Annotated in this window: 115 protein-coding genes and 1 tRNA gene (1 of these 116 running past the window's edge); 45 read left to right on the top strand and 71 right to left on the bottom strand. The window is 65.6% G+C overall.

All coding sequences use genetic code 11. The features are described from left to right. Positions 1–126: 126 nt before the first annotated feature. Positions 127–1,122, bottom strand: coding sequence for a Tim44 domain-containing protein (locus tag BSY19_RS09640; protein ID WP_069053982.1), 996 nt, complete (start codon positions 1,120–1,122; stop codon positions 127–129). Positions 1,123–1,321: 199 nt separating this feature from the next. Between BSY19_RS09640 and BSY19_RS09635 the strand changes: the two genes are divergently transcribed. Then, positions 1,322–1,648 (top strand): hypothetical protein, encoded by a 327-nt coding sequence (locus tag BSY19_RS09635; RefSeq protein WP_069053981.1) that lies wholly within the window; start codon positions 1,322–1,324, stop codon positions 1,646–1,648. A 366-nt stretch (positions 1,649–2,014) separates the two neighbouring features. On the opposite strand, the gene BSY19_RS09630 is transcribed toward BSY19_RS09635, so the two are convergent. Then, entirely contained in the window at positions 2,015–3,256 is a 1,242-nt protein-coding gene (locus BSY19_RS09630; RefSeq protein WP_069053980.1) for an amidase family protein, read from the bottom strand. A 1-nt stretch (position 3,257) separates the two neighbouring features. Further along, entirely contained in the window at positions 3,258–3,485 is a 228-nt protein-coding gene (locus BSY19_RS09625) for a DUF2798 domain-containing protein (protein ID WP_069053979.1), read from the bottom strand. Positions 3,486–3,660: 175 nt separating this feature from the next. Between BSY19_RS09625 and BSY19_RS09620 the strand changes: the two genes are divergently transcribed. After that, on the top strand, positions 3,661–4,065 hold the full coding sequence (locus BSY19_RS09620; protein ID WP_069053978.1) for a DUF2306 domain-containing protein: 405 nt from the start codon (positions 3,661–3,663) through the stop codon (positions 4,063–4,065). Between the two features lie 98 nt (positions 4,066–4,163). After that, entirely contained in the window at positions 4,164–5,297 is a 1,134-nt protein-coding gene (locus tag BSY19_RS09615) for an extensin-like domain-containing protein (protein WP_069053977.1), read from the top strand. Positions 5,298–5,306: 9 nt separating this feature from the next. On the opposite strand, the gene mepA is transcribed toward BSY19_RS09615, so the two are convergent. Then, entirely contained in the window at positions 5,307–6,257 is a 951-nt protein-coding gene (mepA, locus tag BSY19_RS09610) for a penicillin-insensitive murein endopeptidase (RefSeq protein WP_069056969.1), read from the bottom strand. Positions 6,258–6,397: 140 nt separating this feature from the next. Here mepA and BSY19_RS09605 point away from each other — a divergent pair, with 140 nt between their 5' ends. Then, positions 6,398–7,384, top strand: a complete 987-nt coding sequence (locus BSY19_RS09605; RefSeq protein ID WP_069053976.1) for a tripartite tricarboxylate transporter substrate binding protein — start codon at positions 6,398–6,400, stop codon at positions 7,382–7,384. 103 nt (positions 7,385–7,487) lie between these two features. Then, positions 7,488–7,661: a DUF3309 family protein gene (locus tag BSY19_RS09600; RefSeq protein WP_069053975.1), complete on the top strand. Its 174-nt coding sequence runs from the start codon at positions 7,488–7,490 to the stop codon at positions 7,659–7,661. A 21-nt stretch (positions 7,662–7,682) separates the two neighbouring features. On the opposite strand, the gene lhpI is transcribed toward BSY19_RS09600, so the two are convergent. The 6 genes from lhpI to rpsA all read right to left on the bottom strand — a co-directional run bounded on the left by lhpI (position 7,683) and on the right by rpsA (position 13,753). After that, complete coding sequence (gene lhpI / locus BSY19_RS09595) at positions 7,683–8,633, bottom strand: bifunctional Delta(1)-pyrroline-2-carboxylate/Delta(1)-piperideine-2-carboxylate reductase (protein WP_069053974.1); 951 nt, start codon at positions 8,631–8,633, stop codon at positions 7,683–7,685. Beyond that, positions 8,633–8,971 carry a LapA family protein gene (locus tag BSY19_RS09590; protein ID WP_069053973.1) on the bottom strand — a complete coding sequence of 113 codons (339 nt, stop codon included), beginning with the start codon at positions 8,969–8,971 and terminating at the stop codon, positions 8,633–8,635. The genes lhpI and BSY19_RS09590 overlap by 1 nt, the downstream gene beginning before the upstream one ends. Positions 8,972–9,137: 166 nt before the next feature. Then, positions 9,138–9,422 (bottom strand): integration host factor subunit beta, encoded by a 285-nt coding sequence (gene ihfB, locus BSY19_RS09585; RefSeq protein WP_066721705.1) that lies wholly within the window; start codon positions 9,420–9,422, stop codon positions 9,138–9,140. Between the two features lie 28 nt (positions 9,423–9,450). Beyond that, entirely contained in the window at positions 9,451–10,419 is a 969-nt protein-coding gene (gene sppA / locus BSY19_RS09580; RefSeq protein ID WP_069053972.1) for a signal peptide peptidase SppA, read from the bottom strand. A gap of 119 nt (positions 10,420–10,538) precedes the next feature. After that, the gene (locus BSY19_RS09575) at positions 10,539–11,828 is read right to left on the bottom strand and encodes an Hsp70 family protein (RefSeq protein WP_069053971.1); all 1,290 of its coding nucleotides are present in this window, start codon (positions 11,826–11,828) and stop codon (positions 10,539–10,541) included. Between the two features lie 221 nt (positions 11,829–12,049). Continuing rightward, complete coding sequence (gene rpsA / locus BSY19_RS09570; RefSeq protein ID WP_069053970.1) at positions 12,050–13,753, bottom strand: 30S ribosomal protein S1; 1,704 nt, start codon at positions 13,751–13,753, stop codon at positions 12,050–12,052. Positions 13,754–14,176: 423 nt separating this feature from the next. Here rpsA and BSY19_RS09565 point away from each other — a divergent pair, with 423 nt between their 5' ends. The 3 genes from BSY19_RS09565 to BSY19_RS09555 all read left to right on the top strand — a co-directional run bounded on the left by BSY19_RS09565 (position 14,177) and on the right by BSY19_RS09555 (position 16,625). Beyond that, positions 14,177–14,842 (top strand): sulfite oxidase-like oxidoreductase, encoded by a 666-nt coding sequence (locus BSY19_RS09565; protein WP_069053969.1) that lies wholly within the window; start codon positions 14,177–14,179, stop codon positions 14,840–14,842. Positions 14,843–14,935: 93 nt separating this feature from the next. Beyond that, positions 14,936–15,493, top strand: coding sequence for a LemA family protein (locus tag BSY19_RS09560; RefSeq protein ID WP_069053968.1), 558 nt, complete (start codon positions 14,936–14,938; stop codon positions 15,491–15,493). Positions 15,494–15,527: 34 nt separating this feature from the next. Continuing rightward, positions 15,528–16,625, top strand: coding sequence for a M48 family metallopeptidase (locus tag BSY19_RS09555; protein ID WP_069053967.1), 1,098 nt, complete (start codon positions 15,528–15,530; stop codon positions 16,623–16,625). 6 nt (positions 16,626–16,631) lie between these two features. Here the strand turns inward: BSY19_RS09555 and BSY19_RS09550 are convergent, their stop codons facing one another. Next, positions 16,632–17,240, bottom strand: a complete 609-nt coding sequence (locus BSY19_RS09550; RefSeq protein WP_069053966.1) for a 2-hydroxychromene-2-carboxylate isomerase — start codon at positions 17,238–17,240, stop codon at positions 16,632–16,634. Positions 17,241–17,493: 253 nt separating this feature from the next. Here BSY19_RS09550 and BSY19_RS09545 point away from each other — a divergent pair, with 253 nt between their 5' ends. Beyond that, positions 17,494–18,726, top strand: a complete 1,233-nt coding sequence (locus BSY19_RS09545; protein WP_069056968.1) for an argininosuccinate synthase — start codon at positions 17,494–17,496, stop codon at positions 18,724–18,726. Between the two features lie 42 nt (positions 18,727–18,768). Here BSY19_RS09545 and BSY19_RS09540 read toward each other — a convergent pair whose 3' ends face one another. Continuing rightward, positions 18,769–19,167 (bottom strand): winged helix-turn-helix transcriptional regulator, encoded by a 399-nt coding sequence (locus tag BSY19_RS09540; protein WP_069053965.1) that lies wholly within the window; start codon positions 19,165–19,167, stop codon positions 18,769–18,771. Positions 19,168–19,270: 103 nt separating this feature from the next. Here BSY19_RS09540 and BSY19_RS09535 point away from each other — a divergent pair, with 103 nt between their 5' ends. Then, on the top strand, positions 19,271–20,137 hold the full coding sequence (locus BSY19_RS09535) for an NAD(P)H-binding protein (protein ID WP_069053964.1): 867 nt from the start codon (positions 19,271–19,273) through the stop codon (positions 20,135–20,137). 57 nt (positions 20,138–20,194) lie between these two features. After that, a complete protein-coding gene (locus BSY19_RS09530) occupies positions 20,195–20,560 on the top strand; it encodes a hypothetical protein (protein WP_069053963.1) in 366 nt (121 codons plus the stop codon). Positions 20,561–20,575: 15 nt separating this feature from the next. Here the strand turns inward: BSY19_RS09530 and BSY19_RS09525 are convergent, their stop codons facing one another. From BSY19_RS09525 to fabA, 5 genes are all read right to left on the bottom strand, one after another. Further along, complete coding sequence (locus BSY19_RS09525) at positions 20,576–20,827, bottom strand: DUF2188 domain-containing protein (protein ID WP_069053962.1); 252 nt, start codon at positions 20,825–20,827, stop codon at positions 20,576–20,578. A gap of 55 nt (positions 20,828–20,882) precedes the next feature. After that, the gene (gene fabI, locus BSY19_RS09520; RefSeq protein ID WP_069053961.1) at positions 20,883–21,710 is read right to left on the bottom strand and encodes an enoyl-ACP reductase FabI; all 828 of its coding nucleotides are present in this window, start codon (positions 21,708–21,710) and stop codon (positions 20,883–20,885) included. Positions 21,711–21,806: 96 nt separating this feature from the next. Beyond that, a complete protein-coding gene (locus BSY19_RS09515) occupies positions 21,807–22,079 on the bottom strand; it encodes a DUF3303 domain-containing protein (RefSeq protein ID WP_067992283.1) in 273 nt (90 codons plus the stop codon). An 11-nt stretch (positions 22,080–22,090) separates the two neighbouring features. Continuing rightward, the gene (fabB, locus tag BSY19_RS09510) at positions 22,091–23,317 is read right to left on the bottom strand and encodes a beta-ketoacyl-ACP synthase I (protein ID WP_069053960.1); all 1,227 of its coding nucleotides are present in this window, start codon (positions 23,315–23,317) and stop codon (positions 22,091–22,093) included. Between the two features lie 165 nt (positions 23,318–23,482). After that, positions 23,483–23,995, bottom strand: coding sequence for a 3-hydroxyacyl-[acyl-carrier-protein] dehydratase FabA (gene fabA / locus BSY19_RS09505; protein WP_069053959.1), 513 nt, complete (start codon positions 23,993–23,995; stop codon positions 23,483–23,485). A 231-nt stretch (positions 23,996–24,226) separates the two neighbouring features. On the opposite strand from fabA, the gene irr reads away from it, so the two are divergent. Next, positions 24,227–24,700, top strand: coding sequence for a Fur family transcriptional regulator Irr (gene irr / locus BSY19_RS09500; RefSeq protein WP_069053958.1), 474 nt, complete (start codon positions 24,227–24,229; stop codon positions 24,698–24,700). 17 nt (positions 24,701–24,717) lie between these two features. Here irr and BSY19_RS09495 read toward each other — a convergent pair whose 3' ends face one another. Further along, the gene (locus BSY19_RS09495; RefSeq protein ID WP_416379052.1) at positions 24,718–25,266 is read right to left on the bottom strand and encodes an SH3 domain-containing protein; all 549 of its coding nucleotides are present in this window, start codon (positions 25,264–25,266) and stop codon (positions 24,718–24,720) included. A gap of 183 nt (positions 25,267–25,449) precedes the next feature. Here BSY19_RS09495 and BSY19_RS09490 point away from each other — a divergent pair, with 183 nt between their 5' ends. Next, the gene (locus BSY19_RS09490) at positions 25,450–26,445 is read left to right on the top strand and encodes a 2-hydroxyacid dehydrogenase (protein WP_069053956.1); all 996 of its coding nucleotides are present in this window, start codon (positions 25,450–25,452) and stop codon (positions 26,443–26,445) included. A gap of 28 nt (positions 26,446–26,473) precedes the next feature. On the opposite strand, the gene BSY19_RS09485 is transcribed toward BSY19_RS09490, so the two are convergent. Together BSY19_RS09485 and BSY19_RS09480 are read right to left on the bottom strand one after the other, a co-directional pair. Then, on the bottom strand, positions 26,474–27,139 hold the full coding sequence (locus tag BSY19_RS09485) for an HAD family hydrolase (protein ID WP_069053955.1): 666 nt from the start codon (positions 27,137–27,139) through the stop codon (positions 26,474–26,476). Positions 27,140–27,165: 26 nt separating this feature from the next. Further along, complete coding sequence (locus tag BSY19_RS09480; RefSeq protein ID WP_069053954.1) at positions 27,166–28,176, bottom strand: complex I NDUFA9 subunit family protein; 1,011 nt, start codon at positions 28,174–28,176, stop codon at positions 27,166–27,168. A gap of 277 nt (positions 28,177–28,453) precedes the next feature. Here BSY19_RS09480 and BSY19_RS09475 point away from each other — a divergent pair, with 277 nt between their 5' ends. The 6 genes from BSY19_RS09475 (at position 28,454) to BSY19_RS09440 (ending at position 35,518) form a co-directional block, all read left to right on the top strand. Further along, positions 28,454–30,400, top strand: a complete 1,947-nt coding sequence (locus BSY19_RS09475) for a methyl-accepting chemotaxis protein (RefSeq protein ID WP_069053953.1) — start codon at positions 28,454–28,456, stop codon at positions 30,398–30,400. 137 nt (positions 30,401–30,537) lie between these two features. Next, positions 30,538–30,624, top strand: a tRNA-Leu gene (locus tag BSY19_RS09470). A gap of 94 nt (positions 30,625–30,718) precedes the next feature. Beyond that, complete coding sequence (locus BSY19_RS26980; RefSeq protein ID WP_171905117.1) at positions 30,719–32,446, top strand: tyrosine-type recombinase/integrase; 1,728 nt, start codon at positions 30,719–30,721, stop codon at positions 32,444–32,446. Positions 32,447–32,580: 134 nt separating this feature from the next. After that, positions 32,581–33,513: an ABC-three component system protein gene (locus tag BSY19_RS09450; RefSeq protein WP_236840501.1), complete on the top strand. Its 933-nt coding sequence runs from the start codon at positions 32,581–32,583 to the stop codon at positions 33,511–33,513. Then, entirely contained in the window at positions 33,510–33,755 is a 246-nt protein-coding gene (locus BSY19_RS09445; protein WP_069053949.1) for an ABC-three component system middle component 6, read from the top strand. Before BSY19_RS09450 ends, BSY19_RS09445 begins: the two co-directional genes overlap by 4 nt. Then, positions 33,752–35,518, top strand: a complete 1,767-nt coding sequence (locus tag BSY19_RS09440; RefSeq protein WP_069053948.1) for an ABC-three component system protein — start codon at positions 33,752–33,754, stop codon at positions 35,516–35,518. Before BSY19_RS09445 ends, BSY19_RS09440 begins: the two co-directional genes overlap by 4 nt. A gap of 207 nt (positions 35,519–35,725) precedes the next feature. Here the strand turns inward: BSY19_RS09440 and BSY19_RS09435 are convergent, their stop codons facing one another. From BSY19_RS09435 to BSY19_RS26975, 8 genes are all read right to left on the bottom strand, one after another. After that, complete coding sequence (locus BSY19_RS09435; RefSeq protein WP_069053947.1) at positions 35,726–36,667, bottom strand: hypothetical protein; 942 nt, start codon at positions 36,665–36,667, stop codon at positions 35,726–35,728. A 114-nt stretch (positions 36,668–36,781) separates the two neighbouring features. Beyond that, entirely contained in the window at positions 36,782–37,690 is a 909-nt protein-coding gene (locus tag BSY19_RS09430) for a hypothetical protein (RefSeq protein ID WP_069053946.1), read from the bottom strand. 94 nt (positions 37,691–37,784) lie between these two features. Continuing rightward, the gene (locus BSY19_RS09425) at positions 37,785–38,642 is read right to left on the bottom strand and encodes a hypothetical protein (RefSeq protein WP_150129560.1); all 858 of its coding nucleotides are present in this window, start codon (positions 38,640–38,642) and stop codon (positions 37,785–37,787) included. Between the two features lie 125 nt (positions 38,643–38,767). Then, entirely contained in the window at positions 38,768–39,970 is a 1,203-nt protein-coding gene (locus BSY19_RS09420) for an AAA family ATPase (RefSeq protein ID WP_069053944.1), read from the bottom strand. 151 nt (positions 39,971–40,121) lie between these two features. Then, complete coding sequence (locus BSY19_RS09415) at positions 40,122–41,018, bottom strand: hypothetical protein (protein ID WP_069053943.1); 897 nt, start codon at positions 41,016–41,018, stop codon at positions 40,122–40,124. A 163-nt stretch (positions 41,019–41,181) separates the two neighbouring features. Then, positions 41,182–42,621, bottom strand: a complete 1,440-nt coding sequence (locus BSY19_RS09410) for a hypothetical protein (protein WP_069053942.1) — start codon at positions 42,619–42,621, stop codon at positions 41,182–41,184. After that, complete coding sequence (locus BSY19_RS09405; protein WP_069053941.1) at positions 42,621–43,067, bottom strand: hypothetical protein; 447 nt, start codon at positions 43,065–43,067, stop codon at positions 42,621–42,623. Before BSY19_RS09405 ends, BSY19_RS09410 begins: the two co-directional genes overlap by 1 nt. A 180-nt stretch (positions 43,068–43,247) precedes the next feature. Then, the gene (locus BSY19_RS26975) at positions 43,248–45,788 is read right to left on the bottom strand and encodes a MobA/MobL family protein (protein ID WP_150129559.1); all 2,541 of its coding nucleotides are present in this window, start codon (positions 45,786–45,788) and stop codon (positions 43,248–43,250) included. Between the two features lie 175 nt (positions 45,789–45,963). On the opposite strand from BSY19_RS26975, the gene BSY19_RS09395 reads away from it, so the two are divergent. Together BSY19_RS09395 and BSY19_RS09390 are read left to right on the top strand one after the other, a co-directional pair. Then, positions 45,964–46,320: a hypothetical protein gene (locus BSY19_RS09395; protein ID WP_069053939.1), complete on the top strand. Its 357-nt coding sequence runs from the start codon at positions 45,964–45,966 to the stop codon at positions 46,318–46,320. Next, on the top strand, positions 46,320–46,640 hold the full coding sequence (locus BSY19_RS09390; RefSeq protein ID WP_069053938.1) for a hypothetical protein: 321 nt from the start codon (positions 46,320–46,322) through the stop codon (positions 46,638–46,640). The genes BSY19_RS09395 and BSY19_RS09390 overlap by 1 nt, the downstream gene beginning before the upstream one ends. A gap of 48 nt (positions 46,641–46,688) precedes the next feature. On the opposite strand, the gene BSY19_RS09385 is transcribed toward BSY19_RS09390, so the two are convergent. The 6 genes from BSY19_RS09385 to BSY19_RS09360 all read right to left on the bottom strand — a co-directional run bounded on the left by BSY19_RS09385 (position 46,689) and on the right by BSY19_RS09360 (position 54,768). Beyond that, a complete protein-coding gene (locus tag BSY19_RS09385) occupies positions 46,689–47,453 on the bottom strand; it encodes a hypothetical protein (protein ID WP_069053937.1) in 765 nt (254 codons plus the stop codon). A gap of 292 nt (positions 47,454–47,745) precedes the next feature. Further along, positions 47,746–50,289 (bottom strand): S8 family peptidase, encoded by a 2,544-nt coding sequence (locus BSY19_RS09380; protein WP_069053936.1) that lies wholly within the window; start codon positions 50,287–50,289, stop codon positions 47,746–47,748. A 20-nt stretch (positions 50,290–50,309) separates the two neighbouring features. Beyond that, positions 50,310–51,353 (bottom strand): AAA family ATPase, encoded by a 1,044-nt coding sequence (locus BSY19_RS09375; protein ID WP_069053935.1) that lies wholly within the window; start codon positions 51,351–51,353, stop codon positions 50,310–50,312. 755 nt (positions 51,354–52,108) lie between these two features. After that, positions 52,109–52,552 (bottom strand): DUF411 domain-containing protein, encoded by a 444-nt coding sequence (locus BSY19_RS09370; protein WP_150129558.1) that lies wholly within the window; start codon positions 52,550–52,552, stop codon positions 52,109–52,111. Positions 52,553–52,561: 9 nt separating this feature from the next. Continuing rightward, positions 52,562–54,007, bottom strand: coding sequence for an ATP-binding protein (locus BSY19_RS09365; RefSeq protein ID WP_069053934.1), 1,446 nt, complete (start codon positions 54,005–54,007; stop codon positions 52,562–52,564). Then, positions 54,004–54,768, bottom strand: a complete 765-nt coding sequence (locus tag BSY19_RS09360) for a response regulator (RefSeq protein WP_069053933.1) — start codon at positions 54,766–54,768, stop codon at positions 54,004–54,006. Before BSY19_RS09360 ends, BSY19_RS09365 begins: the two co-directional genes overlap by 4 nt. Before the next feature lie 173 nt (positions 54,769–54,941). Here BSY19_RS09360 and BSY19_RS27510 point away from each other — a divergent pair, with 173 nt between their 5' ends. From BSY19_RS27510 to BSY19_RS09310, 10 genes are all read left to right on the top strand, one after another. After that, the gene (locus BSY19_RS27510; protein ID WP_150129557.1) at positions 54,942–55,157 is read left to right on the top strand and encodes a hypothetical protein; all 216 of its coding nucleotides are present in this window, start codon (positions 54,942–54,944) and stop codon (positions 55,155–55,157) included. Positions 55,158–55,162: 5 nt separating this feature from the next. Beyond that, positions 55,163–56,641 carry a TolC family protein gene (locus tag BSY19_RS09355; RefSeq protein ID WP_069056965.1) on the top strand — a complete coding sequence of 493 codons (1,479 nt, stop codon included), beginning with the start codon at positions 55,163–55,165 and terminating at the stop codon, positions 56,639–56,641. Between the two features lie 21 nt (positions 56,642–56,662). Continuing rightward, entirely contained in the window at positions 56,663–58,105 is a 1,443-nt protein-coding gene (locus BSY19_RS09350; RefSeq protein ID WP_069053932.1) for a multicopper oxidase family protein, read from the top strand. Between the two features lie 27 nt (positions 58,106–58,132). Beyond that, positions 58,133–58,615, top strand: coding sequence for a cupredoxin domain-containing protein (locus BSY19_RS09345; protein ID WP_069053931.1), 483 nt, complete (start codon positions 58,133–58,135; stop codon positions 58,613–58,615). A gap of 26 nt (positions 58,616–58,641) precedes the next feature. Next, positions 58,642–58,920 (top strand): copper-binding protein, encoded by a 279-nt coding sequence (locus tag BSY19_RS09340; RefSeq protein WP_069053930.1) that lies wholly within the window; start codon positions 58,642–58,644, stop codon positions 58,918–58,920. Positions 58,921–59,283: 363 nt separating this feature from the next. Continuing rightward, positions 59,284–59,634 carry a hypothetical protein gene (locus tag BSY19_RS09330; RefSeq protein WP_069053928.1) on the top strand — a complete coding sequence of 117 codons (351 nt, stop codon included), beginning with the start codon at positions 59,284–59,286 and terminating at the stop codon, positions 59,632–59,634. A gap of 129 nt (positions 59,635–59,763) precedes the next feature. Next, positions 59,764–60,159 carry a FixH family protein gene (locus BSY19_RS09325; protein ID WP_069053927.1) on the top strand — a complete coding sequence of 132 codons (396 nt, stop codon included), beginning with the start codon at positions 59,764–59,766 and terminating at the stop codon, positions 60,157–60,159. Next, positions 60,156–61,637, top strand: coding sequence for an efflux RND transporter periplasmic adaptor subunit (locus BSY19_RS09320; RefSeq protein ID WP_069053926.1), 1,482 nt, complete (start codon positions 60,156–60,158; stop codon positions 61,635–61,637). Before BSY19_RS09325 ends, BSY19_RS09320 begins: the two co-directional genes overlap by 4 nt. Beyond that, entirely contained in the window at positions 61,634–64,756 is a 3,123-nt protein-coding gene (locus BSY19_RS09315; RefSeq protein ID WP_069053925.1) for an efflux RND transporter permease subunit, read from the top strand. The genes BSY19_RS09320 and BSY19_RS09315 overlap by 4 nt, the downstream gene beginning before the upstream one ends. 44 nt (positions 64,757–64,800) lie before the next feature. Next, entirely contained in the window at positions 64,801–65,178 is a 378-nt protein-coding gene (locus BSY19_RS09310; protein ID WP_069053924.1) for a YkvA family protein, read from the top strand. A 103-nt stretch (positions 65,179–65,281) separates the two neighbouring features. Here the strand turns inward: BSY19_RS09310 and cueR are convergent, their stop codons facing one another. Continuing rightward, complete coding sequence (gene cueR, locus BSY19_RS09305) at positions 65,282–65,698, bottom strand: Cu(I)-responsive transcriptional regulator (protein ID WP_069053923.1); 417 nt, start codon at positions 65,696–65,698, stop codon at positions 65,282–65,284. A gap of 28 nt (positions 65,699–65,726) precedes the next feature. Then, positions 65,727–68,267: a heavy metal translocating P-type ATPase gene (locus BSY19_RS09300; RefSeq protein WP_069053922.1), complete on the bottom strand. Its 2,541-nt coding sequence runs from the start codon at positions 68,265–68,267 to the stop codon at positions 65,727–65,729. A gap of 185 nt (positions 68,268–68,452) precedes the next feature. Here BSY19_RS09300 and BSY19_RS09295 point away from each other — a divergent pair, with 185 nt between their 5' ends. Further along, positions 68,453–68,725, top strand: a complete 273-nt coding sequence (locus BSY19_RS09295; RefSeq protein WP_069053921.1) for a heavy-metal-associated domain-containing protein — start codon at positions 68,453–68,455, stop codon at positions 68,723–68,725. A gap of 121 nt (positions 68,726–68,846) precedes the next feature. On the opposite strand, the gene BSY19_RS09290 is transcribed toward BSY19_RS09295, so the two are convergent. From BSY19_RS09290 to BSY19_RS27505, 11 genes are all read right to left on the bottom strand, one after another. Beyond that, a complete protein-coding gene (locus tag BSY19_RS09290; protein WP_236840499.1) occupies positions 68,847–71,108 on the bottom strand; it encodes a heavy metal translocating P-type ATPase in 2,262 nt (753 codons plus the stop codon). A 222-nt stretch (positions 71,109–71,330) separates the two neighbouring features. Next, positions 71,331–71,813, bottom strand: coding sequence for a hypothetical protein (locus BSY19_RS09285; RefSeq protein WP_069056964.1), 483 nt, complete (start codon positions 71,811–71,813; stop codon positions 71,331–71,333). Positions 71,814–71,957: 144 nt separating this feature from the next. Further along, positions 71,958–72,344 carry a CopM family metallochaperone gene (gene copM, locus BSY19_RS09280; RefSeq protein WP_083247506.1) on the bottom strand — a complete coding sequence of 129 codons (387 nt, stop codon included), beginning with the start codon at positions 72,342–72,344 and terminating at the stop codon, positions 71,958–71,960. A 358-nt stretch (positions 72,345–72,702) separates the two neighbouring features. Further along, entirely contained in the window at positions 72,703–74,283 is a 1,581-nt protein-coding gene (locus BSY19_RS09275) for a S10 family peptidase (protein ID WP_069053919.1), read from the bottom strand. 266 nt (positions 74,284–74,549) lie between these two features. Beyond that, positions 74,550–75,764: a GNAT family N-acetyltransferase gene (locus BSY19_RS09270; RefSeq protein WP_210184419.1), complete on the bottom strand. Its 1,215-nt coding sequence runs from the start codon at positions 75,762–75,764 to the stop codon at positions 74,550–74,552. A gap of 9 nt (positions 75,765–75,773) precedes the next feature. Then, complete coding sequence (locus BSY19_RS09265; RefSeq protein WP_150129556.1) at positions 75,774–76,379, bottom strand: DUF6875 domain-containing protein; 606 nt, start codon at positions 76,377–76,379, stop codon at positions 75,774–75,776. 574 nt (positions 76,380–76,953) lie between these two features. Continuing rightward, positions 76,954–77,607 (bottom strand): DsbA family protein, encoded by a 654-nt coding sequence (locus tag BSY19_RS09260; RefSeq protein ID WP_069053916.1) that lies wholly within the window; start codon positions 77,605–77,607, stop codon positions 76,954–76,956. Next, positions 77,604–78,047: a disulfide bond formation protein B gene (locus tag BSY19_RS09255; protein WP_069053915.1), complete on the bottom strand. Its 444-nt coding sequence runs from the start codon at positions 78,045–78,047 to the stop codon at positions 77,604–77,606. Before BSY19_RS09255 ends, BSY19_RS09260 begins: the two co-directional genes overlap by 4 nt. 17 nt (positions 78,048–78,064) lie before the next feature. Next, positions 78,065–78,802 (bottom strand): cytochrome c biogenesis CcdA family protein, encoded by a 738-nt coding sequence (locus tag BSY19_RS09250; RefSeq protein WP_069053914.1) that lies wholly within the window; start codon positions 78,800–78,802, stop codon positions 78,065–78,067. Beyond that, positions 78,802–79,356 (bottom strand): TlpA family protein disulfide reductase, encoded by a 555-nt coding sequence (locus tag BSY19_RS09245; RefSeq protein WP_069053913.1) that lies wholly within the window; start codon positions 79,354–79,356, stop codon positions 78,802–78,804. The genes BSY19_RS09250 and BSY19_RS09245 overlap by 1 nt, the downstream gene beginning before the upstream one ends. A 137-nt stretch (positions 79,357–79,493) precedes the next feature. Continuing rightward, positions 79,494–79,886: a hypothetical protein gene (locus BSY19_RS27505; protein ID WP_210184418.1), complete on the bottom strand. Its 393-nt coding sequence runs from the start codon at positions 79,884–79,886 to the stop codon at positions 79,494–79,496. Positions 79,887–80,123: 237 nt separating this feature from the next. Here BSY19_RS27505 and BSY19_RS09240 point away from each other — a divergent pair, with 237 nt between their 5' ends. Continuing rightward, on the top strand, positions 80,124–80,522 hold the full coding sequence (locus tag BSY19_RS09240; protein WP_150129554.1) for a hypothetical protein: 399 nt from the start codon (positions 80,124–80,126) through the stop codon (positions 80,520–80,522). A gap of 218 nt (positions 80,523–80,740) precedes the next feature. Beyond that, positions 80,741–81,340: an SCO family protein gene (locus BSY19_RS09235; RefSeq protein WP_171905116.1), complete on the top strand. Its 600-nt coding sequence runs from the start codon at positions 80,741–80,743 to the stop codon at positions 81,338–81,340. 3 nt (positions 81,341–81,343) lie between these two features. Here the strand turns inward: BSY19_RS09235 and BSY19_RS09230 are convergent, their stop codons facing one another. The 4 genes from BSY19_RS09230 to BSY19_RS09210 form a co-directional block, all read right to left on the bottom strand. Then, positions 81,344–81,793, bottom strand: a complete 450-nt coding sequence (locus BSY19_RS09230) for a TlpA family protein disulfide reductase (protein ID WP_236840498.1) — start codon at positions 81,791–81,793, stop codon at positions 81,344–81,346. 137 nt (positions 81,794–81,930) lie between these two features. Next, a complete protein-coding gene (locus BSY19_RS09225) occupies positions 81,931–82,551 on the bottom strand; it encodes an SCO family protein (RefSeq protein WP_069053910.1) in 621 nt (206 codons plus the stop codon). A gap of 8 nt (positions 82,552–82,559) precedes the next feature. After that, positions 82,560–83,054, bottom strand: coding sequence for a copper chaperone PCu(A)C (locus tag BSY19_RS09220; RefSeq protein WP_069053909.1), 495 nt, complete (start codon positions 83,052–83,054; stop codon positions 82,560–82,562). A 504-nt stretch (positions 83,055–83,558) separates the two neighbouring features. Then, on the bottom strand, positions 83,559–84,899 hold the full coding sequence (locus BSY19_RS09210; protein WP_069053907.1) for an Nramp family divalent metal transporter: 1,341 nt from the start codon (positions 84,897–84,899) through the stop codon (positions 83,559–83,561). 109 nt (positions 84,900–85,008) lie between these two features. Here BSY19_RS09210 and BSY19_RS09205 point away from each other — a divergent pair, with 109 nt between their 5' ends. Further along, the gene (locus BSY19_RS09205; protein ID WP_069053906.1) at positions 85,009–85,452 is read left to right on the top strand and encodes a Fur family transcriptional regulator; all 444 of its coding nucleotides are present in this window, start codon (positions 85,009–85,011) and stop codon (positions 85,450–85,452) included. A gap of 29 nt (positions 85,453–85,481) precedes the next feature. Here the strand turns inward: BSY19_RS09205 and BSY19_RS27500 are convergent, their stop codons facing one another. The 3 genes from BSY19_RS27500 to BSY19_RS09195 all read right to left on the bottom strand — a co-directional run bounded on the left by BSY19_RS27500 (position 85,482) and on the right by BSY19_RS09195 (position 87,128). Then, the gene (locus BSY19_RS27500) at positions 85,482–85,676 is read right to left on the bottom strand and encodes a hypothetical protein (protein ID WP_210184417.1); all 195 of its coding nucleotides are present in this window, start codon (positions 85,674–85,676) and stop codon (positions 85,482–85,484) included. A gap of 64 nt (positions 85,677–85,740) precedes the next feature. After that, positions 85,741–86,799: a L,D-transpeptidase family protein gene (locus BSY19_RS09200; RefSeq protein WP_069053905.1), complete on the bottom strand. Its 1,059-nt coding sequence runs from the start codon at positions 86,797–86,799 to the stop codon at positions 85,741–85,743. Positions 86,800–86,882: 83 nt separating this feature from the next. Beyond that, the gene (locus BSY19_RS09195; protein WP_069053904.1) at positions 86,883–87,128 is read right to left on the bottom strand and encodes a hypothetical protein; all 246 of its coding nucleotides are present in this window, start codon (positions 87,126–87,128) and stop codon (positions 86,883–86,885) included. 182 nt (positions 87,129–87,310) lie between these two features. Between BSY19_RS09195 and BSY19_RS09190 the strand changes: the two genes are divergently transcribed. After that, positions 87,311–87,946, top strand: a complete 636-nt coding sequence (locus tag BSY19_RS09190) for a DsbA family protein (RefSeq protein WP_069053903.1) — start codon at positions 87,311–87,313, stop codon at positions 87,944–87,946. A 17-nt stretch (positions 87,947–87,963) separates the two neighbouring features. Here the strand turns inward: BSY19_RS09190 and BSY19_RS09185 are convergent, their stop codons facing one another. Beyond that, positions 87,964–88,572, bottom strand: a complete 609-nt coding sequence (locus BSY19_RS09185; RefSeq protein ID WP_069056961.1) for a transglutaminase-like cysteine peptidase — start codon at positions 88,570–88,572, stop codon at positions 87,964–87,966. 246 nt (positions 88,573–88,818) lie between these two features. Here BSY19_RS09185 and BSY19_RS27920 point away from each other — a divergent pair, with 246 nt between their 5' ends. Then, positions 88,819–88,980, top strand: coding sequence for a hypothetical protein (locus BSY19_RS27920; RefSeq protein ID WP_171905115.1), 162 nt, complete (start codon positions 88,819–88,821; stop codon positions 88,978–88,980). Positions 88,981–88,990: 10 nt separating this feature from the next. On the opposite strand, the gene BSY19_RS09180 is transcribed toward BSY19_RS27920, so the two are convergent. Genes BSY19_RS09180 through BSY19_RS09160 form a run of 5 tightly spaced genes read right to left on the bottom strand, consistent with a single transcriptional unit; the run spans position 88,991 to position 94,356 of the window. Next, positions 88,991–89,956, bottom strand: coding sequence for an arsenic resistance protein (locus tag BSY19_RS09180; protein ID WP_069053902.1), 966 nt, complete (start codon positions 89,954–89,956; stop codon positions 88,991–88,993). 45 nt (positions 89,957–90,001) lie between these two features. Next, the gene (locus BSY19_RS09175; protein ID WP_069053901.1) at positions 90,002–90,556 is read right to left on the bottom strand and encodes a copper chaperone PCu(A)C; all 555 of its coding nucleotides are present in this window, start codon (positions 90,554–90,556) and stop codon (positions 90,002–90,004) included. Continuing rightward, positions 90,553–91,092 carry a signal peptidase II gene (gene lspA / locus BSY19_RS09170; RefSeq protein WP_069053900.1) on the bottom strand — a complete coding sequence of 180 codons (540 nt, stop codon included), beginning with the start codon at positions 91,090–91,092 and terminating at the stop codon, positions 90,553–90,555. Before lspA ends, BSY19_RS09175 begins: the two co-directional genes overlap by 4 nt. Further along, complete coding sequence (locus tag BSY19_RS09165; RefSeq protein ID WP_069053899.1) at positions 91,089–91,718, bottom strand: methyltransferase family protein; 630 nt, start codon at positions 91,716–91,718, stop codon at positions 91,089–91,091. The genes lspA and BSY19_RS09165 overlap by 4 nt, the downstream gene beginning before the upstream one ends. Positions 91,719–91,734: 16 nt before the next feature. Further along, positions 91,735–94,356 (bottom strand): heavy metal translocating P-type ATPase, encoded by a 2,622-nt coding sequence (locus BSY19_RS09160; RefSeq protein WP_083247503.1) that lies wholly within the window; start codon positions 94,354–94,356, stop codon positions 91,735–91,737. A 78-nt stretch (positions 94,357–94,434) separates the two neighbouring features. Between BSY19_RS09160 and BSY19_RS09155 the strand changes: the two genes are divergently transcribed. Then, the gene (locus tag BSY19_RS09155; RefSeq protein WP_069053898.1) at positions 94,435–94,878 is read left to right on the top strand and encodes a MerR family transcriptional regulator; all 444 of its coding nucleotides are present in this window, start codon (positions 94,435–94,437) and stop codon (positions 94,876–94,878) included. Positions 94,879–94,926: 48 nt separating this feature from the next. On the opposite strand, the gene BSY19_RS09150 is transcribed toward BSY19_RS09155, so the two are convergent. Further along, positions 94,927–95,511, bottom strand: coding sequence for a DedA family protein (locus tag BSY19_RS09150; RefSeq protein ID WP_069053897.1), 585 nt, complete (start codon positions 95,509–95,511; stop codon positions 94,927–94,929). A gap of 691 nt (positions 95,512–96,202) precedes the next feature. Here BSY19_RS09150 and BSY19_RS09145 point away from each other — a divergent pair. Further along, complete coding sequence (locus BSY19_RS09145) at positions 96,203–96,718, top strand: hypothetical protein (protein WP_069053896.1); 516 nt, start codon at positions 96,203–96,205, stop codon at positions 96,716–96,718. Positions 96,719–96,744: 26 nt separating this feature from the next. On the opposite strand, the gene BSY19_RS09140 is transcribed toward BSY19_RS09145, so the two are convergent. The 4 genes from BSY19_RS09140 to BSY19_RS09125 are packed head-to-tail and all read right to left on the bottom strand — an operon-like array spanning position 96,745 to position 99,061. Further along, positions 96,745–97,326 (bottom strand): TlpA disulfide reductase family protein, encoded by a 582-nt coding sequence (locus BSY19_RS09140; RefSeq protein ID WP_069053895.1) that lies wholly within the window; start codon positions 97,324–97,326, stop codon positions 96,745–96,747. After that, on the bottom strand, positions 97,326–97,898 hold the full coding sequence (locus BSY19_RS09135) for a peroxiredoxin-like family protein (protein ID WP_069053894.1): 573 nt from the start codon (positions 97,896–97,898) through the stop codon (positions 97,326–97,328). Before BSY19_RS09135 ends, BSY19_RS09140 begins: the two co-directional genes overlap by 1 nt. A gap of 38 nt (positions 97,899–97,936) precedes the next feature. After that, positions 97,937–98,653 (bottom strand): cytochrome c biogenesis CcdA family protein, encoded by a 717-nt coding sequence (locus BSY19_RS09130; protein ID WP_069053893.1) that lies wholly within the window; start codon positions 98,651–98,653, stop codon positions 97,937–97,939. A gap of 12 nt (positions 98,654–98,665) precedes the next feature. Then, positions 98,666–99,061, bottom strand: a complete 396-nt coding sequence (locus tag BSY19_RS09125) for a thioredoxin family protein (RefSeq protein ID WP_069056959.1) — start codon at positions 99,059–99,061, stop codon at positions 98,666–98,668. 436 nt (positions 99,062–99,497) lie between these two features. On the opposite strand from BSY19_RS09125, the gene BSY19_RS09120 reads away from it, so the two are divergent. Together BSY19_RS09120 and BSY19_RS27495 are read left to right on the top strand one after the other, a co-directional pair. After that, complete coding sequence (locus BSY19_RS09120) at positions 99,498–101,201, top strand: tyrosine-type recombinase/integrase (protein WP_083247502.1); 1,704 nt, start codon at positions 99,498–99,500, stop codon at positions 101,199–101,201. 111 nt (positions 101,202–101,312) lie between these two features. After that, positions 101,313–101,525: a hypothetical protein gene (locus BSY19_RS27495; RefSeq protein WP_150129552.1), complete on the top strand. Its 213-nt coding sequence runs from the start codon at positions 101,313–101,315 to the stop codon at positions 101,523–101,525. A gap of 18 nt (positions 101,526–101,543) precedes the next feature. Here the strand turns inward: BSY19_RS27495 and BSY19_RS09115 are convergent, their stop codons facing one another. After that, on the bottom strand, positions 101,544–102,425 hold the full coding sequence (locus BSY19_RS09115; RefSeq protein ID WP_150129551.1) for an ImmA/IrrE family metallo-endopeptidase: 882 nt from the start codon (positions 102,423–102,425) through the stop codon (positions 101,544–101,546). Positions 102,426–102,432: 7 nt separating this feature from the next. After that, the gene (locus BSY19_RS09110; protein WP_069053891.1) at positions 102,433–102,780 is read right to left on the bottom strand and encodes a helix-turn-helix domain-containing protein; all 348 of its coding nucleotides are present in this window, start codon (positions 102,778–102,780) and stop codon (positions 102,433–102,435) included. Positions 102,781–102,886: 106 nt separating this feature from the next. On the opposite strand from BSY19_RS09110, the gene BSY19_RS09105 reads away from it, so the two are divergent. From BSY19_RS09105 to BSY19_RS09090, 4 genes are read left to right on the top strand one after another with little or no spacing between them, the layout of a single operon-like run. Next, on the top strand, positions 102,887–103,849 hold the full coding sequence (locus BSY19_RS09105; RefSeq protein WP_069053890.1) for a CBASS oligonucleotide cyclase: 963 nt from the start codon (positions 102,887–102,889) through the stop codon (positions 103,847–103,849). Between the two features lie 7 nt (positions 103,850–103,856). Next, on the top strand, positions 103,857–104,372 hold the full coding sequence (locus BSY19_RS09100; protein WP_069053889.1) for an HORMA-1 domain-containing protein: 516 nt from the start codon (positions 103,857–103,859) through the stop codon (positions 104,370–104,372). Continuing rightward, a complete protein-coding gene (locus BSY19_RS09095) occupies positions 104,372–105,310 on the top strand; it encodes an AAA family ATPase (RefSeq protein WP_069053888.1) in 939 nt (312 codons plus the stop codon). The genes BSY19_RS09100 and BSY19_RS09095 overlap by 1 nt, the downstream gene beginning before the upstream one ends. Next, positions 105,307–106,029, top strand: coding sequence for a DUF6602 domain-containing protein (locus BSY19_RS09090; protein WP_069053887.1), 723 nt, complete (start codon positions 105,307–105,309; stop codon positions 106,027–106,029). Before BSY19_RS09095 ends, BSY19_RS09090 begins: the two co-directional genes overlap by 4 nt. Positions 106,030–106,120: 91 nt before the next feature. Here the strand turns inward: BSY19_RS09090 and BSY19_RS09085 are convergent, their stop codons facing one another. From BSY19_RS09085 to BSY19_RS09070, 4 genes are all read right to left on the bottom strand, one after another. Next, a complete protein-coding gene (locus BSY19_RS09085; RefSeq protein ID WP_069053886.1) occupies positions 106,121–107,056 on the bottom strand; it encodes a hypothetical protein in 936 nt (311 codons plus the stop codon). Positions 107,057–107,170: 114 nt separating this feature from the next. Continuing rightward, positions 107,171–108,076, bottom strand: coding sequence for a hypothetical protein (locus BSY19_RS09080; RefSeq protein WP_069053885.1), 906 nt, complete (start codon positions 108,074–108,076; stop codon positions 107,171–107,173). 97 nt (positions 108,077–108,173) lie between these two features. Next, positions 108,174–109,031 carry a hypothetical protein gene (locus BSY19_RS09075; protein WP_150129550.1) on the bottom strand — a complete coding sequence of 286 codons (858 nt, stop codon included), beginning with the start codon at positions 109,029–109,031 and terminating at the stop codon, positions 108,174–108,176. Between the two features lie 160 nt (positions 109,032–109,191). Beyond that, on the bottom strand, positions 109,192–109,715 hold the final stretch of the coding sequence (locus tag BSY19_RS09070) for an AAA family ATPase (RefSeq protein WP_069053883.1). Its footprint extends 568 nt past the window's final position; only the last 524 of its 1,092 coding nucleotides appear in the window; the start codon falls outside the window, past its right edge — the gene reads right to left on this strand; it ends in the stop codon at positions 109,192–109,194.

The raw sequence follows: 109,715 nt of genomic DNA, 5'->3' as shown, positions 1-109,715 counted from the left end.
GGCGCCCTCCCCGGCGGCGCCGCGGGCCCGGCTATAGGACGGATCGGCCCGGCGCGACACCCGAAACCGCGCAACGAAAAACGGCCGGGTTGCCCCGGCCGTTCCGAAGGATCGACGCAGCGCGCCTCAGGCGGCCGGCTGGATCGCCGAGAGCTTCCAGGCGCCACCGCGGGAGCGCACGAAGGTCCAGTACTCAGCGACCTCCTGCGGCACGGTGGCGTTGCCCTCGACCACCTTGCCGGTGGCGCGCTCGTAGAGCGCGTTGATCAGGCTGAAGCGCATCGCGACCGTAGCGAACTCGAAGCCGTCCTCGCCCCAGGCCTCCGACAGGTCACCCTGCAGGAGCTTCACGTCCGAGACGCGATCGACCAGACCCTTGCGGGCATTGGCGGTCAGGTCGTCGTCGAAGTAGCCGAACATTTCCGGCGTCACGCGATCGCGCAGGCCCTTCTCGTCCTCGTTCGAGTAGGCCTCGTTGATCTCGGTGAGCAGGCGCTCGAAGGCGTTGAAGTCATCGCCCGACAGCTCGACCGGCGTGGCGTGCGAGGTATCCACGGCGGCGGCCGTCGCGGCACCCGCGCCACCAGCCATCGCGCCCATCCGCGCGCCCGGCTGCGGCTGCATCGTGTCACGCGCCAGCGGGGCGCCGGCGGTCGCGAGCTGCGGCTCGGAGCGGCGGCGGAAGAAGCGCAGTGCCAGCCAGATCGCGCCGCCGATCAGGGCGATCTGCAGCAGGAAGCCGAAGATGCCCGCCATCGAGGCGAGACCGCTGAAGAAGCCCGAGCCCGAGAGCAGGCCGAACAGGCCCGCGCCGAGCAGGCCGGCGCCGACGCCCATCATGAGGCTGCGAGCCATCGAGGGACGGGCGGCCTGCGCCGCGGCGGCTGCACCGGCGGCGGCCGGAGCGGCCTGGGCCGGCGACGGCGACGCGCTGCGCTGGAAAGGCTGAGCGCCATTGGGCGTGGTGTCGGTGCGCATGGGCGCCGCTTCGGTCCGGGAGCCGCGGCTCCCGGCTCCACCCTTGCCACCCGGCCGGGCTTCGGCCAGCACGGGCACGAGGAGCAGAGCACCAGCGAGTACGGCGACGACACGACCACGACGGGCGAGCGAAATCAGAGACATGGTTCCTCCCGGAGCCCCCCTTGGGCTCTCTTCGTGGGAATATGGGGCATGCGTTCCATTTCTGCAAGACGGGCGCCATCGGGCCCGCCGCGACTTCATAATAATATGGAACTATAACGCCGCTGGGCTGCGCAGCACGCTCATGATAGACTGCAGCTAGTGCCGCTGCAGACGACCTTTCGGTTCGCAGGAGCGAGACATGACTGCACTCGTCATCGACCCGCGCGCAACAACACATAAATTCCGTGTGATTTCCGTAACGTTGAAAGTCGTTCTGGCTGTAGCGTGGCTGGGCTTGCTTGGGCTGGCCGGCGCGCGGGCCGCGGAGCCCGCCCTCCCGCTCGACCCGCCGAGGCAAGCCCAGGCCCCCGAGCCGCTGTGCTTCTGCTGGAACGAGGGTCGCAAGGTCGCGGAGGGGAGTTCGTCCTGCATCCGGACCACCCAGGGACGGCGGATCGCGCAGTGCGGCCGGGTGACGAACGTCATGTCCTGGCAGATCACCGGGGCGCCGTGCCCGGAGAGTTGACCCACGCCGCCGATGCCGGCTCCCGGGAGCACCGACCGACGAGACAACGCCCGATCAACGAAAACACCGCCGGGAGATCCTCCCGGCGGTGCTTCAGAAACACATGGTCGTAGCGACTCGAGACGGACGTCGTCAGAACGCTCCCAACACGATCAACATCATGAAAACGAATGCCGCACCCATGACCAACCGGTCGAGACGAAGCGTGAGGCTCATCACACCCTCCTGTGTCATTGACCTGACACAACGCTAGCAGAACTGGCGGCGGCTGCAAGGGGGCGAAACCGTGGCACGACCGCGGCGCAGCCAAGAGTAGCGTTAAGCGAGTCTTAAATCATTGATTAGTCTTGGGGATGAAGGCCGCGATCAGTCTCGCTCAACCAGTTTTTCAATGCCCTTCGCTGCAGCGATGACCTGAGCATCACGACCAAATCCAGCAATGATCTGGATCCCGGCGGGCAGACCCCGCCCGCCACGGCCGAACGGAACGGTCGCGCAGGGGACACCGAGCAGCGTCCAGAGGCGGTTGAAGCGGGAATCGCCGGTCGAATCGCGGGTGGCGGGCGCTTCGCCCGGGGCCGAGAAGGTCACCACGACATCGACCTCGGCGAAGAAGCCACGGGCCGCATCGCGGCCGCGCCGGGAGCGCCGGCGCGCCTCGTCATACTGCGCAGGCGTCGTCGCGCGGGCCGCATCGAGATAGCTGCGCAGCTTCGGCGGAAGATCGTCGCGGTGACGGGCATATTCCCAGGCGAGGGCCTGGGTCGCCTCGTAATCCTGGAGGGGGCCGTGAGCGTCGAAGGCCTCGGCGAGGGCCGAGGGACCGTCATGCGCAACGAGCACCGCGCCCGCCGCGGCCACCGTCTCCTCGAAGCGCTGCAGCGCCTCCGCGGCGGCCGGCTCCGGCGCGCCGGCATAGGCCTGGCGGTGGATGCCGATCCGCAGACCACGGAGGGTGGCGGCCGGTGCATCGAGATCCCGCCGCCCCGTGATCGCCGCCAGGGCGAGGCCCGCATCGTCGGCGCTCGCGGCCATCAGGCCGAGCGTGTCGAGCGACCAGGAGAAGGGCTTGACGCCGACGGTCGGCAACAAGGCGTAGGACGGCTTGATCGCAGCGATGCCGCAATAGGCCGCCGGGCGGATGACCGACCCGCCGGTCTGCGTCCCGATGGCCAGCGGAATCATGCCCGCGGCGACGGCCGCCGCCGAACCAGCCGAGGATCCGCCGGGGCTCGCCGCGCCGTCATGGGGGTTGAAGGTCGGGGCCGGGTCGAGAAAGGCGAAGGCGGTGGTGTGGGTCTTGCCGGCGACCGTCGCGCCCGCAGCCCTGAGCGCCATCACGATCGGCGCGTCCGCCCGCGGACGCCAGTCGCCATAAATCGGCGAGCCCATCTGCGTCGGCAGATCGGCGGTGTCGATGATGTCCTTCACGCCGCAGGCGATGCCCGCGAGAGGGCCGGTGCCGGGCTGGAGCGCCTCGGGCCGGCTGGCGAAGGCCTGGATCTGCGGCTCGCGCTCAGCGATCCGCGCGGCGCTTTCGGCCAGTGTCTCGGCGGGGCCGGCGTCGCCGCGGGCGATGCGGCCGAGGATCTCGCGAAGGCTCAGCATGTCACTCTCCGATGACGCGGATGACGAGGCCGGTCGCGCGGCGCGCGACCGGAATGGCGATGAAGGCGGCCGCCGCCGCGCAGGGCCAGGCGACGGCGAAGGCCGGCAGCCAGTGGCGGACGAAATCGGCGGGCAGGCCGAGATTGAGCCAGGTCACGAGGGCGGTCATCAGGAAAGCCATGATGCCGGCCATCAGAACCGGAAAGATGAAGCGCGCCTTGCCCGTCATCGGCCGATCTCCCTGGACGCTGAGGATCGGGCTGTGTCGCATGCGGGAGCAGGACAGGCCAGTGGCGTCCGCAGCATGCGGCCGCGCCTTTGCCGCATCGGTGCGCGGCCGCATCGACCCTTGACGCAAGGTTCCCTGCAGCTAATGTTAATCAGATTAACATTGAGACCTGCCGATGCCGACCCTTGCCCCTCTCGCCGCCGCCTCGCCGGTCATCCAGATCCATGTCGCCGGAGCGATCGTGGCGCTCGCCGCGGGCACCGCCGTCGCGCTGCTTCCGAAGGGCACGCCACTACACCGGCGTATCGGCTGGGTCTTCGTCCCGGCGATGGCCGTCGTCGCCCTCAGTTCGCTGCTGATCGCGCGCAGCGGCCATTTCAGCGCGATCCATCTGCTGACGCTGCTTACGCTGGTCAGCCTGCCCTATGCGGTCCTGTCCCGCCGCCGCGGCAACATCGCGGCGCACCGGTCGGCGATGATCGGTCTTCTCCTGGGGCTCGTCGTCGCCGGGGGCTTTACGATGGTGCCGGGCCGGCTGATGCATGCGGTGACCTTCGGACAGGCCCAGGCCGCCCGTTAAGACCGCGTTAACCGCCGCGCCAAAGTTAATCCGGCTGTGTCGCCGCGGGCTCACCCGGTTGAGAAACCGTTCACGAAGCGGGTCGCATTTGAACGGTCATGCGACGCGTTCACCTCGCCCTCATCGCGCTTGGCCTGCTCGGAACCGGGCTCGCCGGCTGCGGCCAGTTCCAGAAGCCGCAGCGCGCCGCCTGGCGCGACCAGGCCGAAGCCGCCTGCCTGTCCTCGCGCCAGGTGCAGCTCTCCTCCTATGTCAGCCTGCGCGAGAAGCCGATCGACGGCCCGGGCACCTGCGGCATGGAGAGGCCGCTCAGGGTCTCGGCTTTCGCCAATGGTGGCATCGGGCTGACCAGCAAGGCGACGCTGGCCTGCCCCGTGGTTGCGACCACCGACAAATGGCTCGCCGAAGTGGTGCAGCCGGCAGCGCAGAACGTGCTCGGCGCGCAGGTGATCGAGATGCGGGCGGGCTCCTATTCCTGCCGGGCGATGAACAACGGCACCGGCACCAGCCGGACGTCCGAGCATGCCTATGGCAACGCCGTCGACGTGTTCTCCTTCCGCCTGAACGATGGCCGCACCGTCACGGTCAAGGATGGCTGGCGCGGCTCGCCGGAGGAGCAGAATTTCCTGCGCGAGATCTTCGTCGGCGCCTGCGAGCATTTCTCGACCGTGCTCGGCCCGGGCGCGGACATGTTCCACTACGATCATTTCCACATCGACCTGGCGCGGCATTCGAAGGGGCGCCACATCTGCAAGCCGGTGATCAAGTACACGCCGAACTACAACCTGCCGCCGCCGGACCCGGCCCGGCCCTATTCCTCGGCCCAGCCCAGCCTGCGCGACACCGCACCGGCCATGGTCGCGGGCGGCGCCCTGCTGCGCCAGCCGCAGGGCAGCATGCGCCCGCCGGGCGCGGTGTCGACGGGCAGCTATCCCGTCGCCAGCCATCAGGGACAGGGGCTGGAGGCCCAGCGGCGTTTCCTCGAGGAATACGACAACAAGCCGCTCAATCCGCCGCGCTCCAGCCGCCCCGGCGCCCAGTCCCTGCCGAGCGAGCAGCGCGGCCCGCTGATGCTGCCGGGCTCGGTGCCGCCGACCGAGGAGGTGATCCTGGGTGACGACGAGGGCACAGGCGTCGTCGACCAGGAGGGCTACGACCAGGCCCAGCCGCTGATCACGCCGCAGCGCGACCCCTTCGCCTACAGCTCCGGGCGGACGCCGGGCCGGCGCTGACGCGCGGGCTCAGCGGGAGACCAGGACCTGCCGGCACTCGGCTGGCAGGTCGTCGAGCGACATCGGCGGCTTGGGCTTGGGCGCAGGCCCGGTGCGTGGCGGCTTCGGCGGGGCGAAGATCGCGGCACGTTGCCGCTCGATCCAGTCCGTGAGCTCCTGCCCGCAACCATCGCCGAAATTCGGCGGCTCCTGACCGCTGCAACTCGCCATGCCCGCCGGACAGCTCATGCGGATGTGGAAATGGTAGTTGTGGCCCCAGATCGGCCTGACCTTGTTGAGCCATGAGCGATCGGCCCCGGCCTCACGGCAGAGCGCGACCTTCAGGGCGGGATTGACGAAGATGCGCTCGACGCGCGGCTCGCTGGCGGCAGCCTTGATCAGCCGGGTATGGGCCGGCGTCCAGTGCCTGGGATCGACATCGCGCCAGTCCGCCCGGGCCATGTTGACGGCGGGCATGTTCTCGCGCGCTTCGCGGTCGAGCCGGGCGCGGGGCATCGGTGTCAGCCAGAGATCGGCGTCGAGGCCGATCTGGTGGGAGGCATGGCCGGTCAGCATCGGCCCGCCGCGGGGCTGCGAGATGTCGCCGACCAGAAGCCCCGGCCAGCCGGTGATCCTGGGGACCTCCCGGGCGAGGTCCTCGAGATACTCGATCAGGACGGGGTGGCCCCAGTTGCGGTTGCGGTTCAGCCGCATGACCTGCCAGCTCGGCCCGTCGACCGGAAGCGCGGTCGCGCCCGCGAGGCAGCCGCGGGCATAGGACCCGATGGCACGGGCCTGCAGGCTGGCGGGCGCCGCCTTCTGGCCGAAGAGGGCGCGGGCCGCATCGGGAAAGGCGGCGATGTTGGCGGCACGCCGCTTGGCTTCTTCCTCGGCGGTGGATTGCGCGCGCACCACTGCCGGCAGGAGGGCCGCCACCAGGACGAGACAGACGGCGGCGATTCGGCGATTCAACTGCGGCATGCCGGCAGAATCGCCCCGATCGGCGAGCGGGGTCAAGCGACCGACAATTTGCGCATGGACAAGCTGCAGCCGAGACGGCAGCTTTCCGTCAACGAGACGCGGCCGAAACGGTTCGCAAGGCTTCGGGGAAGGACCACGCCATGACCACATTCACGATCGACCGCCGCGCCCTGCTGGGTGCGCTGGGCGCGAGCGCCCTGGCCGCCCCGGGCGCGGGCTTCGCGCAGGCGCCCTGGCCGCAGGGCCGCACCATCAAGCTCGTTGTGCCGTTCCCGCCGGCCGGCGCCACCGACGTGCTCGGCCGGCTCGTCGCCGACAAGCTCGGCCAGACCTGGGGCATCAACTTCGTCGTCGAGAACCGGGCGGGCGCCGGCAGCAACATCGGCACCGACGCCGTCGCCAAGGCGGAGCCCAATGGCGACACGCTGCTGATCGTCTCCGTCGGACTGGCGACCAACCAGTTTCTCTACCCCAAGCTCAATTATGACCCGGTGAAGGACCTCGCCCCGATCACGATGGTGGCGATGGTGCCGAACCTGCTGGTCGTCAACAAGGAGCTGCCGGTCAATTCGGTGGCGGAGCTGATCGCCTATGCCAAGGCCAATCCGGGCAAGCTGACCTATGGATCCTCGGGCATCGGCACCTCGGTGCATCTGTCGGGCGAGTATTTCCAGAAGCTGACGGGCACCAAGATGGTCCATGTGCCTTATCGCGGCACGGCGCAGGCGACGCAGGACCTGATCGGCGGCCGCATCGACCTGATCTTCGACAACATCACCCAGGCGCTGCCGCATGTCCGCGCCGGCTCGATCAAGGGGCTCGCCATCACCACCGCGGCGCGCTCGGCGGCCGCGCCGGAGTTCGCGCCGATCGCCGAGACCGTGCCCGGATTCGACGTCTCGTCGTGGTTTGCGCTGTTCGCGCCCGCCAAGACGCCGCAGGCGATCATCGACAAGATCCAGGTCGACACCAAGGCGGGGCTGGCCGACCCCGCGCTGCGCGCCAAGATGGCCCAGCTCGCCGCCGACCCCGTCGGCGGCACGCCGGCCGAACTGGCGGCGTTCCTGCAGGCCGAAATGAAGAAATGGGGCGACCTGATCAAGGAGATCGGCGCCAAGGCGGAGTAGCGGCGAGGCTCGCCCCTGCGCCAAGGAACCCGCCGTGGCTCAGGGGCGTTTCTCCGGGATCGCGTCGCGCCCCCCGCGACGACGCCTCCGGAGAGTTCAGCCCATGTCCACGCTCGTCATCCTTGTTCTGATCATCCTGCTCGTCGGCGGTGGCGGCTATTATGGCCATCGCTCCTATGGAGCGACCGGGCTCGGCGGCGTGCTGGGGCTCGCGCTCGTCGTCGTGCTGGTGCTGTGGCTGCTGGGCGCGCTCGGCGGCTCACCGATCCGCGTCTGACCACGAAGGACGCCCGCGCGCTCAGAGGGGCGCGCGGTTTTCCCAGACCGCGACGGCGGCCGCGAGATCCTCGAGCGACATGCCGACCGACTTGAAGACCGTGATCTCCCCGCCCTCCGCATGGCCAGGAAGGCGGCCATGGCACAAATCGGTCAGGGTGCCGGCGACGCGATCGGCGGCATAGCTGCCCTCGTCGATCCCGATCGCGACATCGCCGCCCTCGTCGATCGCCTTTTCGGAATCGACCACGACGCGTGCCCGCTCCAGCGCCTCGGCATCCGCCTCGCGCATCTGCATGGTGAAAGCGCCGACCAGATCGAGATGGGCGTCGCGCTTGAGCCAGCGGCCATGGATCAGCGGCTGCGTCGCGTTGGTGGCGCAGGAAATGATGTCGGCGGTCCGGGCCTCGCCTTCGAGATCGGTGACGGCGCGGGCCTCGATGCCCTCGGCGACGAGCTGGGCCGCGACGGCTTCGGCAGCCTCGGGCCGGCGGGCCCAGATCGCGATGTCCGTCAGCGGGCGGACGGAGCGGTGGGCCTTGACCAGGAACGGCGCGAGGCCGCCTGCGCCCACCATCAGCATCTTGCTCGCCGTCGGGTTGGCGAGGGAGCGGGAGGCCAGGGCCGAGGCCGCGGCGGTGCGCCACAAGGTGAGCCGATTGCCGTCCATGACCGCGAGCGGCGCCCCGGTCCGACCGTCCATCAGCAGATAGGCGCCCATGACGCCCGGCAGGTCGCGCGCGCCGTTCCCGAAGAAGACCGACACGATCTTCGTGCCGATATAGGGGTGCGGCGCGTCCGACGCGCTCCAGGCCGGCATGATCAGCAGCACCGCCTGCTCGCCCGGACGCTCGATGTGGTGATGCGCCCGCGGCGGGACGACGGCATTGCCGCGGAATGCGTCCGCCAGCGTGTCGATCAGCCCGGGGAAGCTCAGTGCGGCATCGATCTCGGCATTTCCGAACAGCCGCATCAGCCGCGCCCGTTGGTCAGCGCCGGCAGCGCGGAATCGGGGACCGCGGCGCGGAGCATCTGCGTCTCCGAGCGCAGGGCCTCGGCCTCGCGACGGTTGCGCCGCGCGGCCTTGCGGTGCTTGCCCTGGGTCAGCCAGGAGGCGAAGCCCCCGATCAGCACGCCGACGGCGAGCGCCGCCAGAACGACGGCGAAGAGCGGCACGTCGAAGGCGAGGACCGGCACATCGCGGCTGATCGGATCGAACGACACGCGCACCGGCGCGCGGTTGGCCACGGCGAACAGCACGACCACCAGCGCGATCGGCACGAGCACGAGGGCCTTGAAGAAGGTTTTCATCGCTGTTCCTCCGCGAGATCGCTGGTTTTGGGGCCTCGGCAGGGGCCCGCGGACGCGAGATCCTGCGCAACGCCTCCGTCGGCCTGCGCCCTGCCCGTGATGACCGTCGGCCTCGCCGGCCTCAATATCGCGACGCCTGAGGCGTCCAGGGGGACACGCCCGCCGATCACGCCTTGCCGTTCAACCGCAGCCGCAATTCCTTGCCGGTCTTGAAGACGGGAACGAACTTCTCTTCGACCTCGACCGCGTCACCCGTGCGCGGGTTGCGTCCGACGCGCGCCGAGCGGGCCTTGCGGGAAAAAGCGCCGAAGCCGCGAAGCTCCACCCGGTCCCCCCGCGACAGCGCCTTGACGATCTCGTCGAGGATTGCGGTGACGATGTTCTCGATGTCGCGCTGATACAGATGACCATTGCGCTCGGCGATGCGTTGGACGAGTTCTGATTTGATCATCGCTGCAATCTAACCGCTTGTATCAACGTCACTTTTCGACTGCAGGCTGCCAGAGCGCCAAAGGCGCGTCAAGCCGCAAACCGAGCGGCTGGTCCGCAGCCCGTGCGAGAACCGCGGCAAGCGTGTCCAGCCCGGCGGCGCGAGCCATCGCTTCGCTCACGCTCCAGAGCCCGAGGGAGGAGGATTCGCTGGCGCGGCGCCAGTCGCGCACGCGCAGTCCCTTCGCGACACCCTTGTCGCGCTCGAGCCAGGCGATCGCCTCTGGCTCGCCGCCGATCTCGTCGACGAGCTTGAGCGCGGCGGCCTGGCGGCCGGTATGGACGCGCCCGTCGGAGACGAGGGCGACCTCGGGCTCGGCCAGCTTGCGGCGCTCGCGCACGGTGCGCTTGAACCAGTCGTAATTGTCGTCGACCACGCGCTGCAGAGCGGCGCGCGCCTCGGGCGAGGTCGGCTCATAGCCGCTCGGTGCGGCCTTCAGGGGGCTCGACTTGATCGACTCGACCTTGACGCCGACGGTCTCGAGCAGTTGCGACACGTTCGGCAGCTGGAACAGCACGCCGATGGAGCCGACGAGGGAGGTCTGGCGCGCGACGATCCGATCCGAGCCGATGGCGGCGATGTAGCCGCCCGACGCGGCCAGTCCGTCGACCACGGCGACCATCGGCTTCTTGGCGGCGAGACGGCGCAACGCATCATAGAGCGCCTCCGAGCCGCTGACGGTGCCACCGGGGCTGTCGATCCGGATGATGACGGCCGCAGCCTTGCTGTCCTCGAGCGACTTGACGAGGTCGAGCGTGCGGCGGTCGCCCGAGATGAAGCCGGAGATCGTGACCCGCGCGATATGCGCCTGCGAGAGCGTGCCCGGGGTGCGTCCGGTCCAGGCGAGGCCGGCGATCACCGCCGCGCCGATGACCCCGACGACGGCCAGAAGGCGCCACAGCGTCACCTTGCGGCGCAGATTGCGACGGTCGGCGAGCAGGTCGGCATCGGACGACATCAAGGCGCTCCTGTCGGTTGGCGCGGTCTGGCAGCCGCATGGCGAGGAAGGCGAGGCGCCGTGCTCCGCGCCCGTGATGTAGCCCCGCACCGGCAGCGGGGCAAGGTGACGTGCACCGGTCAGGCCGCGACAGGGTCGCGCGCCCGATCGAGCGCGAGCAGCGCGAGGCCGCTGGCGACCGAGCGAAAGGCATCACCGACATGGATGCGCTCGGCACCGAAACGCCGGTCGAAGAGCGCCCGCACGGCCGGGACATGCGAGGTCCCGCCGGTCATGAAAACGGCCTCGATCGATCCGGCTGCGACATGGGCCTCCGTCAGGGCCCGGTCGAGCGCGGCCTCGATGGCGGCGACATCCTGCGCGATCCAGGCCTCGAACTCGGAGCGTGCGATCCGTTTCTCGATGGCGATGCCGGTCTGCTCGAAGCGCAGCACGGTTTCGTCCGCGCCGGACAGGGCGATCTTGGCCGCCGAGACGGCCCGATAAAGCTCGTAGCCGAGGTCGTATTCGATCACGGTGAGCAGATCCTCGAGCTTGTCCGGCTCGACGGCCTCGCGGATCAGGGCCTTGAGTTCGGCCATGGTCTCGCGGCTCTTCATCAGGGAGAGACGGTGCCATTGCGCGAAGGCGGCATGGTAATGGGCCGGGATCGGCAGCAGCTTGCCGAAGGAGCGATACTGCGTGCCCTTGCCGAGGCGGGGCGAGATCGCGTGCTCGATGATGCGGTAGTCGAAGGTGTCGCCCGCGACGCCGACGCCGGCATGGGAGAGCGGCGTCGCCTCCAGCCGCCCGGCCGCGCCGGGCTCGAAGCGCATCACCGAGAAGTCGCTGGTGCCTCCGCCGAAATCGGCGACGAGCATGGTCTGCGGCTGCTTCAGCTCGCGGGCGTACCAGTAGGCGGCGCCGAGCGGCTCATAGGCGAAATCGACCTGTGGCATGCCGGCCCCGGCATAGGAGGCCTTCAGCCGGCCGAGTGCCAGCTCCTCGTCGGGGCGCTCGCCGGCGAAGACAACCGGCCGGCCGGAGACCAGCGGCCGGGAGGCCAGACCGTCGAGACCGGCCACGAGGTCGGCGAGGAAGACGCCGATCAGATCCTCGAGCTGGAACAGCTTGCCGAAGAGCCGGGTCTCCTGGAAGGCGCGGCTGGAGAGATGCGTCTTGAGCGACTGCAGGAAGCGGTGCTCAGTGGTCATGCCCAGCGCCATGTCGAGCGCGTCGGGCCCGCTGACATGAGCGATACGCGTCGCGGGCGGGCGCCCCTCGCGCCAGAACATCAGCGCCGAGCGATAGGCGTCGACGGCGCCCTGCTTCGTCGAAAACGAGCGCGTCGTGACCGAGCCGTCAGCGCCGGCGAGCGCGACAACGCTGTTGGTGGTGCCGAAGTCGATGCCGATGGCGGCGGGGGACATGGGGGCTTCCGTCTTCTCAGGGGCCACCCCTCAGTCCTCATCCTGAGGAGAAGCCGAAGGCTTCGTCGCGATGGAGGTTCCAGAGCGCTCTGGAGCATCCTTCGAGACGCCGCTTCGCGGCTCCTCAGGATGAGGGCTGAGGGAAACAGCCGAAACAAAAGCCCGCGCGGATCGCTCCGCGCGGGCTGCTGGAATATCCGGCCGCAGACGCGGCCGAACGATCACTTCTTCTCGGTCGTCGCCTTCTTGAGGGCGGCGCCCAGGATGTCGCCGAGCGAGGCGCCGGAGTCGGCGGAGCCGTACTGCGCCATCGCCTCCTTCTCCTCGGCCATTTCCAGGGCCTTGATCGAGACCTGGATCTTGCGGGCCTTCTTGTCGAAGAGGACGACGCGGGCGTCGACCTTCTCGCCGGCGGCGAAGCGCTCGGGGCGCTGCTCCTGGCGATCGCGAGCGATCTCGGCGCGCTTGATGAAGGTGGTCATGTCGGTGCCGGCGATCTTGACGTCCAGACCGCCTTCCTTGACCTCCATCACCTCACAGGTGACGACCTGGCCCTTCTTGAACTCGCCGGCATCCACGAAGGGATCGCCGCCGAGCTGCTTCAGGCCGAGCGAGATGCGCTCCTTCTCGACGTCCACATCGAGAACGACAGCCTGCAGCATGTCGCCCTTCTTGTATTCCTCGATGACCTGCTCGCCCGGACGGTTCCAGTCGAGATCCGAGAGATGGATCATGCCGTCGATGTCGCCTTCGAGACCCAGGAACAGGCCGAACTCGGTCTTGTTCTTGACCTCGCCCTCGACCGTCGAACCGCTCGGATGGGTCTCCGCGAAGACCTCCCAGGGGTTGCGCAGGGTCTGCTTGAGGCCAAGCGAGATGCGGCGCTTGACCTGATCGACCTCGAGGATCGCGACGTCGACTTCCTGAGAGGTCGAGACGATCTTGCCGGGGTGGACGTTCTTCTTGGTCCAGGACATCTCGGAGACGTGGATGAGGCCCTCGATGCCCGGCTCCACTTCGACGAAGGCGCCGTAGTCCGTGATGTTGGTGACGCGGCCCTTGAGGCGCGCACCGACCGGGTAACGCGCCGCGATGCCATCCCACGGATCGGCCAGCAGCTGCTTGATGCCGAGCGAGATGCGGTGCGTGTCCTGGTTGATCTTGATGATCTTGACCTTGACCGTCTGGCCGATGGTCACGACCTCGGACGGGTGGTTGACGCGACGCCAGGCCATGTCGGTGACATGGAGCAGGCCGTCGATGCCGCCCAGATCCACGAAGGCACCGTATTCGGTGATGTTCTTGACGACGCCGTCGATGACCTGGCCCTCTTCGAGCGAGGCGACCAGCTCGGAACGAGCCTCGGCGCGGGTCTCTTCGAGGACGGTACGGCGCGACACGACGATGTTGCCGCGGCGGCGATCCATCTTGAGGATCTCGAAGGGCTGCGGCTGGCCCATCAGCGGGCCGACGTCGCGGATCGGACGGATGTCGACCTGCGAACGCGGCAGGAAGGCCACGGCGCCGTCGAGATCGACGGTGTAGCCGCCCTTGACGGTGTTGAAGATGACGCCCGAGACCTTCTCGCGGGCCTCGAAGGCCTTCTCGAGCTTGACCCAGCTCTCTTCACGACGGGCCTTGTCGCGCGAGATGACGGCTTCGCCGAGCGCGTTCTCGATCCGGTCCAGATAGACCTCGACCTCGTCGCCGACCTTGATGTCCTGGTCACGGCCGGGGCCGTTGAATTCCTTGAGCGCAACGCGCCCTTCCGTCTTCAGGCCGACGTCGATGATCGCCATATCCTTCTCGATAGCGACGACCTTGCCCTTGATGACGGAACCTTCGAGGGCTTCGTTACGACCGAAGGATTCCTCGAGAAGGGCGGCGAAATCCTCGCGGCCCGAAAAGCTTTCTACGGCTGACATGCATTCTCCTGACGCCGGCCGCGTCTCCCGCGGATGTCCGGCAAGCGCCCGTTTGGGTTGGTGTTGCAGGCCGGATGCTCCCGTCGGCGCCTCGTCAGAGGCTGGCCGCCATGCCCGCGCTCGAAGCGCCGGACAGGGCGAACGGCGCAAGGCCGCCGGTTCTGCATCCGCATCCGAACGATCCGCCCCAAACACGAAACGGGAGCCGGCCGAAAAGGCCGCCCCCGGCTGTGATCGATCACGGCCCTTCGGACAGGCGCGATGTAGTGGAAATCCACCGACGGGGCAAGGGCGATGGCCACCCCCTCCGGCGCAGCCCGCCGCGACATGGGACAGCGCGAACCGTCCCGATGCGCTCGCCGCCGCAGACGGACCGTGCCAGAATTGGCGGCGATCCATCGCACTGCCCGCGGAGAGACGTCCGTGACCGACGATCCCGATACCCCCGCCGAGACCAAGCTGACCCGGACCAAGCAGGCCTGGGCGCGGGATGGCAAGTTCCTGACCGGGCGCGTCGCCCGTCCCGAGAGCGAGCGGCTGCCGCCCGGCCAGCATCGGGTGAAGGACTGGCCGGTGCTCGATCTCGGCCTGCAGCCCGAGATCGCCCTGTCGAACTGGACGCTCGACATCGACGGGCTGGTGGATCGCCCCCTGCACTGGCGCTGGGACGATCTGATGGCCCAGGAGCCTGCGACCGAGGTGTCCGACATTCACTGCGTGACCACATGGTCACGCTATGACAACCGCTGGGACGGCGTCGCCACCCGCACGATCCTCGATCTCGCTCGCTCCAAGCCCGAGGCCGGCTTCGTCGTGCTGCACAGCTACGACGGCTACACGACCAATCTGACGCTGGCGGATTTCGCCAGCGAGGACGCAATCCTCGCCCATTCCTGGGAGGGCCAGCCGATCACCGGGGAGCATGGCGGGCCGCTGCGGCTCGTCCTGCCGAAGCTCTACTTCTGGAAGAGCGCGAAATGGCTGAAGCGCATCGAGTTCACGCCAGAGAACCGGCCCGGCTTCTGGGAGGTCCGCGGCTACCACGACCGCGGCGATCCGTGGCGGGAGGAGCGCTACAGCGACGACTGAGCCGTCGCTGGGGCAGGCGGCTCCCGGCCGCTTCCCCACCGCCCGCCTTCGTGCCACGGTGTGGCCGTCTCGTCTGCGCTTGAGGAGCATGCCATGGGCTGGGTTGTCTTGGGGCTGATCGCCGCGATCGCCGTCTATCTGATCATGACCTATAACGGCCTCGTGGCGATGCGACAGCGCGTCAACCAGGCCTTCGCCGACATCGACGTGCAGCTGAAGCAGCGCCACGACCTGATCCCCAATCTCGTCGAGACGGTGAAGGGCTACGCGACGCATGAGAAGACGACGCTGGATGCGGTGATCGCGGCGCGCAACGCCGCCCAGGGTGCAGGCAGCATCCATGACAAGGCGGCGGCCGAGCAGCAATTGTCGGGTGCGGTCGGGCGGCTGCTGGCACTGGGCGAGGCCTATCCCGACCTCAAGGCGAGCGCCAATTTCCAGCAGCTCCAGGTCGATCTCGGCAATGTCGAGGACAAGCTCGCCGCGGCGCGGCGCTTCTTCAACAACGCCGTCAGCGAGTTCAACGCCGCGATCCAGGCCTTCCCGGCCGTGCTCTTCGCGCCGCAGATGGGCTTCAGCCAGCGCGAATTCTTCGATGTCGGCGAAACCACGCGCGCCCAGATCGAGGTCGCGCCGAGCGTGAAGTTCTGAGGCGACGCCGCAGGCGGCGAACGGGGCGGCTGCGATGCTGGGCCAGGCCTTCGGGCTCTACAGCCACATGCGCAACAACCGGATCAGGTCGGGCTTCCTGATCGCCGGCCTGTTCCTGCTCGTCTATGTCACGGTCTGGGGCCTGCTGCTGGTGGGCTACGGCTATGGCGGCGTCCCGCGCGGGACGACCGCCTATGCGCAGGCCGGGCGGACCTTCTGGAACTGGCTGCCCTTCACGACGCTCGCCGCAGGCGCCTGGGTGTTCATCGGCTTTCGCATCAATGTCGGGCTGATCGGCGCCATCTCGGGCGCGAAAGGACTGTCGCGCGAGGACAACCCCAAGCTCTACCGGATGCTGGAGAACCTCTGCATCTCGCGCGGCCTGACCGTCCCCAAGCTCGCCATCGTCGAGAGCGAGGCGCTGAACGCCTTCGCCAGCGGCGTCAACGACAAGCAGTTCACGGTCACGGTGACGAGCGGCCTGCTGGCGCAGCTCAACGATGCCGAGGTCGAGGCCGTGCTGGCGCATGAGCTGACCCATATCCGCAATGGCGACGTCCGGCTGATGATCATCGCCGTCGTCATCGCCGGCGTCATCTCGCTCATCGGCGAGATCGTCTTCCGCGGGCTGTCGCGCAGCCGCATGCGGATATCCTCCGACGATACCAAGAAGGGCAGCGGCGTCGCCATCCTGATCGGCTTCGCGGTGATCGCGCTAGCCTGGTTCCTGGCGGTGGTGATCCGGCTCTCGCTGTCGCGCTCGCGGGAGTATCTCGCCGATGCAGGGGCGGTCGAGCTCACGAAGAACCCCGATGCGATGATCTCGGCCCTGCTCAAGATCGCCGGGCGCGCCGACATCGAGGGCGTGCCGTCGGGCGTGATGGATATGTGCTTCGAGAATGACCCCGACGATTTCGCCGACCTGTTCTCGACCCACCCTTCGGTGACCAAGCGCGTGCAGGCGCTGGTCCAGACCGCCGGTGGCCGGATGCCGGCGATGCCGCCGCATCCCCCGCGCGTCGCCGAGCGGCAGGACCTGCAGACGATGGTGGCGGAGTCTGCGGCAGGGATCGAGCCCAGCGCGCGCGGCCCCTGGGCGCGGCCGACGGGTGGCGGCAGCGCCAGCCCCTGACCTAACTCAGCGGCCGTGCCTGGCCCAGTCCAGCGCTTCTTCCAGCCGGTCGTCGCCCCAGAACAGTTCGCCGTCCTCGGTGACGAAGGTCGGCGCGCCGAAGATGCCGATCGACTTGGCGTATTCGATCTCCGCGCGCAGGCGGCCCTTCACGTCCTCGCCGCGCGAGGCGGGAAAGGCGACGCCCGGATCGGCCCCGGCCTCCTTGAGGGCGGCGTTCAGAACCGCCTCCTCCGCGATGTTGCGGCCTTCGCCGAAGCCGGCGCGGAACAGCGCCTTCGAGAAGGCCGGCAGCCAGCCGGCCTCGCGACCCGCCAGCGCCAGCCTTGCGGCGATCAGGGAGTTCTGCGGAAAGGTCTCGGGCCGGACCAGCGCAAGGCCCTCGCGCCCGGCGCGGCGCTCGACGTCACGCCACATGTAGCGCCCCTTGCTGGGAAAGAGCGTGAAGGGCGAGGTCGACCAGCCCTGGGCGGCGAAGATCGGGCCGAGCAGAAAGGGCCGCCAGCGGATGCTGACGCCCGCGGCCTCCGCCAGAGGCTCGATCCTCAGCGCGGTCAGAAAGGAATAGGGGGATGCGAACTCATACCAGAAGTCCAGAACAGGACGGTTCGGCATTCGGCCTCCGGGGCAGGCGGGTCGGTGTGGCGTCGCGCATCAGGAACGTGAGCCTCCCGCCGCGCGACTGCAAGACGCGGTGCGATGTCCAAGCGTCATCTGCCGGGGTCATCAACACCCATCCATCAGGCGGGGACGCGCGATCGATCAAAAGGTTCCGATTGCGTCGCCCCCGGTGCTGGGATAGTGCGCCATTGCGTTCGAAAAGCGGCCTTTCGCGACCGCCATGCCGCAACAGCAGGATGATGCCCAGATGATCGAGAAAAGTGTGAAGAAGGTCGTGCTCGCCTATTCCGGGGGCTTGGACACCTCGATCATCCTGAAGTGGCTGCAGACCACCTATGGCTGCGAGGTCATCACCTTCACCGCCGACCTCGGCCAGGGCGAGGAACTCGGGCCGGCGCGCGACAAGGCGCTGCTGCTCGGCATCAAGCCGGAAAACATCTTCATCGAGGATCTCCGCGAGGAGTTCGTCCGCGACTACGTCTTCCCGATGTTCCGCGCCAACGCGGCCTATGAGGGCGTCTACCTGCTCGGCACCTCGATCGCGCGGCCGCTGATCGCCAAGAAGCTGATCGAGATCGCCGAGAGGCTCGGCGCCGACGCCGTCTCGCATGGCGCAACCGGCAAGGGCAACGACCAGGTCCGCTTCGAGCTGACCGCCTACGCCCTGAAGCCCGACGTCATGGTGATCGCACCCTGGCGCGAATGGGATCTGCGTTCGCGCGAGCAGCTCATCGCCTTCGCCGAGCAGCACCAGATCCCGATCGCCAAGGACAAGCGCGGCGAGGCGCCCTTCTCCGTCGACGCCAACCTGCTGCACGCCTCCTCCGAGGGCAAGGTGCTCGAGGACCCGGCGCAGGAGGTTCCCGACTACGTCTATTCGCGCACGATCTCGCCCGAGGACGCGCCCGACAAGCCGACCGTGATCAGCATCGACTTCGAAACCGGCGACGCCTGCGCGATCGACGGCGTGAAGATGTCGCCGGCGACGCTGCTGGCGAAGCTCAACGAGTTCGGCCGCGACAACGGCATCGGCCGGCTCGATCTCGTCGAGAACCGCTTCGTCGGCATGAAGTCGCGCGGCATGTACGAGACGCCCGGCGGCACGATCCTGGCCGTCGCGCACCGCGCGATCGAGTCGATCACGCTCGACCGCGGCGCCGCCCATCTCAAGGACCAGATCATGCCGCAATATGCGGAGCTGATCTATAACGGCTTCTGGTTCTCGCCGGAGCGCGAGATGCTGCAGGCGCTGATCGACAAGAGCCAGGAGTTCGTCACCGGCCAGGTCCGCCTCAAGCTCTACAAGGGCGGCGTGCATGTCATCGGCCGCTCCAGCCCCTACTCGCTCTACGACCAGGACCTCGTGACCTTCGAGGAAGGCGCCGTCGCCTATGACCACCGCGACGCGGCCGGCTTCATCAAGCTGAACGCGCTGCGCCTGCGCACGCTCGGCCAGCGCAAGAAGAAGCTCGGCCTCTGAGCGCGCCTTCCTGACGTCGACGACGCGATCACGGGCCGCCCCTCAGGCGGCCCTTTTCGTTTCCGCCCGCGTCTGCAACACCGCCGGGAAATGCGTCTCCGCCCATTCGACCAGGCCGAGCAGCGGGCCGGCGAAGCTGCGCCCGAGCGGCGTCAGCGAATAGGTGACGCTGGGCGGGACGGTCGGCTGGACGTCGCGATGGACGAGGCCATCGGCCTCCAGGGTCCGCAGGGTCTGCGTCAGCATCCGCTTAGAGATGTCGGGGATCAGCCGGTGCAGCGCGCTGAACCGCCGGGGGCCGACGGCGAGCGCGCAGATCAGCAGGGTCGACCAGCGGTCGCCGATCTGGTCCAGCAGCCCGCGGACCGGGCAACCGTCCGGATCGAGCCGGAGCGTCTGCCAGCGTTCGAACTTGGCGCCCAGCGCCACACAAGCGTCCATAGGGTTCCTCCATAGTAACCTGGTGACGCAAAAGTGCCGTCTTCCGGCGTCGCCATTCAGTCTCTATCTGAGACTGAGTTACCACAAGAGACCGGAGAGTTCCATGTCCCATCCTCTGTATGCCGTGACCGGCGCCAGCGGCCAGCTCGGCCGCCTCGCGGTCGCCGCCCTCGCGGCGCGCGTCGGCGCCGCCGCCGTCGTGGCCATCGTCCGCGACCCCGCCCGGGCCGCCGGGCTGTTTCCCGCGGGCGTCGTCATCCGCGCGGGCGACTATGACCAGCCGGCTTCGCTCGAAGCGGCGTTCGCCGGCGTCGAGCGGCTGCTGCTGATCTCGTCCAACGCGATCGGCCAGCGCCTGGCCCAGCACCGCAATGCGATTGCGGCCGCCAGGCAGGCCGGTGTCGCGCGCATCGCCTATACGAGCGTGCTGCGCGCCGACATCTCGCCGCTCGGCCTCGCCGAAGAGCACCGCCAGACCGAGAGCGCGCTGGCCGAGAGCGGCCTGCCCCACAGCCTGCTGCGCAATGGCTGGTACACGGAGAACTATGCCGCCTCGATCCCGCCCGCGCTTGCCCACGGCGCCCTGATCGGCAGCGCCGGTGACGGCCGCATCGCGAGCGCAGCGCGGGCCGACTATGCCGAGGCCGCTGCGGTTGCGCTGATCGGCGATCAGGCGCCGCGCGTCGTGCATGAGCTGGCCGGCGACGCGTCCTATTCCCTGGCCGAGTTCGCCGCCGAGCTGTCGCGCCAGGCCGGGAAGACGGTCCCGTATGTGGACATGCCCGAGGCCGATTATCGCGGGGCGCTCCTCGGCGCGGGCCTGCCCGAGGGGCTCGCCTCCCTGCTCGCGGATTCCGACGCGGCTGCCGCCAAGGGTGCGCTGAACGACGAGAGCCGGGTGCTCTCGCGTCTGATCGGCCGCCCGACGACACCCTTCGCGACGACGATCGCCGAGGCGCTGCGCGGCTGAGCGCGAACCAATCGACCTCTCGGGCGTTGGACAGCATCCATTCCCGAGAGGTTCGACATGATCCGCTTCGTCCCGACCGCCCTGCTCGCCTTTGCCCTGATCGCCTCTGGCGCCTTGGCCCAGACCGCGGGACCGACTTCGGGCGCTCAGGCCGAAAAGCCGGCCTCGCCGTCGGTCGCGCTGTGCAAGAACGCCGCGCTGAGCACGCTCTCGGCCCGCGAGCCCGAGATCAAGGACATCTATGTCGACGAGGACGGCGCGACGATCGCCGTCTCGGAGACGAAGGTGGAAGATACGCCCGTGACGCGGATCATCATCGCGGAGGCCTATCTGCGGACCGACCGCTCGGACAAGCCGCGGCGCTTCCTCTGCCTGCTCGGCGAGAACGACAAGGTCCTGCTGACCTTCTTCACCGCCCGCTGAGGCGCCGCAGCGGCGTCAAGCCGAGGACTCGTCCACGACGCGCGTCGCCGGGCGGTCGCGCCCGTCGGCCAGTTCCTCGTGCCAGCGGCCCTGCTCGTCCTGGTAGACGATGCCGTCGGTCGTTCCCGCGAGGGTCTGGCGCGCGGCCGCATCGCTGGCCGCCTTCAGGGCCGCCTCGTGCGACGGATAGGTCTCCGAGAGCGCGTCCTGGACCTTGTAGGCCCAGCCGCCGTCATGCTCGACGATGTCATACCTGACCGTCACCATTGGATGTCCTCCTGCTGCCGTGGAGGACAAACCCGGAGGGGCGGCGCAGGGTTCCCTATTCGCCCTGATCGGCCGCGCGCAGGCCGTCCAGCACCGGCATCGAGGTGATGTGGTAGCCGGCATCGACATGGTGGATGTCGCCGGTCACACCGCCTGACAGGTCGGAGAGATAGTAGAGGGCCGAGCCGCCGATCTCCTCGAGCGAGACGGACTTGCGCAGCGGCGAGTTCGCCCGCTGCCAGGAATACATCGCGCGCGCATCGGAGATACCGGCACCGGCGAGCGTCCGCACCGGCCCGGGCGAGAGCGCGTTGACGCGGATGCCGCGCGGGCCGTAGTCGCCGGCGAGATAGCGCACGCTGGCTTCCAGAGCCGCCTTGGCCACGCCCATCACGTTGTAGTTCGGCATGATGCGGGTGGAGCCGCCATAGGTCAGCGTGATCATGCTGCCGCCCTTCGGCATACGCTCGGCGGCGCGCTTGGCGACCTCCGTGAAGGAGAAGCACGAGATCACCATGGTGCGCGAGAAGTTCTCGCGGCTGGTGTCGGCATAGAGCCCCTTGAGCTCGTTCTTGTCGGAGAAGCCGATGGCATGGACGATAAAGTCGAGCGTGTTGCGCTCGGGGTCGCCGCCCCAGGCCTCGTCCAGCGCGGCGAAGGTCGCGTCCACCGTGGCGATGTCCTCGACGTCGCAGGGCAGGACGAGCGTCGAGCCGACGCTCTCGGCCAGCGGCTTCACCCGCTTGCCGAGCGCCTCGCCCTGATAGGTGAACGCCATCTGCGCGCCATGGGCGTGCAGGGTGCGCGCGATGCCCCAGGCGATCGAGTTCTGGTTGGCGACGCCCATGACGAGGCCGCGCTTGTTGTGCATCAGGGGGAGCATGAGGAAATCCCGGAGGTCAGCGTGGAGAACGTGAAGGCGGCCTGTGGAGACCACAGATCCCGAACAGCGACGTTCCCTGTCGCGTCGGCAACGACATCATAAATGCTTCTTCACCGCGGCCGCCGTGTCTTTCGACGAGGCCAGCGGCACGATCTCGAAGCGCGCGAGATCACCCCAGGCCAGCACCCATTCCTGCAGCTTGGTGACGTCGTCGCACTGCATCACCTGGAAACAGCGCGCGAAGTCGGCGGAGATCCAGCTGTCGACATAGGTCAGGCCGTCCGGGATCATCCGGCCCTTCTCATGGAAGCGGGCGTAGATCTCCTTCACCCGCGCCTGGTCGAAATGCTCGATCACCATGAAGAGCATGGTCGGTTCCCTCAGGCTTCGAGCTTCTTCATCACGATGGTGGCGTTGGTGCCGCCGAAGCCGAAGGAATTCGAGAGCACGCAGCCGAGGCCCGCATTGTCGATGCGCTTGCGCACGATCGGCATGTCGGCGAAGGCTGGATCGAGCTCGTCGATATGGGCGCTCTCGCAGATGAAGTCGTTGTTGAGCATCAGCAGCGAATAGATCGCCTCCTGCACGCCGGTGGCGCCGAGCGAGTGGCCGGTGAGCGACTTGGTCGCGGAGATCGGCGGGCTCTTCTCGCCGGCACCGAAGACCTCGCGGATCGCCTCGATCTCCTTGGCGTCGCCGACAGGCGTCGAGGTGCCATGAGGGTTGATGTAGTCGACCTTGGCGTTGACGCCCTGCAGCGCCATCCGCATGCAGCGCACGGCGCCCTCGCCCGACGGCGCGACCATGTCGTAGCCGTCCGAGGTCGCGCCATAGCCGACGATCTCGCCATAGATCTTCGCGCCGCGCGCCTTGGCGTGCTCGAGCTCTTCCAGCACGACGACGCCGGCACCGCCCGCGATGACGAAGCCGTCGCGGTTGACGTCATAGGCGCGCGAGGCGCGCGCCGCCGTCTCGTTGTAGTCGGTCGACATCGCACCCATGGCGTCGAACAGGACGGACAGGGTCCAGTCCAGTTCCTCGCAGCCGCCGGCGAAGATGACGTCCTGCTTGCCCCACTGAATCAGCTCGTAGGCGTTGCCGATGCAGTGGTTGGAGGTCGCGCAGGCCGAGGAGATCGAATAATTGACGCCCTTGATCTTGAACCAGGTCGCCAGCGTGGCGGACGCGGTCGAGGACATGCCCTTGGGCACGGCGAAGGGGCCGACCTTCTTGGAGGAGCCGCTCTCGCGCGCCTTGTCGTAGGCGTCGATCAGGGCGCGGGTCGAGGGTCCACCCGAGCCCATGACGATGCCCGTGCGCTCGTGGCTGATCTCTTTCTCCTCGAGACCGGCATCGGCGATGGCCTGCTCCATCGCAACCTGGTTCCAGGCCGAGCCACCGCCATGGAAGCGCATGGCACGGCGGTCGAGCACGGTCGAGGGGTCGAGTGTCGGCACGCCGGCGACGCGGCTGCGGAACCCATGCTCGGCAAAAACCGGCATGAAGGAGATGCCGGATTTCGCTTCATGGAGCGAGGACAGCACTTCCTGCGTATTGTTGCCGATGGACGAGACGATGCCCATCCCGGTGACCACCACGCGTCTCATGCTCTCTTCTCCGGCTTCATGGCGCCTGAGCCGGACGGAACAGGGTCCGGCGCGCTCGTCGATCCCGCGCAAATGGACCGCGCGGCCGGCGCGCGCAAGGCCGCACCGCGGTTTTCCCCCAACGGCATCGCCCCGGAGCGTCTCTCCGAAGCGATCCCGGACGCCTTACGCCGCCTCGGGCTTGAACAGGCCGACGCGCATGTCGCTGACCGTGTAGATGCGCTTGCCGTCGGCCTCCAGCCAGCCATCGGCGATGCCGAGCACGAGCTTGGATTTGAAGACGCGCTTGAACTCGACGCCGTAGACGACCTGCTTGACCGAGGGCAGCACCTGGTCGGCGAACTTGACCTCGCCGACGCCGAGCGCCCGCCCGCGGCCGGGAAGACCGAGCCAGCCGAGGAAGAAACCGGTCAACTGCCAGAGGGCATCGAGGCCCAGGCAGCCCGGCATCACCGGATCGCCCTTGAAGTGGCAGTCGAAGAACCAGAGATCCGGCTTGATGTCGAATTCGGCGCGCACGAAGCCCTTGCCGTTGGGGCCGCCATCTTCGGCGATCTCGGTGATGCGGTCGAACATCAGCATCGGCGGCAGCGGCAGCTGCGCGTTGCCCGGCCCGAACAGCTCCCCGCGACCACAGGCGAGGATCTCCTCGTAGCTGAAAGACGATTGCCGCTGCATATCCCGTGTCGCTCCATCCAGGCCGTCGGATGCGGCCGTCTCCAAGCGTGCCTAACACGCCGCCCTGCCCGAACGAAAGGGCGCATGCGCCCTCCCGGGGTGGCCGACAGCGCCCCCCGCGCTCAAGCGCTCCGGAGCCGGCTTGCGAGGCGTGGCGCGAAGCCTTACATCCATTCTCAACTGGAGCGGACGCCTGTGTCCGCGACCCTGGAGGAGGCTCGGCCAGCAGCGATGAGCGATCTCACTTCCCATGACGAGGGCTATGGATCGACCGCACGCCGGGGCTGCCCGTTCCATGACATTCGCCAGAGGCTGCGGCGCGTGGGTCTGCGTCCGACGCGCCAGCGCGTCTCTCTCGGCTGGGTCCTGTTCGCCCGCGGCGACCGGCACATCAGCGCCGAGATGCTCTACGAAGAGGCGATGAAGGAGAAGATCCCGGTCTCGCTGGCGACGATCTACAACACGCTGCACCAGTTCACCCAGGCCGGACTGCTGCGGGAGCTGGCGATCGACGGCGCCAAGACGTTCTTCGACACCGACAGCAGCGAACACCATCACTTCGTCGTCGATGGCGAGAACACGGTGATCGACATTCCCGCCGAGGCGGTCGATGTCGCGGCCCTTCCCGAGCCGCCCGCGGGCTATGAGATCGCCCGCGTCGACGTCGTAGTGCGGCTGCGCAAGATCGACAGCGCGACGCAGTAAGGGCGCCGCTCGGGGCCTCAGTCCACCTTTTCGTTGGGATACACGCCCCAGAGCCGGTCCTGGCGCAGATAGCCTTCGGTGCCGCCGATGCTCACCCGGCACCAGTTGCCGGCGCAGGACGCGACATTCGCGATGACGCCGGATTCGAGCCGCGCGACAACCGCCGACCCCTCACCCGCTTCGCGAAACAGCGGAAAGGTTTCGCCCTTGGCCTTCGACCAGGGCGCGACGAGGGCGGTCCGCCGGCCCGAGAGCAGGCTGTGAAGCACCCAGCCTTCCGCGCCGTCGGCGTCGCGTACGCGCCGCCAGGTCTCGAACTCGGCGACGATCTCGACGGGCAGGCCGGCGCGCTGGTAGACCCAGCGGGTGCGGTGTTCCTTCGAGGGACCTTCGCGCAGATTGACGCGGTCCGTCTTCAGGCTGACATAGCGCGGCACCGGCAGGCCGGTGACCGGACCCGCCTGCATGTCCTGAGCCCGAGCGAGCGGTGCCGCCATCATAGCCGCCAGCAGGGCCAGCCCCGCCAGAACGCTCCGTCTCGCAGCCACCATCCGTCCGATCTCCATCCAGCAACCGCCCGTCGGCCAGGGTACCCCCCGGCGAAGGGTCATGTTGTCATCCGTCGTCACGCCACTTAGAGAACGGGCGAAGCCGAGCGATCCTGCCGTCCCATTCCTGAAGCCCTGCGGTTAATGAGGGGTTGAGGCCAAAAGGCGGCGGGCGCCAGGGCAGCGGAGGAGGAGGCGTCCATGTCGAAGAAGAAGCCGCTCGTCGTCGTCACCCGCAAACTGCCCGCCGTGGTAGAAACGCGGATGCGCGAACTGTTCGATGCGCGTCTCAACATCGACGATACGCCGATGAGCCAGGCCGCCCTGGTCGAGGCCGTCAAGACGGCCGACGTCCTCGTGCCGACTGTCACCGACCGGATCGACGCCAAGATCATCGCGCAGGCCGGCGACCAGTTGCGGCTGATCGCCAATTTCGGCAACGGCGTCGATAATATCGACGTCGCCAGCGCCGTGCAGCGCGGCATCACCGTGACCAACACGCCCGGCGTACTGACCGACGACACCGCCGACATGACGATCGCCCTGATCCTCGCCGTCGCCCGGCGCATCGCCGAGGGCGCACGCGTCATCCCCGACGACGAGTGGGCCGGCTGGTCGCCGACCTGGATGCTGGGGCGGCGCATCACCGGCAAGCGGCTCGGCATCGTCGGCATGGGCCGGATCGGCCAGGCCGTGGCGCGACGCGCGGCCGCCTTCGGGCTGTCGATCCACTATCACAACCGCCGCCGGCTCGATGCCCGCATCGAGGAGAAGCTCGACGCGACCTACTGGGATTCGCTCGACCAGATGCTGGCGCGCATGGACATCGTCTCGGTGAACTGCCCGCACACGCCGGCGACCTATCACCTGCTCTCGGCGCGCCGGCTCAAGCTGCTGAAGCCCGACGCCATCCTGGTCAACACCGCACGCGGCGAGGTCGTCGACGAGACGGCCCTGTCGCGGATGCTGGAGGCGGGCGAACTGGCCGGAGCGGGCCTCGACGTCTACGAGAGCGAGCCTGCGGTCAATCCGCGCCTGCTGAAGCTCGCGCGCCAGCATCGCGTCGTGGTGCTGCCGCATATGGGCTCGGCCACGCATGAGGGCCGGGCCGAGATGGGTGAGAAGGTCATCGTCAACATCAAGACCTTCATGGACGGGCACAAGCCGCCGGACCGCGTGCTGCCGAGCATGCTCTGAAGCAGGCCCGCCGGCCCCGGGTCTGATCTCAGGCGCGCAGACCGGTCACGAGCTCCGGCCAGTGGCGGAAATCGTCGATCACCGCAAGCGCGCCGGCCTCGGCCAGGCGCCGGGCGGTGCGATCCTTGTCATGGGCCACACCGGTGAAGCCGACGACGCGCATGCCCGCCGCCAGCGCCGCCCTGACGCCGGGCACGGAATCCTCGATCACGAGGCAGGATCGCGGCTCAGTCTCCATCGTGGCGGCAGCGTGCAGGAACACGTCCGGATGCGGCTTGCCGCGCGCGACCTGCGAGGCTGAGAAGATATGCGGGTCGAACAGCTCGATCAGGCCGGTGATGGCGAGATTGCGCCGCAGCGGCGCCAGGCTGGTCGAGGAGGCGACGCAGCGGCGGCCGCCGATCGCATCGAGCGCCTCGCGCACGCCCGGCAGGGCCCGCAGCTCGGTCTCGAGCCGCGATGCCACGGCATCCTCGATCCGCTGCTCGAAATCGGCCGGCAGGGGGCGCCCATGCGCCGCCTCGATGATCTTGATGCCCTCCGACCAGGGGATCCCGACGATGCTGTCGACATAGTGGTCGAGGGTCCAACTGGTCAGCCCGAGCGCATGGCAGGCTTCGAGGCTAACCTCGCCATAGAGCGTCTCGGTGTCGATCAGCGTGCCGTCGCAGTCGTAGATGATCAGGTCGGGCATCGCGGCGGCGTTCGTCTGCTACCGGATCAATCGGCGCGGGCCGTGTCGAACTGCCCGGCCTTGCGGAAGCGCCAGAGATAGGAGGGCACGATCGCCTCGACGGAGACCGGGGCGATGCACAGCCCCTCGAAGCTGCGCCCCTCCGCCAGAGCGGCCGCCGAGACGACATTGTCGCTCTCGAGGAGCGTCACCTGGTCGCGTGTCAGCTTGATCGCATCCGGCAGCAGGCCCAGCGTCAGCGTATCGACCAGTTCGAGGATCCGCGCCTGGATCCGTGCCACCGGGAACGGCAGCGGCACCAGCAGGCGCTTACGGTCCGTGACCTCGCAGATATAGGCGAGCAGCTCGCGGAAGCTCTTCACCTCCGGGCCGCCGAGTTCGTAGACGCGGCCGCCGGCGACGACCCCGTCGACCCCGCGTGCCACCGCCTCCGCGACGTCGCCGACGAAGACGGGCTGGAACCTGGTTTCGCCTCCGCCGACCAGCGGCAATGCCGGCAGCACCCGGGCCAGCGCGGCGAATCGGTTGAAGAAACCGTCCTCCGGCCCGAACACGATGGAGGGCCGCAGGATCACCGCGCCGGGCACCGCGGCCAGCACGGCGGCCTCGCCCTCGGCCTTGCTGCGGGCATAGAGGGACTTCGAATCGCGATCGGCGCCGATCGCGGAGACCTGAACGAGGCGGGCGATGCCGGCGGCCGCACAGGCCTGCGCGATCGCCCGGGCTCCGTTGGCCTGCACGCCGGCAAAGCTCTGCCGTCCGCCCTCCTGCAGGATGCCGACGAGATTGACGACGGCGGCGGCGCCCTTCACCGCAGCGGCGACCGAGTCCGGGTAACGCAGATTGGCCTGAACCGCATGAATCTGCCCGACCATGCCGAGCGGCTGCAGGAAGCCGGCGAGATCGGGCCGGCGAACGGCGACGCGGACGCGATAGCCGCGCTTGACCAGCGCGCGCACCACATGGCGGCCGACGAAGCCGGAGCCACCGAAAACCGTGACGAGTTGCTGGCTCGGAAGGGGCAGGTCGTTCGCCATCGTCGGCAGGCCTCATGCGCGCGGGTTCGGATGGCTCCTAAAGCATTTCACCCCCGTCTGGAAAGGTGCTTGCATGGCTCGCGCCGCCGCCGCCGCGCAAGACGCCAGGCTGCCCCCGGATCGGGCAGCGACGCCCGCAATTGAGGCAACCCGAAAGGGCAAAGCCGATCTTTTGAGCCGATGTTCTTGCGAAATCTCCCCACTACTTAACTCGTCCTTCAGCTCCCCGCCCTTAAACTGCATGACATCTTCCCAAACGTCAGGCTGAGGGTTCGTCGTGAGATCCATTCGCAACAAGATTCTGGGCCTGATCGGCATCGTCGCCGCCGGGGCCGCGATCGCCCTCGCCTTCGCACTCGTCGCCCTCTCGGGCATCGAGGGCATGGGCCACCGGGTCTCGCGGCAAAACGACATCGCGCTCGCCACCGAGCGCCTCAACGTCGCGGTCAACCAGCTCAGCGAGGATTCGCGGCTGGCCTATATGGCGCGCAACCCCAACGAGGCGAAGAACGCCGCGGCGGCGATCGAGAAGGGGCTCAATCAGCTCAACGACCGGCTGAAGATCTTCACGGCGATCGTCCCGGCCAACGAAAGGGAGCGTGCCACCAAGATCGGCCAACTGGTCGCCGAATTCGCCGGCATCCGCGCCGAGACGGCCAAGCTCGCCCAGGAGGTCTCCGGCCGCGCCGCCGACGCCTGGGGCAACAGCGAGGCCAGCCGCCGCAACCGCGCCGCCCTGATCGAGGAACTCGGCGGCTTCAGCCAGCTCAACGAGCAGGCCGGCAATGTCGTCGAAGCCGAATCGTCCGACTATGTCGCTCGGATGCGGATGTTGATTCCGCTGACGCTGCTGGTGCTGCTGGGCATCTCCGTTGCGACGGCGATCGCCTTCTCGCGACGCGCCATCGTCAAGCCGCTCCTCGACCTCGGAGCGGTCATGGACCGGCTGATCGCCGGCGACACGGCGATCGAAGTGCCCCATACGCAGCGTCGCGACGAGATCGGCGCCATGGCGCGCTCCGTCTCGGTGCTGCGTGAAACCAGCGAACAGGTCGCGCAGCTGCAGCAGCAGGAGCAGGCGGCGGCGGCGGCGCGCCTCGCCCGGGCCCAGTCGATGGAAGCGGTCGTCAGCGATGTCGGCGAGGTCGTGGCGGCAGCGGCGGCGGGCGATTTCTCGGCGCGGCTGCAGATCGACCAGGCCGACGAGCAGATGCAGAAGCTCGTCGCCGGCATCAACGAGATCAATGCGGTCGTCGATTCCGCCACCAGCGAGTTCGCCCGCACGCTCTCGGCGGTCGCCGCGGGCGATCTGACGGTGCGCGTCGACGCCGCCTATCGCGGCAAGTTCGCCGAGCTCAAGGGCGCGATCAACGAGACGGTCGAGCGGCTCTCCTCGACCGTGAAGACGATCCAGGTCACCTCGGCCGATGTCGGTCTGGCCGCCCGCGAGATCAACATGGGTGCCGACGATCTGTCGAAGCGGACCGAGGAGCAGGCCTCCTCGCTGGAGGAGACGGCCGCGACGACCGAGCAGCTCGCAGCCTCGGTGAAGGCCTCGGCCCAGGCGTCGCGCCAGGCCGCCGCGATCGCGACCGAAGCGATGGAAGCCGCCCAGAACGGTGGCGCCATCGCCGGACAAGCCGTCGACGCCATGGCCCGCATCGAGACCGCCTCGCAGAAGATCTCGGACATCATCCGGGTCATCGACGACATCGCCTTCCAGACCAACCTTCTGGCGCTCAACGCCGCCGTGGAAGCGGCCCGCGCCGGTGACGCCGGCAAGGGCTTTGCGGTCGTCGCCTCCGAAGTCCGCACGCTCGCCCAGCGCTCCGGCTCCGCCGCCAAGGACATCTCGGCCCTGATCTCGTCCTCCAACACCGAGGTCGGCGAGGGCGTGAAGCTCGTTCGCCAGGCCGGCGAGGCGCTGGAACAGATCCTCACGGCCTCGAAGAAGGTGGCCTCGACGATCGCCGAGATCTCGGCTGCCTCGAGCGAACAGGCCTCGGGCATCGACGAGATGAGCCAGGCGGTGGCCCATCTCGACGAGATGACCCAGCAGAACGCGGCGCTTTCCGAGCAGAGCGCCGCCTCCGCCGGTTCGCTCTCGGGCCGCATCGGACAGCTCAACGACCTCGTCGCCGCGTTCAAAACCGGGCCGGAGTCCGCTGGGCTGAGCTCTGAGATCGCTCGCGGTGCTCACGCACCCACACGACGCGCCGCCTGAGGGAGCGCCCTCGCCTCCCGCAGAGCGGACGAAGCCGATCGAGGCAGAAGACCGTCACAGGAATTTTGCACGATCGCCAACTAATCGCTGCGGGACCGTTGACAGTCCCGCAGCGCCTCCGTAAACGAACCGCCGTTGCCCAGGTGGCGGAATTGGTAGACGCACCAGCTTCAGGTGCTGGCGCTCGCAAGGGCGTGGAGGTTCGAGTCCTCTCCTGGGCACCACTTTTCTTCCTGTTTGATCGCAGGGGGTTAAGTGAAAACGAGGGTTTCCGTGAGATTCACTCTCACTCAGGAAGCTCACTCAATGGCTCTACGTATGGCCAGACCGATCAAGCGGGGATCCAGCGCCAACTGGCTCCTCAAAGTCCGTGTTCCCTCCGAGATCGCCGATAGGGCACGCGGACACGTCGTGTTGCCCATCGCGGGAAGGCGCACGCCGGTCGCCATCAGCGCCGGCTACGTCGAAGTCAGTCTCCGCACATCCGATCCCGATGAGGCGGCCCTGCGCTTCGCGGAAGCTCATGAGGCCCTGCTCCAGCATTGGAAGGCGCTCAAAGCGGGTCCGACGCCACTGTCGAAACGCCAGGTGGTCGCTTTGTCGGCTGACGCCTACCGTGCGCGAATCAGTGAGATCGACGACTCTTCAGCGGTGACCCGTCGCGAGCTGATGAACTCCCAGCTCGACCAGTTTCTTGCCGCGTACCCTCATCTTAGCGCCGAAGAGCAACAGGCAGCCCTCGAAGGGTGGCTGGAAGGCCTTCTCGATGAACAGGGAGCCGATTTCATCGCCATTTTGGCAGCGGTGATTCCGGGCGTCTTCTCGGCTGAGAAGGAAGCGATGGCTCTCGAGAGCCGATACGGCGCCCGTGTCGATGCTGCGATCGCACTGAAGGGTGTTCAGCCGGAGGACGCCAGCCGTCCGCACCTCATATGGGAGTTTCGGCGAGCGGAGCTGGCCGGCAGCAAAGCGCTTGGTCGTATGCTTGAGGGCGATTTCAGCGACGAAGAAAAGCCGGCCTACTTTCCACCATTCGAGCCCCCTCATCCTCCGATGGCGGCGTCATGTGCCACGAAGCCCCTAGCCTCCCATGATGATGGAGCCATGAGCCTCGCGCAGCTTTTCGAGGCGATGCGCGAAGCGATGCTGGAGTTCGTCAAGCCGTCCACGCTGCGTCGCTACCAGTCGACCATCGAGAAGCTGTCTGCCTTCAACGACCATGCCGACTTCCGCTCGCTGACCAAAGACCGTGTCAACGCGTGGATCAAGCACCGCACGACCCAGGAGGGCATCAGCAAGAAGACGGTCAGGAACAACGACCTCGTCGCCGTCCAGTCGTTGTTGAACTTCGCGATGACGGATGAGGGCGGCGCGCGGATCAAGGAAAATCCGATCCACGGCCTCAAGATCAAACTGCCCAGGGCCGCGAAGACGAAGCACGAGAGGCGCTTCCATCACGCGGAAATCGTTTCGATCCTGAAGGCCGCTGACGCGGTCGAGATGGGGGGTCGATATCCGAAGTCCGCCGCCGGCAACCGCTGGACGCCCTGGCTCGCGGCATACTCGGGCGCACGCATCCAAGAGCTTGTCAGCCTCGAGGCCGACCATATTCGCAAGGAGGGCACCGTGTGGGTCATGGACCTCTTCAAGACGAAGATGGATGAGGACCGAACGGTTCCCCTGCACGAGCACGTCATCGAAATCGGCTTCCTCGACTACGTCCGCAGCATCGGCAAGGGCCCTCTCTTCATCGATCCGCCCGAGGTGTCTGGTCGCACCGAGACCGCATCGCGAGATGCCTCCGAGGTCCGGGCATCAGGTGTCGCCACCTTCATTCGCGGCAAGGCCGATCTCCGGGAAAACGTCGATCCGAACCACGGCTGGCGCGGCACCTGGAAATCGATCGCCGCGAGTTTCGGCATCGAGGAGAGATATCGTGACGCGATTACCGGGCATACGCCGGGATCGGTCGGACGCAAGTACGAAAGACCGACCACTGCTGAGTTGGCCAAGGCGATGAAGAGGTTCCGCCGCTATGCCGTTTAGGAACGGTTTGATGGGGATATCGGCCTGCTACTGCCTCATGGTGTCGAGCTGTCGGTGTAGCGTGCAGGTTGCGTCGGGATCGTGCGTGCGCTTTGGGAAGCTGTCGCGCTTGAGGCGAGGCAGTGCTACTTCAGATGCCGTTTCTGGGCGGGCTTGATTTGGACGACACGCAGATCAGTTTCTATGGTTTGAAGTTCGAGAACGCGTTCCTGCGTGAGAAAGGGAAGGCTTTCGAGACTTTTTTTGCGCGTGTGATGGGCCACGGGTTTCCAGCGGACTTCGAGCCCGTGCGGCCTTACGGCCCTAAAGGCGACCTGAAGTGCGATGGCTACCGCGGAAGCGATGGGACGGTCTTTCAGTGCTACGCGCCTGACGCCATGAACCTGGCCCAGCTTCTCGCGAAGATCGATGAGGACTTTCACGGTGCTCTCGCGCACTGGGGTTCCCGCATGCATCGCTGGTGCTTCGTGCACAACGACGGGCGGGGGCTGCCGGCACAGGCCACCCAGAAGCTGGTGGACCTTCGCGCAGCGAACCCCAGCCTTGCCATCGACGTGATGGGCGATCCGGAGTTGCGCCAGATTGCCATGGGACTGGCGCTGCACCAGCTTCAGGACCTGTTCGGCGATGTTCCCTCTCAGCGCACGATGGAAAAGCTCGACTTCGCGGCGCTAAGCCCCGTCCTGGCTGCCATCCAGCGGCGCGAACCCGAAGCTGAACCACCCCTGACGGCGCCGTCGCCGGAGAAGCTCGAAGCCAACGCCTTGTCGACCGACGCCGCTGGCCTCCTGCGTCAAGGTCGACGGCGCGAGAAGCTGGTAGAGGAATTTTTCGCAGCATGGCCTGATCCGGGCTTCGGCGAGGAGATCGCAGAGGCTTTCAGGCAGCACTATGCCAAGCTCAAGGCGGTTGCACTTGGCCCAGACGAGATCTTCGGCGAGCTCCAGTCTTTCGCCGGCGGCATGAGCGGCCCCCCATCACGTCAGGCCGCAGTTCTGGCTGTGATGTCCTATTTCTTCGAGCGGTGCGACATCTTCGAGGACGCCATTTCAGGCACGCCGGCATGATCCTGCCCACCAAGCATCTCCGGCCCGAGAGAGCCCTCCTGACCGTTGGCGGCGAGCTCCTGGGCTGCCTGCGGGAGCCGATGACGGTGTCACGACTCTGGGACGAGCTGCGCCGTCGTCGCGGCGACGCCGGCGAGCCGGCGTCGATCAACTACGACTGGTTCATCCTGGCTCTGGATCTGCTATTCCTCGTCGGCGCCATCGATCTGGAGCGTGGATTGATACGGAAGGCCGCGACATGATTCACGGCGTCAGCAGCGACCTCCCCAGCTTCAAGTCCCTCACCTTCGGCCCGGGCCTCAACATCGTCTTGGCGGACAAGAGCGCAGGCGCGTCGGATCGACAGTCCCGCAATGGTGCCGGCAAGACGAGCCTGCTCGAGCTGATCCATTTCGTGTTCGGCGCCAACGCCGATGCCGATAGCATCTTCCGGTCGCCGGAGCTGGCACCTTGGACATTCGAAACTCGTGTCGACATCGGTGGCAATGCGGTGGACGTCGGACGATCCGGCAAGAAGCCCTCGCGCATCATGCTCCAGGGAGACACCACGCCTTGGCCCATTCAGCCGTCGCTGGATGCGAAGTCCGGCGACCTCGTATTCTCCAATGAGAAGTGGCGCGCGCTTCTCGGCGCGGTCTTTTTCGGGCTGCCCGTCGATGCCGATGAACAAGATCGCCATCGCTTTGCTCCGTCATTCCGGTCGCTGTTTTCCTATTTCGCCCGGCGGCAGAACAGCGGAGGTCTGCTGGCGCCGACCCAGCAGTCGAGCAAGCAGCAGCCCTGGGACCAACAGGTCGCCGTCTCATACCTACTAGGCCTTGATTCCCGGATCCCCTCGGAGCTCCAAGAGGTGCGGACGCAGGAAAAGGCAATGACGGAACTCCGCAAGGCCGCCAAGGAAGGCGGCCTGGGGCGCTACTTCGGAACGGCAGCCGATATCCGCACACGCCTGACGATCGCCGAGGCAAGGGCGAAGCGTCTGCGAGAGCAGGTCGCGATCTTCAACGTCGTTCCAGAATATGAAGAAATGGAACGCGAGGCGTCCATCATCACGCGGCAGATATCCGGCCTGAATGATGAGAACACGATCGATCGAGAGCTCATCCTCCAGCTCCAGAACGCGTTGGCCAGCGAGCAGGCCCCGGCGATCGCGAACCTGGATCGCCTCTACAAGGAGGCCGGGGTGGTGCTGCCTGGCTCAGTGGGGCGCCGGTTCGAAGAAGTGGCCGTGTTCCACGAGGCCGTGGTCCAGAACCGCCGGTCCCATCTTTCTTCCGAGCTTCAGTCGGCTGAGGATCGCATTGCCCGACGCGGGCTCGAACGGGCCCGGCTCGATGAACGTCGCCGCCAGCTCATGGGCATACTGCAGTCCGGTGGCGCGCTTGACCACTATGCCAAGTTGCAGGAAGAGACAGGGCGGGCCGAAGCCGATGCTGAAGGCCTGCGACAGCGGCTCGTCACGGCAGAACGGATCGAGAGCACCAAGGCCGAGCTCGATATCGATCGGGCGCGCCTGTTGAAGGCTCTGCAGACCGACCTTCATGAACGCGAGGGTGTCGTCACCGAAGCGATTCTCGTTTTCGAAGAGCTTTCGAACGCGCTGTATGAGAAGGCTGGGAGCCTGACGATCAGCGCGACGTCGAATGGGCCGACCGTTGACGTCCGCATCGATGCCCAGCGCAGCAAGGGCATCACGAACATGCAGATCTTCTGCTTCGATCTGATGCTCGCCGATCTGGCTACGCGCCGTGGCCTTGGCCCAGGGTTCCTGATCCACGACAGCCACCTCTTTGATGGCGTAGACGAGCGGCAGGTTGCCAAGGCTCTCCAGCTAGGAGCAGATCATGCTGCGGCGGTCGGGTTCCAGTACATCGTGACCATGAATTCCGACGCCCTTCCACGCGACGGCTTCCGCCCAGGCTTCGATATCAACGCCTTCGTATGTCCTACGAAGTTGACCGATGCCACCGAGACGGGCGGGCTGTTCGGTTTACGTTTTAACTAGGCCTACGCGGCGCTCTCTATGCGACTAGGGGCGGAGCACAAGAGCGCCGCCCCCTTGACCGGCCTTACACGCAGTCTCCTGCCGCCAAAGGCCTGCCAAACGCCGGCATGGTGGGCAGCCGGCATCGATCGTCGCAGCCATCCACGGCCCTGATGCGCACGTCCGCCGGCAGAGACGCCGACGCGCGATACGAGATGCCCGAGCGTGCTAAACGTTCCCTGCCCACTCACCCAACTGCGCCTCGACGAACAGATGCGATGCGCCCCGGGAGACGGTTCCGGTGAAGGTGAATCCGTGCCGGATCGCCGCTTGCATATGCAGGGGATCGGCCGTCCTGGCGCGCCCATTGATGAGTTCCTGCACCGCGAGCTTGGCGTCTCGATCCCCGGTGCCGCGCCGCGCGGGCCAGACTGCGATCTGCCCGCAGGAGAGATAGGCAGCGATGAGCGCGCCCTCGGCCGCGAGCCGCGTCCGATGCATCGCCGGGCTCGGACGGAGTGCTTCCACGAACAGGCGATCCGCCGCGGCGAAATAGTCCCGCGCCTTTGCGAGCACTGCCTTCATGTCGATCCCCTCAGCCGCGAATGCAGCCAACACCGGAAGCTGCTCCGGCGTGTAGATCTGCCGGTTGGGAAGGCTCGCGACTTCGGCCTCCAGGTCGAACCCACTAACCGGCCAGGGATAAAGGGCACTCTCCCGTTCCGAGACGTCGGGCTGCGGCGGCACGGCAAGCTGCCCCGGATGGAAGGCGGCCTGTGCGATGCGCCCGCGGACGTAGTCGCCGCTGCCCTGCCAGCTCTGAAGCCACTCGCGGTTGGGCTGCATGGCGACCTTGGCGTCCACGTCGTCTAGGTTTCCGACAGGGAAGATCGCGACGATCATCGCATGTGCCCCGGCGATGGTAAGAAGGGCGATGCATTCGAGTGCACCGACGCTATCTTGGCTGATGCTCCAGCCGTAAGCGTTGCGATGGGCCTCGGCCTTGACTGCGGCATCGCGCAGATCCGGCCTCGACTGACGCAGCGCTACCATGTCGGCGATCGCGGGGTCGTCATGAAGCCGGGCGAGGATCGCCGTGATGGGATCGGCGTGCTCGCGGATCTCGCGATCATCATGCGGTCCGGTCTGGAACTCGAGTTTGTTGTTCATGTGGAAAAGTCCTGTTCGTGAGGGTGACAACCAGTCGGCTGCATCTCCTCCCTCTCAAGCCAAAAGGGCGCCCCGCAGCGGGACGCCCCTTCCTGTCGTGGCTCTTGCTGGTGCTCAGGCGAGCGGGTGCGCCGCGAGCATGTCGCGCAGGGATTCGCCCATTTTCCGGGCCAGCGTCAGCGTTGCCGCAAGACGCGGCGTCGGGTGCGGGATGACGTCGCCGGCAAGCCTGGACCAGCGCTCGATTTCGGCGTGAGCCGGAGCGACCGCGATGCGAAGGAGCGCGATCCGGGCCTGGAGCTGCGCGCTCTCGAGCGCCATGGCGATGTCGTCATGCTGCTGGCGCGCGAGGTCGCCGTCCACGAGCATCGCCGCCAGCCGCGTGGCGGCCCGGGCGTGAAGCTCGACGTCGCGGTAAAGGGCCTCGAAGTCCGAATCCTCGACGACGAAGGCGCGCAGCGATGCGGCGTCCTCGACGCGATGCACGGTCGCCGCGCTTTGGGCCGAGGCCAACTCGCGATACCGCGACACGGCATGGGCGAGAGCGTTCGTGGCAACCGCCCCGGCGGTGGTAGCAGAGAGGGTCTCGATGCCGAACGCGGCGCGGGCGAGCGGTTCGAGCGTCGGGTCATCGAGTTCTTGGACCGCCCGGAGGAGGGCAAAGCCATGCTCGCGCTGCGCGTGCCGATCAGCAGCCGTACGGGCCGGCAGCAGCGCGAGCGCGAGCGTCGCCTCCTCGTTCAGGATGGCCAGGGCATGCGGCGTCGCGACGTGATCGCGGACGAGGTAAGGGGCGGACACCTGCGCCAGTTCGATGAAGTGCTCGAGCTCGGCGGTGCGCTGGGTGCAGCGCGCCGCGATGGCGACGAGCGAGGGGCTGTTGCGGATGAACCCGGCATAGTCGCTGTCGCTCGGGTTCGTGAGGCTCAACGCGGCCAGTTCGCCGATGACGGGGCGGATCGTGGCGTCGAAGGCGATGTGGTGCAGGGAGATCGGGCTGGAATGGCTGCTGGCGGTGGTCATGTCTGTCTCTGGATCGAAGGGATGATGGCCGCCGAGGGGCGACGGGATGGGGATGGAGCAAGCGCCGGGCGCGGCGAGCGCCCGGCGCGGGCGATCAGGCCACGGCCGGCTGCGGGCCTGTGGACGTGTGATGCCTCAGCGCATGCTGGCTCGGGCTCGCCCAGCTCTGGCAGGCGGCAGGCGCGATGCCGGTGACGTGCTCGAAGAGGATCTGCTCGATGATGGCGAGCAGCCGGTCGGCGTCTTCGCCGCGAGGGCGGAAGAGGTAGAGCTCGTCGGCGGGCGAGATCCGCGTCGCGCGCCCGAAGCGATATACCGTGGCGCGCTGCAGATCCTTCGGCGCAAGGCCGAGCAGCGCGCAGTGCGCCGTTCCCGCCGGCGAGACCAGCCACCCGTTGAGGGAGGCGTTCTCCATCGCGGCGTGGAGCCGCTTGTCGAACTCGCGGGCCGAGAGGTCGTCCGGGAGAACGACAGAGATCGCGCGCGGCTGCAGCTCGATCGGCGCACCAGCCTTGGGTGCTCGGGTTGGAAGGATCTGCTGCAGCATCCACGCGTTGAAGCCCAGGTCGTTGACCGGCCCTGAGGCCGTCACGCGATACGACCCGTAGCGGTCCGCGTTCATCGCCCTGAGACGATCACGGGGATCGGCGCACTGGGTTGAGGACACTTTGTAGATTGGCAGCTGCAGATCCCGGGCGACGCCGAGGAGACCGGTGCGGGCGCCAGGGTTCGCGTAGCTCTGGCCGCAGGCGCCAACGTAGACGTTGACGCGGTACCCCGCCTGATAGGCTTCGGCGAAGCGCGACTGGCTGAACGCATCGGCCGGGAGGGCGGCGATGTCGTCGCCGCCGATGTGCTCCCAGTCGGTCGGGTACCACTTCGTGACGGCGGCGGCGGAATGGGTGGGCTGGATCGGGCGGCCGATCCGGGCCGAGGTCTTCTTGGTCGACATGGTCTTGAGCTTTCTTTGCTTCTGGTCGTGCACAGGTCCCCGGGGGTTCTTTTCCCAGAGCTTGCGTCCTTCGATTTCCCCTGGTTCGTCGGTCTTGGGTCTCTTCACCGGGCCGGTGCAGCTGGCTACTGACCGGCCCGGTCCCGTTCGCCCCTCGCGGCGAGGAAGCCGATCGGCCGCGCCTGCACCGCGCCGGCGACAAGCGTCTCGGCCGCGACGATGTCGGCGATCGTCAGCGCATCGCGCGCTTCAGTGGCGGCGAAGCCGAAGGCCAGCCGCAACAGCTTGCCGAGGCGGCGCGGATTGTGCCTTGCGGCCCGACGCAGCACGTCCTGCGTGGGCATGGCGACGCAGCCGCGCAGCTCGGCGACGATGTTGGCGGCGATCAGCCCGGCGACGGCAAGAAGCGCCTCATCACGCGGTGGGGCGATGGTGAACACCGTCAGCCGGTCGATGATGAAGTCAGGCAGCGCATCGACATCATTGGCCGTGGCGACGAAGACCACGCCTGACAGATCGAACGGCACGCGGACAAATTCGTCCATCAGCGCGCGGCTGGTCTCGCCTTCGAGGACGGTCAGGAGGGTATGGTAGGGCTTCTCCGAGAAGTGGGTAGAGAGCTTGTCGACCTCGTCGAGCAGGACGACCGGCTGGGCCGTCGATCCCATCGCCATGGCCTCGGTCAGTTGCCCCATGCGCGCTGACTTCCACGACGTCGGGTGACCGACGACCAACGCCTGTGCGTCGCTGTTCGTGGCGCAGCTGATCGCGTGAATCTCGGTCCCGAGCGCGCGGGCGATCAGCTGGCTTGCATGCGTCTTGCCCGTGCCGGGCGGGCCCAACAGCAGGATCGGCGGGACGAAGAGCGGCGTGCCCGTGCGCAGGGACAGGATCGTGGCGCGGATGACGAGGTCGATCACCGCCTCGAAGCCCGGGCAAAGCCGGCGCGTCTGCGTCAGGGCGGCAACCATCCCGTCGGTGCCGAGCAGTTGGGGTCGGCGACCCTCCTGAGGGTCATGGTAGAGCGCGACCAAGCGGTCGAAGCGGAGCTGGTCGGACTCCGAGAAGCTCGGCAGGGGTGAGCCGAGATACTCTTCTCGGTCACCATGCCATTGGCGACCGATCAGTAGCTCGATCTGCCGCAGGGCTACACCGTGGTCGTAGACGCGGACCGAGTGGGGCGCGTTGACAACCGCCTCGGGGATCAGTGACTCGGCCGGCAGCACCGGCGCCGAGGGCGGATCCTGCGCCGCGACTGCGAGGACCTTATCGTCGGCCATCTCGGTGATGTTGCACTCAGGCGAGCCCCTGCGGCGGCGAATGGTCATGTCTCATCACGTCCCAAGTCCGCGGCGGGAACATCCTGTCGCGGGGTGGCCTGTCCGGCCCTCAACGCGCGCGGCTCGAACGGAAACAGGCGGCGCCTTCCGGGCGCCGCCTGTCAGGTCTCAACGTTAGTGGAAGCCGTCAGGCTGCCGGCTAGCCGCTAGCCGGATGGGCCGCCGCCATGTCGCGGAGCCGGTCGCCAACGGAGATTGCCAGGATGAGGGTTGCCGCGACCTGCGGCGGCGACTCGTTGATCGCCGCGTAGACGTGATCGAGGGCGGCATCGCGATCAGGCAGGTGCGTGGCGAGGGCTAGCCTCGCAAGTGCGATGCGCTGCTGCAGGGTTGCACCATCCGCCGCCGCACCTGTCAGCCTCCTGTCTTCCGGCGACAGGTCACGACGACGCAGGCTCTTTCTGAAGCAGTCGGCCATCTCACCATGATGCAGCGCGTCCTGCACCAGCGCGCCGATATCTGGCTGGGTCTCCAGATAGTGCAGCAGCGTGTCGCGCTCTTCCAGCCGGTGGACGGTGGCCCGGCTCTCTGTGGACGTCCCCAGCAGACGGGTGATGTAGGAGAGAATGTCCGAAGTGACTTCGTCGGCATCGATATCGCCGAGCTCGAAAGTGATCTCGATCACTTCACGAAGCTCGTTGGTTTCCGGCTTCTCGAGCCTGCGAAGCATGGCGTGGCCCTGCTCGCGCCGGGCATGGCGGTCTGCGCCGCTCCGAGCAGGGATCAGAGCCACAGCAATGCTTGCGACGGACTTGAGCCGGACGACAGCGTGGAGCTGGCCGACATGCCGGAAGAAGATGTCGGGGTCGCTGCCGTCGGTCAGCGCGATGAAGCGCTCGTGCTCCTGGGCGTGCTGGAATGCGCGCGTGGTCATCGCGACGATGGCCGGCAGATGGGAGAAGAATCCGGCATAGTCGCGCAGAGTCGGCGCGTTCAGCGTCACTGCGGCGAGTTCGTCGATGACGGGACGCAGGGTCCTGTCGATCCTGAGGTCGCGCAGGGTCGCTGGCGCCCGCTCGCGATGGGATTTGGTCATGATGTGATCGTCCTGGAATGTGCCCTGAGATCCCGGGGGTGTTTTCCCGTTCGCCTCACCGCTCTTGGCTTTGGCCTCCTCGTCAGGTCGTCGTAAAAAAAGGCGCGGGCCATAAGGCCAGCGCCCCTCCTGTCATCGTGTCTGGCTGACTGATCTCAAGCCGCTAAAGACCGCTGTCCGTGCTACCGCCCCACCGAGAGGGCAGCGATGCCATTCGCGTCACCTCTGCTAGGCGGCCCTCAAGCCAACGACAGATGTCGTCGATGCGGGCGAGGCGCTCCGGGTCAGCCGTTTCACGCAGTTCTGCGCAGCGGCTGATCGCCGCCGGGAGGGTCAGCCAAGGCACGGGATCGGTCGTCGTCAGGCGGTGCTGCAGCCAGTCGCGCCCTTCCTGCCACTGCTCCGGCGTTAAGGACTCCGGCGCGTGCTCGAAGACAAGCGCGCGCGAAAAAGCCTTCAGGCGATCATCCTCGATGTGCCGTTCGCCGAACGCGTAGCGCTTAGACCAGTCCAGTTCGTGCCAGTGCGCGGCGCGGCCAACGTCCTCTTTGGAAGGGAAGCCGTCATACAGCCGCTCTTCCGGCCATGGGCTGGGCTGGCGATCGGCAAAGCGGTTGGCCAAGGCAACCGTCAGGTTTCGCCAGAAGCCATCATCGGCATGGATGAGCCGGAGCCGGTCGTTGTAGACCGCGTCGCTATCCCGCCGGCAGGTGGCCGCCATGGTGACCTCGGGCGACCACGGCAGAAGCATGGGCTGGGCGTTTGCCTTCACCGTTTTGATCGGCCGCTCGCCCTTGGCGACCATCAGCGAGATGAGGTCGGCTGCCGAGAGGCCGAGATACGAGTAAGGATCGATTGACAGGTCCGCCACCGCCCAGCTCGCCCCGTTGTTAGGGGCTGGCATGAGGGCGGTAATCGGTACGATCCGGCCAAAGTCGGCGAGCCCGACAATGCCGCCCGCCGAAAGGCGCCGGATGGCTCCGGATTTGTGGGCATTCTCCATCATGTCCGCGACGAGGTCGGGTGCGCGCTGTCGCATCAGCCTGAACAAGGCGATGGTGGCGCGGACGTCATTGCTTGCGTCATGTGCTTCGTCCTCGCCAAGAGCGATGCCATTTGCCCGACAAACCTCGCCCAGCCGGTAGACCGGCTTGCCGCCCAGCTTGGGGATCGAGATCGCCGACGGCCGGATTTGAGCCAGCGTGCGGACCATCGGCAGGACGTCAGCGCGGCGGAAGCCGGTGCCTGAGGTCAGGTACGGCGGAAGCAGCGCCTGATGAAAGGTGGTTCGGAGGACTTCCTCGTCAAATTTGAGGGAATTGAATCCTATCATCGTCGCTGGCGTCCATGACGCCAGGAGGCGCGCGATCGCAGTCGCCATGTCGAGATGACTGAAGCGGGCGGCTTCCAGCTGGTCGGGAGTGAATGAGGTGACCAGCATCGCATCGGGCGCAGGCACGACGTGCTGAGGCACCCTGCCATGCAGGACGACCTCGTCCTGGATGACGAGATCGTCGTCGACCCAGGTGAAAGCGGCCTGCACCGGTACGGCGAAGGCCGTGAGTCCGGTCGTCTCGAGATCCCAGAAGATGTAGCCGGGCATCAGTGCGTCCCCGCTTCAGACTTGACGCCGAGGGGCAGCTTGGTCAGCACGATGCCGAGATCACGGGCGTCCTGGTGCATCGCCATCTCGATCATGGCGGCGGCACGCGATCGCCGCATCTCGTCATCGTCGCGGGCCATTGCCTCGTAGATCGTGATCTTGAGCTCGAGGATCGCCGCCACCATGGCGGGCGGCTCGGCCAGGAGAACCGCGAAGCGTCGCGCGGCGCAGCGGGCCCCTTCGCCGAGCTGGCGACCGTTGAGGTCGCCGTAGTCGCCGTAGATCCGGCCGGGATCCTGCTCCAGCAGGAGTGCATGCGCCATGCATGCCTCCCAGCGGAGATACAGGCTGTCAGCCTGCTGGTGGCTCGTATAGGCGCGCTGGTACAGGCGCATCTCGTCGTCATCCGGGCGGGCGTTGTCGACGCCGGTCGTCTTGGTCGTCATGGGAAGAAGAATCCGTCTCGAAGATCAGGCCCACGGCCGCCCTCGTCGGGTCATGCTCCTGGGGGTCCTCGTCATCGAGTTCCGTATTGCTCTTCTCTCCAGAATCTTCGTTTCCAGCTCCCGCGTCACTAGAGATAACCGGGATATGTCGCGCGGTGCGCGCGCGACCGGACCACGGCGTCAGTCCCGATCCGGCAAGAAGAGGTCACGGACAATTCGGCGGCTCCTGCGTGATCGCATAGCTACCGAAAATGGGCCGTCTATCGCTGCCGGGATCCCTACTCCATCGCGTTGTTGGAGCATGTGCCGTAGCTCGGGAAATTTACTGCGGGCGATATCAGCATTCAAATCCGGCCAACCGCGCGGAGAGGCCGGCTCGTCTACCGAGGCAAGCCGCTCCTTTGAGCGATGGGAGAAGCTTTCAACCGTCTCGTTCGACAGCCTGGCCAAGACCGACATGGCGTGGGATGTTGGTTTGTGATCGACCATCAATCTGTCAGCGACCTCGTCGAGCAGCAGCTTATCGTCAGTGCCGATGAAGGCGACGGTCTGAGCTGTATCCGATGTCGTCGGTGACCGCGTTTTCTCCGAGGTTTTTACCTCTGACCGAGCGCCGTGAACCGCCTCCAGTCCCGGGTAGATCCCTATGCCAAGTTCGCCCGACGTTACCATCTGCGGCGCGAGAGGTCGCGGGAGCGACACTGGTTTGGCGCTCGGCCCAGCCTTAAGCCATTTCTCGTTTGCATCGAGCGACCCGCGCTCATGCCGATCTCTCATTTCCACCGCTTCGTCATCGAATGACCGCGCGAGTTGTGTAATCACCGCAAGGCGGACGAGAGGTTCGATGCCGGAGACCTTGTCCAGGGCATTTAACTTCAGGCGCGCGCCATCTGCCCATCCGCGAAATTCCTCATCCTGCTTTTCGGCCAGCTGGCGAGCGCGCGTTTCGATCACCTCGGCGAATCTCGTGAGACTTTTTGTGAAGGTGTATCGGAATGTGGCGGCCTCCGCCGCTGCCGCCTTCTTGTCGCGGGCGCGCGAGACTCCGAGCTCAGTGACTTCGCGTGCTACGTCCTGGCGACGCGCGATCTCTTTTTGCAGCGCCAGATTCGTTCTCTCAATGGATTGTGCGGTATGTGGCTCCAGACATGCAGCCATCAGGTCGGACTTGATGGACTGATTGACCTGTCCAAGTATTGCTTCGACGACAGCGACTCTCTTGTCCAGTTGCGGCTGCGGCTGCCTTCTGTGCCGGCCAACTCCCGGTTTATCCTGCTTCACAGCGGGGCTGAGATGGATGATGGGTTTGGTCGAATTGTGGGCTTTTGCCGGTTCATCCACAACGCGTTCGCGTGCAACCTGTCTCCGCAGCAGCCCCGCTGCGTAAAGTTCCAAGATGGGCATGTCTCCATGGAGCGGCTCTACCAAACGTGTCAGCGCGAGGTCCGACATTGGAGTTTTGCTGATGCTCGCCGTGATAGCTTTGAGGTGCTGAATGCATGCTTGGAGGAACACCATAGACGTTCCCGCTGCCAGAACGTCGCGGGGAGCTTTTGGCTTCGCCTTTTTGACGGCGGTGATCGGCTGAACAAATGAAGTTGATGGAGCTGCGCCTTGCTCGGGCGGCCAGCCAAGACGATGTCCGCCGTCAATCTGTCTCGCAAGTTTTTCGCTGGCGTAAAATTCGAGGACCGGCACGGTCCCGCCTAGCGTCTCAACAAACTGCTTAAGCATTAGCGCTGTCGAGGAACTCCGGCCGACGCTGTTGGAGATGCCCTGCAGGCGCTTGCGGGTACAGGCGCGAAGCAGCGCGGTGTCAGGTCCGACGGCAGGAGCAGTTTGGCGCATCTTCGTCGTGCTGAGCATTTCGAATGGTGCGACCGGCGACGGTGTAAATGTCGGTACCACTTGCGGGTCTTTTCGCGCGGAAAGATGAACTGCCCGCTCTGCGCGCCAGTCCCCATGGTGCAGTCCCTTACGGGCCTGCCGCTTTTCAAACTCTATCTGACCGCGTGATACGTAGGGAACCGGCTGGAAGTCGAGACCGCGCCGCTCGAAAGAGCGGTGATCGACAGGGTGGCCCAACTCGGCCGACAACAACCCCGCCCATTTTTCGCGAATGTGTTCGATCGTGGAAGAGATGGTTTTCTGGCTGCCGTCTCGCTTCGTGTAGCGGATCTCTTCGGAGGTGCCCGCCTCACGTTTGCGCGTTGCCACGCCGTCGAGGGCACGCACCTTCTTTCCGAAATTCGTTGCTGCAAACGACCGCGTCGTCATCAGGAAATGGGCGTGGTCCCATGGATGGTCACGTTTGTGGTGAGCGGCGTACTGAACGCCGAGACCGAACTCCGATGTAAGATATGTGGCGAACGCCACCGTGACGCGCTCGGCGGCTTCCGGCGAGAGCGCGTGAGGCAACGAGCATCTCATATGGCTTGCGATCCGGGGCAGACTACGCGACCGCATCTGATAGTCGCCATCCTTGCGCCGTTCGAAACGGTCTGCTCGCAGCCAGACTTCTTTGGGCGACATTGATAGGCCGTCCGGGAGGCTCAGGCCTGACAAGGCGATGTCGGTCTTGGCGTGCGGATTGTTGACGCGATGACCTTCGAAGCTCCGCAGGCCCGCGATATAGGCCGCGACCAAACCCGCACTGGCCGCGCCGAGATGCCGCTTGGCACGGACCCAGCTTGTCGCCAAATGCATGGTTCTGTCGAACACGGTAGACCTCGTTTTGCCTTCCTAAACCCCGCAGGGACCGCGCAGTCTGCGTCGCTTTGCGGCTCAGACTGCTATAGCGGGCCCAAGGGGCTTCGCCCCCTGGGGACCCCCTTTTAATATGCTCGTTAATTATATTCAACCCATTATATTGAGCTGGCTTTCGTGATGTGCATATATGGTCATTGTGTTCGACTCCGAGCACGACATGAAAGGGTTTGAGATGAGCGAAGCGATCGAGAAGGCGTTGAAGGGTTACGTCAAAGCGAACGCGCGTGAGCACAGGCTCCGCGCCAAGGTCTTCGACGGAGTGCGGGAGATCTTCGAAACGACGCGCACCCACCACGTGCTGCAGGCGGCTTATAACGCGGCCAAGAACTCGTCGCCGAAGGGGAAGCGCGATCTCGCCGAAGCGCTCGTCGATGCGGCGGCCCGCAGCGACTATGTGATGCCGAAGGAAGGTGACTTCACGCCTGCTGTTGAAAAGAGGCGGCGGGAGATCGCCGCTGCGAAGGTCAAGGCGGTGACGGCGTGATGACCAACGACGAGCGCAAGGCGCGCGACGACGAAATCGCGCGGCGCGCATGCGACCTGCTGCAGGCGTCGATCCATCTTGGGTCGCCGCGATTAAGGCCCGAAACGTGCGTAAAACTCATCAGCACGATCTGGGGGGTCGCATCTTCCCCTTTTATCCAGCAGGTCGCGACAGAAGCGCACGACAACCCCGTCAAGTCGATGGCATCAGTGACCGACGATCTTGATGCCGACGAGACCAAGCGACGCGACGCTGAGGCGAAAGTAGCGCGTGAGCAGGCCGAGCTAGTGAAGGATGCCCTGGCCAGTCCGCAACGCTGAGTCACAGTTTGACGTTAAGAATGGCTCGGTCGTTTGACCGAGCCATTCTCATGTCCAGTCCTCCTGGATAATGCGTGTCATCTCCACCACCGAGCACGTGTCGATTTTCAGATCGTTGATCCAGCGGCCATATCGCCTCGGATCCCTGTCGCTCTGGATCGCTACAATCGTCGTGATGCCGACCTGCGATGCGGCCAGGATGAGCGCTGCATCATGGACGAAGCGCGAAGCCCTTTCTTTTTCACTCTCGTTTGGGCGAGGCGCCAGGACACCGAGCTCTTGATTCTTGTCCTGCCGAAACGAGAGATCGAACGAGCCAAAAGGTTCGATCCGGCGTGGCGCGGTCTCGGTGGATCCGGTCCATCGATCAAGGCGCGCAATCTTGCGGCGGACTGCATTGAGATAAACGTCCACACTGTCGCTGGTCTTTGCAGGGACTGGTTGAAGGCGCGAGCCTTCATAGCCGCGCTTGACGTCCGCAAGGCTGATTTCGGCCCGGTGATATCGGATCGCCGCGCAAGACGCTTCGACCGCATCATGTGTGTGCCAACGCGCGATGATCTCGGTCAAATTGTAGGAGCTTCGCTCAAGCGCGTGGGCAAGCTCTCGGTCCGTCGCGAACACGTCGCGGATGAAGCGCACTCCAGCGATCAGGCGCCGGACGTGCTGTTCCGTGATCCCGTTCTCAGCCGCTATCTCCGCCATGGTGGCTGCCTTTGTCGCGTTGTGCGACTCCGCCATCAAGCGCTCGGCGTGGGACCCCAGCGCGACCCACTCAGCGATCTCGTTTGGATTTAGTCGCTTGCGTGACATGATAAGCGATCTTCGAACTTCGGTACCTCAGGGCATGCGGCGACCGCATGTTCACGCAGACATATATGTGTTCGTGTCTCACGCTGCAATTCATACGCCCCGCCGGTGACACATGAACAAGAACACTTGCAGACGCCCGGGTCACCGGAAGAGCAGCTTGGGGTCTATAGCTCAAGGCGCGCATATATCCCATTCCGATACGCCGCACCCGCGTGCGGCGGACGAGTATGGCGCGTAGCTGTCGCTGGCAACGTCCGCTTGCGGGCCAGAGCTTGGGCAAATCGGCTTCCCGTCAGTGCTCAACCACAACAGCTTCACGAACTGCTACCTGCGCGACAATCTCACTATGGAGGTCAACCGCTTGACCTGCTGCGCAGATGGAGATGACGAGCGCATACCGTCCTCGGTCAGTGACCCGCCGTTGCCCTGCGTGAGACTTCCACCAACCGCCCACAGGATAAACAGCGATCGCGTCGTGGCCTGCGAGATCGACGGCGTAGCCCCTCCATAGGTCACAGTGCAGGGATCCTGCCTGAACAGCTTTGGGCCCGAGGAGCCAGCAATCAGTCTCCTTTTCGGAGGCCGAGCCGTCCCGTTCCTGAGCGGCGTTGATACGCGCGCGGAAAGTCGCCTCGGTCTCGGTGCGCTTCTTCATCGCGAACCGCAGGCCGAAGGAGCGGTATGTGTCAGGCCGGGTCGCTGCCTTTCCTGTCAGGTTCGGTTCGATAAAGTAGGACAGCGTCACCTTCATTGTGACAATCTCGTTCTCGATCTGCTCCAGCGCCGCTCGCGGCCAAGGCAGATCGTAAAAGTGCATCTCGTTGAAAACTGCGGACCGGCCATCGGCGCCGAACGCAAACGGCTGGATCTCGGCCTCCGCGACCATCGTCAGGTCGTTGCGGGCGGACAGGACAGCGCGATCAATGTCCGGTACGCCGTAGCCGACCTCGCGCAGCACCTTCTGCTTGTCAGCTTTGGAGCCGGTTTTCCAATGAGCGCCTCGGCCGATCAGCGTTTTGCGGATGGGCTGAGGCCAAGCCGCCGAATCCACGGTCAGCGCCCGGTACGTCTCGGGCCAGAGTTCCGGCAGGGCGGCCTGGAGTCGGCCGATGAAGTTTCCCGCCATGCCGGCGGCTGCGCTCGTCGCCCAAAACGGCACCAACGGCTCGGCCGCCACGTTCGAGCCGGGGGCCAGCAAGGAGACGGCCTCATGCCACGCGCAGAACCCCGCGTCGTCGGTAAGCATGTTGCCCGCCTCGAACAGCACCTCGGGCTTGATCGGCGTCAGATCATCAGGCAGCGACTGCGACCCTCTGCTGAACGGACTGCGGTGGTTCGCGGGCACCGAGGGCTCGAGCGCAGGCGGCGGAGCTGGCAGTTGCTCCTTCCGCGTGAAGCCGCCAATCGTCAGCGCATTCCAGCTTTGTGCTGGGTCCTCGATTGGTTGCGAGGGCATGACGTGCGCCATCAGGCCGCCGGAGACGTTGCCTGTCGCGACCAATACGAGCCGCTTTGTTGCTTCGGATGCGGGCACGCCGTCGGCAGCGTCGCCCAGCATCGCACCTGACGCCACCTGATCTAGCGCTCCGCTCCAGGTCGATGGGCGGTTCGGCGGAAAGTCGACGGCCGAGGTGGCGAGGCAAAAGGCCCGCGTCTCGCCCGGCCGCTCGATCTCGACCTGCGCGATGGCGCCCTGTGTTACAACCCCGTAGCTTGGCGGCGTGGTCGCCGGAAACCCGTTGGGCGGCAAAAGCTTCATCGACTCGACATTGTGGGTGAGCGCAATGGGCTGAGCACCGTTCATGTGCGGCTCGAGGTCGCCATAGAGTATCAGGCCGGCAATAGCCGTTCCATGGCCGCCGTGCGGGGCATGATCGTCAGCGCCCCAAGCGGCATCATAGGCCCAGGCGCCCCTAAGGCCGGGTGCGATGAGGGGGTGCTCGGCCGCCACCCCAGTGTCAAGCGCACATACGACCGGCGCTCCGTCCGACGGCAGCAGAACTCGTCCAGCGAGCTCTGCCACCCAGTCATGGTGGGCGATGCCGCCAGCGCCGCGATCAAGGAATGGTTCGATGGTGCCCGTGGCGCGGCGGATCTCGGCTACCGCGCCAGGGATATGTCCGGCAAAGGTGGTGAGTCGCCCGACCGCGGCATGGACGAAAATGACCGTCGTGTCTGGAAAGAGCAGGCGGTCGGCGTGGACGTCTAGGTTGGCTGCGCGCGCGAGCACGGCTACGCGCTCGGCTCTACCCGACCAACCTTGAATCCATAGCTCCCACCAGAGGATATCCGGGGCGTCGAAGTCTACATCGCCGACAAACAGAGAGCGGACTGGGGCGGCGACGAACGTCTCAAGCACCTCGAAACGATCGATGTCCGTTCGGCGCGCGTTTCCCGGGTCGCGACCATAAGCGGCGATGCGGCCTTGTAGGAACGCGCGCGCGTCGTCGGGAACGAACAGGAGCGCGCTTTCGCTTCGGTCGTCACGGCGCTCGGTTCTAAGAACGACAATGTCCTGTGTGGTAAAGTCTAGGCCAGCGGGTACCTTCGTCGCCTTGGCTCGCGACGCCTCATCCGGCGGCCGTGTCACCACCTCGACAACCGTCCCTGCCTTCAAGCCTTGGATCACCAAGCGCAGATCTGCGCCGGGCGCGGGCATCGCGCCCAGGGCCTGGCTCAGTTGGTCTAGGAGGGCGTCGGCGTGTGCGGCATAGTCGTCCCGCAGCGGCTTTCGCTGTTGCGCGCGCGTAGGGTACTCGTATTGCGTCGCCTCTCGGAACGCGTTGATCGAGATATGCGGATGTTCCCGCCTCCCAAATTCATCAGGCTCCGCCATTCTCAGACAACCTCGAGCAATTATCCGTCATCTATCCGGCGGGCGTCGCCGCTCTGCCGGCCGTTTGGACGGCGGAATTTGCCCTTGAGGGTCTGGCGGTTCTGGAGCGCCCGGGCAAGTGCCTCGGCCAACACCTTGGGCGTGCCTTCGAGGATCGCATCCTTCACCACAGCGTCGGCAGCGCGGACGAGTTCACCCTGGCTCAGGCCGTTGGGCGCTAGCTCGATCGCGGACCAGGAGCTCGGGCTGAGCTTGAACTTCCCAAGCCGCCTCTCGAGGACTGCGCGTGCGGCCGCTGGATCCGGGAGGTCATATTCGATCACTTCGTCGAACCGTCGCGCCAGCGCTTCGTCAAGGATCTCGACGTGATTGGTCGCCGCCAGCACGAGGCTGTCGGTCGAGTTGCGCTCTTCCATGAAGGCCAGCACGGAGTTGAGCACGCGCCGTATCTCGCCCACATCGTTTGGGTCGCCCCGACGAGCGCCGATCGCATCGAACTCGTCGAGAAGATAGACGCCCCGCTGCTGCGCGATCTGGTCGAACAGGAGGCGGAGCTTTCCAGCTGTTTCGCCGAAGAAGCGGCTGAACAGCGCCTCAAGACGAACAGTGAACAGCGGCAAGTGGAGCTCGCCCGCAAGCGCGGACGCCGTCATGGTCTTGCCTGTGCCCGGCGGGCCCACCAGAAGCATATGTGTGGTCGGGGCCTGACCGTGATCGCGAAGCGTCGATCGCTCCTGCTGCTGTCGGACGACGCGGGTCAAACGGGCGTGCACATCATCCGATAGGACCATGCTGTCGAGCGTCACTTTGGGATAGGCACTCTCGACGAGGCCTTGCAGTTCCCCCCGCGGCCGAGCCAACGGGATAGGCGTCTGCCCGCCGGCCGGCCGGCCACTTCGGTGCTGATCGCGGGCCTTCTGGACGAGACGCTTCAGCTTGTCGGCATCATCTGTACGGCCCTGGCGGGCTTCCTGCGCGGCCACTTGCAGCGCGATGGAAAGGAACTGCTCCTCGTTACCCTCAATATGAGAGTTCAGGAGCGCGACGAGATGCTTTGTCGACATGGCACGCCCCCCTCCAGGCTATGACCCATCCGTGCCTGGATCGTATGCAGTAAACGACGCTACTGGCAAAACGTGGCCGGAGTCCTAAGGTTCGCAGAACCTCCACAGGAGACTTCGAGCGCTTCAGCGCAGCCTATCGCGGCCATACAGCTCACCCTGTCAAATCACAATTATTTCCACCAACGGTTTCGGCCGCTTTCCTGCCGTGAGCGCGGTGCCGGTGACTATCGAAACGGTTCGGCGGCTGGCTCGACGGAACACGAGCGGATCGAACTTGAGAACTCGATGGAACGCAAACTTCGATCGCCGTGAGTAGGTGTACCTCACCACCTTAGGGACGGATTCTTCGACCCGTTAAAAGTGCGTCGAGCTGATCGGCGTCAATTACAACCGTCCGGCTTGCGGTCGGCTGGGCCTGACGTCCGACCGGTTATCTTCATTGGAAGCGGGGTCGTGATCGGCGCCGATCATGACCCCGCTCTGACAGGCAATATGCCGTTCAAGTCAGCGGGTTGAAGGCAGAATTCGAGGGGGCAATCTTTGGCGCTGATTCACAGGCCCAGACCTCGGAGGAGGTGTTCTGCGTCGCAACCAGGCGCGGCGACATCCCCCAGCGGCCTGCGCCGACTAGCTCACCGCGCTCTCCCGGATGAAGCCAAAACGTCGGCCGCGATATGGGTCTTATAGCCGAAGATCGGCCCCAAAACACGTTAGCAGACCATCTAAGCGGCTAGGGGCGACCCGTTGATGACACCTTAATGCTTGCCGTAAATGCTCGTCTCGCCGTCAACCCCGACAAGCAGTGTCTCGAATTTCTCCGGCGCGACGCCTGGAACCTCCATTCCTGGCGATCCGACTGGCATGTCCGGGACAGCGAGGCCAAGCGCCGCCGGCCTCTCCTTCAAAAGTCTGCGGATATCGGAGGCTGGCACATGGCCCTCGACGATGTAGCCCTCAACGACTGCTGTATGGCAGGATTCTACCTTGTCCGGCACGCGCAAGGCGCGCTTGCTCGCAGCCATGTCGCGGCTTTCGACGATGCGGGGCGTGAAGCCGGCCTGTTCGAGATGCTTGACCCAAGCCTTGCAGCAGCCGCAAGTCGGGCTGAGATGGACATGAATATCCTGGGCTGCCGCTGGGAGGGCCGTGAGCGCCAGCGCCAGAGCCAGCACATGCGATGTCGTCATATTGTTCTCCATTGAGGACGATCAGATTTGTGCTGAGGCAGACGTTGACGGCGTCCTATCCGAAGAAGCGCCTCCGACGATGGCTTGCGGCAATCGCTGATCGCCCTGATCGAGCCGCGGCAGGGAGATCGTCACGCGCAAGCCCCCTTCCTGACGGTTCGCCAGCGAGATGTCGCCGCCATGTGCCGAGATGACAGCGCGTGCGATGGTGAGGCCGAGGCCGGAGCCGCCGGTTTCCCGCCCGCGCGATTCCTCAAGACGGATGAAGGGTTGGAAGACACGCTCCATATCGCCGTCTGGGATGCCCGGGCCGTCGTCCTCGACCGTGATCACCAAGTCAGCCGGCGTCTCGGCGATCGCGACGGTAACGTGTCCGCCATACTTCAACGCGTTTCCGATGATGTTCCAGAAGACGCGCTTCAGCGATAGCAGGCGTCCCAGCACCCGCCCATGGCCAACCCCGCTCAAGCTTACGGCCTGGCCCAGATCTGCATGGTCATCGACGATGGTCTCGATCACCGAGACGATGTCGATTGGCCTGATAACCTCGCTCGAAAGGCCGCCACGCAGAAACTCCAGCGTCGAGTTGATCATGCTTTCCATCTCGGCGAGGTCCGCGTCGACCAGGTCGCGCGTTGCCGCGTCCTCCATCAGCTCAGACCGCAGGCGCAGCCGCGTGATTGGCGTCCGAAGGTCGTGGGACACCGCCGCAAGCGCCTGCGTGCGCTCGGAGACAAGGTGCTGGATGCGCTCGCGCATGGTGTTGAAGGCGCGCGCCGCGCGGCGCACTTCGGCGGGGCCCGTCTCACTGAGCGGTTGAGGCGTCTGGTCAAGGCTGAAGCGCTCGGCTGCGAGCGCAAGGTCGCGCAGCGGCCGCGTCGCCCAGCGCAGCAGCAGGACGGCGACGACGACGATGGCGACGCCGAAACAGATCGTAACAGCCATCACGCTCCAGTCCGCATGCTGGGCGGCGCGCACTGTCGTCGAGGAAAAGTTGATCCAGGAGCCGTCGTCGAGCCTAACCGAGACCAGCATCATGTGGCGGTAGGCGTCGGCTTCTCCGGAGCCCAGCGCGCCGTCATCGGCGAAGCCGAGGCGGAAGGATTCAGAGGCCAAGTCTGGGACGAGCTCCTTGAGCCTGGCCGCCATCGCCGCTGTGCGCTCCGTCACGGGCGCTGTACCGAGAACCAAGCTGACTTTGCTCCAGTGAACCTCCAAGCTGGCGCTTGACAGATCATGGGCTGCACGGTCGCGCTCCGGCTCGTGCGGGATGCCGGCGATAGCGCGCTTGATCGAGACGATCCGCTCGGCCAGCCCCCGATCGCGCTGCGCCGTCGCCAGACTGTCGACGCCGACGCGGTAGGCCCAGTATCCAACAAGGTGTAGCGCGACCAGCGCTGCGACCAGGATGAGAATGGCCCTACTCGCCACTGTGTCGGGGAAGCCGCGCTTCAGAATGCGGGTCATGCCGATAGGCTTTCCTGCATTTGGATCGACGGCGTGAACATGTACCCGGCTCCGCGAATCGTCTTGATCAACTGTCCGCCCAGGGCGTCAGCGTCGAGCTTGCGGCGCAGGCGGCTGATCTGGACATCGATCGTCCGGTCGAAGGGGTCGTCGCTGCTCCTGGTCTTGGCAAACTGCATCAAGGCCTCACGCGAAAGGACGCGATTGGCGTGCTCGACGAAGGCGACCAGCAGGTCGAACTCGCCGGTGGAAAGATCGACCAGCGTGCCCGAGGGGGAGGTTAGCTCGCGCCGACGGAGATCCAATCTCCAGCCGTCGAATGCGACGGCCTCGCTGGCTCGGCCAGCGCTGCCGCCACGCGTGACGCGAGATCTGCGCAGGACCGCCCGAACGCGGGCGAGCAATTCGCGGGGACTGAAAGGCTTCGTCACATAGTCGTCAGCCCCCGCCTCCAGCCCGATGACGCGGTCGCCCTCGTCGGTGCGCGCCGTCAGCATCATGATCGGCACCTGCGACATCGCGCGAACATCGCCGCAGAGGTCGAAGCCAGATCGGCCCGGCAGCATCACGTCGAGAATGACGAGGTCGATCTCGGCATGCTGAAGGACGTCCAGCATGACGCGCCCGTCGGGAGCGCCTGTCACCTTGTAGCCCTGGCGCTGCAAGAAGCGGGCAACCAGGAGGCGGATCTGCGGGTCATCGTCCACCACGAGCACATGGCCGTGGTCGTCAGCTGCCTGACTGGTTCGGGTCTCGGTCACGTGCGTCCTTCTTCGCCACCTTCAGGCGGGTCGCGCCGGCGGGCCGACGGCAGGACAATAGCGCTCTCACTCCAATGATGCGCGGTCGTCTTCGCAACAATTTGTTACGGACGGCGGCGGCGTGCGGTTGCTACCCAAGCTCCATCGACACTCTGGGACCGACGCGAATCGCGATGGCTGCAAAACTGTCTCTTACCGCTCTGTCAGGGGTCTTGCTCGGCGCCTGCTCCGTCGGCCCTGTCCCGGTCCATCTGGCGCGGCCGGCGGACCCCGTCGCACGCGTGCCGGCCATCGCCTATCAGAGCGTTACTGCCGGCGTCACCACGATGCGGCCGGCCGAACCGAAGAACTGGCGCGAACTGAACCGTCGGGTGGGCCCGCAGCAGTGACCATCATGAGACCCGCTTTGTCGCCTGCCTATCGAAGCCACGTAGTCGACATTCGCCGCTTCGCACTGCTAGCCGCCGTCTCCGTCATTCTCGGGGGCTGCGCGTCCTTCTCCGCCGATGGCGGCGTCGGCACGGCGCAGGCAGTCGCCTACGCGGAGCTCAACAAGGACGTCGTCAAGATCGGCGACGACGCGACGGCCCTCGGTGCCAGGGCGCGCGTCGACCAGCTTCTGAAGAAGCCCCTGACAGCCGACAGCGCCGTGCAGATCGCGCTTCTCAATAACCGCGGCCTGCAGGCCGCCTTCAACGAGCTCGGCATCGCCGAGGCGCAGATGGTGATCGCCAGCCTGCCGCCGAATCCCCGCCTCTCGATCTCGTCGAGGACAGGAACCCTGTCGCTCGAGATCGAGCGACAAATCGTCGGAAGCATTTTCGCTCTGGCGACCCTGCCGGCGCGAGCCGACGTTGCGCGGGATCGGTTCCGATCCGCCCAATTAAGGGCAGCCGAGGCTGTGCTGAAGCTGGCGGCCGATACGCGACGTCAGTATTTCCGTGCCGTTGCCGCCAACGCTCAAGCGACCTTCTACCAGGAGGCGAAGGCCTCATCCGACGCCGCGACGCAGCTATTCAAGCGGCTCGGCGAATCGGGCGGCATCAACAAGCTGAACCAGGCCCGCGAGTTCGCCTTCGACGCCGAACTCGGCGCGCAGCTCGCGCAGGCCCGCCTGCAGCGGGGTCAGGAGCGCGAGCGTCTGATCCGTCAGCTCGGGCTCTGGGGCGATGACCTCAAGTTCAGCTTGCCGGGTTCGCTGCCGCCGCTGCCGCGCCTGCCGGGCATCAAGGCCGTCGAGGCCGAGGCGCTGCGCAAGCGCATCGACGTCCAGATCGCGCGCCGCGATCTCGATCTTCTAGCGAAGACGCTCGGACTGACCCAGGCGACGCGCTTCGTCAACGACGTCGATCTGCTCGGCCGCCGCATCTATGACCGGAAGCTGACCGTTCTGGCCGATGGCGATATAGAGCGCGAGGCGACGCGCACGCGCTTGGTCGAACTCGAAATCGAGATCCCGATCTATGATTTCGGGCAGTCCAAGGTCGCGCTGGCGGAACAGACCTACATGCAGGCTGCCAACAAGCTCGCCGAGAAGGCGGTCAATGTCCGGTCCGAGGCGCGCGAGGCCTACACGACCTATCGCGCCAGCCACGACATCGCACGGCACTACATCGCCAACGTCCTGCCGCTGCGCAAGATCATCCAGGACGAGGCTCTGCTGCAGTACAACGGCATGCTGATCGACGTGACGCAGCTCATCGCCGACGCGCGCGGCCGCATCCTGTCCAACGTCGCGGGCATCAATGCGCGTCGCGACGTCTGGATCGCCCATACCGACTTCAAGCACGCGCTGATCGGCGGCGGCTCGGGCGGAGGCGGCGGGTCCGCCGTCGTCGCGGCGGCCGGCGGCGGCGATGCGCCGGCCCATTGAACCCTCGAGGAGCAAGACGCCATGACGGATCTGTCACGTAGGGGCTTCATCGGCACGTCGGGGCTCGTGCTCGCGGGTGCGACAGCCGTGTCGGGCCGCACAGCCTTCGCCGCCGTGCCCGAAGCGCCGACCATGGCGAGCGCTGCGACGCAGGCCCCGCTCGTGCCGACCTCGGGCCCGGACTACCAGCCGGTGGCGACGCTGAACGGCTGGACCCTGCCCTGGCGGATGAACGGCGACTGGAAGGAGTTCCACCTCGTCGCCGAGCCGGTCGAGCGCGAGATCGCTCCCGGCATGATCGCCTACCTCTGGGGCTATAACGGCCAGTCGCCAGGCCCGACCATCGAGGCGGTCGAGGGCGACAAGGTCCGCATCTACGTCACCAACAAGCTGCCGGAGAACACCACGATCCACTGGCACGGCCAGCGCCTGCCCAACGGCATGGACGGCGTGGGCGGCCTGAACCAGCCACACATCCCGTCCGGCAAGACCTTCGTCTACGAGTTCCAGCTCAGGCGCTCGGGGACCTACATGTACCACCCCCATTCCGATGAGATGGTGCAGATGGCGATGGGCATGATGGGCATGTTCATCGTCCATCCGAAAGACCCGGCCTTCCGTCGCGTCGACCGCGACTTCGTGTTCCTGCTCAACGCCTTCGACATCGAGCCGGGATCCTATGTGCCCAAAGTCAACACCATGCTCGATTTCAACCTGTGGTGCTGGAACAGCCGCGCCTTTCCCGGCATCGACCCGTTCGTGGTGGGGAGGAACGACAAGGTCAGGATCCGGTTCGGCAACCTCACGATGACCAACCATCCGGTCCACATGCACGGCTACGAATTCAAGGTTTCCTGCACCGATGGCGGCTGGGTCGATCCCGCATCAGCCTGGGACGAGGTCTCCATCGATTGTGCGGTCGGCCAGATGCGCGCCTTCGACTTCGTCGCCGACGAGCCCGGCGACTGGGCGATCCACTGCCACAAGTCGCACCACACGATGAACGCCATGGGCCATTCGGTGAAGACCTATATCGGCGTCACCAAGAAGGACCTCGTCAGCCGCATCCGCAAGGCCGCGCCCGGCTACATGGCGATGGGCACGAACGGCATGGGCGAGATGGGCTCGATGGAGATGGAGCTGCCGAAGAATACCCTGCCGATGATGACGGGCTACGCCCAGTTCGGCCCCGTCGAGATGGGCGGCATGTTCTCTGTGGTGAAGGTGCGCGAGGGGCTGGCGAAGAACGACTACGCCGATCCCGGACACTACAAGCATCCCGAGGGCACCGTCGCCTACGAGTACAAGGGCGCGAAGCTCACCGAAGCGCCGCGAGTCGAGCCCGCCAAGGCCAAGCCAGAGCAAGCAACCTGGCAGGTCAAGGATCCGCGCAAGCCCCGGCTTGGCGCGGACGGAAAGCCTCTGCCCGGCGCCAAGGCCGGCGGCGCTCATTCCAACCACTGAACGATCCATCGAACTGCGGAGAAAGCGATGACGAAACTGGCTTCACTGAAACTCGCGAGCCTCGCGCTCGCCCTGTCGGCCAGCGCGGCGCTGGCTGGGCCGGGAGCGGCCGGCCACCATGATGGCGAGGTCGCCTACGGCAAGCCCGGCGACCCCAAGAAGCCGGCGCGTCTGGTCCAGGTCTCGATGGGCGAAAAAGACGGGAAGATGCATTTCATCCCGAACCGGATCGAGATCCGTCGCGGCGAGCAGGTCAAGTTCCAGCTTCGCAACAATGGCGAGATGGACCACGAACTCGTCCTGGCGACGCTTGAGGAGAACCTCAAGCACGCCATCGAAATGCAGAAGAACCCCGACATGGAGCATGACGACCCGAACGCCAAGCGCCTTGCGCCGAAGAAGACCGGCGAGATCGTCTGGGCCTTCACCAAGGCCGGCCAGTTCGACTTCTCTTGCCTCATCCCCGGCCACCGCGAAGCCGGAATGACCGGCACGATCATCGTCAAATAGGCGCAAGCCTGACCGAGGAGCATTTCATGTTGAAGATCATCTCCATTCTCGCCTTCACCGCGCTCGCGCTGCCTGCCCTCGCGCAGCAGGTCAACGGTACCGTGAAGAAGGTCGACGAGGCGCAAGGCAAACTGACCATCGACCACGGCCCGATCAAGAATCTCGACATGGACGCCATGTCGATGGTCTTCCGCGCCGGCGATCCGGCCATGCTGAAAGGCCTGAAATCGGGAGACAAGATCAAGTTCGACGCCGACCGTGTGAACGGCCAGATCACGGTGACGAAACTGCAGAAGGCCAAGTGAGCCCCTTGGTCGAGGGCGGGCGAGCGACGCCCGCCCGCATTCCGGCTGGCCTTTTCGTCGGCCTCGTCATCGCGCTCGGCGCAGGCACGAGTCGCGCAAGCGACGGCGACCTTCAAAGAGCGCTTCTCGAATCCCGCTGCGTGCAAGCGACGATCAGGGCGCTCCCACCGCTGGGGCAGACGCTTCTCTACGAGGCGAATTGCTTTGGGAGCTCTCACAGGCTGCTTAGGATCGCCTGCGCCGGTGGCCGCTGCCTCGTTGATCCCCGCCAAATCCCGCGTGACGGGGCCGACGACGACTGATTGACGCGATGGTGATGCCGCCGGTCTTTTGCCGGCGCCTTTGACATGGCATTCTTCCCTTATGAAGCGCCGGCTCCTCACGCACGCACTGATCCTGGCCCTGTTCCTGACGGCCGGCGTTCTCGCGGCCTATGTCAGCCCTGCGACTGCCGGCATGGTGCGGGACGCCGCCGGCGTCGAGCAGACCATGGAGGCCGGTATGCCGTGCTGCCCGTCGGACCAGGATGGCCCCAAGGACTGCACGACGAACTGCCCGGCGCTGACCTTCTGCCTCGCCAAGTGCTTCGTCGGCGGACCGATCAGCTCCGTCGCGCTTCCTGGCCCTGTCACGGCGGTCGTCGGGCTTATGGGCAACGACGCCGAGCGCGCAACCCAAGGCTTCGCTCCACCAGCGAGACCTCCCCGAAGCTGAGGCATGGCCGGCGCGTCAGCGCCGGTTCCGGCCGCACGGCGCTGCCCGGGCGGTTGGCGAGCGCGTGGCTCAAGGCCTCGCTATAGCTGCGCCTGAACGCGGCAGCCTGTTCCATTCGGGATAGCCACCATGGTCTCCGTAAAATTCGTGCGCGTGCTCGCCGCCGCGCTTCCGCTCGCCTTCGTCAGGCCGGCGCTAGCCGACATCAAGGATTATGAATTCCAGCTCGCCCAGAAGGAGCTGAAGCAGGGCGACGGCGTCATCGTCACCGTCCGGCTGATCGACAGGCGGACCGGCAAGGCGGTGCCCGACGCCGTGATCTTCGCAAGCCGCATCGACATGGAACCGGACGGCATGGCGACCATGGCCTCGAAGCTCGAGCCTATGCCCGCGACCGAGCCGGGCAGCTACAGCTTCAGGACGAACCTCACCATGGAGGGCGGCTGGCGGCTCTCGCTCGGAGCCAAGGTGCAGGGCGAGGAGGGCACGATAGAGAGCCGCCTCGTTCTGAAGGCGACTCCATGAGCCGAATTTTACTCACCGCCCTTGCTCTCACCGCCCTGACGGCGGTGGGCGCGGCGGGCTATTTCGCGGGAACGCGCGGCCTCGTCCTGCCCGGCCTCGACCGGCTCCATCATGCATTCATCGCCAGATCGCCGGTCGCACCCCAAGCGGGGCCAGCCACCGCCACAGGGCCGATCGCCTATTACCGCCATCCAGACGGCGCGCCATTCTACGCGGCCGAACCCCGTAAAACCGAGGACGGTCGCGACTTCCTGCCCGTCAGCGCCAGCGAAGAAATCAGCTTCGATCCGGCTGCGGCAAAGTCGGCGCACACGGTCGCCGAGACAGCCACGACCACCGGGGCAGAGCGAAAATTGCTCTACTACCGCAACCCGATGGGTCTGCCCGACACCTCCCCAATACCCAAAAAGGACTGGATGGGGATGGACTACCTGCCGGTCTATGCCGGCGAAGATGCCGACGACAAGGTGATCAAGCTTTCGCCCGGACGCATCCAGCGCAGCGGCGTACGTTCCGAGCCGGTCGTCCGCCAGGCGATCAGCCGGCCGATCCGGGTGCCCGGCACGGTGCAGCTCGACGAGCGCCGCGTCTCCGTCGTCGCGACGCGCTCGGACGCCTTCATCCAGGAGGTGGCGCCGGTCACCACCGGCGACCGCGTCGCCAAGGGGGATCGTCTGGTCCGGATCTATTCGCCCGAGATCACGGCGGCGGGCGCGCAGTTCGTGTCCGAACTCAACGCCTCCGGGCGAGGCGTGCCCGAAGGCGGCGCGCGCCAGCGGCTGGAGAACCTGGGCGTGCAGCCTGAAATCGTCGCCGAGATCGAGCGGACCCGGAAGGTGCCGTTGACGATCGTCTGGTCGGCTCCGCGAGACGGCATCGTGCTGGAGCGCAACGTCGTCGACGGCATGAAGATGGCGTCCGGCGATAGCCTATTTCGGCTCGCCGATATCTCGACGATCTGGGTGCTGGCCGATGTCCCGGAAGGCGATCTGGCCGCGATCCGCATCGGCGCGCCGGCCACGATCCGCCTGCGCGGGCGGCCGGGAACGGAGTTCGCGGGCAAGGTCGGTCTGATCTATCCGCAGGTAGCCGAGACGACGCGGACCACCAAAGTTCGCATTGAGATCGACAATCGCGAAGGCATGCTGCTGCCCAACATGTACGCCGATGTCGAGATCGGCTCCGGTGAGTTCGGTCTGGTCCTCGCTGTCCCCGACAGTGCCGTGATCGACACCGGCACGCGCCGCGTAGTCATCCTCGACCTTGGCGAGGGCCGCTTCGAGCCGCGCGAGGTCCAGCTTGGCCAGCGCGGCGAAGGCATGGTCGCGATCAGCGAGGGTGTGAAGGATGGCGATCGCGTCGTCGTCTCGGCGAATTTCCTGATCGACGCGGAGAGCAACCTGAAAGCTGCGCTGAGCGGGCTCGGCACGCCGGAGGCAAAAGGGGCTGAGACGACGCCTGCGGAACAAAAACCATGATCGCTGGCCTCATCGCCTGGTCGGCGCGCAACCTCGTTCTCGTCTTCGTCGCCACGGCGTTCGCCGTCGCGACCGGGGTTTATGCGGTCCGGACGCTGCCGCTCGACGCCATCCCCGATCTCTCCGACGTGCAGGTCATCGTTTACACCGAATATCCCGGCCAGGCCCCTCAGGTCATCGAGGATCAGGTTACCTATCCGCTGACGACCTCGATGTTGACGGTGCCGAAGGCCCGCGTCGTGCGCGGCTTCTCCTTCTTTGGCGTCTCCTTCATCTATGTCATCTTCGAGGACGGCACCGACCCGTACTGGGCGCGCTCGCGCGTGCTCGAATATCTCAACGCCGCTGCCCGCCGGCTTCCGGCCGGCGTCACGCCGACGCTGGGGCCAGACGCGACCGGCGTCGGCTGGGTCTACCAGTATGCGGTCATGGCCAAGGACATGTCGCTGGCCGAGTTGCGCTCGGTCCAGGACTGGTCGGTGCGGTACGCCGCCTCTCGCGCCGAGGGTGTGGCCGAGGTCGCCAGCGTAGGTGGCTTCGTCAAGCAATATGCCATCGTGGTCGATCCAGTCAGGCTGCGGGCGCAAGGGGTGTCGCTGTCGATCCTTCGCGAGGCCGTGCGCAACAGCAACATGGATGTCGGCGGACGTACCGTCGAGCTGGCCGAGTTCGAGTTCGTGGTGCGCGGGCGCGGCTATCTGAAGTCGATCGCCGATATCGAGAACATCGTGCTCCGGACCGAGCGCGGCGCGCCCTTGCGGCTCGCCGACGTCGCCCGCGTCGAGCTCGGGCCCGATGAGCGGCGCGGCATCACCGAACTCAATGGCGAGGGCGAGGTCGCCAGCGGCATCGTGCTGCAGCGCTTCGGGGCTAATGCGCTCGGCGTTATCGAGCGCGCCAAGGCGAGGCTCGCCGAGATTGCCGCGACCTTGCCGGGCGGAGCCGAGATCGTGCCGGTCTACGACCGTTCGCAGCTGATCGAGCGGGCGATCCAGACCTTGAAGATGACGCTGATCGAGGAGAGCGTCATCGTCGCGCTGGTCTGCATCGCCTTTCTCCTGCATCTGCGTAGCGCGCTGGTGGCGATCCTGATGCTCCCCGTGGGCATCCTGATCGCGTTCGCGGCGATGAAGGCGCTGGGGCTGGGCTCCAACATCATGAGCCTGGGGGGCATCGCGATCGCGGTCGGCGCGATGATCGACGCAGCCATCGTCATGATTGAGAACGCCCACAAGCATCTCGAGCGCGCACCGCCGGGCAAGCCGCGCATCGAGATTATCATCGAGGCAGCCAGCGAGGTCGGGCCGGCGCTGTTCTTCAGCCTGCTCGTGATCACCGTTTCGTTCCTGCCGATCTTCACTCTGGAGGGCGAGGAGGGCCGGCTGTTTGGGCCGCTCGCCTACACCAAGACCTTCGCCATGGCGGCCGCCGCCGTCCTGTCGGTGACGCTGGTACCAGCCCTGATGGTCGTCTTCGTGCGCGGCCGGATCATCCCGGAGCAGAGGAACCCGATCAACCGGGCGCTGATCGCGCTCTATCGCCCGCTGATCAAGGGCGTGCTCAAGGCCAAAGCGCTGACGATCCTTCTGGCGCTCGCCGTGCTCGGCGTCAGCGTCTGGCCGGCGCGGCAGCTCGGCTCGGAGTTCATGCCGACGCTGAACGAGGGCACGCTGATGTACATGCCCACGACCCTGCCGGGTATCTCGGTGACCAAGGCGGCCGAACTGCTCCAGACCCAGAACCAGATCATCCGATCCTTTCCGGAGGTTGCCTCGGTCTACGGCAAGGCCGGGCGGGCCCAAACCGCGACGGACCCTGCCCCGACGGAGATGTTCGAGACCATCATCAACCTGAGGCCGCAGGAGCAATGGCGTACAGGGGTCACCGCCGACACGCTCAAGGCCGAGATGGACAAGGCGCTGCAGTTCCCCGGCATCTCGAACGCTTGGACGCAGCCGATCCGCGCCCGAATCGACATGCTGGCGACCGGCATACGCACCCCGATCGGCATCAAGGTCTTTGGCGACGATCTGACGAAGATGGAAGGCGTCGCGCGCCAGATCGAGACCGTTCTGAAGGCCGTGCCGGGCACCACTAGCGCCTATGCCGAGCGCGTCATTGGTGGCTATTTCCTCGACATCGTGCCCGATCGGATCGCGCTTGGGCGCTACGGGCTTTCGGTCGGCGACGTGCAGGGCGCGGTGGTGATGGCGATGGGCGGAGAGACTGTCACGACGACGGTCGAGGGCCGGGAGCGCTATGGCGTCACCATCCGCTATCCACGCGACTTGCGCTCCGACCCACAGTCGATCGCCCGCGAGGTTCAGGTGACGATGCCGTCGGGCGGTTCGATCCCGCTTGGCGAGGTCGCGAAGATCGAGCGCAAGCGCGGTGCGACTACGATCCGCACCGAGAACGGCCAGCTCGCGGTCTACATCTTCGTCGATATCGCCGGGCGCGATCTCGGTGGCTATGTCCGCGAAGCGCAAGCGGCCCTCGCAAAGGCGGTCCAGCTTCCGACCGGTTACCGCGTCGCCTGGAGCGGCCAGTTCGAGTATCTTGAGAGGGCCGAGGCGCGCCTCAAGATCGTCGTTCCTGTCACGCTAGCGATCATCTTCTTGCTGCTCTACCTCAATTTTCGCCGTCTGACCGAAACGCTCATCGTCATGCTGTCGCTGCCCTTCGCGCTGGTCGGCGGGATCTGGCTGCTCTGGTGGCAGGGTTTCAACATGTCGGTGGCAGTTGCGGTCGGCTTCATCGCGCTGGCGGGCGTCGCGGCCGAAACCGGCGTAATCATGCTGATCTATCTTGACCAGGCGCTGAAGGAGGTCCGCGCGCGCTGCACCGCTGAGGGGCGGGCGTTCAGCCGTCCCGATCTTCAGGAGGCGATCATGCTGGGCGCGGTCGAGCGGCTACGGCCCAAGATAATGACAGTGATCGCGATCATGGCCGGCCTGCTGCCGATCCTCTGGAACACCGGCACGGGCTCGGAGGTGATGCAGCGCATCGCCACCCCGATGATCGGCGGCATGATCTCTTCGACGGTGCTGACGCTCTTGGTGATCCCTGCGATCTACGGGCTGGTCAAGGGTTGGGGGTTGTCCAACGCGGTGAAGTAGCTGAACTGGCTCCCGACGCCATTTGCGATCACGGATGGATGCCCATGGCGACGATATGGCTAGAGAAAGCGAAAACATGGGCGCGCAGACTCAAGCGCGACGTCATCGCGCTGTGGATCGCCGCGCGTGACGTGCGGACCCCCAGACTCGCCAAGATCGTGGCCGCCGGCGTAGCAGCTTACGCACTATCGCCGCTCGACCTCATTCCAGACTTCATACCGGTTCTAGGCTACCTCGACGATCTGCTCATCGTCCCGCTCGGCATCATGTTGGCAGTCAGGTTGATTCCCGGCCCTTTGATGTTTGAATTTCGAGCCACGGCATCGCAGCGTGATCAGCGTCCGGTCAGCCGCGCTGGGTTCGTGTTCGTCGTGGCTATGTGGCTGGCCTTCGCGGCCCTCGCCGTTTGGTGGCTCGTTTGACCTGCCTCTCGTGGCATGCGCTTCTTCCCCTGCGGAGCTCGCCTTACGTCGGCAGCGGGGACCGGAAGGCCTTGCGGTTGGGGTTAGGCTTGGACCCTCCCCGCTATTGCTCATGGGGCGGCTGATCGTCTCCGGGGAGCGCCATATCGGCTAGGATCGGGCATTCTGGGCGGTCGTCGCCGTGGCAGGTCCGAGCGAGATGCCGGAGTGTGAGCGACATGGCTTGAAGCTCTTCGATCTTAGTTTCGAGATCGCGCACGTGCTTCATCGCGAAGCGCTTTACGTCGGCGCTCGCCCGGCTCTTGTCGCGCCAGAGCGCCAGAAGTTGGCGGGCCTCCTCGATAGAGAACCCGAGCGTGCGAGCTCGCTTGATGAAGCGAAGCTCGTGGATCTCTTCGGTCGCGTAGATCCGGTACCCGGCCTCCGTCCGGATTGGCGGCTCGATGAGGCCGATGCTCTCGTAGTAGCGGATCATCTTCGCCGTCACGCCGGATGCCGTCGCCGCCTGTCCGATGTTCATGTCGATGTCTCCTATGACTGTGGCGAGTTCATTCCGCAGCGGCTAGCTCTGTCGGCCTCGTCGGGTTCGGTTCCACCCGCGTCGACCCGTCGAAGCGCTTGAGCCGCAGGGCATTGGTTAGGACGCTGACGCTCGAAAGGGCCATGGCTAGGCCGGCGAACATGGGCGACATCAGGATACCGAAGGCTGGGTAGAGCGCGCCGGCCGCGACGGGGATGAGCACGACATTGTATCCAAAGGCCCAGACGAGGTTCTGGCGGATGTTGGCGATCGTCGCCTGCGACAGGGCGATGGCCTTGGCGACTCCCTCCAGATCGCCGGACATCAGGACGACGTCGGCGCTCTCGATCGCGATGTCTGTCCCAGTACCAATCGCGATGCCGACATCCGCCTGCGCCAGCGCCGGCGCGTCGTTGATCCCGTCCCCCACGAAGGCGACGCGGCCGCCTCCGGCCTGTAGCGACTTGACCACTTCGGCCTTGTCGGTAGGTAGAACTTCGGCGATGACCTCGTCGATTCCGAGCCTGCGCGCGATGGCCTGCGCCGTGCGTGCGTTGTCGCCGGTGACCATAACGATGCGCAGGCCCAGCTGGTGCAGCGCGGCGATTGCAGCGGGCGTCGTCTCCTTAACGGGGTCTGCAACCGCGATGATGGCCGCGAGTCTTCCGTTGATCGCGGCGTAAAGAGGCGTCTTGCCTGCATTGCCGAGTTGCGCGGCCTGCGCGGCGAACGCCGATAAATCGAGGCCCAGACGCCGCATCAGCCGGTCGGCGCCGACCTCGATACGATGCCCCTCGACATATGCCACGACCCCGAAGCCGGGCTCGCTGGAGAAGTCCGCCGGCTCAGCCAGCCGCAGCCCGCGCTGCCGCGCACCGGCGACGATTGCATCGGCCACAGGATGTTCGGAGAGGGATTCCACCGAGGCGACGAGGCGCAGCACCTCGTCTTCCTGGAACCCTTCCGTGACGGCGATGTCGGTCAACTCCGGCCGGCCCTTGGTCAGCGTGCCCGTCTTATCGAGGGCGATGACCGTCGAATCCTTGAGGCTCTGCAGCGCCACGCCCTGCCGGAACAGGATGCCGAGTTCGGCGCCCTTGCCGGTACCGACCATGATCGAGGTTGGCGTCGCCAGCCCCATCGCGCAGGGGCAGGCGATGATCAGCACGGCGACGGCGTTGACAAGCGCATACGACAGCGCGGGGCTTGGACCGAACGCTAACCAGGCCGTGAAGGTCAGGAGAGCCAGTCCGATCACGGCTGGTACGAACCACATCGTCACCTTGTCGACGAGCGCCTGGATCGGCAGTTTGGAGCCCTGCGCTGCCTCGACCGTGCGCACGATCTGCGCCAGCAGCGTATCGGCCCCGACTCTCTCGGCGGTGAAGCGGAAGGCGCCCGCGCCGTTTATTGTCCCGCCCGTGACTGCAGACCCGGGTTGCTTGCGGGCCGGGATCGGCTCGCCGGTGATCATGGCCTCGTCGACATAGGATGATCCCGATACGACATCGCCATCGACGGGGATGCGTTCGCCTGGACGCACGATCACGACGTCGCCCGCGACCACGGTCTCGATGGCGACATCGATCTCGTTGCCGTCTCGCAGCACGCGGGCCGACTTGGCCTGGAGCGACAGTAGGCGGCGGATGGCCTCGCTCGTCGAGCCCTTGGCGCGCGCTTCGAGCCAACGCCCCATCAGGATCAGCGTGACGATTACCGCGCCGGCCTCGAAATAGGTGTAATCGGTGCCATCCGGCAGCAGACCGGGCATGAACGTCGCGACGCTGGAGTAGACGAAGGCGGCGGTCGTGCCGAGCGCGACGAGCGAGTTCATGTCTGGCGCGCCGCGCATCAGCGCGGGCCACCCCTTCCGAATGAAGCGCTGGCCAGGCACCGCGATCACGAAGCCGGCGAGCAAGAACGAAAGCACCTTGATGTTGAACTCGCCGACCAAGCCGGCAAGAAAATGATGCAGCGTCTCGGACATGTGCATGCCCATCTCGAAGACGAGCAGCGGCAGGGTCGCGATGGCCGCGATCGTGACGTCACGGCGCAGTTCCGACAGCTCGGCGTCGCGCGCCCGACGCTCGCGGTCGGAGGTGTCCACCGCGTCTCCGGCCTGTTCGGCGTCGTAGCCGGCGGCGGCAACCGCCTTGACGAGCTCTGATGTCATTTCCGAGCCGCCCAGCACGCGCACAGAGGCCCGCCCAGTCGCCAGATTGACCGTGGCTTCGAGGGCGCCCGGTACCGCCGCAAGCGCGCGCTCGACACGTCCGACGCAAGAGGCGCAGGTCATGCCCGAAATACTCAGAACGACGATGGTCTCCCTCGGTTCGTAGCCTGCCTTTCGGATGGCCAAATCGATAGCCGCGGTATCGACTTTTCCAGAGCTGACGGCGATGTGGGCCCGCTGAGTCGCCAAGTTCACCGAAACGCTGTCAACGCCCTCCACGGCAAGGACCGCCCGCTCGACGCGGCCCACGCATGAGGCGCAGGTCATGCCTTCGACGGGAACATCGAAATGTGTGGGGGACAGGGCTGTATTTCTGGCCACCGTTGCAGTCGACATAACGTATCTCCGAGCTGTGATGGCAGGCGGTATGGAGCTTCCTATCATGGTAAGGTCAAGCGCTATCGGCGACATCGGCTCAAGATTTTTGGGGCGCCGGAAAGAGGTCAAGATGCCTCTTGACCTTACCACTGTGGAAAGCTGCAGCCTCGTTTTGACCCGCACACCAACAGGAAGCTTCAGCCATGTGCTCTTGCCAGAAACCATCGAACGCGACTTCTCAGACCGTCCCAACCCCGTCGCAGTCCGGATTACATTTTCGGGTCGACGACATGACCTGCGGGCACTGCGCCGACACGATCAAGAAGGCGATCGAGACGAGCGTGCCCGGCACCACAGTCAACGCGGATCCCGCCTCGAAGCTTGTGAGCGTGACAGGCCCCGCAGACTTCGCTGCGCTCAAAGCGATCGTGACCGCGGCAGGTTATACGCCCAGCGCGTCTCCCGTCGCTGCCTGACCGAGCGCCAAGGGCAAAGCGGCAGGGAAGATCAATATTCTGGCCATGCTTGTGCTAACGGGCGTGGCCAGTAACCCGACGGAGGGACTGGCCACGCGGAGCGGGATGCGCCAAGGCAGGTCTACAGGCGAATTGTCCGCAGCCTGATCGCGTTGGCGATGACGCTGACGGATGAGAGTGCCATGGCCGCTGCGGCGATGATCGGCGAGAGCAGGACGCCGAAGATCGGATAGAGAACGCCAGCGGCGATCGGGATACCCGCGGCGTTGTAGACAAAGGCGAAGAACAGGTTCTGGCGGATATTGCTCATCGTCGCCTGCGACAGATGCCTGGCCCGCACGATCCCGTTTAGGTCACCCTTCAGCAGCGTCAGGCCTGCACTCTCGATGGCCACGTCGGTCCCCGATCCCATGGCGATCCCGACATCGGCTGCCGCCAGCGCAGGCGCGTCGTTGACGCCATCGCCGGCCATCGCGACGACCCGTCCCTCGCGCTTGAATTTCTCCACGACGGCGCTCTTCTGCTCCGGCAAGACATCCGCTTCGATCTCGGTGATGCCGAGCCGCCGCGCCACGGCTTCCGCCGTGGTCCTGTTGTCACCGGTCAGCATGACGACCCGGATGCCTTCTTCCTTTAGTGCCGCCAAGGCCGAGGGGGTCGATTCCTTGACCGGATCGGCGATGGCGATCGTGCCTGCGACTTGTCCGTCGATGCCGATGAAGATGGCGGTCGCACCTTCGCGCCGCAGGTCGTCGGCGGCCGCCGCGAGGGGCGCGACATCGACGCCGTGCTCGGCCATGAACGCCGCGTTGCCGATGACCACTTTGCGGCCGTCGACCGTGCCAAGCGCACCTTTACCAGTTGGAGAATCGAAGTCCGTTACCACCGACGTCTTGATGTTTCGGGTGACGGCAGCCGCCACGATGGCGACCGCCAGAGGATGTTCGCTGGCCTTCTCGACGCTGGCAGCCAGCCTTAGGATCTCGGTCTCTTCAAAGCTCTCGGAGGCGACGATCGCGGTAACCGCCGGTTTGCCCTCGGTGAGCGTGCCCGTCTTGTCGACCACAAGCGTATCGACCTTCTCCATGCGCTCCAGTGCTTCGGCGTTTTTGATCAGGACGCCGACCTCGGCGCCGCGCCCCACGCCGACCATGATCGACATCGGCGTTGCCAGCCCCAGTGCGCAGGGGCAGGCGATGATGAGGACCGAGACGGCCGCCACGAGCCCGAAGGCCAGGCGTGGCTCGGGCCCCCAGATCGCCCAGGCTCCAAAGGCGAGTAATGCCATCGCGATGACGACGGGTACGAAGTAGCCTGCGACTTGATCGGCGAGTCGCTGGATTGGTGCGCGGCTCCGCTGCGCCTTGGCGACGAGCTGGACGATCTGCGCGAGCATGCTGTCATGACCGACGCGCTTGGCCTCGATGATCAGACTGCCCGACTGGTTCATTGTGCCGCCGATGACCTGATCGCCGACTGTTTTCGTAGTCGGCATCGACTCGCCGGTGACCATCGATTCATCGATGGAGCTTCGTCCTTCGATGACGTCGCCATCGACCGGGACTTTCTCGCCGGGCCGTACACGCAGGCGGTGCCCGACTGCGACAGCATCGAGTGTGACTTCCTCCTCGCGCCCATCGTCCAAGATGCGGCGAGCTGTCTTAGGCGCTAGATCGAGCAGCGCCCGGATCGCGCCACTGGTGCTTTCACGTGCACGCAGTTCCAGGACCTGTCCGAGAAGGACGAGGACTGTGATCACGGCAGCGGCCTCGAAATAGACCGCGACCGAGCCGTCCTGGCTGCGGAATGCCTGCGGGAAAATGCCGGGTGCGAGCGTTGCAACCACGCTGTAGATCCAAGCCACGCCCGTGCCCATGGCAATCAACGTGAACATGTTGAGGTTGCGGGTCAGGATCGACTGCCAGCCGCGCTCGAAGAACGGCCACCCGGCCCAGAGTACGACAGGCGTCGCCAGAGCAAACTGGATCCAGTTGGACAGGTTGCGGGGTATCAGGTGATCAAGCCCGGTAAGGTGCCCTCCCATCTCGATTGCGAAGACGGGTGCCGCCAGAACCAGCCCGATCCAGAACCGGCGCGTCATATCGATGAGCTCGGCGTTGGGCTTGGCTTCGGCGCTGACGACGACCGGCTCGAGCGCCATGCCGCAGATCGGGCATTGACCGGGGCCCACCTGCCGGATCTGGGGATGCATCGGACAGGTATAGATCTCTCCCTCCGGAGCCGCTGTCGTCTTGGCTGGTGCTGTCGCGAGGTATTTCAGGGGTTCCGCGACGAATTTCGTCCGGCAGCCCGAAGAGCAGAAGTGATATGGCCTGCCCTCGAACTCGGCATGATGAGCCGTCGTCGCGGAATCGACCGTCATGCCGCAGACTGGGTCCTTCTCATCAGGTACCGGCTGCGGGCGTGAGGTGCCGTGGCCTTGGCTTGTCGCCAACGCGCTTGGCGCAGGCCCCGACGAAGATGCGGTGTTCGGCTCCGTGGCAGCAACGTGGTCGGCATTCATGGCGAGCCTCAATTCGGTTGTCCGGTTGGGCGGCCGGAAGTTCGGGCCCTTTTCGAAGACGGTCTCACGCACCTTGGATCGTCAGGCGGCGCGTGATCTGGGATCAAGTGATGTAAAGCGGCTGCTCGAGCCCGGGCGCATCGCGAGCCACATCGCCAACGCAGGCACGATGACCCATTGAAGCATGGGTGAGATGCCCAACCGAAAGCCGAATAGGTGGAGGACAGGCATCCATTCGGAATAAGACCATGAGGTCCGAAGCACGGTGTTGAGCCATTCGCTGAAGCCGGTATAGGCGAAGCCGCCCATCAGCGCCGCCGCAGCAGTCGGCCAGAAGCGGTTTGCCGGCCAGTCCGAGTCAGCAACTAGAACGAGCGCTAGGACGATGGCCAACGCGGCGATGACGACATCACCCGCGGTGCAGTGGACGATCGCGATCAACTGCTCGCGCACGGTTCCGGCGGACCAGATCGTATAGAGTGGAAGCTGCGCGATTTCCCATAAGAGATGGCCGATCGCACTTGTTGCGAGGTAGTGCCGCAGCCAGGAGAGCCAGCTTGGCATGGCGTTGAGTCTTTTCTGGCCGAGGATACGACCGAGGACGAGACAGACCGGTGCCTGCAGCGCACGACCGGCCGGATGCCTCGGGTGAGGCATCCGGCCGGCATCAGAACAGGATTATCGCGTCGACCGCGAACTTGGTCTTGGTCACTTGCCCTTAGACTTCAACCATTTGTCGATCATCGCGATTTCCTTTTCCTGAGCCGCAACAATCTCAGTGGCGAGCTTCTTGGCTTCGGGATCCTTGCCGTGGGTGAGTTCAACCTTCGCCATGGTGATCGCGCCCTGATGATGACCCTTCATTTGCGTCATGAAGTCGATGTCGGCGTCGCCGGTAAACGTCATCGGCATCGCTTGCATCATGCCCATCATCGATTCCTTGTAGCCCTTGGTGGAGGCGGAATCAGAGGCGGCCGGCTGCATCATCTTCATGTGCATGCCGGGGTCCATGGCCGGCTTGGCGGCAGGCTGCTGGGCAACAGCCGCGGTAATGGCGAGAGCCGAAGAGAGCGAGATCAATGTCAGGCGGATCATGGTCGTGGTTCCTTCATTTGACTGAGAAATCAGTCGGGGGATGCGACCGGGGTGTCGGACGCGTCTCCTACGCTGCCACCTCTTGGCAGCGTTCAGCGCGGGCTTCAGGCACAAGCCCACACCTCCAACACGGGCATTTCGCTCACGCGATCTGCGAATGGATCGGGACAAGCGGATACGAATGCGGATGGGTATGGCCGTGTCTTGAACCGTCTCCCGACGCTCCAGATTTTTTCTGGTGCGCAATACAAGAGACGCACCGCCAACTTCGACGTTCCGCTCGGTCACAATCCGTAATAAACGACGTCCGACCACGCGAAGGTTGCCGCGAGAGCACTGCACGGCACAGGCCGGTTGGTCATTCGGCTGTCGGATCCATCATTTGGCGGACGGAAGCGCGAAATCCGATCCGCGACTTGTCACGGGAATAGAACATGTGGCCCCCGGGGAGCAGCTCGAGCTTGACCCGGGCGGAGTCGCCGAAGGTAGGCAATTGATCCAGTAGAAGCTTCGTCTCGAAGTACGGTGTCACCAGATCGGTGAACCCGTGAGCGACGATGACCTTTAGACCCGGGTCGAGCGCCAGCGCACCGCCCAGTTCGCGCATGGATTCGCGGTCGCCCCTGCCCTGGCCGTAGCTCCAGCGGCGGCTCGTATCTTCATTCAACAACATATAGCGGCCCTCGGGACGCCATTTCAGGTCGCCAGCGTAATGTCTCAGCATGGCGCTCGTCAGCGGCGCGGTGATGGCGTCGAGCACGGCGTCGGGGGCTCGGCTACGGCTTGCGTCCGGATTGGGGTCAAAGCCGGTCACTGCGCCATCGTAAGGGCTGCCGACCCGTCCGCTTGGGCGATCGAGTTCGCGCAGGAAGGTGCCGGCATCGACCTTGCCGCCCATCCGCAGGACCAGGCCGCGATCGAGTCCAGTCAGCGCCGCGACCTGGTCGGACATCCGCTCCACCGCCTGCCGATCGCGGGGGCCTTTTAGCAGATCGGCAAGGTAGGCGCCCGAGGCGTAGGCTTCGACTGCAGCAAGCGCTTGGCGTGATAGCTTGCCATCGCGCTCCAGCCGGACGGCCGCCATGCCGGGCAGCGAGACCACCCAGCTCAGCGGCGAGCCGCGAGCGTCGCGCTGAAAAGTGAAATCGAGCACCGGCGAGATCATCACGATGCCAGAGACGCCGACGCCGTCGGCGCTTTGCAACTCGCTAGCAACCTTGGGAGCGCGGAAGCCGCCATAGCTCTCGCCGACCAGGTATTTCGGCGAGGCCAGACGGTCGTTCAGCCGCAGCCAGTTGCCGATGAACCGGGACAGGGACCGGTAGTCGCCCTCGACCGACCAGAGCAGCCGGCGCGCATCGTCGCCTGAGGACGCAAAGCGGCTGTAGCCGGTCCCCACGGGATCAATGAAGACGAGGTCGGTAAAATCGAGCCAGGTCTCGGCATTGTCGATCGGGACCGGCGGCATGGACGGCCCGTCGCCCTGCCGTCCGAACGGCAGGCGTCTAGGCCCCATCAGGCCGAGGTTAAGGTAGGCCGACGCCGCGCCCGGACCGCCATTGAAGGCGAAGCTGACAGGACGCGGCGGCGAGGCTGAGCCAGTCTCGTGATCCAGCACATAGGCGATGTAGGCGATCTCTGCGAGCGTCCGCCCATCCTGGTCGCGCACCGGCAGTGAGCCGGCGGTCGCCGTATAGCGCAGCGTGCGGCCGGGCAGCACGATCTCGTGCCGGGTGACGGAGGGCTGCGGCAGAAGCTGGTTCTGGACGGTTGACCGCGCGTCCGGTTGCCCCTGCGGCCGTGATTCCTGCGCGGCAGGCCGTCCCTGCGCTTGAACCGGCGACCCCGTCTCCTGCGACGCCGCGTCGGTGCCGCGCGGCAAAGGGGCCGCGGCCAGACAAGCGGTGAGCAGCAGAAGGATTGGTGGAGGAATTCTCATGGAGCACCTCGATGTCGAAGCCGAAGAACCGCGGTAGAACGACAACGAGGCGGAATTCAGCGAGCTTACATGACGTTGCCCCTCGGGCTTGATCCGGGTTGAAGTTCGCTCTGGCTTATTGAGGGGATCAGAGGGTGAAGCGCAGCCGTTTCTCGGAAGAGCAAATCATCGCGATCCGGCAGGACTTGGAATCAGGCGTGTTGGTCGCCGATCTCAGCCGCGAGCGCATGACGGTCGCGATAGTCGCCTTAGATTCTGCGCAGTGCTTAGCTCTTCCCGCCATACGACCAGGCGGCCAATCTTCGTGTCAGCGGCGACGGTAGGCGTCGCAAGGCCTGTTTGAGGAAGGGCCTCCAGTTCAGCATCCCATAATTAGCTGCCAGCCGGCCATTCCAGGACAAAGGCAGTACCAAGTCGCTCACGGCCGTCAGGCCGTCGGCATGCTCGTGCTTGTAGGCGTCAGCCGGCGCTAGCAAGTCAAAGATGGCGTTACCGCGACGTTTGGCGGAGGCGAAGCTGTGATGCACCAGAATTCCGCCGACCCCCCCACGCTCATGCTCGGGATGCGTGGCGATGACGTGGCCGAAGCTGGTGCCCTTACAATCCAGGGCCAGGTCGAGCCCGATCGGCGCGCCGTCGCAGGTGATCATCGTTATGTGCAGCGGCGAACCGCCGGCGGCGTCGCCAGCGAGATCGTGGAAGAACGCCGAGAAGCGCTGATCTGCGATCGTCGGCGCCACGATGCCATGGCGCAGAAGCGAAGCCCGCTTCATCGCCACCGCGATGACGGCAAGCCGGGCCGCCTCCGGCCCGGGCTCCACCGTCCCAAAGGCGATCACTCCACGTTCTGAGAGCCGCCGCAACCGGCGCCGATGGTTGGACCGCTCCCGGGATGCATAGGCCTTGCTTGGTCCATCGGGCCCGACCCGAAAGGTGAGATCGGCAAAGGGGGCCTCAAGCCGCTCGCGCAGGACTGCGCCGGCGACGAGGCCCGAGCGCATGAGTGCCGAATCGGCGCGTAGCTTGCGTAGGTCCAGGACGTCCGCATCGAGCCTTTGCAGGCAGTCCCAGCCGGCCTGCATCAGAGACCCATCGCACTCGGCAGGCTCGATGAGAACATCGCCGAACTGCGCCACAGGAACGCCCATGAAGCGCAGGCTGACCACGCCGAAACGGCGCTGGCGGATCAACGGCCAGGCCATGACTAAACGCCCCCGGCGTCGTCCGGTGATGATGCTCAGACTGGTGCGCGAATCGAGGTAGTGCCGCATCCAGTGCCGCAGAACCGCATGGCTCTGGAAAACCTGATGAGGCTGGCCAGCGCGCGCGAACAGGGCTTCCCATTCGGCCTGCATCGCCAAGAATGCGATCGGACTGTCCACGATCGCGATCGCGATCTCGTCGTCGCGCGGCAGGGTATCGTGCACCGGGACAGGCGCGGGCAATGCCTTGATCGGGTCGATGTGGGCTGCTGCGATCAAGGCCATCGTTCAGCCACGGCCGCTATAATGGGCGACGATGCGCTTCAGACCGGCGAATGGGAACCGCACCAGATAGGGCAGCAGAAGCAGAGGATGTCGGACGGCGAAAGGCGCATCCTGCTCGACCATGTGACGGATGGCGAGGACAGGCATCGGCGCGCGCAACGGCCTAAAATCGGGATTCCATAGGCCGGGTGCCTCGGATCCAGCATGCATCAGCCCGATCATCCGATTGCGTGTCAGCGAATAGACTTTGTGGCGGTCCTGGATGCGCCTCAGCATGGCGATGCCACGCTCGCCGCCACAGGCTGGAAAGCCGATGATGATCGTGCGGAAATGCGCCATGGCCGGCTTTGCGGGGATCGCCTCCAGCGCTTGGAAACTCGTGCGGATCAGCGTGAACACGCTATCCTCGTTATCGGGGCTGGCCTCGCAGATACCGAGCCGGACACTGTCGAGCCTTGCCGCCTGGCGGGTGAAGGGGCAAACGGCGCCTGTGCGGCCAAGATCGGGATGGGCCTCCATCAGATAGCCCTCGACCCAGCCGATCAGGGTCGACAGCGCGTCGGAACCGGACTGGCCGCAGCGCGCCCGGGCCACGGTTAGCGTCGACATCGCGCCGGAAGCTTCGAGCTCAGCCAGCGGACCGGAGACCGCACCGCTGCTGGCGCTCGCCAAGGGCTCAAATAGATGTCCTTCCCGATCCGCCTTATTCCTGCTCATTCCGCGCTGCCTAGAGTTCGCTTAAGAGTGGCTCTAGCAGGGCGGCCTTAGGGAAGCGTTTCTGACGCCGGTTTCGTCAACGGCCACGTCTTAGGACTTCGTTATGGAACTTACACAGCCACAAGATCGCTGAGCCTATGCATAAAGCTGTCGGCGTCGCTCCACACCGGGAGTGATGCCGACGGCTACGGAGATGGATCTCAGTGTTGAACGTTCGAGCCCGTTCACAGGGTCAGTCGGACTCAGCCCACGCGCTCGGGCCACTCCCGGTAGAAATCGTCGATGACGAAGGCATGGGCGTGGCGGCCGCCACCCGCACCGGCTAGATGGGGATGATCGCTGGGCAGATTATCATGTCGGTGGGCGAGATTGCCGGTTTTGACTAACCGCCAGACCCGCGCCGTCATGGTCGACGAGCGACACGATCGCAGGCTGCGGCCACTCGTCGAGCCAATAGGCCGACGGCCTATTTGCGCGCCTTTTCGACCTCGCGCTTGACCAACTCGTAAAGTGGGCGCGGACCGAATTCTGTGAGGGGCTGCCCGTTCACGAAGAAGGTCGGCGTTCTGCTCACCTCGAGCGCTTTTGCGTCCGCCCCATCCTTATCCAGAGTCATCTGGAATTCCGGCCGGGCCACGTCTCGCTTGCCCATCTCGATGTCGAGACCAGCGTCCTTCGCACGCGCCCAGGCCTTCTCTAGGTCGGGCTTGTCGTGGTCCGCCCATTCCGGCTGGAACTCCAGAAGCGCTGCGAGGACGGGCTCGAACTTGCCCTGAAGCCGAGCCGCTTCGAGGATCTTGACCGCGGCGTCCGACCCCTCGTGGAACGCCGCGTACCGGATCACAAGCCGCGCATCGTTCGGGAACAGGGCCAGGATCTGCTTGAGCGGCGGATAGAAGGCGCGGCAGGCCTCGCAGGACGGATCGAAGAACTCGACGATTGTGACCGGAGCACTCGCAGGGCCGATGACGGGCGAATGATCGCGGACGAGCGCCTCGGCGCGCGAGGCCGCAACGGCTTGAGCCCGTTTGGTCTGTTCGTTCCGATGGAAGAGGGTGGCGCCGGAGAAGATCGCGAGGGCGAAGACGCCGGTGAGGACAACGATCACACGGCGGTTCATGACGCGGCCTTTGTTCTGGAACCGATGAGCGCGATGGCGATCGCGGCGAAGGCTGCGAGAGACAGGTAAGGCAAGGGCAGCATGCCCAGGATCGTCATATCGGCGCTGGCACAGGAGGGTCCCTGCGAGCAGGGCTGAATGCCTTCGGGGATCAGGCCGGCGTAGAGGAGGCTGTGGAACGCCGCGATCGCAATGCCGATGGCGGCCAGGGGAAGGCCATAGCGCCATATTCCTGTGTCGCCCCGGAAGCTGGCCACGGCGAGCAAGACCGCGAGCGGGAACATGAAGGCGCGCTGATGCCAGCACAGGCTGCAGGGAGCCTGGCCGACGACCTCGCCGATGAAGAGCGCGGCCAGGCTCGCTGCGACTGCGATGATCCAGGCGACGAAGAGATAGAGCCAGCGGTCGTGTCCGCTGGCGGCGGTAGCATTGTTGGTCATGTGGGAATGAGAGCCTTTCATCCGATTTTCGCGAGGAAGGGGAAGGTTTCGAGAAGCCAGAACGCCATGGTCGATAGCTGGCCCGACATCATGGCGAGGCCCATGACGATCATGATGCCGCCCGCCACGATCTGCAGGATGCGACCGACGCCGCGCAGTCGGCGCAGCCTCGCCGTCATGCCGTCGGCGAACAGCGCCGTCAGGAGGAAGGGGATCGCGAGCCCGAGTGAATAGACGCTCAGCAGCGCGACGCCGCTCGAAGCCGAGGTCGACGTCGCGCTGACGGTCAGGATCGCGCCGAGAACCGGCCCGATGCAGGGCGTCCACCCGAAGGCGAATGCGAGGCCGAGGAGATAGGCTCCCCCCGGCCGCCCGCCGGCGATCGGCGCCTGCAGACGAAGCTCGCGCTCAAGCCAGGGAAAGCGCACCAGCCCCGTGGTGAAGACGCCGAAGACGAGGATGATCGCGCCGCCGAGAATGCCGGCTTCGTAGCGATAGGCGAGAAGGAGGTGGCTGATCGCGCTCGCGCCCGCGCCGAGCAGGGTGAAGACCGTCGAGAAGCCGAGCACGAACCAGGCGCTCATTACGAGGGCGTTAAGCCGCGACGAGGCGGGCGCGGGCTGGTCGCCGGCCGCAGCCGCGCCCCCTGCGATGTAGGAGACGTAGCCGGGGACGAGCGGCAGGACGCAAGGCGACAGGAACGAGACCGCGCCGGCCGCGAGCGCCGCCCAGATGCCGATGCCGGCGATGTCCATCAGCGTGTACTCTTTTGCGGGGCGCCGGCGAGAAGGGCCGTGATCTCGTCGATCATCGGCTTCTCGTCCCAGGCTCGCACGCCGAACCAGCGACCCCGCTCGGAACCGTCGGGGCCGAACAGTATCGTGGTGGGCAGCCCGGAGATCGACAGCCGGCCCACCGACGCGCCAGTCGGATCGAGGTAGACCGGCAGGTCCTTGACGTTAAGCTGCGCCAGGAGCGGCTCGACGACTTCTGCGCCGTCGCGATCGACGGAGAGCGCGAGCACGGCGGGGGGACGTCCTTCCAGGCTACGGTGAAGCCTCGCCAACGCCGGCATCTCCTCACGACAGGACCAGCACCATGTCGCCCAGACGGTCAGAAGAACGGCCTGGCCACGAAAGCTCGCGAGGCCGGCTGCGCTGCCGTCGAGCCGCTGGAACGTGAGCGCATCTGTGCTCCGTGGTCGCGCCGTCCTATCGGCGACGACAACATAGGCGACGGCTGCCGCCAGCGTCGCCACAGCGACGAGCGACAGCGCGAGCCGTCTGGATCTGAGCACTGGTCCGATCACTCGCGGGCCTCGAAAACGGGTTTCTCATATCGCGCGGACCCGCATGGGCGATGCGTTCTCGCTCACGGCCGGCGTCTCGGTCTGGCGTGGAGGGCTTGCGTGCGACGATGTCGCAGGCCGCAGGGAAGGCTCGCCCTTCAGCTGCGGCGCGGTGGTCCCGTGGCCTGTGGCGGCCCTTGCGGACTGGAAGTACGAGATGCCTGCACGCCTTGGACGAAGATGGTCGCAGCGGGTTCGGCGCGTTCGGGCAACAGACAGGTCGGCGGCGGAGGCGTCAGCGGCGCGAGAGCGACCGACTTCGCCCAGACGCAGCACGTGTTGACGCCTTCGACATGCGTCGTCCGATGACGCTCTGAACTCGGCGTGGTCCCACATATTTCGATGAGGGAGATTTGCCCGGCGTCGAACTTGACGGCAAGATGGGTGCTGCCTGCAATCGCGCTCGCCATCAGCTGGAATATGAGCACGACGCCGCAGGCGGCGGCCAGCAGGCCGCGTCCCCAATCCCGCAATGCGCCGATCGCCATCATAGCTGCAGAATAGGCCCGGGGATCAGGGATGAGCAAATGCAACCCGCCCCGCTCGCGTTCTGTTGACCGTTCCCACCTGGCTGACCATCATCGTGATCGTAGACCCCGGTGCCATACTGTTCGGCGGTCTGTTCGGCCTGATCAGCGCCGGCGAGGCGGTGCCGGGCGAACCCCGGTGGCCGTTGGCGGAAGCGTGTTAACGCAAAGGTATCCCGGCTTGGCGCGGCCGCGCGGGAGGTGGCGATGAAAAGGCATTTTTGGTCGCTGACCCTCGTGATCGCGGCTCTGACAATCGCTCCGCAGGCACGCTCGGCGGAACTGATCGGCAAATTTGGATACACCGGCGAGTGGGCCGTTACGGCGATTGTCGCGCCGGTCCGGTCAGGTTCGCTATGGTCGCGCGAGGCCGCCGGGCCGTTCTCGATGAAGCACACCGCGACCTGCATGCCAGGCGAGGTCGAGGAGAAATCCGGCCAGATCACCATCAGCCGCGTCGAGCGGGGCGCGCGGTTTTCAGCCAGCTTGGAACTCGACGGGAAGAAGTGCACCTTCTCCGGGGTTCTTGCCGAGGAGCGGCTGTCTTTCGTCAGTTGTCCGGGCATGTCCGACGTTCCGTTCCGTCTGTGGGTGCGGTGATCGACCGCTCGGCGGCCGTCGCCATCGAGGATTCCGTACGAACGTCGTCAACGTCCCAGGCCGACAGGCTCTGACGCGGATGTGACCGCCGCGCGAGCGCGCTCGGGGATAGCGTCGGTCATCCGCCTTCCCAGAAGTTAGACAAGACGGAACTGCTTCCGATGCGTGACCCGATATCCGCCCTCCCCAGGCGCCGGCTCCTGCTGACCGCCTTCTTCATGATCGCAGGCGGCGTGTCGCATGCGCACGACCCGCTTTCCAGGAGCTCCGGCGACAAAGTCGAAGCCGGCGGCGCGACGGCCGCCCGCGATCCGCTGGCGAACCGGTTCGGCGGACCGTTCAGCCTGCTCGACCACACCGGTCGCCGCGTCAGCGATGCGGATTTTCGCGGCAGGTACATGCTGATCTATTTCGGCTTCAGCCGTTGCACGGACACCTGTCCCTCCGATCTGCTGACCATCGCGACGGCGCTGAACTCATTGGGCGCCGAGGCCGAGCCGATCGTTCCCATCCTGATCACGGTCGATCCCGCCAACGATACGCCGGCCGTGCTCGCGCCCTATGTCGATGCCTTCCATGCGCGCCTGCTCGGGCTGACCGGGACGGAGGCGGAGATCGCCGCCGTCGCGAAGGCCTACCGGGTGCATCGGCGCAAGGTCGCGAGGTCTGCGGTCGACTACTCTGTCGATCACGGCTCGTTGACCTATCTCATGGGCAGGAACGGGCAGTTCCTTACGCTTTTGCCGCACAAGACCGCGCCCGAGGCTCTCGCGGCGATTCTGCGCAAGTATCTGGCGGCGACGCCCGTCGGCAACTGAACGCTACGATCTGGATGTCCGCATCAGCGTCCTCAGCTCGTCGATCACCGCCGGCTCGTCCCATTCCTTGGCGCCCGCCCAACGGGCGACCTCCACTCCGCGAGGGTCGATCAGGACCGTGGTCGGCAGCCCTGCGATCCGGAGCGTCGGCATGACGCTGCCGGTACGGTCCAGATAGACCACCAGATGCGCGACGCCAACGGATGCGAAGAACGGTTTCACCAGCTCTGCCTCGCGGTCTATCGACAGGGCGACGACCTCGAAATCGTCACCGCCGATTTTCGCTTGGAGGCGATCGAGCGACGGCATTTCCTTTCGGCAGGGTGGACACCAGGTCGCCCACACGTTGAGCAGAACGAAGCGTCCCTGGAAGTCTGAGAGGGAAAGCGGACGCCCGTCGCCGGTTTCGAAGGCGAGGGCGGGTAGCGCGGTCGACGAGGACCGGCTCGACATTTCCCGGCCGGATCCGGCTCCGTACAAGACGCTTAGAACCGCGCCAGCCGCTAGCAAGCTCACTGCGATGAAGAGCCCGAGCCGGCCGCGGCGGCCCCGCAGGGCCGGGTCTGGACGGGAGGACGGATCTGGCTCGCTCATTTGAGCACGAGGCGCATCTTGGCGAGCGCCGGCGCCTCCTCCTCGTGGTAGTCTACCATCGTCCTGAACCGGCCTTGGGCATCCATCAGGTAGGTCGATGCGGTGTGGTCCATGGTGTAGCCGCCATCGGTGGGGATGCGCTTGGCATAGGCCTTGTAGGCCGCCACGGTGGCGTCGACCTGCTCCCGCGTGCCCGACAGCCCGACGATGCGCGGATCGAACGACTGGAGATAGAGCGCGAGCTGCTGGGGCGTGTCGCGCTCGGGATCGACGGTGATGAACAGGACCTGGAGCTTGTCGGCATCTGGACCGAGCTTCTTCAGGCGGGTGGTGATCTCGAAGAGCGTCGTCGGGCAGACCTCGGGGCAGTGCGTGAAGCCGAAGAAGACGGCCATCGGTTTGCCCCGGTAGTCGGCGTCGGTGACGGTCTTCCCCGTGTGATCGACGAGCGTGAAGGCCCCGCCGATCGCCGGCAGCCCTTGCACGGCCGTGCGGTCACCAGTCGAGCGGCCGGGACCATCGACCTGCCACCATCCCAGGAGGATGGCGGCGCCGACGAAGGCGACGAGGACGACGCCGGCCCAGGCGCCGTAGCGGATCCATTTGAGCATGAGCATGGCGCGCCTCAGTGCCCGGAATGCTCGGACGCGGCCGGCTGCGGCGCGCCGACGCCTTGGACCTGCAGGTCGACGGTGACAGAGCCCGCGCGCTCGAAGACCAGCGTCGCCTTGACCTTGTCGCCCTGCTTCAGTGGGGCCTTGAGATCGACGAGCATCAGGTGCAATGCGCTTGGCTTGAGCTCGACCTTGGCACCCGGCGGAATGGCGACGCCGTCGGTCCTCTCGCGCATCCGCATGATGCCGTCGGTCAGACTGGTTTCATGGATTTCGAGGCGGGCTGCCGCCTCGGTCGAGCCGCCGACCAGACGGTCGGGTTCAGAACCGGTGTTCTCGACGCTGAGATAGCCGCCGCCGACCTTCGCGGCCGGCGGCGTCGCCCTGGCCCAGGGATGCCCGATCTTCAGTGGCCCAACGGCGTAATCGTGTGCTGCGGCGGGGAGGGTTGGATAGGTGGCAAGAGACAGAACGACGCCAGCGGCGCCCAATGCGAATCGCTTCATGATGATCCTCGAAAGTGTGATGGTGCCGGCGCAGGCCGGCGCTCGGATCACGCGACGAGGGTGGGAGGCGCCCGAGAACCCTGTGCGGTGGCGACCCGGAACAGGATCGCGGTCTGCACCACTTGTCCGAGGGGGAATGGCAGTCCGACGGGAGCGAACACAGGCCAAGCGGTCGCAAGGGCGGTCGGAGGGACGACGGGATCTAGCGCGGCCGAGATGCTCCAGGCGCAGCACGAGGACTGGGCAGCGGCGTGGTGGTCCGGCAGGGCCTCTCCGGGAGCCTGCGCGCCTGAGCAGAGCGTCTGCGTCACGCTTGGCGCGCCGGACGCTTTGGCGAGCCGAGCGCTGGCGGCGGCGCTTGCGAATAGGCCCTGCAGGAGCAGGACGTAGGCGACCATGAGCGCAAACAGCGCCCGGGCGACGATGGTTCTGGTCGATCGCTTGGTCACAGCGCTGGGATATCGAAGCCCAGCCGGCCCCGCAATGCGACATCGCGGATCAGGGTCAGCCCGTCGCGAGGTCGAACAGCAGCTTCATGTTCAGGGCGATGATGATCGCGGCGATGAGCCCGGCGGTGATCGTCAGCCATTTCGGCGCGACCATCTCGCCCATCTTGCTCCTAGACGCCGTGAACATCACCAGCGGCACGATTGCGAAGGGCAGTTGCAGGCCGAGGATGACCTGGCTCAAGATCAGCAGCTTACCAGTCTCGCTGGCGCCGTAGATCCAGGTCACCAGGATCGCCGGGATGATGGCGACGAGCCGGGTGACGAGCCGCCGCACCCAGGCCGGCAGCTTGATGTCGAGGAAGCCCTCCATCACGATCTGGCCGGCCATGGTCGCGGTCACGGTCGAGTTCAGGCCACAGCAGAGCAGCGCGATGGCGAACAGGGTCGGCGCGATCGAGAGCCCGAGCAGCGGGGCCAGCAGCTCGTGGGCGCGGCCGAGTTCGGCGACGTCGGTCTGGCCCGTCTTGTGGAAGGTCGCCGCCGCCAGGATCAGGATCGAGGCGTTGACCAGCAGCGCGAACATAAGCGCCACGGTAGAATCGACCGTCGCCCATTTCAGCGCATCGCGCTTCTCGGGCAGGCTCTCTCCGAAGGCGCGCGTCTGCACGATGCCGGAGTGCAGATAGAGGTTATGAGGCATCACGGTCGCGCCGATGATGCCGAGCGCGAGATAGAGCATCTGCGGATTGGTGACGATCTGCGTCGTCGGGGCGAAGCCGCGAACGACCTGACCCCAGTCGGGATCGGCCAGGGCGATCTGGACGCCGAAGCAGATCGCGATCACGCCCAGCAACGTGATGATGAACGCCTCGATCCAGCGGAAGCCCTTGTTCTGGAGCCAGAGAATCACGAACACGTCGAGCGCGGTGACGACGACACCGATCTCGAGCGGCATGCCGAAGAGCAGGTTGAGCGCGATCGCCGTGCCGATCACTTCGGCGAGGTCTGTCGCGCAGATCGCGAGTTCCGCCAACAGCCAGAGCGGATAGGAAACCGCACGCGGATAGGCGTCGCGGCAGGCCTGCGCGAGGTCCCGGCCGGTGGCGACGGCCAGCCTGGCGCAAAGCGCCTGCAGGATGATCGCCATAATGTTTGAGACCAGCGCGACGAAGAGCAACGTGTATCCGAACTGGGCGCCGCCCGCGAGCGAGGTCGCCCAGTTGCCGGGATCCATGTAGCCGACCGCGACGAGGTAACCCGGGCCGAAGAAGGCGAGGAACTTGCGCCATGGCGTGGCGCCGGGGCTGACCGAGATCGTCCTGAAGACGTCCAGCAGCGACGGCTCGCCACGCGACTTGAGCCAGCCGGTTTCGGCGGTCTCAACCTTGTCCAGCATTCCCCGCCCCTAAAATGCAACTGATTTGCAAAAGCAGATTATTGCGGCAGGTCATATTGTCAATGCATTTGCAAACGATTCTCATTAAACAGGCTGGAGGGAGGAAACGATGTCCGACGCAGCCGATGCACTGATCGAGCACTGCCGCGAGGCGGGGCAGCGCATCACCGGGCCGCGCCGCATCATCGCCAACATCGTCGCGAAATCCGACGACCACCCCGATGTCCCTGAGATCTATCGGCGGGTCACCGCCATCGACCCCGGAATCTCATTGTCCACCGTCTATAGGACAGTGAAGATTTTCGCCGCCACCGGCCTCGTCGAGCGTCACAGCTTCGCGGGCGGACGGGTCCGGATCGAACCTGCCCCGGAAGTCCATCACGATCATCTGATCGACATCGCGAGCGGCGCAGTCATCGAATTCAGGTCAGACGAGATCGAGCGCCTCCAGGCGCAGGTCGCTAGGGAGCTTGGCTTCGAGCTGACCGGGCATCGGCTCGTGCTGTATGGCCGCCCTCTTGGTAGGACGCCACGACGCGCGCGGAAGCCATAGGTTCTCACGAGAAGACATGCCTCGGATTGTCAGCGCGCCTGCTGGGCCGCGCCACCGGCCTCCAATACGACGTGCGAAAAGCTCAGGATAAAAGCGAAGGCGACGAAGCCCAAGAGAATGGCGAGTACGACCAGATTGCGGCGCCTCATTCGGCTGTCGTCCTGGCGAGCGATCGGACCAGGAAGAGCGGGCTCACGTGTCGTTTCGCGGTTGGTCAATGTCATTTTCCCATTGCCGCAATGCCGTGGGTGAAGCCGCCGACGGCCTGGCGCACGGCTCCGCCAATGCTCAACGGCTGGCGAGCGAGCCGGTTGTCTCGGTTCGCCCGGGCGCGTCATCACCGCCGAAAGGGTCGGCCAGCGCGGCGTCGGGCCGGCTTATTTCGACCTTGCCCGCGACCATGGGCTGCATGCGTTCAGGTCCCAGATTCTTCAGCATCGCGCGGAAGCTCTGGTGCATGCCGCCGTCGAGATGGGCGTAGCTCATTGCCGGCGCGCCACCGCCGACCAGTTCGGCGAACCGGGCCTCGTCGCGCGACTGGCGCTGCGACACGAGCGGCTGGACGTTTGGGTCAATCTCATAGGGCGGGCACGCCTCGGCCGGTGCGAACGGTCCCGATCCGTCCTTGGCGTTGAAGACGTAGCGGCGACCGCAGGAGGCGAGCCTAGGCGGCTGCTTCGTCGCCTCAAAATGGTCCGAGCCTTCCTTGAGGTTCCGCCAGAAGGCGAAGTGTGTGCTGTTGCGGTGGCGCGCCATGTTCTCCGGCGTCATCCGGAATGGCAGGGCCTGGACCTGGAAGCTGCGCTGCCCGCCGGCGAAGGCCTCGCGCGCTAGCCCGTAGATCTCGGTGACGCCTTCGTCGGTCATGGCGAAGCAGCCGGCCGAGGTGCAGGCGCCATGGACCATGAGCGCCGAACCGGTAGCGCCCTGCGACTTCTCCAGCGGGTTTGGATAACCGAGGTTGAAGGACAGGTAGAACTGCGAGCGCGGGTTCATCAGGTCGGCCGTGACCGTGTAGAATCCTTCCGGCGCCTGTCGGTCGCCTTCGCGCTTCTTCGGGCCGAGCTGACCCGACCAGCGGCACATCGGATAGGTCTTGAGCAGGGCGTACTGGCCGCTGCGGTCGCGCTTCCAGACCTCGAGCTCGCTCTCCTTCTTGAAGATGCGCACAAGGATGGGGTCGCTCTGGCTCATGCCCTTGCTGGACATCTCCGAGACCAGCCGCGCCGGAAGCGGCTGGAGATGACGATCGTCGCCTTCGCCGGTGACGCAGCCGGACAGGGCGAGCGTACCGAGCAAGAGCGCGAGGACGAGGCGGAGCGTCGAGAGGCGGGCGAACGAGAGCATGCGAGAACTTTTGCGCGAACGGGGCTTACAGAGCGTCAACAAGGACGGTTAACGGTCCTCTACAACCTGATGCCACTTGAGCTTCAAGCAGAAATCTTTCGATCTTGATCGGCGTGCGTGCGCCTGCTCCACCAGCGCCGCAGCGCCACGACCGCCCAGATCGCCTCGACCACACCGAAGGGCCAGGCGCCCTGTAGGAAGCCGTAGACGGAGCCCAGCGCGCAGGCGATGGCGAAGCCGAGTATGAACCATGGACTGCGCTCTTCGCACGCGTAGGTGATCAGCATCGCGGTCACGGCGAAGAGGCCGAAGATGGTGAGAGGGTCCATCAGAGGTTCATGCAGGCGGAGGCCGGCCAATACCACTGCAGCCACGACCGCCCATTGGCGCAATCCACCACTTGGGCGACCAACTGCGACGCGCTGTCGCATCACATGTGGGGCTGCTACCGCCGGAAGCGCTTGAACCTGATGCCACTTCAGGTGCGATCAGCGTACCGAGGGAGGATTCCATGATCGCGCGTCGCTCGCTGCTTCGGCTGTCGGCCGGGCTTATCGCTACCAGGCTCGCCGGTCGACCGGCGACTGCACAGACTTCTCTTGCCGCCAAGCTCCTTGAGCCAGGTCCCTTGCCGGACAAGGTCTTCGGCGCCGCCAATGCGCCGGTCACGGTGGTCGAGTACGCCTCGCTCACCTGCCATCACTGCATGAACTTCCACATCAACACCTGGCCGGCGTTCAAGGCCAAGTATGTCGATACCGGCAAGGTCCGCTTCATCGCGCGCGAATTCCCGCTCGATCCGCTTTCGGCGGCGGGTTTCATGCTGGCTCGATGCGACGATGAGGCGAAATGGTATCCGATCGTCGACATGCTCTACAAGACGCAGGAGGGCTGGGCTCATGCCCAAAAGCCGCTCGATGCTCTGACACAAACCATGAAGCAGGCCGGGTTCAGCGAGGAGAAGGTGAATGCCTGTCTCCAACGCGAGGATTTGTTCCAGGCGGTTCGTCAGATCCAGGAACGCGCCAACAAGGAGTTCGGCGTGAACTCGACACCGACCTTCTTTGTGAATGGCGAGAAGAGAACGGGCGCTCTGACCATCGACGAGTTCGACAAGATCCTGACGCCATTGCTGGCAGGGCGCTGACCGGGGGGCTTGCGATGTTAACGCGACGCCTTGATCGCTGCGGTGACGACATCCGGACGGCCCAGGAAGCGCCCGAGATCTTGCCAGACGTTCTGGTTTTCCGGCGACTGTCGCCGAATGAAGGTCAAGCCGGATTTCGACCAGGGCAGGACCTTGTCGGTCTGGTTGTCGAGGACAAACTCGCCGCGGTCGGTGACGACGGTGAGCACGGCGTGGCCACCGCCCTCCTTGTCGATCACCACGGTGATCAGCAGCGCCGAGAGGGGCCAGCCGCGCTTGACCAGTTCACGGCGCTTTTCGAGGACATAGTCCTCGCAGTCACCCTTGCCCGTCCTGGCGTAGTTCCAGTTCTCGACCACTCCGAACTGATCCTCGTCCGTGACGGGCTCGATAGCCTTGTTAAACATCAGGTTGACGCGCAGGAGCTCATTCCAGGATTTGTCGTCGAGGCGCATCACGGTCGCGGTCGAGCGCGGCGTCCGGCAGTCGTTGGGATTGTCGACGCAGAACTGTTGCCATCCGATCGGCGTGCGCGAGGGCTGGCCGGCGTGAAGATGTGTGAGGTCAGTGGCGCCCGCCGCGAGAACGGGTTTGACCAATGTCGAAATCGCGATGCCGAGGATCATCGCGGCGATGACGTTCTGCCTTTTTTTCATGACGCTCTCCCTTGTCGTTGAGAGCGTTTCTAGCGAAGACGCGTTGAATTCGCGCGAAATCAGACACCGAAATTATCGATCTAAGATTCAGATTTCATTGATGTTTCTTGCCGTGTTATCAACCTTAAGGAACGCTTTCTCGATGGGCTGTTTCGCTTCGGTCGAAGGTTTGGACCGCGCCTTTCCAATCGGCCCACGAGGTGGGAGCTGGGCACGATGAAATCGCGCAATGGCGCTCTTGCCATCGCCCTGGTCGCACTCGCGGTCCTGTTCTACGCGGTCAGCGTGGTGAGGATGCGCGAGGTGGAAGACCGCCGCCATCAGACCGACCCGAAGGCGCACGCTTCAACTTCCCGCCCGACCTCTCTTCAACCATGACGGGTTGGGCCTAGCACGAATGCGCGCTGCCGAGTTTCGGCAGCAATCGGATGTAGGCTAGTTCGCTGACCAGTTCGACAAGCGTCTGCGCCACGATGATAGCAGGCAGCAGCGGCATCGCTCCCGGCACTGCGAATGCGAGGGGTAGGACGACCAGTGAATTCCGTGTCCCCGCGCTCAAAGCGACAGCGCGTGCACCCGAAACATCAAGATTGAATGATCTGGCTACGATCCAGCCCAAGATCGGAGCGGCGATAGCGAATGCCACATAGATTGGAACGACACGCAACGCGCCATCGAGAGCAAGTCCCAACTGAGGCACGACCGCTGCGATCACGACGAATAGGACAAGCGCAGTAGCAGGAACGGGCAGCAATCCAAGGTAGCCAGCCGCCCGTTTCGCTGTGTTGCTTTTTCCGGAGAGGACCTGCACGAGCGCAGCCAGCGCAAGCGGCGCCGCGATGAGCCAAGCGAAGGCAAGAAGGAAAGGCTCCATTCGCACCAGCCCACGGGCTTCCTCGCCCATAAACACACTGAGATAAATTGGCAGGAGGAGCATCTGCACGATGAGCAGGATTGGCGTCGATGCGAGAAGCAGTCGCGCATCAGCCCGCCCAAGATGGGCGAAGGTCACCACGTAGTCGATACAGGGCGTCAGCAGCACCAACAGCACCCCCAACCGAATGATGGGGTCAGAGGGGAGAAACTGTAGCAGTACCGCCACAAGAACCGGGATGACGAGAAAATTGGTGACGAGGAGCGAACCGAGAAAGCGGAGCTGGGTAAAAGCCCGAGCGAGGTCGGCCAGAGGCACTTGTAAGAACGTCACGAAAAGCATCAGCGCGAGCGTCGGATTGATGAAGACCTCGAGAATCCCCGTTTGCGGCAGCACCAAAGCCGTAGCGGCCGCGATAGCAATCGCCGCGAAATAGATCGTAACTTGGTGGGTTTCGAGGGCTTCGCGCACAATGGACATCGGACCGCATTAGCTGCTCATCTCGCGGAGGCGCAACTTCGCTGCTCAGATGTGATCCTTGTGCTCAGGCTCGCCGAGGTTTTCGACGCGGATGTCGGCCGAGAGGCGGCCGGCGCGCTCGAAGACGAAGGTCACCGGGATGAAGCTGCCGGGCTCGACCTTGGCGTAGAGGCCGATCAGCGTGATCTGATGTGTTCCTGGCCTGAGCGACACCCTGCCGTTCGCCGGCAGGGCGAGTTCGTCGAGCTCCACGGGACGCACGATGCCGGTCTTGGTGTCCAGCGCCTTCAGGATGGCGTGGTGGGCCGCGGCCGTCTCGATCTTGATGAGTCGATCCGGGCGAGCGCCGCTGTTGGCGAAGGTCGCGTAGAAGGGGAACTGGTCGCCCTTCAGCGCCGATCCCTTGGCCCAGGGATGGATCACAGCGACGCCGCCACGCTGCGCCACCGGCTCGGGATGGATCTGCCCCATGGCGAGCAGACCAGCCGCGATCAGCACGGCAAGGCCCCCGAGGCGCCAGGCCGCTGCACCAGAGAGCAGCGCAAAGGGTTTGGTCTCAGCGGCGGCAGCCGCCTCGATCCATTGTCTGATCCGCCTCAAGATCGGTCTCCTTGCGCGCCTGGAGAGACATTGGGCTGTGGGGATGCGGCCTCGGAGCGGGCCTTGCGATAGTCGGCAAGAGCGGCCAGCAGCATCAGCCCGACACCCGCCGAAATCGCGATGTCGGCGCCGTTGAAAGTCGGCCAGTGCCAATCGCCCCAGTGAAGGTCGATGAAGTCCGTGACAGCGCCCTGACGCCAGCGGTCCTGCGCATTGCCGAGCGCACCGCCCGCAACCAGCGCCAGACCGACCCGCTCGAGCCGGATCCGGCTTCTGACGGCCCAGACCATGAGGCCGAAGGCGACGACGACTTTGAACGCGGCCAGCATGCCCGGCCACGCCTCCAGCGTGTCGCGGCCGATCCCGAAGCTGACGCCGTAGTTGAAGCCGAGGCGCAGATTGAGGAACGGCGTGATCTCGATGACGCGCGGCGGCGCCATGACATAGGTCAGGATCAGCCATTTCGAGAGCTGATCCAGTGCCGCGGCGGCGACCGCCCAACCAAGGACTTCTACGAGTCGCTTCTGCAACGTCATGGCGTCGTGCTTTCCGGGGTGGTGCGGGTCCCGAACCAACGCCGCACCCGCTGCTGGTAGTCGCGATAGGGCTGGCCGAGGGTTCGCAGAAGGACGCGTTCCTCGATACGGACCTGAAGAACGATGGCGACCAGGAGCCCGAGTGTCAGCGCACCCTGGATCAGGCTGGGCAGCACGAGGAAAAGCCCCACGAAGAGCAGGGCCTGGCCGACGAAGACCGGGTTGCGCGAGATGGCGAAGGGGCCGCTGTCGACGATCGGGCCGAGCTCGCCCTCCGCCGCGCCGATGCGCCAGGAGGCGCCCATATGCCGCTGGGACAGGAGCGCGAGGCAGGCTCCGACGACGACGAGAAGATGGCCCAGGACATCAACCCAGGGGCCATCGAGCGCGCGTTGGAGCGGGTCGGCCTTGATCGGATTGCCGACCAATGTCAGCACGATGGGCCAGATCACCGCACCGGCGAAGGCGAGGCGGAACAGCGTGGCCGGCAGCGCCTGCTTCTCAAGCCCTTTGCCGAAAAGCCAGACCGGCCGTCCCGCTTCCTTGGCGAGGATGGCCGACATGGCGAGGAAGCTGATGACGTAGACGACCGTCATCAGGTAGCTGGCGATCTCCATGCCGGACATGGCGCGCTCCTTCCGCTCAGCCGGCGCGGCCGGCGTTGAAGCGGAGCAGCCGCAGCGCGTTGGCCGTCACGATCACGGTCGCGCCGGTGTCAGCGAGGATCGCGACCCAGAGGCCGGTGTAGCCGAACACTGTGGTGACGAGGAACACGGCCTTCAGCCCGAGTGCGATGGCGATGTTGACCCGGATGTTGCTCATCGTCGCACGGGCCAGCCGGATCATGGCCGCGACGTCCCGGACCCGGCTCTTCAGGATCGCAGCATCAGCGGTTTCCAGCGCGACGTCGGTGCCCGAGCCCATTGCCACGCCGATGCCGGCGGCGGCGAGCGCCGGCGCGTCGTTTATGCCGTCGCCAATCATCATGACAGAGGTCTCGGCCGACAGCACCTTGATCGCGGCGACTTTATCCTCGGGCATCAGTTCGGCCTTGTGCTCCATCCCCAGCGAACCGGCGATGGCCGCTCCCGTGCGGGCGTTGTCGCCGGTCAGCATCAGCGAGCGGATGCCCATCGCCTTCAACTCTGCGATGCCGGCGGCGGCGTCTTCGCGCGGCTCGTCACGCATGGCGATCAGGCCGGCGAGGACGCCATCCGCGATCACGGCTGCGACGGTCTTGCCGGCGGTCTCCAACTGCTCGACGGCGGCCTTCGCCTGGTCGTCGAAGTTGGCTCGCGAGAGCGCGTGGCGCGGCGCCCCGACGAAGATAGTAACTCCGTCCAGCGTACCGGTGACGCCCTGCCCCGCGATGGCCTTCGCCTCGGTGGCATTGCGCACCGGGATCGCATGTCCCTTGGCGCGCTCGATGATCGCCAGCGCCAGCGGGTGGCTTGAGCCCGTCTCGACCGAGGCAGCCAGTTCCACCACCTCGCGTTCGGTCCGTCCCAGCGCGACGACCTCCGTCACGCGCGGGCGGCCTTGCGTCAGCGTGCCGGTCTTGTCGAAGGCGACGATGCCAGTCTTGGCCGCAGCCTCGATGACCACGCCGCCCTTCATCAGCAGACCCTGGCGCGCGCCGGTTGAGAGCGAGGCAGCGATCGCAGCCGGCACGGAGATGACCAGCGCACACGGACAGCCGATCAGCAGGAGCGCCAGCGCCCGATAGACCCAGACCGACCATTCGCCGCCGAGCAGCAAGGGCGGCACGATGGCGACGAGCACGGCGAGCCCGACGATCGCCGGCATGTAAATGCGCGAAAACCGGTCGATGAAGCGTTCGGTCGGCGCACGCGATTCCTGCGCCTCCTCGACCAGCCGGATGATCCGCGCGATCGTGTTGTCCTCGGCAGCCTTGGTCACGCGGACGCGCAGCGCCGCCTCGCTGTTGACGGAACCGGCGAACACCGGATCGCCGACGCTCTTGGTCTTAGGTACCGACTCGCCCGTGACCGGGCTCTCATCGATGCCGGAGACGCCGTCGGTGATCTCGCCATCGGCAGGGATGCGGTCGCCGGGACGCACCAGCACGGTCTGGCCGATGATCAGCTCCGCGGCGTCGATCGTGCGTGTCGCGCCGTTCTCCTCGACGATCGCGGTCTTGGGCACGAGCTCGCCGAGCGCACGGATCGAGGCCCGGGCGCGATCGGCGGCGACACCCTCCAGAACCTCGCCGACAGCGAACAGGAAGACGACGAGCGCAGCCTCTTCGGCCGCCCCGATGAACAACGCGCCCGTGGCGGCGATGGTCATCAACATCTCGATGGTGAAGGGCATGCCGGCGCTGGCGGCTGCATAAGCCTTGCGCGCGACCGGCACGATCCCGATCACGCAAGCCGCGATGAAGGCCCAGTGCGCGGCGGCAGGCCAGATGAGGCTGGACGCCCAGGCTGCACCGAGCAGCGCGCCGGTCGTCAGCACGAGGCGGCCCTTATTGGTCTGGTACCAGGACACGCCGTCCGGTGTCGCCTCGTGGACATGGCCCGGCAGGCCGTGGCCGGCATCGACGGGCTGTTTGCCGACAGTGTCAGCCGTCCCTTGCGTCGCGGCGCTTCCATCGTCGCCATGGGAATGGCTATGACCCGCATGATCGTGCCCGGCATGATTTTCATGCTCGCGACGATCGCCGATTGCAGGGCTCGACGCTTGCGTCTTCGGCGCAACGACGACGGTGGTGAAGCCGAGGCTGGCAATGCGCTTCTCGATTGCGTCGCGCTTTGTCTGAGTCTCATCGAGTGCAAGCGTCAGGGTTTCCGACATTACCGAGAGCTTGACGTCGCTGACGCCAGGCAAGCGCTCGAGCGCACCACGAATGGTCGCGGCGCAGCCTGGACAATCCATGCCGCCGACTTTCCAGCTCAAGGGCTGCGGGCTGCGTTGGATCCCGGCCGTGGTCGTCGCATCCGCCGGCTTATGGGAATGGCTGCAGCCGCACGTGGCTGCCGGCTCCTGGACCGGCGTCGCCTTCGCCACCAGCACCGTCAAGGTATAACCGAGGCCTGCGACGCGCTTCTCGATCGCTTCGCGCTTGGTCTGGCTCTCGTCGAGCGCCAGCGCCAGCGTTTCGGACATGACCGAGAGCTTGACGTCGCTGACTCCGGGCAGGCGCTCCACGGCGCCGCGGATCGTCGCCGCGCAGCTCGCACAATCCATCCCGCCGACCTTCCAGCTCAGGTTCTGGAGCTTGGTGTCCGAGGTCGCTGTCATGGTCGTCTCCGCTTGCAGGCGCTGCGAGACAACCTACATACGATCTCTAGCCACTTCAGGTTCAAGAGGTAAAATGAGATGGACGCAAAAAACATCGCGCGCGTCATGCCGATCGGATCGCTCTCGGACCGGACCGGCGTGAAGGTCGAGACGATCCGCTATTACGAGCAGGTCGGGCTTCTTCCGCAGCCAGAGCGCTCGGAGGGCAACCAGCGCCGCTATGGCCGCGCCCATGTCGAGCGCCTGGCCTTCATCAAGCATGCCCGCGACCTCGGTTTTCCCGTCGACGGCATCCGCGCGCTCCTGAGGCTGTCGGACAACCCCGGCATGGCATGCGACGAGGCCCACGCGATTTCGGTCGCCCATCTCGACGAGGTGCGCCACAAGATCGCGCGGCTCCGCTCGCTGGAGAAGGAACTAGAGCGCATCGCTGCAGCCTGCTCAGGCGGAGTCACGGCCTGCGACTGTGCCATCATCGAGGCGCTGGCGGACCACAGCCGATGCGGGCACGATCGGCATTAAGGCGCTGATGCAGTCCAATGTCGTGCGGGGGTCATAACGCGACAAAAATTATCGCAGCCGCGGTGAATCCGCGTCCGACCGACGCCTGATTATGATCATGAGAATGCTACCGATGAATACCGGTAGGAGTAATAGCACGCTGAAGAAGCCAAAACTGCTTTCGGCCAGCGGGCCGATCAATTCTCCGATAAAAAACCCGCCACCGACCATCAGAAGCGCCCAAAGGCCAGCCGAAGCTACATTTAAAAGCGCGAAACGATGCCAAGGCATATCGGTCAGGCCCACCGGGAGAGCGCCGATAGTGCGCATGCCCTTCGGATATCGATAGATGAAAAGATAAAGCATGCCGTAACGTTCCATCAGGCGTCGCGCCGCCGCGAGCGCAGCACCAAGCTTAGGCCGTCCAACTATGATGCGCTCGCCAAAATGGCGCGCCGCCCAGAAACGGAGTTCATCGCCAACGACACCGCCAGCCAGCGTCGCTAAAGCGACCCAACAAACGTCAACGAGACCGTTGGCTGCGCCGATGCCTGCGAAAAGCGGAAGTGCGCCGCTCTTAATCAAGCAATAGACAAAAAGAGCGGGGTAAAGCCATATCCCGTAGGCATCAACTAAAGATTTCAGTTCACCCATGGAGTTGGCCCCGGTTCGCTGGACATGCAGAGTTGGGTCGAAAGAGCGGGCTCAGTTTGTCGGCTGTCGCTGAGTGCATTGGGGCCTTGGTTATGCCGCAACCCTCCTGAAGTGGCGACCAGGCCCGTCCCGCATCGGAACAGGCTTAGCGCGCCGCGATACGGCATTGCCGATGCCGGCTGGGCGCCTCGCCGCCACCCGGCGCTTATTTCATCGTCCTGCACCGTCCGCGCTCTGTAGTAGCCAACGAGGCGGTCTCAATCGGTCTCATCGAGGATGCCGTCAACTGTTTGGGAATGTCTTGCCGAGTATGAATGAGCCAATGCCGCAATAGATCGCGATACCGGGCAGTCCAGCTTTCGCTGATCATAGCTCGACCATCGCCGCTCACGGCCGCCTTTGGACTATGCCCTGGTCTCGGCTCCCACCGCTCCTTCCGTCATCCGTGGGTCAACAGCGAGACGCGCCTGCCGGATGGCGAGGTCACCAGAAGCGCCGGGCTGATCGTCTATCTCGTCGATCCGACGACGCGCTATGGCCATGGCGTATTGGGGGAGCCATCGAGGCCGGCGGTTTCGCGGTCGAGCGGCAGGGCAAGTGCCTGCTGTTTCGCCTCGGGGCCGACGCGGTCTTCGAGGACCGTCGCGTCCGCCTGGCCGATCTCGACGGCGACAGGCAGCCGGAGGCGACCGTGGTCAAGGCCTATCTGGATCGCGGCGCGGCCATCGTGGTCTACCGGATCGGCCGGCATGCGATCGAGCCCCTCGCCGAGAGCCCCGCCATCGGCCAGCGCAACCGCTGGCTCAACTCTGTCGGCGTCGCGGATTGCACCGGCTCGGGGCAGGCCATGCTCGCGGCCGTGGTCACCCCGAATCTCGCGGGCTCGCTGCGGCTCTATCGCCTGTCGGGCACGGCGCTCGTCGAGGTTTCGCGCATCGACGGCTTTACCAATCATCGCCTGGGCGAGCGCGACCTCGATCTCGCCCGGATCGGAGACATCGACGAGGATGGCGCGCCCAAGATCGTCGTTCCGTTCCTGACGCGTCGGGAACTGGCGGCGATCGGCTTCAAGGGCGGGCGCGCGGTCGTTCTCGGCAAGACGCCGGTCGAGCAGCGCGTCGCGAGGTTCCTTGCCTTGCGGGGACCGCGCGCGACGATCGAGACCGACGCCGGTGCGCGCCGCGACGTCATCGTCGGACAGAACTGACGGAGGGTGCGGTCTCGCCGTCGAGCCTAGGCGCGGGCGTAGAAGTGCAGCAGAGCGAGCGCGTCCGGCGCGCTCCAGTCGGCTTCTCCGGTCAGATAGCCGCCGCTGCGCCCACTTGCATCGATGACGTAGCTCATCGGCATGCCATAGAGCGGAAAGGGGGGCGCGACCTTCGATTTCGGCCCGGATGCGACCTCGCCCTCTGTGTCAATGAAGCTTAAAAGCCCGTCCAGGCGCAGTCGCCGGAGATAGGCGGCGGCCGTTCCAGCGTCGCGATCCAGCGACACCGGCACGACCACGAAGGGCTCGCTCTTCGCCTGGTTCTGGAGCCGGTGCAGGATCGGTAGCTCGCGTCGGCAGGGCGGGCACCAGCTCGCCCAGAATGCGAGCAGCACGGCCTTGCCGCGATAGGCCGCGAGCGTCCGCCGCCGCCCCTCCAGATCGCGCAGCGGGATGTGGCCGGCCTCCTCGCGCGGATCGAGCACGGTGAATTGGGCGTGATGCGTGCTGAACGGCGGCGGATAGGGGTCCGCTGCTTCGGCCGGCGGCGGGCCGCCGAATGCGCCGGCTGCCGAGCCGAGCATGAGAGTTCTGCGCGTCACCGTCATCAGAACGCGGCCAATCCATCCTCGATGGTCGCCACCTCGCCGCGCGCCGGATAGTCCTTGGCGACGACGAAGTCGATCGCGCCGAGGATGTCGGCGAGAGCCGGCCTCGCGAAGGGCATGGTCTGGACGCTGGAGAAATAGAGCGTGCCGTCCGGTCGGACCAGAAACAGGCCCGGCTCGGCAAACAGAGCGGGCTCCTCCACGCCGATCGAGGTGACGCCGCGGCCGGTCGACAGGAACAGCCCCCATTCGCGCGCCGAGGTCGGCGAGAAGCCATGACCCAGGCGGAGCCTCGGCAGGCTCCATTCGGTCTTGGCCCGGGTGGCGCGCTCCTCGCTGTCCGTCGACAGTGCGGTGACGCCGACGCCCTTTTCGGCGAAGGCGTCGAGCCTGCCCTCGAGATCGCGCAGCTGAACCTTGCAGATCGGGCAATGCATCCCGCGATAGACCACCACCAGCGTGAATTGCCGTGGGCGCTCGGCATGGAGGCTGAAGGCGGAGCCATCGGGAGCGAGCCGCAGGTTCAGGGTCGGCGCCGTCGTCCGGGGCAGCACCGGTCTGATGTCGGTCATTGCAGGGTCGTCCTTTCAGTCGTCGCAACGGTTTGCGATCAAAACGAGGTCGTCAGCCGCGTCAGCCATTCCGGCGAGGCGGCGACGAGGATAGCCACTAGGCTCTTGTCCCAGCCGGTCAGGATCAGGATGCCGACGGCGACCAGGAAACCGCCCAGCGCCGTCTTGAAGCCCTGACCGGCTGACATCATGCGGTTGCGCAGGCTCATGAGCCGTGCGCGCGATAGCATCCCGAGCGCGATCAGTGGCAGGCCGGCTCCCACGCCGAAGGCGAGCATCGTCAGCGCCACCGCGCCGAGATTCTCGCCCTGCGCGGCCAGAACCGAGGCCGCGCCGAGCGTCGGCCCGACGCATGGGCTCCAGACCGCGCCGAGCAGCAGCCCGACGCCGAACTGACCGCGCAGGCCGTTCGGCGAGAAGCCGCCGAAGCGCTGCTCGGTCCAGTTACTGAGCGGGCCGCCCGCCGCCGCCACCCGCGCATGCAGAACGGGCAGCATCAGCACGAGGCCGAGCAGGACGAGCATGATCGCCGCGGCCATGCGGAACACGCCGGTGTCGAGCCCGATCGCGAAGCCGACCGTCGCCACGAAAAGTCCGATCGCGGTGAAGGAGAGCGCCAGCCCTGCCGCCAGCGCGACAGGCCCATAGCGATGCTCCGACACCGCCGTGCCGAGCACGATCGGCAGCAGCGGCAGGACGCAGGGCGACAGGATCGACAGGATGCCGGCGATCAGTGCAAAGCCCGAGGTGGCCATGGCGGAACCGCTTCAGATCGCGCGGGCGAGCAGGGCTTCGATCGACGCCTTGTTGGTGTCGCCGACCGAGCGTCCCGTCTCCACGCCGCCCTTGTAGACGATCAGTGTGCTCTGCTGCTGGGCCTTCAGGCCGCGCAGCGCGTCCTTCTGGCTGTCAAAATCGACATTGAAGACGACGAGGTTCTTGAAGCGCGGCTGCTTGGCGAGTTCAGACAGGATCGGAGCCTGCGCCTTGCAGGTCGGGCACCAGGGCGCGGAGACGTCGATCAGCACCGGCTTGCCGGCCTTTATCGCGGCGTCGAAAGCCGCCTGGGAATACGCGGATTTTTCGAGTGCCGAGGCTCCGAAGCCGGAGAACAGGGCTGCGGAGCCGGCGAGAACGGCGATGACATGGCGGCGGTTGAACATGGCGACCTCCTTCAATGCGGGATCGGCTCCATGGGAGCCGGCATCGAGGTTTCGCGAAGACCGGGCTCTTCGTTACGAATTCACGCGGAATTGATCCCGTCCTAATCCTAAGGGAGCCGGACAGGACCTGCCCCATGGGCGCCGGCTTTCCGAGCATCTTTCCGTGCGCTTCGCGTTGGAATGGCTGATCCGTCTTGCACAGCGTAGGCGCTTGCAAGCTGGATCGAGTACTCTATCTTGCAGCGGCCGGTTCCACTCTTAACTCCCACTCAGGCTTGGTAGCGGCGACGGGATTTCTCTTGTTTTTCAAGGAGATTTGGACTGACCGATAGGTTCGAGTCCTCTCCTGGGCACCACTCTTTTTCCTCAGCAGGACAAAGAGATACGGTTTTGTAAGGGCTTATCGGGTATCCGCTTTCACACAGCGGTTTCACACATGGCCCTTGCGATGCCCCGTCCCTTCGCTACCAAGTCGGGATCCTACTACCTCAACGTTCGGGTTCCGAACGAGCTTCGGGAGGTCGCGCGCGGCCGTCCCGTGACCCTGCCGATCAACGGCGAATCGGTCACCGTGACCGTCACAGACAAGGTCTATGTGTCGTTGCGCACGAAGAGTGCGCGCGAAGCCAAGGACCGCTTCCAGATCGCCCTGAACCGGCTAGCCGCCTATTGGGATTCGCTGCGGACTGTCCCCGTGGCGCTGACGCCGATCCAGGTCAAAGCCCTTGCCGGCGAAACCTACCGCAACGCCGTCGATCGGCTCGATGCCGACTTTGACTTCAATGACCGCATCGAGGCCTTTGCCGAGGAATACAACGGCACGACGCAAGTCTTCATCGACAAGGGCTACGCCCCCAAGGTTGCAGAGCGATTGGCCTCGATCGAGATGGATGACCCTCGGGCACTCCACACCTATGCGCTGCGGCATGGCGACGGCGTCATGAACAGTGGTGAGATCGCCGACGCCGCCTTCGGCGCCGAAGCACGCCAGCTCGCGGCAGACAACCAGATGCAGTTGGACGAGAGGTCGATCGAGCGGGTCGCCACGGAACTCGTCAACGTCGGCAAGGCCTTCGGCGAGCTTGCGGCACGCCGCCTCTCCAGCGCAGACCACTCCGATGAGATCGGCAAGAACCTCCCGACTTGGACCCCTCCCACCCCGCCCAGCAAGACTCGCGCGAAAGGAGACCGTGAGCCCGAATCGGTAGCGGACCTCTACAAGCGCTGGTGCGCCTACCAGACCAACAAGAAGGCCGCGAGCACGCTTCGACGCTATGGCCCGTCGCTGGAGTCCCTGGATCGGTTCTGGAAGGGCAAGGACTGGCGGCTCATCGGAGGCGACGAGATCTTCGACTGGGCCAACCACCGCCGGGACGTGGACGGTATCGCGCCGCGCACGATCAACCGAAACGACCTTGTCGCCGTCTCGTCCGTCTTCGCCTGGGCGACAACTCGCCAGGGCGGACGCAAGCGCGACGAGAACCCAGCCATGGGGATCAAGCTCGACGTCGATCGGCAGACCACGACGCGGGAGAAGTTCTTCAAGGACGCAGAGGTGTCCGCGATCCTGCTAGCGGCGCGCCACGCCAAGCCGAGTCGGCGCTACCCGCGCGCGTCCGCCTCTCGTCGCTGGGCACCCTGGATATGCGCCTATACCGGCGCCCGGGTTCAAGAGGTCTGCTGGCTCAGCCGCCAGGACATCAGGCAGGAAGACGGTATTTGGGTCATCCACTTCCCGCAGACGAAGACCAACGTCGCCCGCACGGTCCCTATGCACCCTGCCCTCATCGACGAGGGCCTGCTCGGCTTCTGGGAGAAAGCCCCTGCCGGCTTCCTCTTCGTCGGCGACGTTCCCCAGAGGGAAGGCGCTACGCGGAGCCCACAGGAGCAGCGCGCCAGCGAACTGGCCGAGTGGGTTCAGGAGCAGGTGGAGCTAGAAGATGGTGTCAGCCCCAACCATGGTTGGCGTCATACGTTCGTGACGAGGGCCGAGGAGGCGAACATCTCGAAGCGTTTCAGCAACGCCATCACCGGCCACAACCATGGCAAGGACGTATCGGATGGGTATTTCCGTGGCCGCATGTCAGCTCTCAAGGTCCGGATGGACAAGTACCCGCGCTACGAAATCGTCACGCCCTGAAGTGGCCCCTTGCCGACCTCTGGAACGTCTGCTTTCGGGCAGTCTATAGATCGACCGTCAGCGACGCGGGTACAGCTTCGAGGTCCTGCGGGCGAGCCTCTATACAAAGAGGTGACGACGAAACGCCGGTCCTCGATCCGCCGCAAGAAGCACCGGCCCAGCGACTCGATATCGTTCATGGTGTTAGGCTTCGAAGACCGCGACGTCGTCTATGAACGAGTGATCATCCCAGCGAAGTTCGCGGAGCGTCTGCACGAATTCGGGCGCGACCAGCTTGTGCAGCCTGTCCGAAATGGCGGCAAGCGAGCCGGCCTTGAACTCTGAAAAGCCGTTCGGGATAACTCATCTTCTAAGACGCGGCGTCCAGCTTTCGACCAAAGCGTCCTCCTCGTCCGCCTCGTCCTCCACTTCGACCTGCCCGATGGTCCCAGAAGAGAGCACGGTAAGGCACTTTCCATAGGTTCCAAGGCCAATCGTTTGCTCACGGATCTTGGCGTTGCTCGTTCCACCAAGCCAAAAGCGAACCAGGGTCTCCTCGTCGACCGCCGCGCCGGCGGAGACGTTCTCCGGGACGGATGCGAACGCCGCAGTGGCCGTACCGCTCGGGACATCTGTTCCCTTCCGGATGAAGGCTAGGCCCGGCAGGGTCTTCATCGCCTCGGATAGTATGCAATAGTCGATAATTCCGCGGGTGCTGACGACAACCGCGACGGCATCCCCGGTGAGCTCGGCGTACCTTATGGCTGTCGCCGTCAACGACGTCCTGCAGTCGTCAGACAATTCGTAGACGATCCCCAGACCGGGATCCCGACGTGCGATCGCTCGCCTGAAAAAGCCGCTTGGCATCAGGAGCCCCGCCGCGAAGGCGTCTGCTTCCAGTTCGAATGGATCACCAGAGACGAAGCCGGCACGCGACTCGTGGACGCCGTCCTTCAGGACGTGGTCGACATGGCCTTCCAAGAAGTAGTGACCAAGCTCGTGCGCGACGCTGAATCGCTGGAAGCCCTCACTCTGAACGTAGGTCGCGTACATGATGCCGAAAACGTTGCCATGTCGAAGCAACATGCCCGACACGCCATCCGCCGTGTCGGGTTTCGGCTGCACGACGATCCCCCGATCCTCAGCAATGGCAAACGGGTCGACAGGCAGCCTTTCCAGTCCCTCGTCGCGTAAAAAGGCTTCGGCTTTCTGCTTGGCCATCTTAACGCGGAAGAGGTGATTCACGGCTACCTCACTTCTTAGCTTGGCTCCGGGCTGCCAGCATCTGCAGAAAGTCCTTGGCCAGCTCCCGGTCACCACCGCTGAGCTTGCCTATATCGCGGAACAATGGATCGCCTGCTTCAGCGCGGCCAGGATCGTCCACGCGGCCCAACAGATAGTCTGCCGTGACCTCGAGGGCGTTTGCAAGCCTGCTCAGCGTATCGAAAGACGGCTTACGCGTACCGCCCTCAAAATGCCCCACCGAGCTCTGCGGCATGCCGCAGCGAAGGGCCAGGTCGTTTTGGCTCCACCCTCGGAGGTCGCGCGCCGCCTTCAGGCGCTCGGGAAACATATCGGTGGGCAACTTAGAGTTGGTCATATCGAACTCGCCATAGTGACCTTGACGACTATTACGAGTCGCCTTAAATTGATCGACATGGAAATTATGTCGCTCTCGACATGATGGCAAGCGCGGAGTTGGCCAGATGGCTCGCGATCACGTGAATCACGGCGAAATCGTCCGATTTTGCCAAGAAAAGGTTAATTTGCCCAAGGACAAGGCCGATACCTACCGCGCTCAGGCCGATCGCCTTCGTGACCGTCTCGACACCTACATCGCAGAACATCCGGACTTCACGCTCAAGAAGATGAGGCTGTCAGGCAGCCTCGCGAAGGGCACCGCGCTGCGCTCGCTGAACGACATCGACGTCGCATGCTACATCAGCGTGAAGGATGCGCCCTCGGACACGCGCACCTTGGGGACATATCTCGCGGAACGCCTGCGTCGCCTGCCGAACATCAGCCCCGACCAGATCAAGCCGCAGACCTATTCGGTGACTGTCTCCTATAGCGGTAGCGGCCTCGACGTCGACGTCGTGCCGATCCTCTATGACGGCGATCCGAACTGGTATGGCGACCTCGTCAGCCAGAAAGACGGAAGCCTCCTCAGGACGAGCATCACCAGGCACGTGCAGTTCGCGCAAAAGCGCAAGTCTGCGAGCCCGACGCACTTCGCCCAGGTAGTCCGGCTCGCCAAGTTCTGGGCCAAGCGCAAAAAGGACGAGAGCGAAGATTTCCGCTTCAAGTCCTTCATGATCGAGCTGATCATGGCCCATCTGGCTGACAGAGGCCTCGACATGTCGGACTACCCGACGGCTTTGCGCGGGTTCTTCGACTACATCGCGCAAACGGGCCTTACGGAGAAGATCGTTTTCGCCGACTACTACCAGAGCGGGACCGTCGGCGCCTTCCCCCATCCGATGCAGATCATCGACCCGGTGAACGCGGCCAACAACGTCAGCTCGCTCTACACCCAGCGGAACGTCGACCTGATCGTCGATGCCGCCCTCGAAGCCGGCGACGCCATCGAGGCGGCCCTCGGCGCCCCCACCAAAGGCGAGACCGTCCGCTATTGGCAGAATGTCTTCGGCTCCAGCTTCAATCCGTGAGGACGACATGACAGGCAGCTTCACGATCACCGAGAGCCAAACCTTCACGATCACGCACGCGCGACATATGGCGGCGAAGGTCGCCACCGACTTGCGCCGCCTCCGGAGCTTCTACGGCAAGCCGTCCGACAAGGAGATCGCCGAGTGGCAGGATGAGGTCACCGAACTCCTCAAGGCTGGCTACCTTGGGACGCTGACGATCGGCTTCCGTCGCAACGGCCAGTGGATCGAGCCGACGCTGCGCTACACGGCACGCGACTTGGCAGGCGCCAGCGCCAACGACGACGACCCTGGCGGGATTCCGCCGCGCGCCAACGTCGAGGGCGCCTCGATTCACAACTACCTGACCTACACCGCCGCTTGGGATGCCCTGAGCTCTGCGGAGCAAGTCGCGTTCAAGCAGAGGATGCCGTTCCAGCGCACGGGCGCTCCAGAGCCCACTGTCAACGGCCGCCTCGTTTCCGACCGGACCTATTCGGCCGGGGGGCAAGCCCTTGGCCGCGCGATCGTGAGGAACTCCTGATGAGCACGACCCCAGATCTTGCAGGCCTGTTCGAAGGCGCCTCGACCTATCCAGACGTCGACGCCCGCGCGCGACTCAACAATCTCGTTGGGCTCGACACCCACAAGTCGCGTCTCAGCAAGATGCTCGCGGTCCTCGTCAACCCCGATGGCCTCAGCGCTTGGGTCGAAAAACACCATCCTGCGGCCGAGGCCCTCGTCAAGAACGTGATCCGGCGGCCGCCTCTGATCGTCCTCGCGGGCGACGTGGGCTCGGGGAAGACCGAATTGGCAGAGACCATCGGCGACGATGTGGCGCGGAGGGAAAGCATCCGGATCACCTTGCTGCCTCTCAGCCTCTCGGCCCGTGGCCAAGGTCGCGTCGGCGAGATGACCCAGCTGATCTCCGCCGCGTTCGAGCACACGGTCAGCGAAGCGAGAAAGCTGAAGTCATCGGGCACGAAGGCGCGAGGCGCCGTCATCCTGCTGGTCGACGAAGCGGACGCGCTGGCTCAGTCCCGCGAGGCCGCTCAGATGCACCACGAGGACCGCGCCGGCGTCAACGCGTTCATCAGGGGCATCGACCGCCTAGGCAACGGCGCACTGCCTGCGGCCGTCATCATGTGCACGAACAGGGTCGACTCGCTCGATCCAGCGGTGCGCCGCCGCGCGGCAGAGATCATCACGTTCGATCGGCCCAACGACGCTCAGCGCCGCGCAGTCATCACCACGACCCTGCAGGGCACAGGCGTGACCGCCTCGCAGATCGAAGGCCTCGTCGCCGCCACTGGGCCAGCAAGGCCACGCGACTACGGCTTCACCTTCTCCGACCTCACCCAGCGCCTGATCCCGTCGATCGTGCTCGACGCGTATCCCGACACCAGCATCAATCCGGCCAGGGCGCTTGCCATCGCGCAAGCCATGGCTCCCACCGCGCCATTTCAGGACAAGAGCCGATGACCACTTGGAATCTGTCGACCCTCCTGGCGAACCTCCACACCGACATCCAGGGGCAACTGAACATCTCGCGCGGGTCGTTCGGCCATACCGGCACGAAGGGCGACGCCAGCGAGAAGGTCTGGCTGGAGCTCCTTCAGAAGTACCTACCCAAGCGATATCAGGCCGAAACGGCGCACGTCGTCGACAGCGAGGGGAACTTCAGCGATCAAATCGACATCGTGGTCTTCGATCGGCAGTACTCACCGTTCATCTTCGACTTCAAGGACCAGAAGGTCATCCCAGCGGAAAGCGTCTACGCGGTCTTCGAGGCAAAGCAGACGGTCGATGCCAGCCTGATCGCCTATGCGCAGGACAAGGTCGCCAGCGTCCGAAACCTGCACCGCACGTCACTGCCGATACCGCATGCCGGCGGCACCTTTCCCGCCAAGGCGCTCTTCCCGATCCTCGGCGGAATCCTGGCGTTCGAAAGTGAATGGTCACCCGCGCTCGGGCCGTCACTGGAGCGCGCGCTCTCCGACACGACCAATCCAGGTCGGCTGGACCTCGGCTGCGTCGCGGCACACGGTCACTTCAGCCGCACCAGCGGCGACGTCTACGAGTTCGTTAACGAGGGAAAGCCCGCAACGGCATTCCTCTTCAAGCTGATCGAGAAGCTACAGTTCAATGGCACCGTGCCTATGATCGATATCGGGGCATATGCCCGCTGGCTTACACAGTGATGAATGCACCGGCCAACCTGCAGCAGTCCAACGAAACCCTTGCCAAAGGTAGAGCCGTCCACACATGGCGCATCCCGGTACAGCCCGGCGCCTACACGTTCCCTACCCACTCGCCCAGCCGTCCATCGGCGAACAGCCTCGGCTCAACCAGGCTGACCTGCGATGTGAACGTGGTCCCGTGCCGAATGGCCGCCTGCATGTGCAGCGGATCGGCCGTCGTCGCCCGCCCGTTCACCAGCGCTTGCATGGCGAGTTTGGCGTCCCGGTCGCGGGTGCCCCGCCGCGCTGGCCAGACCGCGATCTGCCCGCACGACAGGTACGCGGCGATCAGAGCGCCTTCAGCAGCCAGCCGGGTCTGGTGAGCCATCGGGCCAAGCCGCATCGCGTCCTTGAGAAGGCGGTCGGCGGCGCTGAAGTAGTCCCGGGCCTTCTCGAGCGCCGACTGCATATCGAGGCCTTCACCTGCGAAGGCGGCTAGGACCTCGAACTGCTCGCGCGTGTAGATCTGACGGGTCGCCAGACGATCGATTTCGGCGGCGAGATCGAAGCCCTCCGGAGGCCAAGGGTAGAGCGCGCTTTCCCGAAGGGACATCTCGGTGCGCGGGGGCACCGTCGCCTGTCCAGGATTGAAGGCTGCCAGCGCAATCCGTCCTCGGACGAAGTCGCCGCTGCCCTGCCAGTTGGCCAGCCATTCCCGGGTTGGCTGCAGGGAGACCTTCGCGTCGACGTCGTCGATCGACGACGCCGGGAAGATCGAGACGATCATAGCATGCGCGCCGGCGATCGTGAGCAGCGCGATCCGCGCAAGCGAGTCGACGTCGGCTTGGCTGGCGCTCCAGCCATAGGCGTCGCGGTGCGCTTCCGCCCTCACCGCCGCATCGCACAGGTCCGGCTTCGATTCCCGCAGCGCGATCAGATCGGCGATCGTGGGATCGTCGTGGAGGCGGGTGAGGATCGCCCCGATGGGGTCAGCCTGCCGGCGGTCGCGATCCGGCTGCGCGGCGAGATGCTCGAGATTCAAGTTCATGTCTGTTTTCCTGCTCCACGGGGGTGACGACCGGCTGGCCGCACCTCATCGCTCGCCAAACGAAAAGGGCGCCCCGACAGGACGCCCTCTTGCTTTCCTCAGGTGCCCGGAGGCTCAGACCAGCGGATGCGCCGCCAGCATCTCGCGCAGGGAGACCGACATCTTCTTGGCCAGCGACAGGGTCGCCGCGAGCTGCGGCGTCGGGTGTGGGACGACCAGCGCGGCGAGGTCGTCCCATCGGTCGAGATCGACATGGGCCGGCGACATTGCAATCCTCAGGAGCGCGATGCGAGCCTGTAGCCTCGCGCCCTCCAGCGCCATGGTGATCTGCTGGTGCTCCTCATGGCCAAGGTCGGACGAGACGAGGTTTTCCGCCCAGCGATCGGCCTCCCGGGCGTGAAGCTCGACCGTGCGGTAGAGCGCGTCGAAGTCCGGGGCCTGTTCGACGAACGCCCGCAGCGAAGCGGCATCCTCGATGCGATGCACGGTCGCGGTGCTGCGGGATGCCTCGATCTCGCGGTAGCTGGCCACGGCGTGGGCCAGCGCGTTCGTCGCCACCGCACCGGCCGTCTTCGTGGACAGCGGCTCGATCCCGAAGGCCGTGCGGGCCAGCGGCTCGAGGGTAGGATCATCGAGTTCGTGCACAGCGCGGATCAGGGCGAAGCCGTGCTCGCGGCGCGCATGGTGGTCGGCGGCGGTGCGCGCCGGCAGCAGAGCCAGGGCCAGCGTGGCGTCCTCTGAGAGCATGGCGAAGGCCTGGGGCGTCGAGACGTGCTCGCGCACCAGGAACGGCGCCGAAGCTTCCGCCAGCCGAATGAACCGCTCAAGCTCCTGCGACCGCTGAGCGCACCGGGCGGCGATGGCGACGAGCGAGGGGGTGTTGCCGATGAAGGCGGCGTAGTCGCCGTCGCTGGGACGATCGAGCTGCATCGCGGCGAGCTCGGAGATGACGGGACGGACCGTCGTATCGAAGAGAACATGGTGGAGAGAGAGCAGGTCGGAATGGGTGCTGGCGGTCATGGGTCTATCATTCGTTTGGGATGAGGGAGGTTGCCCTGAAGGGCGTCTCGATGAAGCCGCCAGGCCGTCTTGAAGACGGCCTGGCGGTGCTAGGCGATCAGGCGGAAGCGTGACGACGGTCGGAGGGCGCGCCATCACGGCGCCCGGCATGCTGGCTGGCGCTGGACCAGAGCGGATTGGCCGGGGAAGCGGTGCCGAGCACGAGCTGGTAGATGATGGTCTCGATGACCGTCAGGAGCCGATCCGCGTCCTCGCCGATCGGGCGGAAGATGTAGATCTCTTCAGCGGGCGAGATCCTGGCGGGCTTGCCGAACCGGAGGGCGGTGAAGCGCTGCTGCTCGCGGGGATTCAGACCGACCAAGGCGCAGTGCGCAATGCCGTCGCTCGTCTCGAGCCAGGCATTCAGGCTGGCGTTCGCCATTGCCTGGTGGAGGCGCTTCTCGAATTCACCGCTGCTGACCCCAGCAGGCAAGATCACGTCGACGCTGCGTGCTTCCAGAGTCACCGGTGCCCCGCGCAGCGGCTCGCGGGTCGGCAGGATCTGCTGGAATGTCCACCTGTCGAAGCCAGGATCGAAGACGCCGCCGGTCGCGAGCTTGCGATGGGAGCCGTACCGGTCGCGGTTGAGCGCGTCCGTGCGGCGACGGATATCGGCGCATTCGGTGCTCGCGACCTTGTAGAGCGGCAGGTTGAGGTCACGCGCGGCACCGAGCAGGCCAATGGCGTTCTCAGGCGAGGTGATCTGGCCGCATGCGGCGACATAGGCGCGCACGAGGATGCCGGGTTCATAGCGCTCGGTGAAGCGCGGATCCCGGAAGGCATCGGCACGCAGCGGCGTCAGGGCCGTGCCGCCGATCCGCGGCCACTGCGTCTTGAAGTAGCGCATTACGGCGGCGGCGGAGTGGGCAGGCTGGAGCGGTCGGCCGTTTGCAGGCGGGAGGGTCTTCTTCGTCATCGTCTTCGTATCTTTTCGGCTTGTGTTGTCGGGCGGGCTTATCGGGGGTTCTGATTCCGATGCCTCATCTCTCAGGCTCGTCTGGATCCAAGCGGCCACGCCGCCCCGGCCGGGACGAGCCGCTCACGATCGGCGTCAGCCGGTCGGGACCTCACCTTCATCACAGAGCCCTATCCGGGCCCTCTTCGCGATGCGCCGCCAGGAAGCCGATGGGCCGCGCCTGCGGCGATGCCCTCACGAGCTCTTCGGCCGCCACGATGTCGGCGATGGTCAGCGCCGCGCGCCCGCCCGCCGCCGCGTAGCCGAATGCAAGCCGCAGCAGCTTGCCGAGCCGGCGCGGGTTATGACGCGCCGCGCGCGTCAGAACGTCGTCGGACGGGACGTTTACGCCACCGTGGAGCTCGCCGACGAGCCTTTCAGCGATCAACCGCGTCACCGCGAGAAGGGCATCGCCCCGCTGTGGGGCGACGAAGAACGTCAAGAGACGGTCGAGGATGAAGTCGGGCAGCGCCGCGACCTCGTTTGCGGTCGCGATAAAGATCGCGCCCGACAGGTCGAACTCCACGCGTACGAATTCATCCAAAAGAACCCGACTGCTCTCCGGCTCGAGAGCGGCAAGAAGCGTGTTGTAGGGCTTCTCGGAACTGTGCGTGACGAGCTTGTCGGCCTCGTCGAGCAGAATGA

Origin of the sequence: Bosea sp. RAC05 (genome assembly GCF_001713455.1) — a bacterium.
In the GTDB taxonomy this organism is placed as follows: Bacteria; Pseudomonadota; Alphaproteobacteria; order Rhizobiales; family Beijerinckiaceae; genus Allobosea.
This window is presented reverse-complemented; position numbering and strand designations above follow the sequence as displayed.

What these genes read in the sequence shown, in the direction of transcription:
- BSY19_RS09390 (WP_069053938.1), top strand. Translation starts at nt 46,320, where the DNA reads ATGACCAACGACGAGCGCAAGGCGCGCGACGACGAAATCGCGCGGCGC.
- BSY19_RS26980 (WP_171905117.1), top strand. Translation starts at nt 30,719, where the DNA reads ATGGCCAGACCGATCAAGCGGGGATCCAGCGCCAACTGGCTCCTCAAA.
- BSY19_RS09575 (WP_069053971.1), bottom strand. Translation starts at nt 11,828, where the DNA reads ATGTCCCCCGCCGCCATCGGCATCGACTTCGGCACCACCAACAGCGTT.
- fabB (WP_069053960.1), bottom strand. Translation starts at nt 23,317, where the DNA reads ATGAGACGCGTGGTGGTCACCGGGATGGGCATCGTCTCGTCCATCGGC.
- BSY19_RS09485 (WP_069053955.1), bottom strand. Translation starts at nt 27,139, where the DNA reads ATGCCCGACCTGATCATCTACGACTGCGACGGCACGCTGATCGACACC.
- BSY19_RS09135 (WP_069053894.1), bottom strand. Translation starts at nt 97,898, where the DNA reads ATGACCGACATCAGACCGGTGCTGCCCCGGACGACGGCGCCGACCCTG.
- lspA (WP_069053900.1), bottom strand. Translation starts at nt 91,092, where the DNA reads ATGACGTTGCAGAAGCGACTCGTAGAAGTCCTTGGTTGGGCGGTCGCC.
- BSY19_RS09560 (WP_069053968.1), top strand. Translation starts at nt 14,936, where the DNA reads ATGGGCTGGGTTGTCTTGGGGCTGATCGCCGCGATCGCCGTCTATCTG.
- BSY19_RS09625 (WP_069053979.1), bottom strand. Translation starts at nt 3,485, where the DNA reads ATGACGGGCAAGGCGCGCTTCATCTTTCCGGTTCTGATGGCCGGCATC.
- BSY19_RS09600 (WP_069053975.1), top strand. Translation starts at nt 7,488, where the DNA reads ATGTCCACGCTCGTCATCCTTGTTCTGATCATCCTGCTCGTCGGCGGT.
- BSY19_RS09320 (WP_069053926.1), top strand. Translation starts at nt 60,156, where the DNA reads ATGAGCCGAATTTTACTCACCGCCCTTGCTCTCACCGCCCTGACGGCG.
- lhpI (WP_069053974.1), bottom strand. Translation starts at nt 8,633, where the DNA reads ATGCGGCTGTTCGGAAATGCCGAGATCGATGCCGCACTGAGCTTCCCC.
- BSY19_RS09090 (WP_069053887.1), top strand. Translation starts at nt 105,307, where the DNA reads ATGACCACTTGGAATCTGTCGACCCTCCTGGCGAACCTCCACACCGAC.
- BSY19_RS09110 (WP_069053891.1), bottom strand. Translation starts at nt 102,780, where the DNA reads ATGACCAACTCTAAGTTGCCCACCGATATGTTTCCCGAGCGCCTGAAG.
- BSY19_RS09445 (WP_069053949.1), top strand. Translation starts at nt 33,510, where the DNA reads ATGATCCTGCCCACCAAGCATCTCCGGCCCGAGAGAGCCCTCCTGACC.
- BSY19_RS09085 (WP_069053886.1), bottom strand. Translation starts at nt 107,056, where the DNA reads ATGAACTTGAATCTCGAGCATCTCGCCGCGCAGCCGGATCGCGACCGC.
- BSY19_RS09615 (WP_069053977.1), top strand. Translation starts at nt 4,164, where the DNA reads ATGCGACGCGTTCACCTCGCCCTCATCGCGCTTGGCCTGCTCGGAACC.
- BSY19_RS09265 (WP_150129556.1), bottom strand. Translation starts at nt 76,379, where the DNA reads ATGTCGACGCTAACCGTGGCCCGGGCGCGCTGCGGCCAGTCCGGTTCC.
- BSY19_RS09535 (WP_069053964.1), top strand. Translation starts at nt 19,271, where the DNA reads ATGTCCCATCCTCTGTATGCCGTGACCGGCGCCAGCGGCCAGCTCGGC.
- BSY19_RS09620 (WP_069053978.1), top strand. Translation starts at nt 3,661, where the DNA reads ATGCCGACCCTTGCCCCTCTCGCCGCCGCCTCGCCGGTCATCCAGATC.
- BSY19_RS09220 (WP_069053909.1), bottom strand. Translation starts at nt 83,054, where the DNA reads ATGAAGCGATTCGCATTGGGCGCCGCTGGCGTCGTTCTGTCTCTTGCC.
- BSY19_RS09300 (WP_069053922.1), bottom strand. Translation starts at nt 68,267, where the DNA reads ATGTCGACTGCAACGGTGGCCAGAAATACAGCCCTGTCCCCCACACAT.
- BSY19_RS09515 (WP_067992283.1), bottom strand. Translation starts at nt 22,079, where the DNA reads ATGCTCTTCATGGTGATCGAGCATTTCGACCAGGCGCGGGTGAAGGAG.
- irr (WP_069053958.1), top strand. Translation starts at nt 24,227, where the DNA reads ATGAGCGATCTCACTTCCCATGACGAGGGCTATGGATCGACCGCACGC.
- BSY19_RS09250 (WP_069053914.1), bottom strand. Translation starts at nt 78,802, where the DNA reads ATGGACATCGCCGGCATCGGCATCTGGGCGGCGCTCGCGGCCGGCGCG.
- BSY19_RS09195 (WP_069053904.1), bottom strand. Translation starts at nt 87,128, where the DNA reads ATGGACCCTCTCACCATCTTCGGCCTCTTCGCCGTGACCGCGATGCTG.
- BSY19_RS09200 (WP_069053905.1), bottom strand. Translation starts at nt 86,799, where the DNA reads ATGCTCTCGTTCGCCCGCCTCTCGACGCTCCGCCTCGTCCTCGCGCTC.
- BSY19_RS09345 (WP_069053931.1), top strand. Translation starts at nt 58,133, where the DNA reads ATGACGAAACTGGCTTCACTGAAACTCGCGAGCCTCGCGCTCGCCCTG.
- fabI (WP_069053961.1), bottom strand. Translation starts at nt 21,710, where the DNA reads ATGCTCCCCCTGATGCACAACAAGCGCGGCCTCGTCATGGGCGTCGCC.
- BSY19_RS09075 (WP_150129550.1), bottom strand. Translation starts at nt 109,031, where the DNA reads ATGACGAAGAAGACCCTCCCGCCTGCAAACGGCCGACCGCTCCAGCCT.
- BSY19_RS09640 (WP_069053982.1), bottom strand. Translation starts at nt 1,122, where the DNA reads ATGTCTCTGATTTCGCTCGCCCGTCGTGGTCGTGTCGTCGCCGTACTC.
- BSY19_RS09100 (WP_069053889.1), top strand. Translation starts at nt 103,857, where the DNA reads ATGACAGGCAGCTTCACGATCACCGAGAGCCAAACCTTCACGATCACG.
- BSY19_RS09545 (WP_069056968.1), top strand. Translation starts at nt 17,494, where the DNA reads ATGATCGAGAAAAGTGTGAAGAAGGTCGTGCTCGCCTATTCCGGGGGC.
- BSY19_RS09630 (WP_069053980.1), bottom strand. Translation starts at nt 3,256, where the DNA reads ATGCTGAGCCTTCGCGAGATCCTCGGCCGCATCGCCCGCGGCGACGCC.
- sppA (WP_069053972.1), bottom strand. Translation starts at nt 10,419, where the DNA reads ATGTCGTCCGATGCCGACCTGCTCGCCGACCGTCGCAATCTGCGCCGC.
- ihfB (WP_066721705.1), bottom strand. Translation starts at nt 9,422, where the DNA reads ATGATCAAATCAGAACTCGTCCAACGCATCGCCGAGCGCAATGGTCAT.
- BSY19_RS27920 (WP_171905115.1), top strand. Translation starts at nt 88,819, where the DNA reads ATGAAATCGCGCAATGGCGCTCTTGCCATCGCCCTGGTCGCACTCGCG.
- BSY19_RS09310 (WP_069053924.1), top strand. Translation starts at nt 64,801, where the DNA reads ATGGCGACGATATGGCTAGAGAAAGCGAAAACATGGGCGCGCAGACTC.
- BSY19_RS09230 (WP_236840498.1), bottom strand. Translation starts at nt 81,793, where the DNA reads ATGTCGAGCCGGTCCTCGTCGACCGCGCTACCCGCCCTCGCCTTCGAA.
- BSY19_RS09295 (WP_069053921.1), top strand. Translation starts at nt 68,453, where the DNA reads ATGTGCTCTTGCCAGAAACCATCGAACGCGACTTCTCAGACCGTCCCA.
- BSY19_RS09125 (WP_069056959.1), bottom strand. Translation starts at nt 99,061, where the DNA reads ATGTTCAACCGCCGCCATGTCATCGCCGTTCTCGCCGGCTCCGCAGCC.
- BSY19_RS09530 (WP_069053963.1), top strand. Translation starts at nt 20,195, where the DNA reads ATGATCCGCTTCGTCCCGACCGCCCTGCTCGCCTTTGCCCTGATCGCC.
- BSY19_RS09080 (WP_069053885.1), bottom strand. Translation starts at nt 108,076, where the DNA reads ATGACCGCCAGCACCCATTCCGACCTGCTCTCTCTCCACCATGTTCTC.
- BSY19_RS09290 (WP_236840499.1), bottom strand. Translation starts at nt 71,108, where the DNA reads ATGACGGTCGATTCCGCGACGACGGCTCATCATGCCGAGTTCGAGGGC.
- BSY19_RS27505 (WP_210184418.1), bottom strand. Translation starts at nt 79,886, where the DNA reads ATGATGGCGATCGGCGCATTGCGGGATTGGGGACGCGGCCTGCTGGCC.
- BSY19_RS09605 (WP_069053976.1), top strand. Translation starts at nt 6,398, where the DNA reads ATGACCACATTCACGATCGACCGCCGCGCCCTGCTGGGTGCGCTGGGC.
- BSY19_RS09255 (WP_069053915.1), bottom strand. Translation starts at nt 78,047, where the DNA reads ATGACCAACAATGCTACCGCCGCCAGCGGACACGACCGCTGGCTCTAT.
- BSY19_RS09375 (WP_069053935.1), bottom strand. Translation starts at nt 51,353, where the DNA reads ATGTCGACAAAGCATCTCGTCGCGCTCCTGAACTCTCATATTGAGGGT.
- BSY19_RS09105 (WP_069053890.1), top strand. Translation starts at nt 102,887, where the DNA reads ATGGCTCGCGATCACGTGAATCACGGCGAAATCGTCCGATTTTGCCAA.
- BSY19_RS09285 (WP_069056964.1), bottom strand. Translation starts at nt 71,813, where the DNA reads ATGCCAAGCTGGCTCTCCTGGCTGCGGCACTACCTCGCAACAAGTGCG.
- BSY19_RS09130 (WP_069053893.1), bottom strand. Translation starts at nt 98,653, where the DNA reads ATGGCCACCTCGGGCTTTGCACTGATCGCCGGCATCCTGTCGATCCTG.
- BSY19_RS09425 (WP_150129560.1), bottom strand. Translation starts at nt 38,642, where the DNA reads ATGTCGACCAAGAAGACCTCGGCCCGGATCGGCCGCCCGATCCAGCCC.
- BSY19_RS09380 (WP_069053936.1), bottom strand. Translation starts at nt 50,289, where the DNA reads ATGGCGGAGCCTGATGAATTTGGGAGGCGGGAACATCCGCATATCTCG.
- BSY19_RS09275 (WP_069053919.1), bottom strand. Translation starts at nt 74,283, where the DNA reads ATGAGAATTCCTCCACCAATCCTTCTGCTGCTCACCGCTTGTCTGGCC.
- BSY19_RS09430 (WP_069053946.1), bottom strand. Translation starts at nt 37,690, where the DNA reads ATGACCACCGCCAGCAGCCATTCCAGCCCGATCTCCCTGCACCACATC.
- BSY19_RS09590 (WP_069053973.1), bottom strand. Translation starts at nt 8,971, where the DNA reads ATGAAAACCTTCTTCAAGGCCCTCGTGCTCGTGCCGATCGCGCTGGTG.
- mepA (WP_069056969.1), bottom strand. Translation starts at nt 6,257, where the DNA reads ATGCCGCAGTTGAATCGCCGAATCGCCGCCGTCTGTCTCGTCCTGGTG.
- BSY19_RS09395 (WP_069053939.1), top strand. Translation starts at nt 45,964, where the DNA reads ATGGTCATTGTGTTCGACTCCGAGCACGACATGAAAGGGTTTGAGATG.
- BSY19_RS09140 (WP_069053895.1), bottom strand. Translation starts at nt 97,326, where the DNA reads ATGACGGTGACGCGCAGAACTCTCATGCTCGGCTCGGCAGCCGGCGCA.
- BSY19_RS09440 (WP_069053948.1), top strand. Translation starts at nt 33,752, where the DNA reads ATGATTCACGGCGTCAGCAGCGACCTCCCCAGCTTCAAGTCCCTCACC.
- BSY19_RS09435 (WP_069053947.1), bottom strand. Translation starts at nt 36,667, where the DNA reads ATGAACAACAAACTCGAGTTCCAGACCGGACCGCATGATGATCGCGAG.
- BSY19_RS09355 (WP_069056965.1), top strand. Translation starts at nt 55,163, where the DNA reads ATGAGACCCGCTTTGTCGCCTGCCTATCGAAGCCACGTAGTCGACATT.
- BSY19_RS09405 (WP_069053941.1), bottom strand. Translation starts at nt 43,067, where the DNA reads ATGACGACCAAGACGACCGGCGTCGACAACGCCCGCCCGGATGACGAC.
- copM (WP_083247506.1), bottom strand. Translation starts at nt 72,344, where the DNA reads ATGATCCGCCTGACATTGATCTCGCTCTCTTCGGCTCTCGCCATTACC.
- BSY19_RS09480 (WP_069053954.1), bottom strand. Translation starts at nt 28,176, where the DNA reads ATGGCGAACGACCTGCCCCTTCCGAGCCAGCAACTCGTCACGGTTTTC.
- BSY19_RS09340 (WP_069053930.1), top strand. Translation starts at nt 58,642, where the DNA reads ATGTTGAAGATCATCTCCATTCTCGCCTTCACCGCGCTCGCGCTGCCT.
- BSY19_RS09225 (WP_069053910.1), bottom strand. Translation starts at nt 82,551, where the DNA reads ATGCTCATGCTCAAATGGATCCGCTACGGCGCCTGGGCCGGCGTCGTC.
- BSY19_RS09385 (WP_069053937.1), bottom strand. Translation starts at nt 47,453, where the DNA reads ATGTCACGCAAGCGACTAAATCCAAACGAGATCGCTGAGTGGGTCGCG.
- BSY19_RS09185 (WP_069056961.1), bottom strand. Translation starts at nt 88,572, where the DNA reads ATGATCCTCGGCATCGCGATTTCGACATTGGTCAAACCCGTTCTCGCG.
- BSY19_RS09120 (WP_083247502.1), top strand. Translation starts at nt 99,498, where the DNA reads ATGGCCCTTGCGATGCCCCGTCCCTTCGCTACCAAGTCGGGATCCTAC.
- BSY19_RS09370 (WP_150129558.1), bottom strand. Translation starts at nt 52,552, where the DNA reads ATGGAGAACAATATGACGACATCGCATGTGCTGGCTCTGGCGCTGGCG.
- BSY19_RS27510 (WP_150129557.1), top strand. Translation starts at nt 54,942, where the DNA reads ATGGCTGCAAAACTGTCTCTTACCGCTCTGTCAGGGGTCTTGCTCGGC.
- BSY19_RS09205 (WP_069053906.1), top strand. Translation starts at nt 85,009, where the DNA reads ATGTCCGACGCAGCCGATGCACTGATCGAGCACTGCCGCGAGGCGGGG.
- BSY19_RS09635 (WP_069053981.1), top strand. Translation starts at nt 1,322, where the DNA reads ATGACTGCACTCGTCATCGACCCGCGCGCAACAACACATAAATTCCGT.
- BSY19_RS09350 (WP_069053932.1), top strand. Translation starts at nt 56,663, where the DNA reads ATGACGGATCTGTCACGTAGGGGCTTCATCGGCACGTCGGGGCTCGTG.
- rpsA (WP_069053970.1), bottom strand. Translation starts at nt 13,753, where the DNA reads ATGTCAGCCGTAGAAAGCTTTTCGGGCCGCGAGGATTTCGCCGCCCTT.
- BSY19_RS09260 (WP_069053916.1), bottom strand. Translation starts at nt 77,607, where the DNA reads ATGAACCGCCGTGTGATCGTTGTCCTCACCGGCGTCTTCGCCCTCGCG.
- BSY19_RS09555 (WP_069053967.1), top strand. Translation starts at nt 15,528, where the DNA reads ATGCTGGGCCAGGCCTTCGGGCTCTACAGCCACATGCGCAACAACCGG.
- BSY19_RS09325 (WP_069053927.1), top strand. Translation starts at nt 59,764, where the DNA reads ATGGTCTCCGTAAAATTCGTGCGCGTGCTCGCCGCCGCGCTTCCGCTC.
- BSY19_RS09155 (WP_069053898.1), top strand. Translation starts at nt 94,435, where the DNA reads ATGGACGCAAAAAACATCGCGCGCGTCATGCCGATCGGATCGCTCTCG.
- BSY19_RS09160 (WP_083247503.1), bottom strand. Translation starts at nt 94,356, where the DNA reads ATGACAGCGACCTCGGACACCAAGCTCCAGAACCTGAGCTGGAAGGTC.
- BSY19_RS09540 (WP_069053965.1), bottom strand. Translation starts at nt 19,167, where the DNA reads ATGGACGCTTGTGTGGCGCTGGGCGCCAAGTTCGAACGCTGGCAGACG.
- BSY19_RS09150 (WP_069053897.1), bottom strand. Translation starts at nt 95,511, where the DNA reads ATGGGTGAACTGAAATCTTTAGTTGATGCCTACGGGATATGGCTTTAC.
- BSY19_RS09190 (WP_069053903.1), top strand. Translation starts at nt 87,311, where the DNA reads ATGATCGCGCGTCGCTCGCTGCTTCGGCTGTCGGCCGGGCTTATCGCT.
- BSY19_RS09450 (WP_236840501.1), top strand. Translation starts at nt 32,581, where the DNA reads ATGCCGTTTCTGGGCGGGCTTGATTTGGACGACACGCAGATCAGTTTC.
- BSY19_RS09490 (WP_069053956.1), top strand. Translation starts at nt 25,450, where the DNA reads ATGTCGAAGAAGAAGCCGCTCGTCGTCGTCACCCGCAAACTGCCCGCC.
- cueR (WP_069053923.1), bottom strand. Translation starts at nt 65,698, where the DNA reads ATGAACATCGGACAGGCGGCGACGGCATCCGGCGTGACGGCGAAGATG.
- BSY19_RS09365 (WP_069053934.1), bottom strand. Translation starts at nt 54,007, where the DNA reads ATGACCCGCATTCTGAAGCGCGGCTTCCCCGACACAGTGGCGAGTAGG.
- BSY19_RS09330 (WP_069053928.1), top strand. Translation starts at nt 59,284, where the DNA reads ATGAAGCGCCGGCTCCTCACGCACGCACTGATCCTGGCCCTGTTCCTG.
- BSY19_RS09180 (WP_069053902.1), bottom strand. Translation starts at nt 89,956, where the DNA reads ATGTCCATTGTGCGCGAAGCCCTCGAAACCCACCAAGTTACGATCTAT.
- BSY19_RS27500 (WP_210184417.1), bottom strand. Translation starts at nt 85,676, where the DNA reads ATGACATTGACCAACCGCGAAACGACACGTGAGCCCGCTCTTCCTGGT.
- fabA (WP_069053959.1), bottom strand. Translation starts at nt 23,995, where the DNA reads ATGCAGCGGCAATCGTCTTTCAGCTACGAGGAGATCCTCGCCTGTGGT.
- BSY19_RS09525 (WP_069053962.1), bottom strand. Translation starts at nt 20,827, where the DNA reads ATGGTGACGGTCAGGTATGACATCGTCGAGCATGACGGCGGCTGGGCC.
- BSY19_RS09165 (WP_069053899.1), bottom strand. Translation starts at nt 91,718, where the DNA reads ATGTCCGGCATGGAGATCGCCAGCTACCTGATGACGGTCGTCTACGTC.
- BSY19_RS09315 (WP_069053925.1), top strand. Translation starts at nt 61,634, where the DNA reads ATGATCGCTGGCCTCATCGCCTGGTCGGCGCGCAACCTCGTTCTCGTC.
- BSY19_RS09415 (WP_069053943.1), bottom strand. Translation starts at nt 41,018, where the DNA reads ATGACCAAATCCCATCGCGAGCGGGCGCCAGCGACCCTGCGCGACCTC.
- BSY19_RS09210 (WP_069053907.1), bottom strand. Translation starts at nt 84,899, where the DNA reads ATGCTGGACAAGGTTGAGACCGCCGAAACCGGCTGGCTCAAGTCGCGT.
- BSY19_RS09495 (WP_416379052.1), bottom strand. Translation starts at nt 25,266, where the DNA reads ATGGAGATCGGACGGATGGTGGCTGCGAGACGGAGCGTTCTGGCGGGG.
- BSY19_RS09235 (WP_171905116.1), top strand. Translation starts at nt 80,741, where the DNA reads ATGATCGCAGGCGGCGTGTCGCATGCGCACGACCCGCTTTCCAGGAGC.
- BSY19_RS09095 (WP_069053888.1), top strand. Translation starts at nt 104,372, where the DNA reads ATGAGCACGACCCCAGATCTTGCAGGCCTGTTCGAAGGCGCCTCGACC.
- BSY19_RS09420 (WP_069053944.1), bottom strand. Translation starts at nt 39,970, where the DNA reads ATGACCATTCGCCGCCGCAGGGGCTCGCCTGAGTGCAACATCACCGAG.
- BSY19_RS09410 (WP_069053942.1), bottom strand. Translation starts at nt 42,621, where the DNA reads ATGCCCGGCTACATCTTCTGGGATCTCGAGACGACCGGACTCACGGCC.
- BSY19_RS09550 (WP_069053966.1), bottom strand. Translation starts at nt 17,240, where the DNA reads ATGCCGAACCGTCCTGTTCTGGACTTCTGGTATGAGTTCGCATCCCCC.